The organism is Streptomyces sp. NPDC015661 (assembly GCF_043077765.1).
Lineage (GTDB): Bacteria > Actinomycetota > Actinomycetes > Streptomycetales > Streptomycetaceae > Streptomyces.
Genome location: NZ_JBIBST010000013.1, coordinates 1 through 115,343 on the forward strand (window position 1 = coordinate 1; position 115,343 = coordinate 115,343).

A 115,343-nucleotide genomic window follows, 5' to 3' on the forward strand; every position below is an offset into this window, starting at 1 on the left:
ACGGGTAGTGGCGTCTGGTCGCCTCCCGCCTGGGGGGTTACCCTTTCACGGTGTTATAGCAACGGGCCGGGTGGGGGCTGGTGGCCTTCCGCCCCGCCGCGGCCGCCGGTCCCGTCCCTGTGCACCACGACACCCCGAACCGCACGCCCGGGGACAGCCACCACCCCCCGGACCCGATCACCGCGCACCGCGCGGACGGAGGAATCCACCCGATGAAGTTCACCGACGGCTACTGGCTGATGCGTCCGGGTGCCACCGCGCGCTACGCCGCCGAGGTCGCGGACGTCCGTTCCGACGAACACCGGATCACGCTCTACGCGCCCGTGCGGCACGTACGCGGGCGCGGTGACACGATCAACAGCCCGTTGCTCACCGTCGATTGCTGGTCACCGGCCGAGGGCGTGATCGGCGTGCGCGTCACCCACCACGCGGGTTCGGTGCGGCGGGGACCGGAGTTCGCGCTGCCCGGTGCGGAGGAGGGCGCCGGAAAGGCGCACCGGGACGGCGAGGTGGTCGAGCTCAGCTCCGGTGACCTGACCCTGCGGGTGGACACCTCCGGGCCGTGGCGCCTGGAGTTCAGCGCCGGCGGGCAGGTGCTGACCTCCGTGGGGGAACGCGGCACCGGCTTCGTCACCGATGCCGACGGCAGGCACTTCATGCTCGGACAACTCTCGCTGGGCGTCGGCGAGTTGGTCTACGGCCTCGGAGAGCGGTTCACGCCGTTCGTCAGGAACGGCCAGACGGTGGACATCTGGCAGGCCGACGGCGGCACCAGCAGCGAACAGGCCTACAAGAACGTCCCCTTCCATCTGACCAACCGGGGCTACGGCGTCTTCGTCAACCACCCCGGCAAGGTCAGCTACGAGGTCGGCTCCGAAGCGGTGGGCCAGGTGCAGTTCAGCGTCGAGGACCAGTCGCTGGAGTACTTCGTCGTCCACGGCCCGACACCCAAGCAGATCCTGGAGCGCTACACCGCGCTCACCGGCCGCCCCGCCCTGCCCCCGGCCTGGGCACTCGGGCTCTGGCTGACCACCTCCTTCACCACCGACTACGACGAGGCCACCGTCAACCGCTTCGTCGGCGGCATGGCCGAGCACGGCATCCCCCTGAGCGTCTTCCACCTCGACTGCTTCTGGATGCGCGCGTACCAGTGGTGCGACTTCGCGTGGGACGCCGACACCTTCCCGGACCCGGCCGGCATGCTGACCCGGCTCAAGGAGCGGGGCCTGCGGATCTCCGCCTGGCTCAACCCGTACATCGCCCAGAAATCGGCCATGTTCGAGGAGGGCATGCGCCAGGGGTACCTGGTGCGCCGCCCGGAGGGGAGCGTCTGGCAGTGGGACCTGTGGCAGCCCGGGATGGCGCTGGTGGACTTCACCAACCCCGCCGCCCGCGACTGGTTCCTCGGAAAACTGCGCACCCTCCTGGACCAGGGGGTGGACTGCTTCAAGACCGACTTCGGCGAGCGCATCCCCACCGACGTGGTCTGGCACGACGGCTCCGACCCGGAGCGGATGCACAACTACTACACCCACCTCTACAACCGGGCCGTCTTCGAGCTGCTCCGTGAGGTACGCGGGGAGGGCGAGGCACTGCTCTTCGCCCGCTCCGCCACCGCCGGCGGCCAGCAGTACCCGGTGCACTGGGGCGGCGACTGCGAGTCGCACTTCACCGCCATGGCGGAGTCGCTGCGCGGCGGTCTCTCCCTCGGCCTCTCCGGCTTCGGATTCTGGAGCCACGACATCGGCGGCTTCGAGGGCACCCCGACGCCCACCGTCTTCAAGCGCTGGGTGCAGTTCGGTCTCCTCTCCTCGCACAGCCGCCTGCACGGCAGCAAGTCGTACCGCGTCCCCTGGGACTACGGGGAGGAGGCCGTCGAGATCACCCGCGAGTTCACCCTCCTCAAGCACCGCCTCGCCCCCTACCTCCAGCGCGCCGCCCAACAGGCGCACGGCACCGGAGTCCCGGTCATGCGGGCCATGGTCCTGGAGTTCCCCGACGATCCCGCCGTCGGTGCGCTCGACCGTCAGTACATGCTGGGCGACGACCTGCTCGTCGCCCCGGTCTTCACGGACGACGGCACGGTCGAGTACTACGTGCCCGAGGGGCCGTGGACGAACGTCCTGACCGGGGCCCGGATCGAAGGACCCCGCTGGGTCAGGGAGCAGCACGACTTCCACAGCCTGCCGCTGCTGGCCCGTCCCGACTCCGTCATCCCGCTCGGTGCCGACGACCAGCACCCCGTCTCCGCCTGGGCGGACGGGGTCGAGCTGCGGGTGCACGCCTTCGCGGACGGCGCCGAGCGCACCGTCGTCGTCCCGCGCACCGACGGCCCCGGCGAGTCGGCCCGCTTCCACCTGCGCCGTCGGGGCGACCGCCTCCTGGTGACCACCGACAGCCGGGCGCCGTGGTGCCTGCGGGCCGGCGGCCCGGACGGCACCCTCCACGCCCTGCCCGCCGACACCCTGGAGGCGGATCTCCCGTACCCGTCCTGAACCGGGTACGGGAGATCCGCCTCGGCGCTACCGCGCGGCGAAGACCCGCACGTCCCAGGCTCCGAGGCTCACCGGCCCGTCGGCCGGGATCGTGCTGCCGTCCAGGGCGTCGGCCAGATCCGCGGGTGCCTGGACCTCGACGGGCTGTCCGCTCCAGTTGTGCACCACATGGACCCGGCGCCCGTCCGGGGAGGTTCCGGTCGTCGCCGTGACGGACGCGGGGAGGTCTTCCCAGCCGCTGCGGGGCTCCGGCGCCAGCCAGGCGCTCAGCTCCCGGGCCAGGTCGCGTCCCGGGACGGTGCCGACGCAGGTCACCCGGCCGGCGCCGTGCCGGTGGGTGGTGAGGGCGGGCCAGCGGCCGAAGTGCGGGTGGTCGTACGCGGCGAGCACCGTGGCGTCGCCCACGGTGAGGCCGTCCACCCAGCGGGTCGCGGTCGCGCCGGCCGGGAGTGCCAGCGGACTGCCGGGCACGGTGAGCAGCGGGAGATCCGCCGTCAGGTTGCTGAACTCGTCGTACGACACCCCCGCCGCGGCCACCAGACGCCCCGGGCCCGGCTCGTGGCGGGCCAGGGCCTCGTGGTCGGCGTAGCCCGTACGAGGACCGAGGACGAGGTGCCCGCCGGCGTGGGCGTAGGCCGCGAACCAGTCGAGCAGGGAGTCCTCGGCGAGGTAGAGCCCGGGGACGACGAGCACGGGGTGGCGTCGCGCGGCGACGTCCGGTGCCGGGCCCTCCCGTTCGCCCCGGGCGTCGTGCAGCTGCCGGGCGTGCAGCACGCGCACCTGGCGGCCGGCCTCGAAGGCGCCGCGGTAGAAGGGGTCGAAGAGGCCGTGGTACGCGGAGGAGTCCGCGCCGCCGTCCGCCCTGGCCAGCGGCGGGTACTTCTGCATCAGCCACTTGCTGGGCAGCGAGTAGACCATGGTGATGTCGGCGTCCGGCTCGATCCCGGCGACCAGTTCCCCGGCCTTCTCGAACTCCGCTCCCAGCCCGGCGAGTTCGGCGTGGATCCGGCCCGGCCGGCCGCTGTGCGGCAGGATCCCGCCCCAGTAGGTCTCGGTGCCGAAGGGCAGGGTGTGCCAGTGCCAGTACTCGATCATCCGCGCGCCACGGGAGACGAGCGCCCAGGCGGCCTGCCGCCACTGGCCGTCGTAGGCCGGTCGGTTGTCCTCGGTGCCGCCGATGGCCTGGGCGTTGGTCTCGGTGATCAGGAACGGCTCCTGCCGGGAGGAGAAGATCCGGTCGGCCTGCTGGTAGAGGGCCCAGACACCCGTGGTCTTCCAGCCCTGCGTGTGGTCGTCGGGCGTGGGGTCGGGCAGGGCGAGGGCGTCCTGCATGTCGTAGTACGGGTTGCCCGCGGTGACGTCGAGGCTGTCGGTGAGCTCGTCGTCCTCGAGGGCGGGGTGGCCGTAGTGCAGGCAGCTGGTGACGAACTGGTCGGGGCCGGCGTACTCGCGCACGATGTCGGCCTGCCAGGCGATGAACTCGCTGGTCTGCCGGGCCAGGAACGCCCGCCAGGCGACGTCGTACTGCGGCTGGGCGTTGCCGTCCGGGGTCCACAGGTCGGCCCAGGTGGAGAGCCGGTGCGACCAGTAGACCAGGCCCCATGCGCGGTTGAGGGTCTCCACGTCTCCGTACTTCCGGCGCAGGTCGTCGACGAACCGCTCGAAGACGCCCCGGTTGTGCGGGAGCCGGCAGCCGGGCTCGTTGTCCACCTGGTAGCCGATCACGGCCGGGTGGTCGGCGTAGCGGCCGAGGATGCGCCGGATCACACGTTCGGCGTGGAAACGGAACGCGGGATGGGTGAAGTCGACCTCCTGGCGGCCGCCCCAACGGGCGCTCTGCCCGGTGGCGTGGTCGGCGGCGATCTCCGGGTACTGGCGGGCCAGCCACGGCGGCACGGCGTACGTGGGGGTGCCGAGGACGACCGAGATGCCCCGGTCGTGGGCGGCGTCCAGGACCGGCCGCAGCCAGTCGAGGTCGAACCGGCCGTTCTCCGGCTCCCACGTGGACCAGACGGACTCGCCGACCCGGATGACGGTGAACTGCGCCTCCGCCATCAGATCGAGGTCTTCCTCGAGCCTCTCGTGGGGCTGGTACTCGTGGTAGTACGCGGCGCCGAAGAGGACGCGCGGGGGGAGCGCTGGCATGCGGGATCCTCAGGGGAAGGACCCGGCCGCCGGGGGAGCGGCGGCCGGGTCGGGACGAGGGACGGTCAGCCGACGGTGCCGGTGACCGTGGTGCCGGACTTCGTGACGCGGTACGTGACGGTGGCGCCGCTGTAGAAGTGGAAGACCAGCGTCGCGGTCTCACCGTCGCGGAGCGCGTTCAGGTACTCGGGGGTCAGGACGATCGCGCCGTTCGGGTAGTCCGGCGAGAAGTGCCGGTTGAACTCCTGGTACGGGTTCCAGGTCAGCGGGCCGGCGGTGGTGCCGTCGGCGTAGGTGGAGTGCATGGCCGCCAGGTCGTCACCCCGGTACTGGGTGGGGATGGCGAACGACTCGTTGGTGCCGGTGGCGTTCGCCGCCACCGGGGTGTCCTGGGTGACGATGTCGATGTTCCAGGGAAGGCCGCGGGAGAACCGGGCCTGGACCGTCGTGTTGACGCCGTAGGCGCGGTTGCCGACCAGCCGGGTGAGCCCCGTGGTGGTGAAGGTGAGCTGGGCGCCCGCGAGGGTGTAGTCCCGGCCGTAGACCAGTGCGGTGTTGCCCTGCCACAGGCCCTGGAAGCTGGTGCCGTTCCGGTTCAGGGTCAGCGAATGTGCGGTGATCGGGCTGGACTTCGGCACGTAGACCTTGTCGAAGGAGGCGGTGCCCGAGCGGGTGGTCCAGCTCGACCTGATCCAGTCCATCAGGGCCGGGTCGCGCCACTGCAGGGTGTCGCGGTTCAGGTAGGCGAACGGATCCCACAGGGCGGTGGTGACGCCGGCCGTGCGCGCCGCGTAGTTGACGTGCTCGTAGTACTTCAGCGCCTCGCCCCGCTCGATCCGGGACGGGTGGAAGTGGTCCGGGTAGCTCAGCAGACCGTACTCGCCGACGTAGACCGGGATGCCCCTGGCGGCGAACGTGCTGCGCATGTTGGCGAAGGTGTCGTCCGTGTTCTTCTGCGCGGTGGCGTCGTAGTGGGTGCCGCCCGCCGCGTTGACGCTGAACGGGTACCAGCCGTAGAAGTGGACCTGCGCGATGAGCTGACTGTCGTTCAGCCCGGTGATCGTGGTGTACAGATCGTTCATGTAGGCCTGGTCGGGGCTGCCGGCCGGCGTGGTCAGGCTCAGCAGACGGCTCGCGTTCGTGCCGCCCGAGGCGCGGACCACGGAGCGGAACGAGGTCTGCAGCTCCCGCAGGTACTGGGACTTCTGCGCGTCCGTGGCGCCCGCGAAGCTCGGCTCGTTGATGCCCTCGAATACCAGGGTGCGCGGCGCGTCCCGGAAGGCCGTGGAGATCTGGGTCCAGGTGGAGTTGAAGCGGGCCATCACGTTGTCGTGGTCGGTCGTGATCTTCTCGACCCACATCCACGAGTCGTGGTGCACGTTGAGCACCACGTACAGGCCGTCGGCCAGGGCCCAGTCGACGATCTGCTTGACCCGGGCCATGTACGTGGCGTCGATGGTGTACGGCGCGGTGGCGGACTGGTGGTCGGTCCAGGTCACCGGGACGCGGACGCTGCGGAAGCCGGAGGCGGCGATGGTGTCGAAGGTCGCCTTGGTGGTCTGCCCGTTGCCCCAGGAGCCCTCGTTCGGGATGGCGTCCAGGGTGTTGCCGAGGTTCCAGCTGGGCTGCATGGCGGCCACGGCGTCCATGGCGGAGGCCGGGACCGACACCGGCCGCGCCGGCTTCCTGGCGTCGTCGGCCGCGGCGAACGTGGTTCCGCCGGACAGCCCCAGCATGACGAGCAGCGCCAGCAGGAGGGCGGCCAGGCGCCCTGGGCCCCGGCTGCGGTGAGGTGAGGGTTGCCGTATGTCCTTCATGGATCGTTCCTCTCGTGGGGGTCGGGCCTCTTGGCCGTTCGGGTGTTGATCCACGTCGTGGTCGGGCGGCGACAAGGCGCCTTCGCTCTTCTTCCGGAAGCGTCGAAGCGCTTCACTGGCAGGCGAAAGTAACGGACAAGTTTCATGCGAAACAAGGGTTCTGACAGCGCGAAAGTTTCTTCATCGAGGTGATGAACGGCCTTGAGGGCCGATGACCAGTGTCGATGCGCTTCGACGACATCGGATCCCGGCGTCGACGCAGGCCGGGCGAGGTGGCCGGCGCCGGCCTCGCTCAGGAGGTCGTTCCGGTGACCGTGCCACCCGACTTGGTCACGTAGTGCGTCACGGTGCTTGCGCTCCAGAAGTGGAACTTCAGCTGCACGCGCGCGCCGTCCTCTGGCGGTCCTGGGCGCGAGCGAACTGTCCTTGACGGGGCCGGACTTCGGCACGAAGACGTTGCCGGTGGAGGCCGTGGTCGAGTGGGTCGTCCCACTCGACTTGATCCGGCGGAACAGACCGGGGTCCTTCCACTGGCCCTTGCCGCGGTCGAAGAAGGAGCCCGAGCCTGCGCCTGCGGTGCCGCGGGGCCTGCTGCTTGTTCCTTGCTCATCCGTTCTGGAAGTGCGAGCTGCTTGCCTCCTCTGGTTGCCGCGAACGGGAGAAAGGTTGCCGTTGTGGCAAGGAAAGTTTCGACGGGTCAGCAGTCGGCGATGGGGATCCGGGGGCGTCTCCAGGGGGTCCTACCGCTCTTGAAGCGGGGCTGCTGCTCCAACTGGGCCTCGGTGGCGCTGACTTGGCAAGGTGGGGCAGTGGATTTGTTCTGAACGAAACAATAGGATCTACGGAAAGAAACTTTCTCCGGACTCTCAGCCGCGCCGCCCCGGAGTCCTCGCGGCCACCGCCCTGGCTTCCCGTCAACTCTTCGTCCGCAGGAGACCTCATGCCGCTCACCGACTTCGAGTCGGCCGAACTCACCGGGTACCGCCCGGAGTTGCCCGAACCGAAGGACTTCGACACGTTCTGGGGGGACACCCTCGCCGAGGCCCGGTCCTACGACGGGACCGTCACATCCGAACGCGTCACCTCCGCGCACCTGCTGCACACCGTGGAGGTCGACGACGTCCGCTTCCCGGGCTGGAACGGCGAACCGGTGGCCGCCTGGCTGCTGCGCCCGCGCGGCGCGGACGGACCGCTGCCCGTCGTCGTCACGTACATCGGCTACAGCGGCGGCCGCGGTCTGCCCACCGACCACCTGTTCTGGTCGGCCGCCGGCTACGCCCAGCTCGTCGTCGACAGCAGGGGTCAGGGCCACGACACCCCGGACCGGACGGCGGGCGGCGGCACGCAGTGGGCCGGCGGATTCATGACCCGCGGCATCGACTCGCCCGAGAACTACTACTACCGGCGGCTGATCGCCGACTGTGTGCGCGCCGTGGACGCGGTAGCGGAACTGCCCGGCCTCGACCCCCGCGGGATCGTGGTGGCCGGAGGCAGCCAGGGCGGCGGTCTGGCCCTCGCCGTCGCCGGTCTCGTGGGGGACGGCGTGGCGGCGGCGCTGCCGGACGTTCCGTTCCTGTGCCACTTCCGCCGGGCCGTGCAGATCACCGGGGAGGGTCCGTACCCGGAGATCGTCGAGTACCTGCGGTGGCACAGCCGCGACCGCGTGGAGTCGACCTTCGCCACCCTCGACCACTTCGACGGCGTCCACTTCGCCCGACGGGCGACCGCACCGGCGCTGTTCAGCGTCGGTCTGATGGACCCCGTCTGCCCGCCCTCGACGGTCTACGCCGCCTTCAACCACTACCGGGGGCGGGACCGCACCATGACCGTCTGGCCCTTCGGGGACCACGGCGGCGGCTGCGGCTCCAACCCGCCGGTCCAACTGGCCTGGCTGCGTGAGCGCGGCCTCGCTCCGGAGCTCTGACCGGCGGCGAAGCGAGGGTCCTCGCGGAACTCAGCGGTTGAGGGGCAGCCGCGGTGCCGCATCGCGGGCCGGCGTGTGCGCCTGGTCGGGCCACCAGGCGCCGGCGGGCGGGTCGACGATGCCGTACTCGGGGTCGATCGTGTCGGCGGTGTCGGCGGTGTCGGCGGTGGGGCGCGGGCCGAGGCCGCGGCCGGGCGCGTTGCACCCGCCGGCAGCGCACCCCGAAGGCCAGTGCCCGCTGGTACGCCAGGGCCATCGCCGCGAACGCGGTACCCGGCGGCGAGTGGGGCTTCGGGGTGCGCGGCGTGTCAGGTGCGGGTCCAGCGCTGGTTGCTGCCGCCCCAGCAGGAGTAGAGCTGGATCAGGGTGCCGTTGGCGGTGCCGTTGGCCGCGGCGTCGAGGCAGAGGCCGGACTGGACGCCGACGATGGAGCCGTCGGAGTTGAGGCGCCACTTCTGGTTGTCGCCACCCCAGCAGCTGTAGATCTGGACCTTGGCGCCGTTGCCGGTGCCGGCGGCGTCCAGGCACTTGTCCCCGTAGACCCTGAGCTCGCCTTCGGCGGTGGAGGTCCACTGCTGGTTGGTGCGGTTGTTGCAGTCCCACAGGTTGAGCTGGGTGCCGTCGGTGGTGGCGGCGCCGGGCACGTCCAGGCAGCGCCCCGAAGCGACGCCCTTGATCTGCCCGGAGCCGGGCGTGGGGGTCGGGGTGGGGGAGACGGCGTTGAGCGCGTTGAGGACGGAGGTGTAGGCGGGCTTCTTGCTGCCGTCGCCGTTGAACAGCAGCGGCGTCTGGTCCGCTCGCCAGGAGTCGGTGTCGCGCACGCCCCAGACGGTGATGCCGAGGCAGCGCGGGACGGCCAGGCAGTCGTTGGTCACGTTGGCGTAGGTCGTGGCCGAGGCGCCCTGGATGTCGAGTTCGGTGACGGCCACATCGACGCCGAGGGCGGCGAAACTCTGCAGGGTGGTACGGAAGTTGCTGTTGTAGGCGCTGTCGCTGTTGAAGTGCGACTGGAAGCCGACGCAGTCGATCGGCACGCCGCGCTGCTTGAAGTCCCGGACCATGGCGTACACGGCCTGCGTCTTGGCCCAGGTCCAGTTCTCCACGTTGTAGTCGTTGTAGCAGAGCTTGGCGGCCGGGTCGGCGGCGCGCGCGGTGCGGAAGGCGACCTCGATCCAGTCGTTCCCGGAGCGCTGCAGGTTCGAGTCGCGCCGGGCTCCCGAGGTGCCGTCGGCGAAGGCCTCGTTCACGACGTCCCACTGGGCGATCTTGCCCTTGTAGTGGGCCATCACGCCGTTGATGTGGTTGATCATCGCCTGGCGCAGCGTGCTGCCGCTGAGGCTCTGCATCCAGCCGGGCTGCTGGGAGTGCCAGGCCAGGGTGTGGCCGCGCACCTGCTTGCCGTTCTGCACCGCCCAGTTGTAGACGCGGTCTCCGGCGGTGAAGTCGAACCGGCCCTGCTGGGGTTCGGTGGCGTCGATCTTCATCTCGTTCTCGGGCGTCACCGAGTTGAACTCGCGGCCCGCGATCGTCGTGTACGCCGAGTCGTTGAGCCGGCCCGAGGCGATGGCGGTTCCGAAGTAGCGGCCGCTCTGTGCCGCCGCGCCGCCGAGCGTGCTCTCGGCGGCGTGAGAGGTGTGCGGTGCCACCAGCACGGCGGCCGGGCCGAGGATGCCGACGACCAGGGCCGTGCACAGGCCTCGTATCTTCCGGCGGACGGTGGTCGGGGGAAGGGCCGTTAAGCGCATGACTGAGCCTCCAGGAGCAAATCACGGAAGAATGGGCGCGCGGCAGAATGCATCCGCGTCAGCGGCGCGTTCGCGGTGCTTTTGCGTCCATCGACAAAGGACGCCGGCCGTCAGGGCCTCGGAACTCAGTGTGGAAATGCGACAGAAACATGTCAACGGTTTCGAAGGTGTTTCGATAATCCGTCCTCCGAAAGAATTTCGGGGATCGGATGAAAGGGGGTCGCTTTCGGTCGGGCGGAGAAGGATTCGGGAGAGCGGGAATTCAACTCCCTGTCGGTGTGGTCATGGAACCGCCACGATCTCCACCGGCACGGACAGCACCCGGTCGGCCGACGGGTGACGCACGGGGCCGTCCAGGGTGAAGGTGCCCCGCAGGGGAAGATCGCCGCTGGACCGTCCGACGGCCACGCCGATCACCCCGGGCTCCACTCTTCTGCGCAGGTCGAGACCGGTGAACGAGGTCCGGTCGGCGTGGACGGAGAAGGTGATCCGGGCGGCCGCGCCCGGCTGCAGCTCGACCCTGCCGAATCCGGCGAGCCACCGCTGGGGCCGGACGACGGACGCCTCGGGGTCCGAGAGGTACAGCTGGACCACCTCGGTGCCGGTCACCTCGCCGACGTTGCGTACGGTGACCGCCACGGAGACGGCCCCGTCCGTCGGGGCGAGGGGATCCACCGACAGCTCCGAGTAGGTGAAACTGGTCCAGCTCAGCCCGTGTCCGAAGGGGAACAGCGGGGTCGGGTCCACCGAGCTCCAGTCGGTGTGCCCGCCGAGCCTGGAGCGCAGATAGGTGCCGGGCTGGCCGCCGACCCGGCGGGGGATGGAGACCGGCAGCCGCCCGGACGGTTCCGCGGCCCCGCTGATGATCCGGGCGAGCGCCGTACCGCCCTCCTCGCCGGGGAAGAAGGCCTGCACCACGGCCGCCGCACGATCGGCCAGCGAGCCGAGCGCGTACGGCCGTCCGGAGACGAGGACCAGGACGGTCGGCACTCCGGAGTCCAGGACGGCGGAGGCGAGTGCGGCCTGGTCGCCGGGCAGGTCGAGGGTCTCGGCGTCGCAGCCCTCTCCGGAGGTGCCCCGGCCGAACATGCCGGCCCGGTCTCCGAGCACCAGGACGTTCACCTCCGGATCGTCCGCCGTGACCGTGAACCCGGCAGCGGTGAGCGCCTCGCCCAGCGTCGGGATCTCGAGCCCGGGGTCGCCGGGCAGCGCGATGTGGTTGGGGAAGGAGTAGCAGCCGAGGAAGGACTGCGGGTCGTCGGCGTACGGGCCGCTGATCGCGACCCGGCACGGCCGCAGCGGCAGGATGCCGTCGTTGGCGAGCAGCACGGTGGAGCGTTCGGCCAGGAGCCTGGCCAGGGCCCGGTTCTCCGGCGGGTCGAGGTCGACCGGCTCGGGCTTGACGGGTTCCCAGCCGGGGTCGAGCAGGCCGAGTTCGGCCTTCTGCAGCAGGACCCGCTCCGCGGCCCGGTCGATGAGCTCCTCGCGTACGGTTCCGGCCCGCACGAGTTCCGTCAGCGGCTCGCCGTAGCAGCGGGCCGTGGGCAGCTCGACGTCGATGCCGGCGGTCAGCGCCAGCGCGCCGGCCCCGCCCCGCGAGCCGGCGACGCCGTGCCGGGTCTCCAGGAAGGAGACGGCGTAGTAGTCGGCGACGACCACACCGCTGAAACCGAGCTCGCCTCTGAGCAGTTCGGTCAGCAGCCGTTCGTCGGCGGCCACCGGGACGCCGTCCACGTCGGTGTAGCTGTTCATCACCGACCGGGCGCCCCCCTCGCGCAGCGCCCGTACGAAGGGCTCGACCAGCACGTCGGCGAACTCGCGCGGCCCCGAGGCGACGGGGGCCATGTTCCGCCCGCCGCGCGAGGCCGAGTACCCGGCGAAGTGCTTGAGCGTCGCCACGATCCCGGCGCCTTCGAGTCCCTGCACGTAGGCGGTGCCGATCGCTCCGACCAGACAGGGATCCTCGCCGATGCACTCCTCGGTCCTGCCCCACCGGTAGTCGCGGACCACGTCGAGGACCGGGGCCAGCCCCTGATGGACGCCGACCCGCCGCATCCCCGCACCGATGGCGGCGGCCATCCGGCGCACGAGCCCGGGATCGAAGGACGCTCCCCAGGCGAGCGGCCCGGGGAAGACCGTCGCGCCGAACGTCATGAACCCGGTCAGGCACTCCTCGTGAGCGACCGCAGGGATCCCGAACCGGCCGGCTTCGGTCACCTGCCGCTGGAGCGAGGCGAGCCGCTCCATCCCGGCTTCCGCGGTGATCGGCGCGGTGCCGTACACCCGGGTGAGCTGGCCGAGACCGTGGACGACGATGTCGTCGAGGCCGGGCGCGGACTCGCCGGAATCGTCCTCCATCGGCGCGACAGGTGCTCCCGGATCCGAGGGCAGGGCCCAGAAACCGGCGAGTTGCCCCGCCTTCTCCTCCAGCGTCATCCGTCTCAGCAGATCGGCGACCCGCTCGGACGCGGGCAGGAGGGGGTCACGCCAGGGCTCGGTCAAGGGGTTCTCCTAGAGGCGAGGAGGGGCGGTGGAGAGCCGGACCTTGAGTTCGGTCGAGAGCTCCATCCGGGGGCTGACCAGGGGCTGGTCTTCCAGAAGCTGGAACAGTGTGCGGGCGGCGAGCCGGCCCATCTCCTCCAGCGGCTGACGTACCGTCGTCAGTGGAGGGGACAGCCACTCGCCCATCGGCAGGTCGTCGAAGCCGACCACGCTGAGGTCCTGCGGGATGCTCAGTCCGCTCTGCCGGGCGGCTTCGTAGACGCCCATCGCCTGCTGGTCGCTGCCGGCGAAGATGGCCGTCGGCGGCTCGGGGAGCGCGAGCAGTTCGCGCGCGCACCGGAACCCGCCCTCGTGCTGGAAGTCGCCGAACCGGATCAGGTCGCGGTCGACCTCGATCCCGGCCCGCTCCAGGGCGGCCCGGTACCCGTCGATGCGGGCCTGGCTGCAGAGCATCTCCTTGCGTCCGCCGATCGTGGCGATCCGGCGGTGTCCCAGCTCCAGCAGGTGCTCGGTGGCGGCGAGGCCGCCCGCCCAGTTGGTCGCTCCGATGCTCGGCACGCCATTGCCCGGCAGGTCGATCGGATCGATGACGACCAGCGCCACCCCGGCCCGTTCGACCTGGGCGCGCTGGGCCTGGGTGACCGAGGCGGTGACGAGGATGACGCCGTCGCTGTGGTGCAGGACCGGCAGTGCGTCCCAGCTCGACGGCGTGGCCTCGCCCGGCGGGACGAGCGACACGACGGTGCCGACGCTCCGCTGGGCGCACTCGGCCTCGACGCCACGCAGGATCTCCACCGCCCAGGCGCTGTCCAGGCCGCCGATGATCAGGTCGACCAGGCCCGACCTGCGGGCTCTGGCCTGCCGGCCCGGCTGGAGGTAGTTGTGGGATCGCAGCAGGGTCTCGATCCGTTCGCGCGTCGCGGGTGCGACATCGGAGCGGCCGTTGATCACCTTGGACACGGTGGCCTGGGAGACCCCTGCCGCCGCGGCGATGACGGCCAGGGTCGGACGCTGCTCGCTCAACTTCTCTCCTCTGCGCGGACGCCTTCGACCGCCAAGTGCCGCAAACTTTTCGAAGAGTTTCCGGCCGGGTGACCGGCTTGTCAACCCCCGGAAGAAGCCGCCGCGTTGGGAATTTCTGTGACAGGTATTGACCGAGAAGCCATGCGTTCCTAGTTTGTGGCAGCGCCGAATTCGAGAATGTTACGAAACATTTTCGAGCTCGCATCGGCAACCCTCACCCCGGAGGTCCCATGGCCAGCATCCCCCCGAGCCGACGAAGCTTCCTGGCCTTCTCGGCCCTGACCGCACTGTCCGTCCCGCTGGCCGCGGCCTGCGGCGGTGGCGAATCGGGCGGCAGGCCGGCGGCCGACGGCAAAGTGACGTTCGAGTGGTGGAACATCGCCACGACGGAACCGGGCAAGTCCCTCTTCCCGCAGATAGCCTCGGCGTTCACGGCCGCTCACCCGAACATCGGGATCCGGACCACCTCGTTGGAGAACGAGGCGTTCAAGTCCAAGCTGACCGCCACCATCTCGTCCGGCAGACTCCCCGACGTCTTCCAGACCTGGGGCGGCGGTGTGCTGCAGCAGCAGGTCGACGCGGGCCTCGTCGAGGACCTCACCGACGCGCTCGGCTGGTCGTCCGAGCTCACCCCGGTGTCGCTGCAGGCCTATCAGATCGGGGGCCGGACCTACGGCGTGCCCTACGACATCGGCATGGTCGGCTTCTGGTACAACAAGAAGCTCTTCGCCAAGGCCGGGATCACCGCGCCCCCTGCCACCTGGACCGCGTTCCTCGAAGCGGTCGGGAAGCTCAAGACGGCGGGCATCACTCCGATCGCCCTCGCGGGCAAGGAGAAATGGCCGGGCCACTACTACTGGGCCTACCTCGCGATGCGCGTCGCGGGCCTCCCCGCACTGCAGAAGGCCGCCACCACCAAGGACTTCAACGGCGACGGCTTCGTCCGGGCCGGTGCCCACCTCAAGGAGCTCGTCGACCTCCAGCCGTTCCAGGCGGGCTTCCTCGGCGCCGGCTACGCCACCCCCGGCGGCCAGGCCGCGACCATGGGCAACGGCAAGGCCGCCATGGAACTGATGGGGCAGTGGGGACCGTCGGTGCAGAAGGACGCGGGCGCCGACCTCGGAGCGGACCTGGGCTTCTTCCCCTTCCCGACGGTCGACGGCGGAGCCGGCCAGGCCACGGAGGTGTTCGGCGGCGGCGGTGGCTTCGCACTGCGCAAGGGCGCCCCGAAGGAGGCGCTGGACTTCCTGAAGTTCTTCGTTCTGGAGAACGAGTCCAAGCTGCTGGCCTCCAACGGCTATCTGCCCGTGGTCAAGGGCGCCGAGAGCCAACTCACCGACACCAACAAGAAGGTGGTGGCCGACAGTCTGGTCAGGGCGACGGGCTTCCAGCTCTTCCTCGACCAGGCCTATCCGCCGGCGGTCGGCCAGGAGGTCAACGACAGCGTCGCCGACCTCATCGCGGGCAAGAAGACGCCCGAGCAGGTCACGCAGTCGATCACCGAGGCTGCGAAGGGTGCCTAGCTCCGTGGCCACCCCGACCAAGGGCCCGGTCAAGGACCCGGCCCAGGAGCGGACGGACGACGCCGTACCGGCGCGGCCGCCCGCCACGGCCCGGTCGTTCCCGCGCGAGCTGGGAAGCTGGGCGTCGATCGCCTGGTTCCTCGTCCCCGCTCTGGTCCTCTTCCTCGTCTTCGTCCTCGCCCCGATCGTCGTCGCCGTCCGCACCAGCTTCTTCAAGTGGGGCGGGATCGGCCCCATGGACGACTTCGTCGGCTTCGAGAACTACACGAAACTCCTCGCCGATCAGGTCTTCCTCGGGGACATGGGGCGCGGACTGTACATGATCGTCCTGTCGATCACGGTGCAGCTGCCCTTCGCGCTGTTCACCGCGGTCCTGCTCAACCAGAAGCTGCGCGGCCGGGCCGTCTACCGGATGCTGTTCTTCGCGCCGTACATCCTGTCCGAAGTGGTCACGGCGGTCCTCTTCACCATGATCTTCCTTCCCGGCGACGGCATGGCCGACCATCTCGTCGGCGCCCTGGGCCTGGAGGGGCTGCAGGGCAAATGGCTCGCCGAACCCTCGACGGTCATGCCGACCCTGTTCGTGGTCATGACCTGGAAGTACTTCGGCTTCCACATGATGCTCTTCCTCGCCGGCCTGCAGGGCATCCCGCGCGAGATCCTCGACGCCGCCTCCATCGACGGCGCCGGCGCCTGGCAGCGCTTCCGGTACGTGACGCTCCCGCTGCTCGGCCCGACGATCCGGATCAGCGTCTTCCTCTCGGTCATCGGGGCCATCCAGCTCTTCGACCTCGTCTGGGTCATGACCGCGGGCGGTCCCAACCACTCCTCCGAGACGATGGCGATCTCGATGTTCCAGTTCGGGTTCAAGCGCTACCAGGTCGGCTACGCCAGCGCGATCAGCGTGGTGCTGTTCCTGATCAGCCTGGTGTTCTCCCTCTTCTACCAGCGTTACGTGCTCCGCCGTGACCTGAGCGGGGCCGTCACCACGGGAGGTGACCGATGAACGCCCGCAGGGCGGTGCGCGGCCTGTCGATGCACGCCGTGGTCTGGCTGATCGCCGCCTTCGTCGCCGTGCCGCTGATCTACGCCGTGATCTCCGGGTTCAAGAGCACCGGAGAGCTGACGACCAATCCGTTCGGGCTTCCTGAGCACTGGAAGACCGCCAATTACACGGGCATTCTCGGCGACGGAATGTTCTGGCGGCAGATCGCCAACAGCGCGGGCATCGCGATCGGCACGACCCTCTGCACGGTGGCGGCCTCCGCCATGGCGGCGTACGTGCTGGCCCGCTACGCCTTCCGGGGCAGGGAGCTGTTCTACACGCTGTTCACGATCGGGCTGATGTTCCCGTTCGCCGTGGCAGTCCTGCCGCTCTTCCTGCTGCTGCGCACCTTCGACCTGCTCGACAACCCGCTCGGTGTGATCCTCCCGCAGGCCGCCTTCGGGCTCCCCATGACGATCGTCATCCTGCGCGGCTTCTTCCGGACCATCCCGGCGGAGATCGAGGAGGCGGCCGTCATGGACGGCTGCGGCAAGTTCCGCTTCTTCTGGAAGATCCTGCTGCCGATGGCGCGGCCGGCGCTCGGCACGGTCTCGGTGCTTGCGATCGTCGCGAGCTGGAACAACTTCTTCCTTCCGCTGCTGGTGTTCAACGACCCGAAATGGCAGACGATCCCCGTCGGCGTCCAGCAGTTCCAGGGCCAGTACTCGACCGACTACGCGCTCGTCCTCGCCTACATCGTGCTCGCCATGGTCCCCGCCCTCGCCTTCTACGCCGTCGCCGAGCGACAGCTGATCGGCGGCCTCACCGCGGGCGCCACCAAGGGCTGACCCGTCCCGCGAGACCTCCACTCCCGAGGAGACCTTGTGAAACGCCTGACCGCACTGACGGCCGTTCTGACGCTGGCGCTCACCTCGCAGGCCGCGGCCGACCCCGCACGACCCGCTGCCGACTTGGCGCGACCCGCCGCCGACCCCGCACGACCCGCCGCCGACCCCGCACGACCCGCCATCGACTTCCGTGCCGGACTCCAGCCCATCGACGGATTCGGCTTCTCGATGGCCTTCCAGCGGGCCGACCTGCTGCACGGCGCGCGCGGTCTCGGCCCGGCCAAGCAGCGCGAGGTGCTCGACCTGCTGTTCAGCAAGGAGAAGGGCGCGGGCCTCTCGATCCTGCGCCTGGGCATCGGGTCGTCGACCGACCGGGTCTACGACCACATGCCGACGATCCTGCCGACCGACCCCGGCGGGCCGGACGCCTCGCCGACGTACGTCTGGGACGGCTGGGACGGCGGCCAGGTCCGGCTCGCCAAGGAGGCCAAGGCCTACGGCGTCGAGCGGTTCTACGCCGACGCCTGGAGCGCCCCGGCCTTCATGAAGACCAACGGAAGCGAGAACAACGGCGGCGAGCTCCGGCCCGAATGGCGTCAGGCGTACGCGAACTACCTCGTCCAGTACGCGAAGTTCTACCGCCAGGAAGGCATCGGCATCACCGACCTGGGGTTCACCAACGAACCCGACTGGACGGCGACGTACGCCTCGATGCGGTTCACCCCGCAGCAGGCCGTCGACTTCCTCAAGGTGCTCGGGCCGACCGTGCGCGCGTCCGGACTGCGGACCGGGGTGGTCTGCTGCGACGCCGCGGGCTGGGACCGGCAGGTCGCCTACACCGAGGCCGTCGAGGCGGATCCCGCGGCCGACAAGGTCGTACGGACCGTCACCGGTCACCGCTACAGCGGCCCGACCGACGTCCCGCAACCGACCGACAAGCGCGTGTGGATGTCGGAGTGGTCACCGGACGGCTCCACCTGGAACGAGAACTGGGACGACGGCAGCGGCTACGACGGTCTCACCGTCGCGGCCGACATCCAGAACACCCTGACCGCCGGCCATGCCAACGCCTATGTCTACTGGACCGGTGCTTCCCTCGGCGCGACCCGTGGGCTCATCCAGCTCGCCAACCCGGGCGACGGCTACCGGGTGTCCAAGCGGTACTGGGCGCTGGCCGCCTTCAGCCGGTTCATCCGCCCCGGAGCCGTACGCGTGCCCGTCACGAACGCCGACCCGGCACTGCGGATCACGGCCTTCCGCAACACCGACGGCAGGCGCGTGATCGAGATCCTCAACACCGCGACCACCGAGCGCTCCACCGCCTTCTCCCTTCGCGGCGGGCACGACCAGCACCCCGACGGCTACGTCACCGACGAGACCCGCTCGATCACCCCGGCCGCCGACATCGTCTCCACGCACGGCACGACCCTCACGGCGACGCTCGCCCCGCGCGCGCTCACCACGATCATCCTCGACTGAACCGCCCAGCACCCGAGGAGTCCGTCATGCTCATGCCCCGTCATCTCATCGCCCTGTCCGCCGCCGTCTGCCTCGCGGCCGGCCTCGCCGCGCCCGCGGCCGCCGAGCCCCGTCCCAGGACGCTCGCCGAACTGGCCGAGAAGCACCACAAGTACTTCGGCTCCGCCACCGACAACCCCGAGTTCACCGACGCCGCCTATCTGAAGCTCCTCGGCAGCGAGTTCGGGCAGACCACCCCCGGCAACGCCATGAAGTGGTACGCCACCGAACCCGAGCGCGGCGTCTTCGACTTCACGGCCGCCGACGAGGTCATGGCCTTCGCCAAGGCCCACCACCAGAAGGTCCGCGGCCACACCCTCGTCTGGCACAACCAGCTCCCCGCCTGGCTCACCGAGGGCACCTGGACCCCCGACGAGCTGCGCGCCGTCCTCAAGAACCACATCCAGACGGAGGTCCGGCACTTCAAGGGCCGGGTGATCCACTGGGACGTCGTCAACGAGGCCTTCAACGAGGACGGCACCTACCGCGAGTCGCTCTTCTACAAGACGCTCGGACCCGGCTACATCGCCGACGCCCTGCGCTGGGCCCACGAGGCCGACCCCCACGCCAAGCTGTACCTCAACGACTACAACGTCGACGGGATCGGCCCCAAGAGCGACGCCTACTACACCCTGATCAAGCAGTTGAAGGCCGACGGCGTCCCGGTGGAGGGCTTCGGCATCCAGGGCCATCTGGCGCTCCAGTACGGCTTCCCCGCCGACGTCCAGCAGAACATGCGGCGCTTCGGCGACCTCGGCGTCGACGTCGCGGTCACCGAGCTCGACATCCGGATGAACCTCCCCGCGACCCCGGCGAAGCTCGCCACCCAGGCCACCTGGTACGCCGACTACGTCAAGGCCTGCCTGGCGGTCGAGAAATGCGTCGGCGTCACCATCTGGGACTACACGGACAAGTACTCGTGGATCCCCTCCGTCTTCCCCGGCGAGGGCGCCGCGCTGCCCTACGACGAGAACCTGCGGCCCAAGCCCGCCTACCACGCGATGAGGGAGGTGCTGGGCCGGTGATCCGAACGGCGATCGTCGGTACGGGAGGGATCGCCGGCATCTGCCACGTTCCCGCCCTCCGGGCCCAGGCGCACCGGGCCGAGATCGTGGCGGCCGTCGACGTGGACGCCGCGCGCGCCGAGGCGTTCGCGGCCGAACACGGCATCCCCGCCGTCCACACCGACCTGCGCACGATGCTCCAGGAGCAGAAGCCGGACCTCGTCCACCTGTGCACACCCCCGTTCCTCCACGCCGACCAGGCCGTGGCCTGCCTGGAGTCGGGGGCGTGGGTGTGGTGCGAGAAGCCGGTGGCGCTGTCGCTGGCCGAGCTCGACCGGATCCAGGCGGCCGAAGGGCCGGCTCTCGCGGGCGCGGTGTTCCAGCACCGGTACGGCTCGGGGGCCCGGTACCTGCGCGACCGGATCGCGGCCGGCACGCTGGGCCGGCCGCTGGTGGCGCAGTGCGTCACCGCGTGGTATCGCGACGACGCGTACTACGACGTGCCCTGGCGCGGCACATGGGAGAGCGAGGGCGGTGGCCCGACGCTGGGCCACGGCATCCACCAGATGGACCTGATGCTCGCGGTGCTCGGCCCGTGGGCCGAGGTACGCGCGATGGCCGGCCGCCTGGAGCGCGACGTCCAGACCGAGGACGTGTCCGCGGCCCTCGTCCGGTTCGAGAACGGAGCCATCGCGACGGTCGTCAACAGCGTCCTCTCCCCGCGCGAGGAGAGCTACCTGCGGTTCGACCTCACCGAGGCCACGGTCGAGCTGCGGCATCTGTACGGCTACTCCAACGCGGACTGGACGTTCACCACCACGTCGTCCGGCGTGCCGTGGCAGCCGCCGGACGACCTGCCCAGCTCGCACACCGCCCAGCTCGCGGCCTTCCTGGACGGCTACGAAGCGGGGATCCGCCCCGACCTCGGCAGACCCACCATGGAGCTGGTGACCGCCCTGTACAAGGCCGCGATCACCGGCCTGCCTGTCCGGCGCGGCGAGATCGACGCGGCCGACCCGTTCTACGGATCGCTCCACGGCGGGCGCCCGGAGGTGTTCCGATGACGTTCGAACTCGCAGAGAACGAGGACTCGCTGGTCGTCCGAACCCGCGGCGTCGACCTCTTCCGGTATGTGCACCGGCCGGTCATGGACCCCTTCGAGGCACCGAAGCCCTATCTGCATCCGGTGCGCACGCTCGCCGGCGATGTGGTCACCGGGTACCGGCCGCACGACCACCGCTGGCACAAGGGCGTCCAGTTCACGGCGTCGTGGGTGTCGGGACAGAACTTCTGGGGCGGCGGCACCTACCTGCGCGGCCGGGGCTACGTGGACCTGCCGAACCTCGGCACGATGCGCAGCCTCGCCGTCTCCGCCGGGACGGGGCGCGGTCGCGCCGTGATCACCCAAGACCTGGCCTGGCACACGAGGGCGGGGGAGCACTGGATCGACGAGCGCCGCACCCTGACCGCCCGCGACGTCGAGGCCGACTCCTGGACCCTGGAGGTCACCACCGCCCTGACCAACGTCCACGACGGCGACCTGATGTTCGGCAGCCCCGGCACCCAGGGCAGGGAGCTCGCCGGATACACCGGTCTGTTCTGGCGCGGCCCGCGCGCGTTCACCGGCGGCGAGGTGATCGGCCCCGCGATGGGCGAGCAGGGCGACTGGCTGGCCTTCATCGGCGCGCACGACGAGGTCGACCGTTCCTCCACGCTGCTGTTCCTGGACGATCCGGACGCCCCCTGCCACTGGTTCGTGCGCAGCGAGCCCATCCCCGCCGTCAACCCGTCCCTGGCGTTCGACAAGGAACTGCCGCTGGCCCCGGGCGACACCCTGTCGCGCCGCTACCGGATCGTCGTGGCCGACGGCGCATGGACCTCCGAGCGCCTGACCCGCCATGTCGCGGAACACCCGTGGTGACCCGGTTCCCCGGCAGCGTGGGGATCTCCGGGCTGACCGTGTACGACGGGAAGGCCGCCGACGGGCTGTGCGGCGGCACACCCCACATGCACCTCGTCTGCTCCGAGGCCTACGTCGTCGTCGACGGCACGGGCAGCGTCCAGACGCTCACCGGCTCCGGCTTCGCCGACACCCCGCTGCACCCCGGCGACGTCGTCTGGTTCACCCCCGGCACCATCCACCGCCTGGTCAACGACGGCGGCCTGCGCCTCCTGGTGCTCATGCAGAACAGCGGACTCCCCGAAGCCGGCGACGCCGTCTTCACCTTCCCCCCTCCTGTGCTGGCCGATCCCCACGCCTACCGGACGGCGGCCGCCCTGACCGGCGACCGGGCCGCGGCGGCGCGGCGCCGCCGCGACCTGGCACTCGAGGGTTTCACGGCCTTGCGCGAAGGCGGGCTGCGGGAGTTCCACCTCGCGGCCCACCGCCTGAAGAGCGAGCTCCTGGACGACTGGCGGGCCCGCTGGCGCGACGGCCCCCTGGCCGCGGCCGAAGAGACCGGCCGTCAGCTGGAACGGCTGCAGGCCGGAGACCTCTCCCACCTCGGCCACGGCGCGGTGTCACGGCTGGAGCGCCCCGACCAGCAGCTCTTCGGCATGTGCGGCCTCCTGCACCCCTATCCCGTGCCCCACCCCCCGGCGCGCCCGCCGCGCGATCCGTCGGGGTCACCTCACCTCCGTCCCCCGAAGGAGCTGTCCTGATGCGGTTTCGCCCTCCGCCCCTGATCCTGAGTCTCGTACTCTCCGTCCTGTCGTCCTTACTGCTCGGCGCCACCCTCCTCGGCGCCCCGCCCGCCGCCGCGGCGACCATCGACCCCAACGCCTCGTACGTGCTGGTCAACCGCAACAGCGGCAAGGCCCTCGACGTCTACAACCTGGCGACCGACAACGGCGCGCGCATCACCCAGTGGACCAGGAACGACCAGAACCAGCAGCTGTGGCAGTTCGTCGACGCCGGCGGCGGCTACTACCGCATCAAGTCCCGCCACTCGGGCAAGGTGCTGGACGTCCAGGGCGGCTCCACCGCCAACGGCGCCCCGATCGTCCAGTGGACCGACCTGAACGCCACCAACCAGCAGTGGCGCCCGGCCGACAGCCCGGGTGGCTACGTGAGGCTGATCGCGCGCCACAGCAACAAGGCCCTCGAAGTGCAGGGCGGCTCCACCGCCGACGGCGCGAACATCGTCCAGTACGACGACTGGGGCGGCAGCAACCAGCAGTGGCAGCTCGTCCAGGTCGGCGCCGGCAACCCCGGCACGTGCGATCTCCCGTCGGCCTACCGCTGGAGCTCGACGGGCGCGCTGGCGCAGCCCAAGCCGGGGTGGGTCTCGCTCAAGGACTTCACCGTCGTCCCCCACAACGGCAAGCAGCTCGTCTACGCGACGACGCACGACACGGGGACGAGCTGGGGGTCGATGAACTTCAGCCTGTTCACCACCTGGCCGGAGATGGCCACGGCGGGCCAGAACACGATGTCGGGCTCCGCCGTCGCGCCCACGCTCTTCTACTTCGCGCCGAAGAACATCTGGGTGCTCGCCCACCAGTGGGGCGCGACGGCCTTCTCGTACCGGACGTCGACCGATCCCACGAACGCGAACGGCTGGTCGGCGCCGAAGGAGCTCTTCAACGGAACGATCACCGGCTCCTCGACCGGCCCCATCGACCAGACGCTCATCGCCGACGGCACGAACATGTACCTGTTCTTCGCCGGTGACAACGGCAAGATCTACCGGGCGAGCATGCCGATCGGGAACTTCCCGGGCAGCTTCGGCGCGACCTCGACGGTGGTCATGAGTGACACGACGAACAACCTGTTCGAGGCCCCGCAGGTCTACAAGCTCCAGGGCCAGGACCGCTACCTCATGATCGTCGAGGCCATCGGCTCGCAGGGCCGGTACTTCCGCTCGTTCACGGCCACCAGCCTGAACGGCTCGTGGACCCCCCAGGCCGCGACCGAGAGCAACCCCTTCGCCGGCAAGGCCAACAGCGGCGCCACCTGGACCAACGACATCAGCCACGGCGAACTGATCCGCACCGGCGCCGATCAGACCATGACCGTCGATCCCTGCCGTCTGCAACTGCTCTACCAGGGGCGCAGCCCCGGCTCCGACGGCCTCGACTACGGCCTCCTGCCCTACCGGCCGGGCCTGCTCACGCTGCAGCACTGACGACGTCACACCGGCGTGGCGGGCTCGCGAACGACCGAGCCCGTCACGGCCGGGGTCTCGAACGTGTGCCGAAATATCGAACCTTCCCCTTTGAGGAGTGACAACGACATGACCATCAACAGGCGTTCGGTGATGGCGGCGGGCGCCGCCGGAGTGGCGGCAGCGGCTGTGGGGACGGCCCCGGCGTTCGCCTCGGGAGGCGCGGAACGGGCGGCTGGAAGGCCGACGAAGGAGCTCTTCGGGACCCTGCCCGACGGCACGCGCGTCCACCGTTGGACGGTGGCCTCGGGCGGCACCCGGCTGCGGGTGCTGTCGTACGGCGGCATCGTCCAGGCCCTCGAAACACCCGACCGCCGCGGGCGGTACGCGAACGTGTCGCTGGGCTTCGACAAACTCGAGGACTACGTGGCCGGCAGCCCGTACTTCGGCGCGATCATCGGCCGCTACGGCAACCGCATCGCCCGTGGCGCCTTCACCCTCGACGGCAGAACGTACCGACTCCCCGTCAACGACGACCCGAACAGCCTGCACGGCGGGGACAAGGGCTTCGACAAGCGGGTGTGGGACGTCGAGCCGTACGCGCGAGGGCGGGACACCGGCCTCACCCTGCGCTACGTCAGCGCCGACGGCGAGATGGGCTACCCCGGCACGCTGCGCGTCCGGGTCGACTACGTCCTCACGCCCCGCGGCGACTTCCGCATCGACTACGAGGCCGTCACGGACAGGGCCACCGTCGTGAACCTCACCAACCACACGTACTTCAACCTCGCGGGCGAAGGCAGCGGCAGCATCCTCGACCACACCCTGAGGATCGCCGCGTCCCGCTACACCCCCGTCGACTCCACCCTCATCCCGACCGGCGAACTCGCCCGCGTCGCGCACACCCCGTTCGACTTCCGCGACGGCAAGCCGATCGGCCGGGACATCCGCGAGGCGCACCCGCAGGTCGTCTTCGGCCGCGGCTACGACCACAACTTCGTGCTCGACAAGGGACTCACCGACGCCCCGCAGCACGTCGTCACCGTCACGGAGCCCGTCCACGGCCGCGTGATGGAGATCGCGACCACCGAGCCGGGCGTCCAGCTGTACAGCGGGAACTTCCTCGACGCCACGCTGGCGGGTTCCTCCGGAAGGGTCTACCGCCAGGGCGACGGCTTCTGCCTGGAGACCCAGCACTTCCCCGACTCACCCAACCAGCCGTCCTTCCCGTCGACGGTGCTCCGCCCGGGCCGGACCTACCGCTCCACGACGGTCCACTCCTTCACCACCCACTGACCACTGCCGGGCAGCCACACCGCTACGAGGGCCCTGCCGTGACAGGTCCCTCGCCCACGTCGGGGTCGTCGTCGCACGATCGGGGTGACGACGACCCCGACGGCTCTTGGAGGAGCGCTGCGCAGGCTTGTTTGCTCGTCGTGGTCGGCCGGTTCGCGTGACGAAACAGCCCTGTCCTGAAAAAGCGCAGGCAGGGAGCCTATGTCCACGAGCACCTCGATGATTCGTACGATGGGGCTGTGGCCACGCTGATCGGCCGGAACTTCCACTCCCGCAGACCACACGACGCCCTAGACTGCGAGCGCTCCAAGACCTGGAGATCATCGGAAGGGCGTGCAAGATGAAACGAGCACTGATCAGCGCATGCGCGGCCGTGGCGTTAGTCGTGTCCGGGGGGAGCGTCGCCACCGCTTCCGACAGCGCTCCGCCACGCACCACGCACGGCCCTTGCCAGTACACGCAGACCCCGGACGAGCCGCCGGCGCGCCCTGTTCCGCTGCCGCCCGACCCGCGGCGCACCCCCAGTCATGGCACGGTGGACATGGCAGTTCCGACCAGCCAGGGCTCGCTCCCGCTGCACTTGGACCGGGCCAAGGCGCCGTGCACGGTCCAGAGTTTCCTGCACCTGGCACGGCACGGGTTCTACGACCGTACGGTGTGCCACCGTCTGACGGCGTATCCGACGCTGAAGGTCCTGCAGTGCGGCGACCCGACCGGTACCGGTGAGGGCGGCCCCGGGTACAAGTACAAGGACGAGCTGCCGGTGGACCTGCCGCCCGCACCCACCGATCCCACCGGCACGCGCCGCCTCTACGGGCGCGGCCTGCTGGCGATGGCCAACGCCGGTCCGAACACGAACGGCTCACAGTTCTTCGTCGTCTACGACGACTCCGCACTGCGACCGAACTACACGGTGTTCGGCACGGTCGGCCCCGACGGCCTGACGACACTCGACAAAATCGCCGCCGCAGGCATCGAGCCGACCGCGGAGAACCCGGCACCGGTCGACGGCACACCCGTCCTGCGGACCGAGCTGCTCCGCGTCCGGCCGTCCTGCCGGCATTGACGCACCGCGACGTGGCCACGTCCTCGATGGGCATGCCTGGCACCTCCGTGTGCCCGGCCGGCGTCCGGGAGGCCCCGATTCGTCCGCCGCGACGCGCCTCCCGTCAAAGAGACACGCGCCGGCCAGGAGACCCCGGCCGGCTGCTCCCGCGGGGCAGTCGGCCGGGGTCAGATCGTGACCGGGCCGTGGGCGGTGGCGAACTCCACTGAGACCAGGCCCGGTTCCTCATCTTCGACCCAGGTGACGTCGATCTGGTCGAGGGGGTGGTCGGCCGGTTCGCCGAGGAATTCGGCGATGGATGCGGCGTCGCCGGCGATGGAGACTCCGTGGATGGTGGTGGAGGTGCGCGGGTCGGCGCTCGGGCGCTCCTCGCTGGGGACCAACCACTGGAGGAAATAGGGCAGTTGCGGGTCCTCCATGAGTTCCAGCAGGCCGATCTGCTTCCACCTCAGGTCGAACCCGTCGGGGCGGACACGGTGGCCCTCGGTCGAGGTGCGGCCGAGGCGGGCCTCGACGGGGGCGATGTCGTCGACGGAGACCACCCAACCGAGCCAGCCGCCGCCCTCGGCGGCGCGGCGCGCGACCGCCTGGCCGAAGGGCGCGCGGTCGGCGGCGGGGTGGTCGAGGGTGGTGACGACCTCGACGTAGGTGCCGCCGCTCAGCGGGAGAATGAAATTGCGGGTGCCGAATCGCGGGTGCACGCCCCCGTCGACGAACCCGGCGCCGAGGGCCGATCCGATCCGCTGGACGGTCGAGACGAAGCTGTCGCGGGCCACCGCATAGGACACATGATCAAGTCGCACTGCGGCATCATCACCCGGCAACCCGTCCAAATCCCGCCGCCACGCCCGGCGCCCCGGCCGCGTCCGCCGTGGATTCAGCCGTGGAGCGGATCGATCACCGTCATCCCGGCTGGGGAGACCCGGTTGAAGCCGGGCAGCAGCACCGCAGCCTCGTCGAGGCCCACGACCCGCTCGATCAGCCGCTACCACACGACGAGGAGAAGCACGGCACGACGAAGGACGGGTATCTGCCGCGTGGCCCGGACGGCTACTTCACCGAGGGGGCGGCGCTGGAGTCTTCGCGCAGCCGATCAGCAACCGGACCGCGGGTCCTGTCGCAGCTCCACCAGCATCAGCGCGACCGCGACGCTTGTCGGATCGTGGTCGAGCGGCCTCGGCAGCATCGTACGGGCCTTGGTGAGACGCCGGTCGATGGTGTTGCGGTGGGCGAACAACCGGTCGGCGGTGTTCGAAACGCTGTACCCCTCCGCGACGTAGGTGCGAACCGTGCGCTGCAGGACCGGGTCGGCCGTCGCCAGATCGCCGAGAGTGCCGGCGACGAAGTGCTCAGCCTGGCTCAGATCGGCCGTGAGCAGGTCGACGAGATGCACGTCCTCGTAGCGGACGACCTGCCGCGGCGATCCGATCCGGGCCAGAAGGCGCTGTGCGGCGGCGGCATCCAGATGGCTCTGCCGGAAACCCGGGAGATCCGCTCCGGGCCGGCCGAGCGTCACGCGCACGTTGGGTGTCTTGTCCAAGACGTGCAGAACCGCGGCCGTCGGCGGAGCCTCGTGCACGGGGACCCAGAGCCAGAGCGCCGATGTGCTCGGCGGCAGGGTCAGCCGGCGGTTCGCACGGCACGCCCGCATGACGTACTCGGCGGCTCGCTCGAGCTCGTGCACATCGGCGGGGGAATCGACCCACAGGATCGCCGCGACGTGATGCCCGGCCAGCGGATAACCGAGCTGCTCCTCCGCGCGGCCGCGACTGATACGCGCGCCCTGGAGCAACAGCTGCACCGTCGTGTGCCGTTGCGCCTGGGCACCGAGGCCCATCTCCTCGCGGACTTCGTCGACGTAGGTTCCGACTGCGGCGATCGAGTCGTCGATGTAGGTCGTCAGCGAGTTGGCGGACACCTCGAGCAGCTCGCGCAGCTCGTCGCGGTCCGTGGTGGCGGCGAAGCACCGCTCGACCCACAACCCCCACCCCACGCGCTGGGCGGCACGCCAGGACCCGAGCTCGTTCACGTCCATCCCGCGCAGCACAAGGTCCCGGGCGAAGATCAGCATCTCGCTGCCCCTGGCCGGAGTCACCCGGCGCCCCGGCTCCTGCAGGTTGGACGCCAGCCAGTGCGCCATGTTGGCCTTGTTGAGGCGCCGGTCCGCTTCCGACAGCACGGGATCGTCGACGTACTCGCGCTGCCGCGTCTCGCGTTGCGAGGCCCGCCACAACTGGTCGGCGACCTCGTCCGACACCGGCAGCTGGCTTTCGGCGATGTGTCGGATCAGCCCACACACCCGGTCGGACGGGTTCGGCCACAACATCTGCATGCACCGCAGAGTGCCTCGTCCACTGCGGTGCCGCGCAAGGTGCAGAGTGCACCGAGTCCGCCTCGATCCTGCACCGACGTGCCCTGGGAAGAAGCCGGTCCCAGCGGCCACTGTCGACGCGGCAGGGAACGAGTTCGGTCCTGTCGGCCGATGTGCGACCGAGGAGCGCGAGGACGAGCATCGCCGCATCGGTCATGGCCGGCTCGCTGTCCGGCACCAGCCCGTCGCGCCCGCACTCGCCTCCATCCGCCTCGTCGTGACCCAAGTTCCGGCAACGCCGACCGCACGCCCCGCGCTCTGCCGAGAACCACCTGAGGTGGATGCCCGCATCGGCCGCCGGTGACGAGCGACGCGGCACATCATCGAAAGGAATGAATTCATGAGCAGTACGAAGAGGTACGACGCAGTGGTCATCGGCTGTGGGCTGATGGGAGCCGCACTCGCGAGAACCCTCGCCAGGCAGGGCTATTCGGTGGCCGCGTGGAACCGCTCGCCGGAACGAGCTCTCGCGCTCGCCGACTCGGGGCTCTCCCCTGTGGCTTCCCTCGACGAAGCGGTGCGGGAGTCGCGGATCGCCATCGCCTGCACCGACAGTTACGAGAGCACGAGAGCTGCTCTCCAGCCGGTCACCGACTGGGGCACCACCACGTTGGTCAGTCTGGTCAGCGGATCGCCCGACGAAGCCGAGGACATGGCGCGATGGGCCGGCGAGCGAGGCGCTGCCTACCTCGACGGGTTCATCGCCTGCTACCCCAACGACATCGGCTCCCCCCGCGGCATGGTCGTACTGTCCGGCCCAACTGCCCTCTGGGAAGAGCACAAGGACGTCTTCGTGAGCCTCGGCGGCGCGTCACAGCATGTCTCCGACGAGGTGCGCGGCGCCGGGGTGCTGGGGGCGGGCATGCTCGGCGCGTTCTTCATCGCCGCGCTGAGCGCCTACGTCGAGGCGGCGACCTATGCGATCGAACAGGGGCTGACCCCAAAGGCGTTGGCATCGACGGCGGCGCAGGCCATCGCCCTGCTCGGGGCAGTGACGCCGGAGACGGCGACCGCGATCGCGCACGACGCCCACGAGACAGATCAAGCGACGGTGAAGACCTTCGGCGAGGCCGCCCGGGCCACGCTGACCGCCCTGCGCGCCGCGGGACACTCTGGCCGCATGATCGGGGCGGCTGTCGAGAATCTCGACCTCGCCGAGCGGGCGGGGCTCGCCGAACTCGCGTTCTCCGCACAGAGCCTGGTCCTCACCAGGCGGGACGCGCAGTGACGGGTCGGCAGGCGCGCGTCCGGCCGGAGCCCTGACCGACGCGCCCACGCACAGCGGCGCGGCGATGTGGTGCACGGTGCACCGCGGACACCCGCATGTCGGTCGGCACTGTCGTAGCCGCGGCGAGGCCCCGTCGCGAACCTTGAGACCCACGTCACACGTCGGCGCGACCGGGCTCAGCCGGTGGCGACGGCACCCCCTTCCGAACGGGAGTGAATCCGCATGGCGGGAACGAACGACACAGCGCTCAGCGCAGGAACAGGCGTCGCAGCCCAAGCAACGCGCAAGCGAGGACCGCTGATCAGCGTCTCCGCGCTGCTGTGCACGGTGACCATCGCGGTCAACTTCATGCTGGGGCCCCTGCTGCCCCTGATGCAGAGTCATTTCGCCGTCGGCGTCTCGGCGGCGACCTGGGTCCTCACCGCGATGCTCCTGGGCAGCGGCGCCGGCTTCGTGCTCATTCCGCGCCTGCAGGACATCGTCGACGACCGCACGATGCTGCTGTGGTCCGGCGTCATCCTCACGGCGGGCGCGCTGATACCCGCCATCGGCGACACGTACCCGGCGCTGATCGTCGGGTCGGCCCTGCTCGGCTTCGGCAGCGCGGCACAGATGCTCCCGGTCGGCTTCCTGCGCCGTCACCTCTCCGGCGCCTCGGTGGCCACCGCGGTCAGCGTCCTGATCATCTCCACCGGAACCGGGGTCGTGGCCGGCATGGTGGGCGGCGGCCTGGCGGTGAAGTACCTGTCGCTGTCGACGTTCTTCTACGTACTGGCAGCGGCGTTCGCGGTGACCACGGCGGCACTTCTGGCGGTCGTTCCGCGCTCGCGCCCCGCCTCCTCGGCACGGATCGGCGTGTGGGGAACGGTGTGGATGATCGCCTGGGTGACGCTGGTGCTGCTCGCGATGGCGCAGATCAGCGTCTGGGGCAACGTGTGCTACCTGCTCCTTGCCGTAGGGGTCGTCGCCGGTGTCGCCTGGGTTCCGGCACAGCGCCGGTCGACCGCGCCGGTCTTCGACCTGGCGATGCTGAAGCGGCCGTACGCCACGACAGCCTGCGTGGCCTCCTGTCTGTTCGGCGCGGTCGACGCGGCCTTCGTGCTGCTGGTCACCTACTACACCCAGACCCCGGTCGAGGTCGGATACGGCCTCGGCACCGACGCGCTCGGGACGAGCCTCCTCATGCTGCCGTTCGCGCTGACCATGTTCATCAGCGGTAAGGCGGCGGAACGGATGGTGCAGCAGGGACGCCCCGGCGTCATCCTGGCCGCGGGCGCGGCACTGTGCGGCCTCGGACTCGTGTGGCTCGCGTTCGCCCACGACCACTCGTGGCAGTACCTCGTCGGCTCGGCCGTCGTCGGTCTCGGAAGCCGCGCCGGCTACAGCGGCTCGTTCGCCATTCCGCAGCTGGTGGTGGACGAGGACCAGGCCGGGATGGCCGCCGGCATCCCGGCAACGGTGATGATGATCGGCGCCGCTTTCGGCGCCGCCATCACGACGATCGTCCTGTCCCTCGCCTTCATCCCCGAGATCCCCGGAGTGCCGGAGCCCCACCTCTACACATGGGGATACCTCGTCGCCGCCGTCTTCCCGGTCGGCATTCTCGCCGCGACCTCCGTGTCCTCCGCCCGCCACCCGGGCGCGTTCAAAGCCCTGATGGCGCAGGCGTGAGCCACCCCGACGGCGCCATGGACCCCACCCCGGCCGGCGTGTCCGCCGGCCCCGTGCGATCCGCACACCGACGCAGGTGATCTCGATGCAGGCGTCGTCCGCCTGTGCGCCGGGGCGGCGTACGTCGCGCACCCCGCCCCGGCCGACTTCCGACGGAGGCCACCCCGATGCACACAGCCACACAGCTGAAGCCTTCGAGCTTCCAGTACCTCATCGGTGGTGAGAACGCGGACCTGACAGGGCTCTTCCCCCGCTGGACACCGGACGACCGGTTCGGCATCCTCATCGACCGTCCGCCGGGCGCACTCGGTGCCAGCCTGCTGATCCAGGCCGCCATCGCGGCGTTCTACGACGTGCGACCGGAAAGGCGGGGCGAGGCACCCGCGTACCCCGAGATCTACGCACTCCACGTCGGGGGGCCCTTCGGCGACCACAGCGCCTTCGACTTCTGGCCGCCCCGCAAGGAGGTGGTCATTCCTCCACGAAATCCGGTCGACATCCTGACCGCGGTGAACACGCACGCCATCACCCGACTGGCCGTGCCCGACGTCTCGGTCGGGGACGTCGCCGGGCTCGAGGAAGGTCCCAGCAGAGGGTCGAGCTTGCCCGCGAGCGTGCCCGGGCGGCGGGTGCCGACAGCGCCGTACGCACGGAGAGCTTCCGGCGGCTGTCGGTGGACGAGGCACTGGCGTGTGTCGCGGGACTGGCCTGACCCGGCTCGCGGCGTCCTTCCTCCTCGACGTGGCGCGTACGCACCCGGGGTGCCCGACCGGACGGCGCCCCGACCGGCTGCTCGAGGAGCCGGCCCAGGCGTGCCCTGGGCACCCGTCTCGTCCAGCCGTACCTGGCGGCCGACCTGGCCGATTCCTTCCTCCTGCGCAGGTGTCGACAGACTGTGCCGACGTCCCGCGGTGCGGTCGGGTGCCGCGTATCTCCGTCCCCCAGCGTGCCTCGGCGTCCGGGCGTAGCCTGAATTTCGGACATCCGAGTACTGGGCAGAGGTGCAGGGTGGCGATCCAGGCATCACACGAGGCAGGTCGTCGGAACCCCTTCGACACGACCACCGCAGCCGTGGTCGTGGTGGACGCGCACGGGCGGTTGACCGGCTGGAATCCCGCAGCCCGCAGTCTGTACGGTGCGGACGCCCCGGACGTGCTCGGCCGCCCGGTGAACGAGGTACTCCGGGACGTCCGGTCCCAGGGGGAGGCGCTGCAGCCCTTCACGGCCGCGGCAGCACCAGGGGCGGCCGCGGGAGGCTGGATCGAGAACCGTACCGTTCGGCGCCCCGACGGATCGTCGGTGGAGACGGTCCTGCGTGTCTTCCCGGTGGAGCGGGACCGGGAAGGGCCCGCCTGGGTCGTGATGGCGGTGGCCGGCGACCGTTATCGGGAGTGGATGACGGACCAGTCGATGCTGTCGGGGCTCTTCACACAGTTCCCGGTGGCGCTGACTGTCTACGGGACGGATGCCCGCCTGAGGTGGGTCAACGATGTGGTGCGGGAAGGAATGGGCTGGCACGCCGGCGAGTGGGTGGGACAGCCCATCAGCGCGCTGTTCCCGCACGGAGCGGTCCTGTCCCCTCCGGGATACCACGAGATGGAGGACGTGCTGGAGGAGGTGTTGCGCAGCGGAGAGCCGGTACTGGACATCCATTGGCGGGGACAAGTCCCCGAGGGCTCGGCGCAGTATCGGGTCTTCTCGTGCTCGTACTTCCGCCTGCAGGACGACGCGGGTCACCCTCTGGGTGTCTGCGAGACGGCCGTCGAGATCACCGAACGCTACGAGGCACAGGCCCGCCTGGCACTGCTCGGCCGGGCCAGCGGAATCGGCACGACGCTCGACGTCCGGCAGACGGCGGAGGAGCTCGCGGAGCTCGTGGTCCCGGACCTGGCCGACTCTGTACGAGTCGAGGTCGCGGAGTCGGTCCTGGCCGGCGAGGAGGCCCCGCTCGCGGCTTCGGGGGCACCGGGGGGCCTGCGCCTCATGGCGGACCGCACCATGAGCGATCCGCCCCTCGCACAAGGTCATCAGGTACTGGGTGTCATCGGCAGTCGATCGACGAGCGCGGACCACCTGCTGGCTACGCCTCTGCTCCTCGGCGACACCCTGCTCGGCAAGGTCACGCTCCTTCGGCAGCCGCCCCGCGCGCCCTTCGACGAGGCGGACCGCGCCCTTGCCGAAGAACTGGCGTCGCGCACCGCGGTGTGTGTGGACAACGCGCGCCGCTACATCCGCGAGCGCGCCACCGCGCTGAAACTGCAGCACGAACTCCTCCCGCAAGCGCTTCCGCAGCCGAGCGGAATGGCGTTCGCGCACCGCTACGTCCCCGCCACCGGCCCTCTGGGCGTCGGGGGCGACTGGTACGACGTGATTCCGCTGTCCGGCGCCCGGGTCGGACTGGTGGTCGGCGACGTGGTGGGGCGCGGAGTGGACGCCGCTGCCACCATGGGGCGGTTGCGTACGAGCGTGAGGGCGCTGGCAGCCCTGGACCTGCCGCCGGACGAACTCCTCACCCGGCTGGACGACCTGGTGGGACAGGCGCGGATCGGAATCCACCGGACGCCCGGCGACGAGCGGGATGACCGAGCGCTGGGGGCGACCTGCCTGTACGCCGTGTACGACCCCACGTCCCGCACGTGCGTCATGGCCAGTGCGGGCCATCTCCCCCCGGTTGCCACCGGGCGGGGGCCAGGGGCCCGGCGGGCTGAACCGCTCGAGGTGCCCACGGGCCCCCCGCTGGGCATCGGTGGCCTGCCTTTTGAGAGCGTCGAGTTCGAGTTCGCCGAGGGAACGCTGCTCGCCCTGTTCACCGACGGAATGGTCGAAGCGCGCGGTCGGGACGCGGACGAGGGAACGGCGGACCTGTGCCGGGTCCTGGAGGCTTCGACAGGCTCCTTGCAGGGAATGTGCGACGAGGTCGTCTCCCTGCGTTCCCAGGGATCCGCAGAGGACGATGCCGCACTGCTGTTGGTGCGCCTGCACGCCCTCCCCGAAACCAGCATGGCGTCCTGGCATGTCACCTCGGACCCGGCCGAAGTGGCCGCAGCCCGCGCACACGTCCGGGAGAAGCTGGAGGAGTGGGGGCTGGACGATGCCGCGTTCGTCGCGGAACTGGTCGTCAGCGAACTCGTCACCAACGCGATCCGCTACGGCAGCCCCCCTGTCCGTCTGCGCCTGCTCCGTGACGTCGACCGAACGCTGATCTGCGAAGTCTCGGACGGGGGTCACACCTCTCCGCATCTGCGCCGCGCCGGCAACGAGGACGAAGGAGGCCGGGGGCTGTTCCTCGTGGCTCAGCTGACCCGCATGTGGGGCACGCGGTACGGCCGCCGGGGCAAGACGATCTGGGCCGAGACCGGACCGGGTCAGGAAGTGCCACTGGAGTTGTTTTCGATGGAGTGAGGGGGTGCTGCCCTCACTACCCGTGGACGCGTACGCCGCGGTGCCGGTTCGTCCGCACGCTGCTCGGCCTGGGCCCGCGTCCGCCCCCGTGGCCGGGGCGAAGCTCCTCACCGGCCCGGCTGATCGCAGGTTCACCTTCGATGAGGGGAGCCCTATACTGCCGACACGTGAAAGCAAGCGCTTAGTCAGTCGGGAGGAGCGTCCATGCCTGAGGTCGTCGCCATCACGATGGGCCAGACCGCGCAGGGGGCACGGCGGTGACGGCGCGCGTGGACGCGGTGGTCTTCGACTACGGCGGTGTCCTCACCAATCCCGTACGCGACTCGATCGCGGCATGGATAGAAGCCGACGGCATCGATCCGGATTCGTTCTCACGCACGCTCAAGGCCTGGCTGTCCCGGCGCGCGCAGGACGGCACCCCCATCCACCGGCTGGAAACTGGCGATCTGACCGTCGCGGAGTTCGACACCCTGATCGCCGCCGAGCTGGACACGGTGGACGGCCGCGCGGTCGACCCGGTAGGCCTGCTGGCCCGGCTGTTCGCCGGGATGCACCCCGACCAAGCGATGTTCGAGCTGGCCGGGGAGCTGCGCGGCCTCGGCATCCGCGTGGCCCTGCTGTCCAACAGCTGGGGCGACATCTACCCGCGTGAACTGATCGACCCCGTCTGCGATCCCGTGGTGATCTCCGGCGAGGTCGGCCTGCGCAAGCCGCTGGCCCCCATCTACCGGCTCACTCTGGACCGGCTCGGCATGCCGGCCGACCGAGTGCTCTTCGTCGACGACGCGGAGCCGAACGTGCTCGGCGCACGCGCCGTCGGCATGCAGGCCCTTCTGCACACCGACGCGGAGACCACCCGCGCCACGCTCGCCGGTCTGATCCCGGGCCTGTCCCGCCGGCCGGCCTGAGCCGCACGCCGGCGCCGCCCTCGGGCTCAGCCACTGACGATCGTCCTTATCGGCGCGGCGGTGGCGGCGAGGTCACCCGCGATGCCCACCCGGACATCGCGGTCCCGCTCACGCACCGTACGCGAGTGCGCGGAGCCCGGCGGCGGCGAGGGGGCCGGGCGCCTCGCCGACGGCGTCGAAGCCGTCGCCGCGGGTCAGACCCTGGAGGTGGCGGGCGTGAATGCCCTCCGCGATGACCGCGATCTTGAAGTATCCCAGTGCCAGGTAGAAGTCCAGGCGGTCCAGGTCGCGCCCGCTCGCCTCCGCGTAGCGGCCCGCGAGTTCGGCCTTGGTGGGCAGACGCTCGCTCGTCGAGGCCGCGGCACCGGCCAGCACGGGGGCGAAGGCCGGATCGGTGTACACCAGGTGCAGACCGAGGTCGGCGAGAGGATCCCCGAGTGTCGCCATCTCCCAGTCCACCAGGGCCCGCACCTCCGACGGGTCGTGCGGGGCGAGGATGGCGTTGTCGATGCGGAAGTCGCCGTGCACGATCGACGCCCCGGCCTCGGGTGGGCAGGCAGCGGCGAGCCGTGCGTGCAAGGTGTCGATGTCGGGCAGGTCGCGGGTGCGGACCCGGGTCCACTGGTCGTACCAGCGCTGGATCTGCCGGGACAGGTAGCCCTCGGGACGGCCGAACCCCGTGAGCCCGACGGCGCGGGGGTCGACGGCGTGCAGGCCGGCGAGGACGTCGACCAGGGCGTGGGCGCAGGCGGTGATCTGCCGGTCCGTCAGTGCGTGAAGCTGCTCGGGGGTGCGGATGACCGTGCCCCCCACGTACTCGACCAGGGAGAACGGCACCCCCATGAGGGCCGCGTCGCCGCAGGCGACCGCACGGGGAACCGGAACGCCGCTGCCGGCGAGCGCGGAGATCACCCGGAACTCGCGCCCCATGTCGTGCGCGGAGGGGGTGAGGCCGCCCAGGGGCGGGCGGCGCAGGACCCAGATGGCGTGGCCGTCCGTGAGCCGGTAGGTGAGGTTGGAGCGACCTCCCAGGATCAAGGAGGCCGTGAGGTTGCCGCGAAAGCCGGGGACATGGTCATGGAAGAAGCAGTTGAGCGCCGCCATGTCGAGGCCGTCCACGGTGCTCCGCGCTGCGGCGCTCATGCCGCATCGCCCCTCCCGCCCTGACTGCCGGCCCCGGTCTCGTAGCGACGTACGACCCGGCGGGCGATGGCCCAGCGGTGTGTCTCGGAGGGACCGTCGTAGATACGGAACGGCCGCACTTCCCGCAGGAAGCGTCCGAGCAGCGCGTCCTCGGACACCCCGAGGGAACCGCAGATCTGCAGCGATCGGTCGACCACACGCCATATGGCCTCGGCACTGAACGTCTTGGCGATGGAGGTCGACTGCGCGGCCGAGCCGCCCTGGTCGAGTTCCCAGCACGCCCGCAGGATCAGACCGCGTGTGGCGGCGATGTCGATCTCGTTGTCGGCGATCATCTGCTGGACCATGCCGAGATCGGCCAGCCGCGAACCGAAGAGTTCCCGCTCCGCGGCACGGGCCACCGCGATGTCCTGCGCGTGGCGGGCGATCCCCAGCCAGCGCATGCAGTGCGTCATCCGGGCCGGGCCCAGCCGGACCTGGGCATACCGGAAGCCCTCGTCCACCGCTCCCAGGACGGCGTCCTTGGACACGAAGCAGTCGTCGAAGAGCAGCTCGATGTGACCGCCGAAGAGGCTCTCGTCGAGGGTCTCGATGTGCCGGACGGTCTTCATCCCCGGGTTGTCGGAGTCGACGAGGAACATCGTCGCGCCGCCGCGGTCGCCCGGTGCGCCGGAGGTCCGCGCCATGACGATCGCGAAACCTGCGCCGTCGGCACCGGTGATGAACCACTTGCGGCCGTCGATGCGCCAGCCGCCGGGGACGCGTTCGGCGCGCGTCGTCAGCGCGTTCGGGTCGGATCCGGCGCCGGGGGCCGGCTCGGTCATCGCGAAGCACGACCGGATTTCCCCGGCGGCGAGCGGCCGCAGATACCGCTGGCGCTGCTCGGCGGTCGCGACGGCCTCCAGCAGGTGCATATTGCCCTCGTCGGGGGCGGCGATGTTCAGCGCCAGCGGGCCGAGCAGCGAGTAGCCCGCTTCTTCGAACACCGCCGCTCTGCCACGCATGTCCAGTCCGTGACCGCCGAGTTCGGCGGCGACGTGGGGCGCGAAGACCCCGGCCTCCTTCGCCGCGCGCTGGAGTTCCAGCCGTATCGGCTCGGTGTGGACGACGCCCTTGTGTTGTTTCTCCAGGGGCAGCACGGTCTCGCGAATGAAGCGTGCCGTGCGCTGAGCGAGGTCTGCGACGCCGGGGTCGGGCGAAAAATCGACAGTCATGAATACCTCAGTGGCTTACGAGTGTTGTGTCGTGCAAGGGGTGCCGGGAGACGGTCCTGGGGCGGCACGGCCCGACGTTCGCCGTGCCGCCCCGGGCGGCCGATAGCCTTCGGCCTCACCGGATCAGCACATCCTGATGGCCGATCAGAGGCCGTTCGGGAACTCGCGGTACCAGTCGGCCGGCGTGAGCGCGTAGAACGCGGACGTCCCGGCCTCACCCTCGTAGATGACCTCGGCCCCCCTCGGAATGGTCACCACGTCGCCGGGGCGCGCTTCGACCACCTCGTCGCCGAAGGTGAGCCTGAGGGTCCCGGTGACAACACAGAGGATCTCCTCGTACGGCAGCTTCCAGGGCGCAGTCGCCCCACCCTTGTCGAAGCGGGCGAACCCGCCGCCGAGCTGGGACAGACCCTTGCGCTCCGTACGCATCTCGACGGTCATCGGACCGTTCTCGACGACGTACTTCTCGACGCGCGGCGCGAGCTGGGGCTTCAGTTCTTCACTCATCTCATTCTCCTTGCTGTGCGATCCGGTTGCTCACCGCTGTGTGATTCGGTTGCTCACTGCGCGATCCAGCCGCCGTCGACGACCATCGACTGGCCGGTCATGAAGTCGGAGGCCCGGGACGCGAGGAACACGGCCGCACCCACGAAGTCGGTGGTCTGTCCCCAGCGCCCCATCGGCGTCCGCTGGACGATCCAGCGGCTGGACGCCTCGTCGTTGTAGGCGCCGGCGGTCATGTCCGTGACCACGAACCCGGGGCACAGGGCGTTCACCTGGACACCCTTGCGCCCCCACTCCAGGGCGAGGGCCTTCGTCAGGCCGACGAGGGCGTGCTTGGACATGATGTACGCCGTGTTGTCGCGGATGCCGACGCTGCCGAGGATCGAGGCGATGTTGATCACCTTTCCGTGGCCGCCGGAGTTCTGGAGGTGCGGCCCCGCGGCCTGGCAGAGCAGGAACACCGACCGGCTGTTGAGGTCGGTGATCCGCTGCCAGGTCTCGCGGGACGTGTCCTCGATCGGGGAGTCGTGGTCGTCGGCGGCGTTGTTGACGAGGACGTCGATCCCGCCGAGGTCCTCCGCGACCGAACCGACGGTCGCGGTGATGGACGTGGGGTCGGACAGATCCGTGGGATAGACGAAGGCGTTGCCGCCGGCGGCTTCGACGAGAGCCTTCGTCTTCTTCAGTCCGTCCTCGCTCCGCGCGACGCACGCGACCGTGGCGCCGAACGAGGCGAATCCGACGGCCAGTTGTTGTCCGAGGCCCTTGGACGCTCCGGTCACAAGGATCCGCCGACCCGTGAGGTCGAACATTCCGGTGCCGATCTCGTCGGGCTGCAGGGCGTTGCTGACTGGCATGGGTCTCGCTCCTTCTCGTGGGGGATTGGTGGTCAGGTGCGTGCGAAGGACTGCGCGCCGGATTCGGCATCGGCGCCCAGCTCCGCTTCGATCGCGGCCCCGATCTCCAGATCGATCGTGGCCTCGAAGCTCGCCTGGAGGCCGCGGTTGACCAGGTTCTTGGCGGCGCCGACCGCCCAGGCGGACTGTTCGCCGAGCACCTGGATGGCACCGTTCACAGCGATCTCCAGGCCGGCTTCGGGAACCGCCTCCGTCACCAGTCCCCACGACGCGGCCTCTGCTCCGCTGAGGGGCCGTCCCATCAGCAGGAGGGACTTGGCACGTACCGGACCGACCGTCCTGGGCAGCAGGTTGGTGAAACCGTTGGTGACGACTCGCCCGACCGATGCCTCGGTGAACTGGAAGACACACTCCTCGGCGACGATCACGATGTCCCCGCTGAGCGCGATCTCCGCCCCTCCGCCGATCGCGTAGCCGTGCACCTGCGTGATGATCGGCACCCTGCACTCACGCATCGCGTGTGCCACGCGCTGCATCCGCTGGGCCACGGCTCGGGCGCTGACGGTGTTGAGGGGTCCCTGAGCGGCGGCGTGCTTGAGGTCGTGTCCGCTGCAGAAGGCACGTCCGGCACCGCGGATGATGACGGCGACGGTGTCCTGCTCGACCGTCCGAAGCTGCTCGACGAGCCCGTCGAGCATGTCGTCGCTGAGCGCGTTGAGCCGCTCCGGCCGGTTCAGCGTGAGGGTCAGCACTCCCTCGGCGCTCTCCGCTATCAGGTCACGTGCGGTCATGTGGTGGCTCCTGTCTTGAGGTGATCGACGAGGCGGGTGCCCCAGATCGAGTCGATGAGGCGGGCGGCGTTCGTGCGCGTGTACTTGTCGTACGACTCTTCGCCCAGCTGGAGGTGGTCGAGTTCGGCGATCAGGCGCTCGTGCCGGATCATGGGCCAGTCGCTGGCCAGGAGGACCTGGTCGGCGATCATGGTGTTCATCCAGTGGGCGACCGGCTCCCAGCCGCCCTTCGGTCCGACCATCCGCTTCGGGGCCACGGCCCCGAAGTCGGCGTAGACGTTGCGGTGTTTCCACAGCACGGCCAGCGTCTCCGTGACCCACGGCCAGCCCCCGTGGTTCGCGACGATCACCAGTCCCGGGTAGGCGCACGCGATCTCGCACAGCGCCGCCGGATGCCCGAACGAGATCGGTCCGGTCTCACTGAAGTTGATGCCGCTGTGCACCGTGACGGGATGCCCGTTCTCCTGGCAGTACTTCAACAGTGGTGCCGCGGCGGGATCGTTCGCGGCCACCTTGAGGAAGCCGGGCTGGAAGTTCCAGCCGCGGAGACCCAGATCGTCATGGGCGTGCTTCAGGATCGCGAGCGCGTCGGGAAGCCGGGGGTCGGTGGTGGCGATGCCGGCCACCAGACGATCGGGGTGCGTGGTGACGGCGCGGTGGACCTGTTCGTTGACGGCGACGGGGTCGCCTTCTTCCCACTCCGCCTGCATGACGCCGATGACGTCGTGCTTCTCCATTTCGTGGATCAGGTGGGGCAGGGACCGACCGCCCGTGAACTCGTTTCCGTAGACACGGGTGTAGCCCTCGCTGTCCGTGCCCTCGAGGTCGACGCTCGTCGCGTCGTCCGCGGGGCGGATTCGGAAGTCGACATAGCGTGCGGTCATTGCTGATCGGCTCCTTGCCTGGTTTCGGCACCGATCTGCTTGCGCAGTTCGAACTTCTGGATCTTTCCGGTGGGCGTGAGGGGGAACTCGGTGACAAAGCGCACGTGGTCGGGCACCAGGAACTTCGGCGCGCGCTCGGCCACGTGCGCTCTGATCTCGTCCGCCGTGACCCGGTGTCCGGGAGCGGTCTGGACGAATGCCACGACCTCCTGCTCGGAGAAATCGGAGGCGACACCGACCACGGCACACTCCAAAACCGCGGGGTGGGAACGAATTTCGCGCTCCACCTCGAAGGACGAGATGTTCTCGCCGCGCTTGCGCAGCGCGTCCTTGGTCCTGTCGACGAAATGGAGGTTTCCCCGGGCGTCCTGCCTGAGGACGTCGCCGGTGTGCAGCCAGCCGTCCCGCAGAGCGGCCCGGGTGGCTTCCTCGTTGTCGTGGTAGCGACGCAGGACCAGGCCGTCCTCGTCGGTGGCGAGGAGCATTTCTCCGGGCGCGCCCGGCCGGACGTCGTGCCCCTGGTCGTCGACGAGCCGGATCCGGTATCCGGGGCGCAGCCTCCCGAGGCCGGTCCGCAGACTCGCGTCCCAGGACGAAGCGATGGGGACGTTCGCCTCGGTCGACCCGAAGCAGGTGGTGACGCGGACGTCGAAGCGCGAGCGGAACTCGTCGACACCTTCGATCAGCGGCACCATCAGAACACGGTCGAGCGGGTTCTCCGCGTCGCCGGGCCGCACCGGCTGGTTGAGCACGAACTGGGCCATGGCACCGAGCAGGAACGTCGCGGTGACACCGTGCGCCCGGACGTCGCTCCAGAAGGAGCTGATGCTGAAGCGCCTGACCAGGACGGTGCACGCGCCCCGTTGCAGGGCGCTGTAGACGACCCCCCACCGGCCGGCGATGTGGAAGAGCGGCAGGGGAGCGTAATAGACGTCCCCGGGAGCGAGATCGAGCAGGTCGGCCACCGCGGAGGCGTACTCGTAGGCGTGACGTTCGGCGATGACCGCGCCCTTGGACAGCCCCGTGGTCCCGGACGTGTACATCACCGCCGTATCGGCCAGTTCGTCCCGGCGGACCGCTTCAAGGCGGCCGGCGGTGGCCGGCAGCGGGCGTCCCGTGGCGCCCGTCTCGACGTCATGCGCATCGACCACCAGGATCGCTGCCAGCACCTCGCTGCCGGCCGCGGCGAGCCGGTCCGTGTACTGCGACTCGGTGATGACCGTACGGGCGCCGGAGTCGCGCACGATGTGTGCGAGCGTCTCGCCGATGTAGGCCGTGTTCACGGGGACTTCCACGAAGCCGCCCAGTGCGAGCGCGAGCCAGGTGATGACCGACTGCTCGGAGTTGCCGAGCATCACCAGGACCGGTTCGCCTGCGGGGAGTCCCTGCTCCTGCAGCACACCCAGGCGGCCGAGCGCGGCGTTCCCGAGTTCCGAGAAGGTGAGGGTCGAGCCTTCGAAGACGAGTGCCGGCGCGTCCGGCCAGGCCGCCACGGCGTGGTCGAGGACTGCGTGGATCGTCCTGTGTATTGCGCTTTCCAAAAGGGGGCCTCACTTACCTGTACCGGCGATGACCGGATGGATCGCGCTCTGCCTCGCGTGAACGGCGGGGGCTAGAGCTCGACTGCGAGATCGAATGCCGCATGCACAGCTCCCTCGATGCGATGCGGGTGGAGAACGTCGCCGACCGCACGGACGTCGAGCGACGCGGGCAGGTCCTCGAAGAGTTCGACGCGTGGTTCGGTCCAGGTGTGCACGACGTGGTCCGCGGCGATCGTGAGGTCCTGGCGAGCCCGCTCGACCGGCCGGCCCTGCGCGTCCACGTCGCGGTACGTCATCGTGGCGAGTCCTCCGACTCCACAGTGGAGAACACCCTCCGCGACGTCGTACGCGCGGACCTGCGTCGAGCAACGGATCACGACGCCGGCGGCTGTCAGCCTCGTCAGGAAGTCGTGGCGGACCTCTGGTTCGACCAGCTCCCCGGGCCCGGGGCGTGTGGTCAGCAACTGGACGTCGCACCCACGGGCCGCGGCCGCGAGCGCAGCCGACATCCCCGAGGTGCGATCGGACTCGTCGACGACCACGACCCTGCCGGAGAGCTTCGGCCGGCCCGCGACCACGTCCGCCGCGGCGAGGAGTCGCCGGTCGTCCCGTGGTGCCCACTGCGGCAACGTCTCGGACGCACCCGTGGCCAGGACCACGACGTCCGGTTCCAGGGCGACGACGTCCGAGGCCTCGGCGGTCCTGCGCAACCGCACGTCGACGCCGAGCCGGCGCACCTCGTTGCCCAGCCAGTCCACCGCGTCGACCAGTCCGTCACGTCCGTCCGTCTTGGCGGCGACACGTACGACCCCGCCCAGCTCCGGACGCTCGTCGAACAGGGTCACCCGATGCCCCCGCAAGGCGCTGACGCGTGCGGTCTCGAGACCGGCCGGGCCACCGCCGACGACGACCACGTGGCGGCTCGTCGGCGCCGGAGTGGTCTCCAGGTCGCGCACCAGGCGCTCCCGCCCCGTCACCGGGTTGTAGACGCACTTCACGTTGCGGTGTCGCTCCAGCTCTCCCAGACACATCTGGATGCATCCGATGCACGGACGGATCTCGTCGGTCCGTCCTGCCCTCACCTTGTTGACCAGGTGGGGATCGGCGATGTGCGCACGCGTCATCCCGACGAAGTCCGCGTCGCCGTCCTCGATGGCCTGAGCCGCCATCGACGGATCGGTGATCCGGCCGACCGCGCACACCGGCACGTCCACCCGCTCCCGCACCTTCCGCGCGTAGTGCAGGTAGCAGCCGCGCGGGGCGGCCATGGTGGGAACGACGGAGCCGTCGAAGTTCGCCGAGACGTTGATCGCGTCGACCAGTCCCGTCTCGGCGATGCGCTGGTCGATCTCCAGCCAGGCTTCCTGGCCGAGCGAACCGGGCACCTCGTCGGCCCCGTTGACCCGGACCACGAGGATCGCGTCCCCGATCGCCTCGCGCACCGTTTCGAGGACCTGCCGGCAGAACCGGAACCTCCGCTCGTCGTCACCGCCGTACTCGTCCTCCCGCTGATTCGTCAACGGGGAGAGGAACTGGTTGATCAGCAGGCCGTGGCCGGCCGAGATCTCGACGCCGTCCATGCCGCCGCGAACGGACCTCTCTGCGGCCTCGGCGAAGGCGTCGACGATCGTCCGCACGTCCGAGCGGCTCATGGAGTACGGCACGCTTCCCCACGAGTGGTGGGAGACCTGCGAGGGTGCCCACGCCGGCCCGGTCTCACCGTCCGTGCGGGCTCCCATGTGCCCGAGTTGAGTCAGGATGAGCCCGCCGTAGTCGTGGACGGCGGTGCTCAGCTGCTCGTAGCGCGGCACGATCCGGTCGTCGAAGTTGCGGTAGATCCCGTAGGGCGTGGGCGAGCTCGGGTGCACCGCGGCCAGCCCCATCGTGACCATGGCGGCCCCACCCCGAGCACGCTCTGCGAGGTAGGCGACGTCGTCGGCGTTGGGCAGGCCCTCGGAGTCGATGTTGTGCGTCGCGTGCGCGGTGACGACGACCCGGTTGCGCAGCGTTCGATCGCCGAGCGCCAGGGGCTCCAGGAGCGCGGCGAGGCTGCCCCCGACAGTGGTTTTACGGATGCTCACTTGATCTCCATGGTTGAGGGGACCTGTCACCGGGCCGGGCGACGGTGCGGGTCGGTGCGTTCTCACACGTCGCCGCACCTCGCCGGCCACGGAACCCTCGGAAGCGCTGAAGTCCGGCGCGTCAGTAGGTGATGACGGTCCGGCCGCCGTCGCCCTTGCCCATCGCGGCGAAGGACTCGTTGATGTCGTGGATCGACACGGTGCGGCCGACCAGCCGGTCCAGGTCGAGCTTGCCCTGCATGTACAGGTCCACCAGGCGCGGGAAGTCCACTGCGGGGTGGCAGCTTCCGTAGTTGCTGCCGATCAGCGACTTCTCGCGGTCCGACATGACCATGGGGTCGATCTCGATCGTCACGCCCTCGGCCGCCTGCCCCACCACCACGGCGGTGCCGCCCGGCCGGATGAGCTCGTAGGCGGTCTCGATGGTCGGCTTCAGGCCGATCGCCTCGAAGGCCCAGTCGACGCCGGCCTCACCGACGAGTTCGCGGACAGCCTCGGCGAGGTCGGTCTGCCGGGGGTTGATCACTGCCGTGGCGCCCAGCGACCGGGCGCGCTCCAGCGAACCCTCGTTGACGTCCACGGCGATGATCTGACCGGCCGAGACCAGGGTGGCGCCCATGATGACCGAGAGGCCGACGCCGCCGCAGCCGATGACGAGCACCGTGTCGCCCGGCTGGACACCCGCGGTGTTGATGACGGCGCCGACACCGGTGGCCACGGCGCAGCCGACCAGCGCCGCCTTGTCCAGCGGCGCGTCCTTGCGAACGGGGATGGCACTGGACTCCCGGACGACCACGTGGTCGGCGAACGCGCCTGTGGCGAGATAGCTGGGCACAGCCTGGCCGTCCCGGGACAGACGCGAGGTGCCGTCGAACATGACGTTCTGGTACGCGGTCTCCACGACCTTCGGACACAGCGCCGGCCGACCGGAGTTGCAGTACGTGCAGACACCGCAGTACGGCACCCACGACAGCACGACGTGGTCACCGACGGCCACATTGGTCACACCCGGACCCACCTTCTCGACGACCCCGGCGCCTTCGTGGCCGAGCACCACCGGGCCCTCGGACGACCACTCGCCCTTGACCACGTGGTAGTCGCTGTGACAGAGGCCGCTGGCGGCCAGCTTGACGAGGACCTCGCCCTCCTTCGGGTCCTCGAGGTCGAGTTCCTCGACCGTCATCGGCTTCCCGACGGATTCGAACACTGCGGCGGTGACCTTCATGGCACGTCCTTTCGTGAGAAACAGGGTGAGAGGTGGCCGGGCGGTGAGCGGCCGGGACCGGGTCAGTCGCGGGCAGCGCCCATGGCCAACATCACGTGCTTGGTGCGGGTGTAGTCGTCGAGCGCGTAGGTGCCGTTGTCCCGGCCGTAGCCGGAGTGGCCGAAGCCCACCCAGGGCATCTCGGTGGCCACCGCGAGGTGGGAATTCGCCCAGACGGTGCCGAAGTCGAGCTGCTCGACGACGCGCAGCATGCGCCCCGGGTCGGCGGTCCACACGGAAGCGGCGAGCCCGTACACGACGTCGTTGGCCTTGGCGATCGCCTCCGACTCGGTGGTGAACCTCTCCACGGAGACGACCGGGCCGAACACCTCTTCCCGGGCCATCTCGGAGCCCGCGGCGACATCGGTGATGACGGTCGGCGAGTAGTAGTACCCGGCGCGGTCCGGGACCTGGCCACCGGTGAGGACCTTGGCACCGTCGCGCCGGGCCCGGTCGACCATGGCGGCGATGCGGTCGCGCTGCGCGGCGCTGATCACCGGCCCGAGCTCGATGGACTCCCCTTCGGCGGGGTCACCGATCGTCAGGGCCTCCGCCGCGCGGACCAGCTTCGCGACGAACTCGTCGTGGACGTCCTCGTGACAGATGACCCGGGTGGCCGCGCCGCACTCCTGGCCGGCGTTGACGTAGCCCGCCACCGCCAGGGTCTCCACCGCGGAGTCGAGGTCGGCGTCGTCGAATATGACGACCGGGGCCTTGCCGCCCAGCTCCAGGTGGACGCGCTTGACCGTGGCGGCCGCGGCTTCCGCGACGCTCTGGCCGGAGCGAACGCTTCCGGTGAGCGCCATCATGTCGATGCCGGGGTGGTGGCTCATGGCATCGCCGACGATCGACCCGGTGCCCAGGACGACGTTGAGCACGCCGGCAGGGAGGATGTCGGCGGCCAGCTCCATCAGGACGAGGGTGGTCAGAGGCGTCAGCTGGGAAGGCTTCAGCACCATCGTGTTGCCTGCCGCCAGGACGGGGGCGATCTTCCAGGCGGCCATCATCAGCGGGTAGTTCCACGGGGTGATGGCGCCGACGACGCCGACCGGTTCACGCCGGACGTACGAGAGGTGTCCCTCGGCGTACTGCCCGGCCGCCGGGGCCTGCGCCGTGCGGGCCGCGCCGGCCATGAAGCGCAGTGAGTCCGAGACGACCGGGATCTCGTCGCTCGCGGCGGCCAGTGGCTTGCCGCCGTTGATCGCTTCGATCGCGGCGAGCAGATCGACGTTGGCGTCGACCACGTCGGCCAGCGCGTGGAGCACCTCCGCGCGGTCCGCGGGCGTACGGCCGGCCCAGCCGGGCAGGGCCCGTCGCGCCGCGGCCACCGCCGCGTCGACGTGCGCGGGAGTGCCGCTGGGGATGGTGCCCAGTGACGCCTCATTGGCCGGGTTGATCAGTGCGATGGTGCCGGCATCGCCGCCGGCCGCGGTGAACGCGCCGTCGATGAAGTGTGCCCTCGGCACCCGCGCGATGCGGCCCGCGGCTTCGGTCAGAGTGTCCTTGGTGATCATGGTGTCCGACTCCTAGCTGTCGACAGATGCGGTTTCGGTAGGGGCGGTCGGTACGGAGCTCCGAGCGGCATCGCCGCCTGCGGCGACTTCGAGTGCGTCGCCGGAGGGGGCGGTCGAGCCTCGCCAGGGGCGCGCCACGGCCATGTAGAGCGCACCGCTGACCAGGACCACGCCGAGGCCGATCAGAACGCTCCAGCGGTCGACGAAGGCCAGCGAGGCGTCACCGGGCCGAATCAGGACGAGCATCGCGGAGACACCGAAGAGCAGCGCGGCGATGTTGACGGCCAGACCGGCACGTCCGAGGCTCCACGGGCCGCCGGGCCGCCAGCCCTTGAGCCGCATCCGCAGGGCGGCGAGGACGACCATCTGGAAGCACAGGTAGATGCCGCACACCGCGAAGGCGGTGACCCGGGGGAGGCTGTCGGGTTGCGCGAGCACCCAGACGCAGAGGACGGTCGGGGCCGCGCACGACACCACCATGGCGGCGCGTGGGGAGCCTTGCTCGGTCAGCGTCGACAGCTTCCTGCTGCCGGGCAGCATGCCGTCCCGGGCGAAGGCGAAGACCAGCCGGCTCAGTGCGGCCTCCAGCGACAGCGCGCACGAGATGAATGCGGTCAGCGCCACCACCAGGAAGATCTTGGTGCCCACCGGTCCGACGGTGTCCTGCAGGACCGCCGAGACGGGATCCGCGACCTCGCCGTTGACGATGGCCGGCAGGTTCGGGGCCGCCAGGATGAAGCCGATGAACGCCAGACCCGCCGAGAACAGCCCGGTCACGACGGTCAGGATCATCGCCTTCGGAATGGCACGACCCGGGTTCTTCACCTCTTCCGCGACGTCCCCGCAGGCTTCGAACCCGTAGAAGAGGAACAGCCCGGTGAGCGCGGCCAGGAGGAACGTCTCGTAGTACGGTGCGTCGCCGCCGGCGCCCATCGCGTCGAAGAAGACGCCGAACGAATTGCGGCGTTCGAAGATCAGCAGGTAGAGGCCGCAGAAGACCACACCCACGATCTCCGCGTAGAAGCCGATGCGGACGACGGTACCGAGTGTCCGGGTGCCGCTGAGGTTGAACACCATCGCAAGGAGCAGCAGACCGACGGCTATCAGGAAGGTCTGGACGGGGGTGGGCGCGAAGCCGAAGAGGCTGCCGACGAACGGGACGGCGTAGTGGACCAACGCTGTGATCGTGACGATCAGCGCGCACAGGTAGATCCACGCGGCGAACCAGGCGTAGCGCGGTCCCCACAGGCGACGGGCCCAGGGATAGATGCCTCCGGTGATCGGATACTGGGAGACGATCTCTCCGAACACGAGGGCCACGAGCAGCTGGCCGGCGGCGACGATGGGCAGCCACCAGATCGACGGCGGTCCGGCCGTGGTCAACCCCAGCGGCATCAGGGCGGCCACAGCGCCCAGCGGCGACAGGTAGGTGAAGCCCAGGGACAGTGTCTCCACGACGCCCATGGAGCGGGTGAACTGCCCTGATTCAACGGCACGTTCAGACGTACCGGGCGATGACGTGGAAGGGGTCACCAGAGGGTCTCCTCAGCATGTTCGGTGGCCGGTTCGGCCGTACGGCGGTCGGTGCGGTAGGTCGCCATCGGCACCGGGATTCGGCTTGTGTATCGGTCGGGCATGGCCGTGAAGGCCGGGGTGCCGGTCGCGGTCAGCCTGACTTCGCGTTCCACTCGTGGTCTGCCGACAGGCTCGACGGAAGCCCGAGCAGCGCCTGCGCCGCCTGTCGTCCGATGGCCGGCGCCAGCTGGATCCCGGAGGCTCCCGCGCCGACCGCGTTGATGACGTTCTCGCGCGCCGGATGGCGACCGACCACGGGCAGTCCGTCGCGGGTCATCGCGCAGACGCCGGACCAGGTTCTGCCGACGGTCGCTTCGTCGGCGCCCTTCACACGCTGCGAGAGGAGTTCGACGACCAGCATCATGTCGTCCTCGTCGAGCGGCTTGGGGCGCAGACTGGGCGTCGCTTCCCTGAGGTTGCCGTCCTCGCTGTGCAGACCGGCGATGAGTTGGGCGGCGCCCTCCTGGCGGAAGTACACCCCCGGCACGCCCGATCCCGGGATGTAGTCCATGACGAAGGGCAGCGAACGGATGGGCCATTCCTTCAAGTTCGCCACGACGACGCCGTACAGCTGGTTCGACACCGCTACCGGGGCGTCGAGGAGAGCGGCGATGTCCGGTGCCCACGGCCCCGCCGCGTTCACGACCCAGTTCGCGACCAGTCGATGGGTGGTCGTCACCAGGATCCATTCGCCCGAGGCGGCCCGGTCGGCTGCGACAAGAGGCGACGTGGAGAGGACGCGCACGCCTGCGGCTCGTAGCCGCTCGGTCATCCTCGCGCAGAACTCGTATGCGTCGATGTATCCGTCGGAGCGGCCGATGAGGCCACCGACAAGGTCATCGCCCGTCATCAGGTCCGGCCACGAGGAGGCGATCCGGTCCCGGTCCAGGATCTCGGCGTCGACGATCCCGAACTCCTGCTGGAGCGCGCGCGACGCATGGAAGCCGGCCATGTCACGTTCGGTCCGCGCGAGGCGGAGATATCCCGAGCGGGTGAAGGTAAGACCTGTCTCCTCGCTGAAGGCATCGAAGAACCGGCGGCCGTACGCCCTGACCTCGATTGCGTCGGCGGTCGAGAACTGCGTCTCCACCATTCCGACGGAGAGACCCGACGTACCCTCGCCCGGGTGGGCCATGTCCAGCACCGTGATCTCGAGCGGCGAGGGAGCGAGTTCCACGAGGTGCCATGCGGTGCTCAGGCCCAGGACCCCTGCACCGACGATGACGACTTTCTGGGAGACCGGCATTACGCGCCCTCGCGAACTGCCGTAAGTGCATGACGGTAAATCAACGTACGTTCCTTGCCGTTCGCCCTCCGAGGGCTCTCGCTGATACAGAATTCACGTAGGCGGCCCACGCTCGAACCGACGCCCGTCGCGTCGGGACGCAGTGCTCAGAGACGGCCCGGCGCCGGGGCCAGTCCCTTCGGGGACACCGCCTGGGCGATGGCCGCCGCGACTCGCTCGGTGGCCGCACGGCTGGTCCGGCTGAGGGCCGTGAGCTGGATGAAGCCGTGCACGAGCCCGCCTTCGCGGAAGATGCGGGTCGGTACGCCGTTCTCGAGGAGCCCGGCAGCGTAATCGAGCGCCTCGTCCCGCAGCGGATCGAATCCGGCGACCGACACCACTGCGGGCGGCAGGCCGTCCAGGTTCCCGAGCAGCGGGGAGACCCGCGGATCCCTCACATCGGTACCGGCCGGCAGGTAGTTGCTGCTGAACCACTTGATCTGCTTGGCCGACAGAGCCGGGGAACCGGCGAACTCGTGGTGCGAGGGCCGCTCGGTAGACAGGTCCACGACCGGGTACATCAGGACCTGCAGACAGGGCTGGACATCACGGCCGCGCAGCTGCTGGCACAGCACTGCGGCAAGGTTGGCACCGGCGCTGTCCCCGGCGACGACGATGCGGTGCGGATCGAGACCCCACTGCTCCGCGCGATCGACGGCGTAGTCCCATGCGGTCAACGCGTCATCGTGCGCGGCCGGGAACGGATGCTCCGGAGCGAGCCGGTACTCGACGGAGAGCACGTCGACGCCGGCCTTGAGAGCCAGCAGCTTCGCCGGAGCGTCGTAGTCGGCTCGACTGTGTACGACGAACCCGCCGCCGTGGAAGAACAGGAGGAGACCCCGCGACGCGGATCCCGCCCGGTATCGGGTGGCCTGCAGTCCGCCGGGCAGCCCGAGTTCTTCCTGGATCGCGAAGGACGGCATCCGGTCGGCGAACATCCGGCACTCCGCTGCGATCACTTCACGAGCGCGCACCGGGTCGAGATCGCTGTAGTCGTCCGCCTTTTCGGCCATCTGCATCAGGAGGGCGATCTCGGGCGCCATCTCCTCGCCGTCGGCATTGACGGGCACGTCCGCCAACCTGCGGAGGACCGGCTGGGGAAGGCGACAGGTGAGGATGCCCATCATCCGCTGGATCCGCTCCGCCAGGGTGAGCTTGGCAGGGGTCGAGGTCATCGTGTCCCTCCCTGCTGCTGAGAGGCGGTGGTCTGCAGGTTCCCGTACTCGGATCGCACCGGCGCCGAGGTCCTGGCGCTGAATTGCAGATGCCTGTCGAACAGGGCGCCCTTGAGGAGCTTGGCATCCTGGCTGTACGAGGTCAGCATCCGCCAGGGCAGCCCGGTGCCCTGGCGCGGGAGCGTGTCCATGGACCTCGCGACATAGCCGGCGGTGAGATCGAGCAGCGGCCGCGTGGGCATGCCCGCGTCGGGCACCGGGACGGCGATCTCGTGTCCGTGGGCGTCCATGTACTTGATCAGGTCGCAGATGTAGCGGCTCGTGAGGCCCACCTTCAGAGTCCACGACGACGACTTGGTGTATCCGAGTGCCACGACCCAGTTGGGCACACCGGAGAGCAGCATCCCCCGGTACGTCACGGTGTCGGAGAGTACGATCGGCTTTCCGTCCACGCTCTGCTGGACTCCGCCAAAGAACCGCATGTTCAGACCGGTCGCCGTCACGATGACATCGGCCTTCAGCTCGCGTCCCGAGGCCAGCAGGATGCCGTCCTTCGTGAAGCGCACGATCCGGTCCGTGACAACGGATGCCTTCCCGTCGCTGATCGCCTGGAAGAAATCGCCGTCCGGGGTGGCGCACAGTCGCTGGTCCCACGGGTCGTACGGCGGATTGAAGTGGGTGTCGACGTCGAAGTCGGCCGGGAGGGCCTTCTTGGTGTAGTAGCGGATCATGGCCCGACCGAATCGCGGAAACGTCTGCACCAGCTTCACGAAGCCCTGGTCGCGCCAGACGTTCTTGCGCCTCGTCAGCGCGTATCCGCGCTCGGGGCCGAACAGTTTCGTCAGCTGCAGCGACAGTGTGTCGACCCGCGGCAACGCCATGATGTAACTCGGCGTGCGCTGGAGCATCGTGACGTGGCGTGCCGCTCCGGGGCCCGCCGTCATGGCCGGCAGGAGGGTGATCGCCGTGGCACCACTACCGATGACGACCACCTTCTTGCCGGAGTAGTCGTAGTTCTCCGGCCAGTGCTGGGGATGAAGGATGTCGCCGGCGAACGCGTCGCGACCCTCGAACTTGGGCGTGAAGCCCTCGTCGTAGCGGTAGTAGCCGGTGGCGCCGTACACCCAACGGGCCTTCATCGTCAGCTCGTTGACCGCCTCGTCGCCGCTGACCCGCACCGTCAAGGTCCACAGGGCCTCATCGCTCGACCAGTCCGCCGACACGACCTCGTTCCGGAGCCGGATGAGCCTCTCCAGGCCGTACTCCTCGACGGTTTCCCGCAGGTAGTCACGAATCAGGTGCCCGTCGGCAATGGCGGATTCGTGGCGCCACGGCTTGAACTCGTATCCGTAGGTGTGCAGATCGGAATCGGACCGGATGCCGGGATACCGGAAGAGGTCCCACGTGCCTCCGATGTTGTCGCGTCCCTCGAGCACCGCGATCTTCTTGCTCGGGAACTCCTTCGTCAGGTAGCAGGCGGCTCCGATTCCCGAAATACCCGCCCCGATGACGACGACGTCAAAACACTCTGCCGAAACGGTAGAGGTATCCATGCCACCACTCCCTTGCATCTGTGGTTCAGCGGCTGGACCTCATGGTGCCTAGGTTTGGTGTGGCGCTATACACACAGAACGCGCGAGTTCCGGTGGAGCGTGGTGCACGTTGCACACTGCCGGTGTCTGAGCGTCGAACGGGGGACGAATTCTGAGCGATGCCGATCACGCATCGGCCCCGCCGGCAGGTGCGGGCGGGGCCTCCGAGGATGGGGCAGAACCCCCGGGTCAGTCGCTCGGCTGCTGGTTCTGCTGGAGCTCCAAGAGCATCAGGGCTGCGTCGACCCCGGTCGGGTCCTGATCGAGAGGTCGCGGCAGCATGGCCTTTGCTCGGGCCAGCCGACGGTCGACCGTGTTCCGGTGCGCGAACATCCGGTCCGCGGTGCTCGAGATGTTGAACCGCTCACTCACGTACATGCGGACGGTGCGCTGGATGACCGGGTCGGCTGTCGCGAGCTCCCCCAGCGTGTTCGCGACGAACTGCTCCGCCTTGGCGAGATCGGCAGTCAGCAGATCGACGAGGTAGGCGTCCTCGTAGCGCACGACGACATGCGGGGACCGCAGTCGCGCGAGGAGCCGCTGCGCCGCGACGGCGTCCAGATGACTGGAGCGGAACCCCTCGACGTCCGTCGCCGGCCGTCCGAACGCCACCCTGACGCCTGGGGTCTTGGCGAGGACCTTCTGGATCCCCGCTACCGGCGGAACGACCCTGACCGGCATCCACAACCACTGGGAGGAGGTACTGACCACCAGCGTCAGACGACGCGTGGCACCGCACGCCCGCATGACGTGCTCAGCCGCTTCCTCCAGGTGGGGGGCAAGCTCTTCGGAATCGGCCCACACGATGGCCGCGACGTGAGGTCCGGTCAAGGCGTAACCGAGCTGCTCCTCCGCTCGTACGCGGCTGATGGGGGCGCCTTCCAGCAGGAGCTGCGCTGTGGCGAACCGCTGGGTGTGGGCGCCGCGCCCCAGCTCCGATCGAACGTCGTCGGTGTATGTCGCCACGGCGGCGATCGAGTCGTCGACGAACGTCGTCATCGAGTTGCCGGACACCTCCACCAGTTCGCGCAACTCGTCATGGTCCGTGGTGGCGGCGAAGCAGGCCTCGATCCACCACTGCCATCCGACCCGCTGCGCCGCCCTCCATGATTCGAGGTCGTCGATGTCCATGCCGCGCAGCACGAGGTCGCGGGCGTAGATGTACATCTCCGGGTCCCTGGACGGCTCCACTCGACGGCCCGGCTCGTGCAGGTTCGACACGAGCCAGTGCGTCATGTTCGCCTTGTTGAGGCGCCGGTCCGCTTCCGCCAGCACGGGATCTTCGACGAATCCTCGCTGGCGTGTACCCCGCTGCGAAGCAGCCCACAACCTGTCCAGCACGTCCTCCGACAGGGGCAGCATCTGCTCGGCGATCGCTCGGATCAGCTCGGATACCCGTGGGGATGGGGCTGGCCACAACTCTTCCATAGCATACACAGAGTACTCCCGGCGACCACGTGGGGTGAAGCGCCGAGCTGGGGCGGCCGGCCGCAGACCACGTCGGGGCGGCCAGGGCTGCCCGAGGGGCGCACGCCGGCATCCTTCCGGATATTTTTCGGTATAGGAACCGGCATCGATGCGTTCCTTGGCCGGCTGTCTCCCCGTTTCAGGCCCCGGATGAAGGAGCAGGTCGGCCTGCTGCTCCAGAAGAGCGACGAGGGATACCGGCGAGTAGGATCCTGCGTACCCGTCGCCCACCCCCATCCCCACCCCCGGGCTTGAGCGGGCGGACCCCCTTCGAGACCACCCAGTTCGACCTGCCGGTGGGCAGTCTCCTGGCGCCAGGGTCGAGCTGGTCCTCATGCCGGCGAGAGCCCCGGACGTGCCCCGTGGCCTCACCTGTGAATCAACCGTGAACGGGATGTCGCGGAGCCTCACCGTCGTTTGACAGGCCGTAGGGGGATCCGTGATCCTCCTGACCACTGCATGGCGTGCGCCGGCAACCGCGCTTGAGATGCACGCTGCCGCAAGGCCCTGTTGGGGCTCGTGGTCCGTTCCCGACCCTTTCACCCGCATTCGCTCGCCCGGCACCCGGCGCATCACACCACGCCTCGGGTGGCGGCGGATGCGAGCGGCCGCCCTCGCACCAAGTGAGGACGCCGCTCACGACGATCCGCGGCGACGTTGCCGTGAGTACAGCACTCTGCCCCCTGCCGTACCTCGGCGGCGCGCGCGGCCTTGACGCGCCGTCTCTCGTCGTCAGCCCGGTCATCCGTCGCCCCTCCGGAACGTCTGCGCGGCGACAGGTCACGCGCTTCCACGCCCCAGCCACCCACCTCACCGTCCGGAGGTTTCCGTGCGCTCCTACACTCCTGCTCCGTCCGGCCGACCACCGACGCCCCACCTCTCCGCCGATACCCCGCAACAAGAACGCCTCTCCAAACTCCGCGAGGCCGCTCACAGCGGCGACCGCACATTCCTTGTCCTGAACGCGGTTCCTCTCGCGGTCGGCACCGTGCTGTCGTCGTTCACGGACGTGCCGTCGGTGCCTGTGTACGGGAAGCTCACGCTGGGCGTGGTGTGGGGCTTCCTGCAAGGCACCCTCCTCGTCGTCACCGCCTGGCTGCACGAGGACCGGTCCGCGCGTCTGCGCGATCCCCTCGAGCAGTCCCTGACCTCATGCCTTCCTCGGGTCGAGAGGCCCGTCACTCCTCCGGTCAACGAGCCCTGGCGGTGAAGCGGTGAACCTGCACATCCTCAGCTCCGGCCCGGCCGAACCGATCGGTTCGGACAGCCAGGGCCCTGTGATCATCGCCTTCCTGGTCTTCATCGGTGTTTCCCTCCTGTGGGTTCTCACGCTCGCCACACAGGAGGACAACCCGGAAAGGCTCTACACAGCGGACCGGTCGCTCTCATCGGTCTTCAACGGGATCGCCATGGCAGGCGAGCAGATGACTGTCATCAACCTGTTGGCAGTGCCTGGAGGCATCGCCCTTTTCGGCTACGACGCATTCACCGTCGCCATCGACTACGTCGTGGCGCTGGGCGTACTGCTCCTCCTTGCCCAGAAGATCCGCAACAGCGGTCTGTACACGCTTGGCGATCTCTTCTCCGTGCGCGTCTCAGGTCCGGGGCTGCGCATCGCCGGGGCCGTGGTGACACTGGTCATCGCCATTCCCCTTCTCATGGTGCAACTGAGGGCGGCCGGCATCGTCACGGCCCTCCTGATCGGCATTTCGAGCGACGAGGCTCAGGTCCTCTGCACGGTGGTGATGGGCTGCCTCGTCGCCGCCTTCGCCACGGTGGCAGATCTGAGAGGCACCAGCTTCATGCAGGTCGTCAAAGTACCGCTCACCCTGGTGACGCTGGCCGTGGTCACGGTGCTGGCGGTGAACAGATTCGGGTGGGACCCTGGGAGTCTGCTCGACGCCGCGGTGGCCAACAGCCGGGAGCCGGACGCGTACCTGAGCCCGGGGCTCTGGACTCAGCCAGGGAGCCTCGGCCCTCTCAGCACGATCAGCGACCACCTCGTGATGATCCTCGGTACGGCCGTGGCGCCTCACCTCATGCTGCGTATCAGTACCGCCCTGACCGGGCGAGGCGCACGCCGATCCATGAGTATCGCCGCGGGGCTGAACGGCGCGTTCTTCCTGCTCCTGACCACGACGGGTTTCGCGGCGGCGGCCGTGGTGGGAAGCAAGAGCATCGGGGCCGTCGACGCCAATGGACAGTCGTCCCCGATGCTGCTCGCTGCGGGCCTGCTGTCCGACGGCTCGGCGGCGAAGGTCACGCTCATCACCGTCATGGCCTGCGTCGCCTTCCTCGCCGCCCTCACGACCGTGACCAGCGTGACCTTCGCCGCCGCCGTGTCCATCGCGCACGACGTGTTCGCTCGAGGCAAGCGCCGGCACACCGACATCGGGGAAGTGCGGGCCCTGCGTCTGGCTGTGGCCCTTCTGTGCATGGGAGGCCTGTCGCTCGCCGCTGCGACCCATCGATACCCGATCGAATTCCTGGTCGTCTTCTCGCTGGGCGTCGCCGCATCATGCGTCTTCCCCGCACTGATCTACTCCTTCTTCTGGTCCGGATTCCGTCGCCGAGGGCTCCTGTGGTCCGTATACGGGGGACTTCTGCTCTGCGCAGTCCTCACCTTCTTCTCCCCCGTCGTCTCCGGAACCGAATACGCACTGTTGCCGGGAGTGGATTTCCATTGGTTTCCTCTGAATAATCCGGCCGTGATTTCCGTACCGGTCTCATTCCTCCTCGGGTGGTACGGCAGCATCAGATCGCCAGAGAATACTGACAGCGACTTCGGGCGCTTCGAATACAGGATCCTGACGGGAAGAAGTCCGGATTGAGCGGAGCCGGCTGCGGCGTCCTCCGAGCCCCCAGGTCGCGTCGCCGCCCGTCGAGCCAGGGGACGGCAGGGTGCCTCGCTTCGGCTCTACGACGGCTTTTCAGTCATGCGAGGGGCGAAGAGATGCTCCGCGACTCCTCCCATGTGCACTGTGCACCACGATCCGCGCGAACTGGAGGTGAACTGATGTGGTACGGCGCGATCCGCAGGGAGCAAGCTAGAGATCCAGGTCACAGGCGCCGGACGTATAGGCGCTCGGTTTCAGCCACCGAGGACCGCCCTCAACTGGAATCGCGCTTACAAGAGAGCCCCATCGGCTCTTGCTGAACACAATCGTCCCGCGCCCCGACAACGAAAAAGGTATGGCATGACCATCTCAGAGGTTTCCCTGCGCCGGATCCCGGCCTCCGCACCGGTCGATGAGGTCTTGGCCGTCTTCCACGAGGACGGTGGCGTCATCATCGAAGGACTCCTCACCCCGGAGCAGGTCGAGCGGTTCAATCGCGAGATCGAGCAGCCTCTCCAGAAACTGGCCGCCGGCTCCAAGCACGAGGACGAGTTCGTCGCCGAGTTCCACGGCAAGAACACCAAGCGGCTCACGAACCTGGTCACGCTCAGCGAGACGTTCCGACGTGAGGTCATCGACCACGACCTGGTGCACGCCCTCGCCGACGCCGTCTACCTGGAGGAGTCGGGCACCTACTGGATGACCACTGCGCAGGTCATCGAGATCGGGCCCGGCAACACGGCGCAGTTTCTCCACCGGGACCTGGAGAACTACTTCCCGTTCGTCGGCATGGGGCCCGCAGGCCCGGAAGTCACCGTCAACTTCCTGATCGCCCTGACCGACTTCTCCGAGGAGAACGGGGCCACCCGGGTCATCCCGGGAAGCAACCACTGGGAGGACTTCGAGGATCGCGGGACTCCCGAGCAGACGATCCCGGCTCTGATGCGTGCGGGCGACGCGCTCTTCTTCAGCGGGAAGACGGTGCACGGCGGTGGCGCCAACGTCACGTCCGACGAGTACCGGCGGGCGGTGGGCTTCGCTCTCAATCCCGGTTATCTGGTCGGCGAGGAGGCTCACCCCTTCCTGATCGACCTCGACCTGGCCAAGACTCTCTCGCCGCGGGTGCAGCGCCTGACCGGATTCCGCTCGCAGTACCCGAAGGGCTCCCCGGGGCTGTGGCAGGTCGACTACAGCGAGCTCGCCGATCACCTCGGGCTGTGATGCCCCCTCTACCGAGACGCTGAATCGACGACGTCGGCACGCAGGTGAGCCCGCCTGACGACGGACATCTGTGACATCAGAGGTCCTGCGGAGTGCGACCTGCCGTGTCACGTCGGACCAACCCGGCTGTCCCCGCCTTCCGGCGCGGGCGGGGCCGGCCGACCTGCGCGAGGTCATGGTGCGTTGTGCACCGCCACCGACGTATCCGCAGGGCTTCTTGTGCCAGTTCGGTGCTGTCTGAAAAGGAACCGCAGGCACCTCACGGGCCGCAGCCTCAAGTTCCCGTGGGGCACCGAGAACCCGGACCGGAGGCCAGGCCGCACGCCGCGCAGCCCGCTCGGCCAGGCCTCCCGGTACATCGCGACCATCGCGTGAATAGGAGCAACTCGTGCAGTCCAGAGCATCAAACAGCAAGTGGCGCATGCTTGCGGTCTCGTTCCTGGTCATCGTCGGCATGTCTCTGCCGTACTACGGCTGGACGCCCAGCCTGACCTCGATAGCGGCGGATCTGTCCCTCGACTACGCGCAAGCGGCTTCGCTCATGTCCGTGACCGCCGCCATGGGCGGCATCGCGGTGGTCCTGGGTGGAGCGCTTGTCGTCAGAGTGGGGCCCAAGAGCGTCATCCTCGCTGCGCTGGCCCTCTCCATCGCGGGCCAGATCCTCTTCGCCTACGTGGACGGCTACACCGGTGCGCTGGTGGCACGCGCCGTCAGCGGCGTGGCTGTCGGTCTCATGATCGTGGCTCCCTACACGCTGGCCATCAGTTGGTTCCTCGAGTCGGGGCAGGCCGGCCGGGCGGCCGGCGTGATGCTGGCGGGTGACGGCATCGGCGTGCTCTTCGCACTCGTGGTGTTCGCCATGGTGCTCGGATCCGTGGACTGGCGTGACGGGCTGCTGGTGCAGGCCGGCTATCTCGCGGTTCTCTTCCTTGCTGCCCTCTTCTTCCTGAAGAACGCCCCCGCACCGGAAGCGGCAGAAGCGCGAGGACAGGACGCCGAAGGCACGCGGACGAAGGCGTTCGGCGCGATTCTGCGCGCGGCCCGCACGCGGCCCGTGCTCTCCGCGATGGCGTTCTACACGGGAACCTGGGGGCTCTTCTCGCTCGTCGTGAGCTGGATGCCCACCATTCTGATGAACGCCGGCTGGCCGGAGTCCGTCGCGGGGCTGTTCTCGTCCTCGTCCAGCCTTGCCGGCATCATCACCGCTGTCGCCTTCGGCCTGCTGTCACACAGGGTCACCGGCCGCCGCAAGATCGTCATCGTCCTCGCCGGGATCACGACGGCGGCGTTCGTCGGTCTGCTCTGCTACGCGGTCTCCGTGGGGGACTACACCCTCGCGGCGGTTTCCCTCCCGTTGATCGGCCTGGCCGGCTACGCGGGAGCCTCCCTGTCGCTCACCGCCGCCAACGAGTCGGTTGACGGTGAGCACGTCGGCGCCGTCAACGGTCTCGTCCTCGGCTGCGCCCTCCTTGTCGGCGGCGTCCTCTACCCCTATGTGGTGGGCGCCATCCGAGACATGACGGGGAGCTTCGCCGTCGGATTCCTCGTGGTCGCGATCTCCACGTTCGTTCTCTGTTTCGTCGCCCCGCTGTTCGGGTTCGACGAAGGGAAGTCCCAGGTCCCGTCGCCGGAGGCGGCAGTCCGATCGGAAGTACGGGCCGCGGAAGCCTGACGGGCCCTGCTCCGCCGCGTGCGGCGTGCCGACGCCGACGCACGCGGCGGGGCACACCCGTCGGCCTTACGACGCCCCGACTCCCTTACGACGGCGCCAGACACACCCTCTGTCGGCTCCGCCGCACCCGCGCCCGCACCCGCACCCGCTAGAAGGAATCATGCTCAATCTAGCCTCGCTCCTCGAAGACAGCGCCCGCTGTCACCCCACCCGTGACGCACTGGTCCTGGGCGACACCCGGCTCACCTACGCCCAGGTGGACAGCGCCGCCAACCAGGTCGCGAACCTCCTCGTCGAGCGGGGGATCAGGCCCGGAGACAAGGTGGCCCTCAGCTGCCCGAACCTGCCGTACTTCCCGATCGTCTACTACGGCGTCCTCAAGGCCGGCGCGGTCGTGGTACCGCTCAACGTGCTCCTCAAGAGCCGTGAGATCGCCTACCACCTCGCCGACTCCGACGCGAAGGCGTACTTCTGCTTCCAGGGCACTCCGGAACTGCCGATCGGTGCCGAGGGCTTCGCCGGCTTCGAGCAGGCCAGCGGCTGCGAGCACTTCTTCCTGATCACCGCCGACCCGGCCGCGGCCGGCCCGATCGAGGGCGCGGAAACCCTGGGCGCGGCTCTGATCGGCAAGGCACCCACCTTCGACAGCGCCGTCACCTCGAGCGACGACACCGCGGTCATCCTGTACACGAGTGGCACGACAGGCCAGGCCAAGGGCGCCGAGCTCAGCCACGCCAACCTCGTGCTCAACGCGCTCAGCTGCAACGGTCTGTTCGGCAACCGGCCCGCGACTGACACGCACCTGCTCACTCTGCCGCTGTTCCACACCTTCGGCGCCACCGTGCAGATGAACGCGGGCTTCTCGATGGCCGCCACGCTCGTACTGCTGCCGCGCTTCGAGGCAGCACAGGCGGTCGCGCTCATGGAGAGGGAGGACATCACCTTCTTCGCCGGCGTGCCCACCATGTGGTGGGGCCTGCTCGGCGCCCTCACCGACGACGTCGACGTGGACCGGATCGCCCGCAACCTCCGGGTCGGAGTGTCCGGCGGCGCAGCCCTGCCGATGGAGATCATCAGCCAGGTCAAGAAGCGGTTCGGAATCCAGATCCTGGAGGGCTACGGCCTGTCGGAGACCTCGCCTGTCACGACGTTCTCCGACCCGCAGCGCGAGCCGCGGCCGGGCTCGATCGGCATCCCGATCTGGGGGGTGCAGTGCAAGCTGGTCGACCGTGGCTGGAACGAGGTCACCGGGGTCGGCGCGGTCGGCGAGATCGCGATCAAGGGCCACAACATCATGAAGGGCTACTACAACCGCCCCGAGGTCACCGCGGAGGCCATGCGGGACGGCTGGTTCCGAACCGGCGACCTGGCCAGGAAGGACGAGGACGGCTTCTACTACATCGTCGACCGCACCAAGGACATGATCATCCGCGGCGGCTTCAACGTGTACCCGCGTGAAGTCGAGGAGGTCCTGATGACCCACCCCGACATCTCGCTCGCGGCGGTGATCGGCGTACCCCACGACAGCCATGGCGAGGAGATCAAGGCTGTCGTGATCCGCAACGCCGACGCCGACCTCAGCGAGGCCGAGCTGGTCGACTGGGCGCGGCAGCAGATGGCGGCCTACAAGTACCCCCGCATCGTCGAGTTCGTCGAATCGCTCCCGATGACGGCCACCGGAAAGATCCTCAAGCGCGAACTCGGCTGACCCGTGGCGGGTCCGGTGCCCACGTGACCGCCACCACCAGCGCTACAGCCACGCGCCCATCTACGGCAAGGCATCACCGGCCATGTCTTGTGAGCGGTGGCGTGGCGCATCGAGCGCGAGTCGCGCGGCACCGGCACCGCCGAGGGCCGCCTAGCGGTCCACCGTCATCCCGGCGCAGCCTCGGCGGGCGCCGCGCTGCTCTGCCGCTCACCCCACTCCTTGCCGAAGTAGCACTGTGTCGCCGGGGATTGACAGGCTGCAACCCGCACCACAATCCTGAGCAAACGACTGGATCAAATGATTTAGTCGCTTAAATCCAGCCACCGGAACAGAACCAAGGGAGCAGAAGATGAAGGACGGGACGTTCGACTACGACACGATCGTCATCGGCGGAGGGTTCGCCGGGGTGAGCGCGTGCCGGGATCTGTCGGATCAGGGCTACTCCGTGCTGTTGCTGGAGGCGCGCGACCGGCTGGGTGGTCGCACCTGGTCCGAGCAGCGGAGTGTGGGGGACTACGAGGGAATCGTCGAGCTGGGCGGGCAGTGGGTGTGGCCCGATCGCCAGGTCAACATGATGTCCGAGATCGAGCGGTACGGGCTGACCATGACGCACAGCTCGATGCCGGAGTGCTACCCGACACTGCTGGCCGGGCAGTACAACCCGGGCCCGCTGCCGGTGCCGCTGGAGGACGTCTACGACTTCGAGAAGGCCGCCTTCAAGATGCTCACGGACGCGCACCGGATCCAGCGGGGAGTGCCGCTGGACCGCCAGAACGTCGAGGACCTGGACATCCCCTACAACGAGTACCTCGACAGCCTCGGGGTCAGTGACTCCGTCCGCGGCTTCTTCACCTTCTTCGGGACCATCCTCACCGGCCGCTATCCGGAGGAGATCTCCGCGCTTCCCCCGCTGGGGTTCATCGCACAGATGGACCACAGCCTGATCCGTACCTGGGGCGTGCTGGACGCCTACATCGTCGAGGGCACCGGTGCGCTCATCCAGGCGATGGCCGACGACTCCGCCCGGGCCGACATCCGGCTGGAGACCCCGGTGGCGAGCGTCGAGCAGAACGAGGACGGCGTGAGGGTGACGACCGAGGCCGGCGACACCTTCACGGCGGCTACGGTCGTCGTGGCGACCCCGCTGGCCTGCTGGTCCACCATCCGTTTCGAACCGCCGCTGAGCGAGGCCAAGTTCACCACCTCGAGCGAGCGCAGCGTCGCCTACCCCGTCAAGGTGTACGCGCAGGTCAAGAACGCGCCGCGATTCCCCTACATGCTGGCGGAGGCTCCCCAGGCCAATGGTGCGGCTGTCATCTTCGGCGAGCACGATCTGGGGGAGGACGGCCAGCTCGTCGTCGGCTTCTTCATCGACCACCCGGACCGGGACGACCGCTTCGGTACCAGCTTCGCCGGTATCGAGCGGTTCGTGAAGACGATGTGCCCGGACGCCGAGCTCGTCGCCTACGAGTGTCATGACTGGGTGGGCGACCAGTGGTCCGGCCGCGGTGGCATGGCGGCGTACCCGCCGCAGCGCCTCAGCCGGTGGCACTCCGAGCTCGCCCGCCCGGAGGGCCGGGTCCACTTCGCGACCTCGGACATCGCCAGCACCTTCATGGCGTGGATGGAGGGCGCCGTCGAGATGGGCAAGAAGGCGGCGGTCGACGTGCAGCGCCGGCTTACCCGGGAGGCCATCGAGGTCAAGGTGCGCGCCCGCGCCAAGGGATCGAGCGGCACCGCGGCGACGCGGCACGAGGCCTGAGCCGGATAGGCGGACGACGCAGATGTTCCCCCGCGAAGAGCTGAAGGCCGACTACACCCGCCGCGCGCTGGAAGCGCTGGACCGGGCCTGGTCGTCGGGACCGAGTGGTCCGGGGCCGAGTGGTCCGGCCGGGACCGGACCGGCCCAAGTGCTGGCCGCGGTCCTCGACCAGCAGGCGACCATCGTCGGGCCGGTGCTGGCGGACCTGGGCGTGGACCCGGTCGATCTTCGGGCTTCGCTACGCGTGGACCCGGAGGACTTCCGAGGCCCTCTGGGCGACTTCGCGGGGGAGCGGCCGACGGCCGACGCCGAAACGGCCCGGCCCCAGCCCGGGCTCCTCTCGCTACTGCGGGCTGCCGAGCACGAGGCACGTCAGCTGGGCGACGCGTTCGTGTCGGTCGAGCACCTCGTCGTCGCCCTGGCCGACCGGCGCGACCCGGTCGGTGAGTTGATGCGCACCATGGGCGCCGACCGGACCGCGGTACTGGACGCCGTACGACGCGTGCGCGGACCGTGGCAGGTCCTCGACGCCGAACCCGAGCGTACCTGCCTGGACGTCCGATGGCGGCCAGCCCGGGTGTCCAGCCAGGTGCTCCGGTTCGGTCGCGACCTGACCGAGCTCGCCTTCCGCGGCACACTCGATGCCGTGGTCGGCCGCGACACCGAGATCGCCCGGGTCGTCCAGGTGCTGTCCCGGCGGCGCAAGAACAACCCCGTGCTGATCGGCGACCCGGGGGTGGGCAAGACCGCCATCGCCGAGGGGCTCGCCCAGCGCATCGTTTCGGGCGAGGTTCCGGGAGCGCTGCAAAACCGTCGGGTGATCGCGCTGGACGTTGGTGCCCTGATCGCCGGGGCGTCGTACCGGGGGGAGTTCGAGGACCGGGTCAAGGCCGTGCTCAAGGACGTCGACGCGGCGGACGGCGGCATCATCCTGTTCATCGACGAACTGCACACGATCATCGGAGCCGGCGCCGCGGAGGGCGCGGTCGACGCCGGCAACCTCCTCAAACCGATGCTGGCCCGCGGCTCGCTGCGCACGCTCGGCGCCACCACGCGCGACGAGTACCGGAAGTACGTCGAGTCGGACGGCGCGCTGGAGCGCCGCTTCCAGCCGGTGCACGTCGAGGAACCCACGACCGACAACGCCGTCGAGATGCTCCGGGGCCTGCGGCCCAGCTACGAGGGCTACCACGACGTGCTGATCACCGATGCCGCACTCGCCGCTGCGGTGTCGCTCAGCAAGCGCTACATCGCGGACCGGTACCTCCCCGACAAGGCGATCGATCTCATCGACGAGGCCGCCTCGCAGCGCCGGATCGAACTCGACTCCGGCTCACGGTGGCCCGATGCAGGCGAGTCCGCGATCGTCGACGAGGAGGATGTCGCACGCGTGGTCGCGCAGTGGACCGGCATCCCGGTCTCCCGGGTGCGCGAGGAGGAACTGGAGAAACTCCTCCGCATGGAGGCGCGCCTCGGCGCCCGCGTCGTGGGCCAGCGGGATGCGATCGCCGGTGTCTCGGCCGCGCTGCGCAACGCCCGCGCCGGCCTCGGGGATCCGAACCGGCCGATTGCCGCGCTCCTGTTCTGCGGGCCGGTCGGCGTGGGGAAGACCCATCTCGCCCATGCGCTGGCCGAGTTCATGTTCGACAGCGACGACGCGCTGATCCAGCTCGACATGTCGGAGTACGCCGAAAAGCAGTCCGTCACCCGCCTCATCGGTGCGCCACCGGGCTATGTCGGCTACGAGGAGGGCGGCCAGCTGACCGAGGCCGTTCGGCGCCGCCCGTACGCGGTCGTCCTCCTGGACGACATCGAGCAGGCGCACCCGGACATCCACGGACTGCTGCGCCAGGTGGTCGACCACGGATCGCTCACCGACGGCCAGGGCCGGCTGGTCAGCTTCCGCAACGTGGTACTGGTGATGACGTCGGGCCTCGCCGATCCGGACGCCGTACGGCAGCAGTTCCGGGCCGACTTCGTGACCCGGCTCGACGACGTCGTCGAGTTCGCGACGCTGGGCCGCCGTGAGCTGGAGCAACTTGTCGACCTGCATGTCGGCGTGGTCGCAGCCCACCTGTCGGGCCAGGGCATCTCGCTCGAACTCACCCGCCAAGCACGTGAGTTGGTCAGCGAGCTGGGCGACGGCAACGACGGTGCGCGTCCACTGCTGCGGGCGATCCGGAAGCAGCTCGTCTCTGCCGTGTCGTACGAGATCCTGCGGGGCGGGGCGGGATCGGGCGACACGATCCGGTTCGACCGCGACGGGTCGTCACTTCGGCTCGCTGTGGTGCGGGGTGCTGCGGAGGACGAGGCCCGGGCGGCGGGGCCCGGCAGCTGGCCGTCAAGTTCTACGGTCCCGACTGGATCAACCGACTGAATCGAGAGGAGTGGACGCGTGGCTCACATTCCAGCCGATACTCGTCGCGAGCAGTTCATCGATGCGGCCGTGCGGGTCATCGCCCGAGACGGGGCGGCCGGCGCAACCACGCGGCGGATCGCCGAAGAGGCCAACGCTCCGCAGGCGTCGATGCACTACTGCTTCCAGACCAAGGAGAATCTGCTCCTCGCGGTCTTCGAGCACCTGTCAGAAAGTCTGCGGACCGATTCCGAGGGTGCGGCCGCCGAGGAGGCAGGCCTCGCGCGGACCGCCGAGCGTTTGCTGACCCGCACCATGCGGTACGCCGTCGACCATCTCGACCAGACCCGGGCTACGTTCGCGATCGCCATGTGGGCGCAGAGCACCAACCCGGAGCTCGCGGTCCGCATGTACGGCATGTTCCTCACGGGCTGGCAGGACGTGCTGGGCTCGGACAGGGAGACGGCATCGAACGAGGAGATCGCGTCCGTGACCCGCATGGTCGTCACCCTGGCCGACGGCCTGTCGATGCAGCTGCTCACGGATGGCGACCGGGATCGTACGATGCGCGACACGGCGAACGCGTGCGTGATGCTGAGCACCTTCGTGGAAACCTTGCTTCGCCGGTCGGCATGACCGGCGAAGCGGGCCGGAGCTCCTCGGCGAGCGCGAGTTCGGCCCCGCGATGCAGGTCGCACGTGCAGAGCGGTCTCCCGCATTTGCGACGGCTCATCAGGCACGTCGGCATCCGGTCGGCATGAGTCGCCGGGCGTTCCCGAGGGATTGCCTGTACCGGAGCCGGTGGCGGCGCGAAAGCGCAGGTAGGAAGCCGTCTCGCCCGACCGGAGCGATGTTCCTCACAGACATCGGACGGGGGCGTCGGTGTAAGGTCGAGGACGCCCTTGACCTGCAGAAAGCAGGCAGGGAGCCGTCTTGGAGGAGTCCATAGTGCTGCGCACCATGTTCAAGTCGAAGATCCACCGCGCCACCGTGACCCAGGCCGACCTGCATTACGTCGGTTCCGTCACCATCGACGCGGAGCTGATGGAGGCCGCCGACCTGTTGCCCGGCGAGCTGGTCCACATCGTCGACATCGACAACGGAGCCCGCCTCGAGACCTATGTCATCGAGGGCGAGCGCGGCTCCGGCGTCATCGGGATCAACGGCGCCGCCGCCCACCTCGTGCACCCCGGCGACCTGGTGATCCTCATCAGCTACACGCAGCTCGAGGACGCGGAGGCGCGCAGCTTCGTGCCGCGCGTCGTGCACGTCGACGGCGACAACCGCATCGTCGAGCTCGGGAGCGACGCGTCCGCGCCCGTCCCCGGCAGCGACACGGTCCGCGGCCCGCACGCCGTGCCCGCCCAGGTCTGAGCCGCCCGGCCGCCCGGCTCCTCCCCGAGGGGCCGGGTGATCCGGCGGGCGGGGCCGGTACGGCGGGGCCACCCTGGAAGGGGAGCCCCCGTGCACCCCGTGAGGCCCCGCGCGGCGGATCCCGCGCGCCAGGGGGCTCCGTCGACCGGGAGGTCCGTCATGACCCACCCTTCCCCCGATCCGCTGCCGCCGTCGCCGATCCCGCCGCCGGTTCCCGCGCCGCCGCCCGTGCCCCCGCCCAACCCGGTGCCGGTCCCGCCGGATCCCTCGCCCACGCCCGTGCCCCAGCCGGGCGGGCCCGTACCGGAACCCGAACCTCAGCCCGAACCCGGCCCCGCCGGCGGGTGACCGGATTCAACCCCGAGGTGACACAAGGCGCTTGAGGTTTCGCGCGGGCCCTTGTCACGGAGCGTGCACCACCCCTAACTTGGACGGCTGCTGCTGTGTTCAAGGGGGGCCCATGGCCGTACGCGGACGTCACCGCCGCCACCAGCCGAGCCGGATCAACCGTGCCTCGCTCACCGTCACGGCGGGAGGCGCCGGCATGGCGCTGCCGCTGATCGGCGCGGGCGCCGCACAGGCCGCCTCGCTCGACGTCTGGGAGAAGGTCGCGTCCTGCGAGTCCTCCTCCAGCTGGCACATCAACACGGGCAACGGCTACTTCGGCGGCCTCCAGTTCACCCAGTCCACCTGGGAGCGGTACGGCGGCACGCACTACGCCCCGCGCGCCGACCTCGCCTCCAAGGACCAGCAGATCGCGATCGCCGAGCGCGTCCTCAAGGGCCAGGGTCCCGGCGCCTGGCCGTCCTGCGGCCCCCGCGCGGGGCTCGCCCGGGGCGGCGAGACGTCCGACGCCACGCCGCGGCGCGCCGCGGCGGCCGAGCCGGGCGGCGCTGGGAACGCCGTCCGCACGGCCTCCCTGCCCGGGCAGCGCCTCCTGCCCGAACAGGCGGCGCGGAGCGCGAGCCCGACGACCGTGCCCACCGTGCGCGAGATGTACACGGTGACGCCCGGCGACTCCCTCTCGAAGATCGCCCGGGACGAGCACGTCGACGGCGGCTGGCAGCGCCTGTACGAGACCAACCGGCAGGTCGTCGGCGACGACCCCGATCTCATCCTCCCCGGCCAGCGCCTGACCCTGCGCATGACGGCGCCGAAGAAGACCGCCGAGAAGGCCGTGGAGACGGAGAAGGCCACGCCGAAGGCCGCGCAGAAGGCCGTCCCGCGACCGGCCGGGGCCACGCCCCCCAGGACCGCACCTCCCGAGGCCGCCGAGCCCCGGACCGGGGTGACCGCCAAGCCCTCCCACAAGCCCGCGCCGAGGCCCGCGGCCAAGACCCCGAAGCCCGCCGCCAAGCCGGCCCCCAAGCCCGCCGCCAAGCCGGCCCCCAAGCCCGCCGCCAAGCCGGCCCACAAGACCGCGCCCAAGCCCGCCACCAGGTCGTCCGCCGACAGCTACTCCGCGCCCGTCTCCGCCGACATCGGCACCCGGTACGGCACCCGGGGTTCCTCCTGGTCCAGCGGCTACCACACCGGAGTCGACTTCCCCGTGCCCACCGGCACCTCCGTCAAGGCCGTGGCGGGCGGCCGGGTCGTCTCCGCCGGGTGGGGCGGCGCGTACGGCTACCAGATCGTCCTGCGCCACGACGACGGCCGCTACAGCCAGTACGCGCACCTCTCCGCCCTCACCGTCCGCGAGGGCCAGCGCGTGCACGCCGGTCAGCGCATCGCCCGCTCAGGATCGACCGGCAACAGCTCGGGACCGCACCTCCACTTCGAGGTCCGGACGGGTCCCGGGTACGGCTCCGACATCGACCCCCTGGCGTACCTCAGGGCGCGCGGAGTCTCCGTCTGAGGCGGGCGCGTCCGGCGCCGATGACACCGACAGCGACTCCGGCGGGACCGCCATGCGGTCGAGCGTGAGCTGGACGAGGCCGCCCGCGGCGACCACGCCGCAGATCAGCGCGGCGACGGTGCCCGCCGCGCCGTAGCGGAAGCTCTCGCCGAAGAGCGTGACGCCGACCGCCGCCGCGACCACCGGGTTCACCACCGTGACGGTGGCCAGCGGGGCGGCGAGGCCCGCGCCCCGGTACGAGGCCTGGGAGAGCAGCAGGCCGGTCACCGCGAACGCGGAGAGCACGAGCAGCCCGGTCCACTCGGCGAGCGGGGCCGAGGGCGTCCACTCCTCGGCCACCGACTTCGTGAGGACCGAGGCCATGCCGAAGGAGACGCCCGCGGCCGCGGCGAGCACGACGCTGCGCAGGACGGACCGGCCCACCAGGTGCGCGACGGTGAACAGGACGGCCACCGCGCCGAAGGTGGTGCCCGCCAGCAGCCACCGTTCCCCGTCGGAGAGGGAACGGGCCTCGGCGCCGGTGGTGAGGCTCAGCAGCCCGGCGAGGCCCACCGTGGCCATCAGGGCGCCGCGCCAGGCCCGCCGCCCGGCCCTGCGGCCGACGAACAGGGCGGCCATGGGCAGCGCGAAGACGATGGTGAGCGCACCCAGCGGCTGGACCAGGCTCAGCGGCCCGTACGCGAGGGCGGCGACGTGCAGGGTCGCACCGACGCCGTTCAGTACGACGGACACCCACCAGGCAGGGCTGCGCAGCGGCGCGTAGCGCGGACCGGCGGCGGATGCCGCGACGCGCTCCTGCACGATCGCCGCGGCCGCGTAGGCGACCGCGGAGGCCAGGGCCAGGGCGACGGACAGCATGAGTGGACTCATACCTTCCACGATCTCTCCGATCGGCCGTTCGCGTCGTCGTACCAGGGGACGGATTCGCGGGTACCACCGACGCAGTACACGGCCCCCGCGTACGCCTCCGGATGTACGCCCGCGCAGGTCGGAAGGGGTGCAAAGGGTCCTTTCCGCCCGGATCGCAGCGGCTCGGGAGGGCCCTCGGAAGACTTTCGAGAAGTTACGGTGGGGCCGACGACAGTACTTCTGGGCGGGGGCGTACGCATGGGACTCGGCGCGAGCGGCGACACCGGATCGCCCGGCGGCTTCTTCGTCCTGCGGACCACCGCCCCGGCGACCGGCGGCGCGCACCGTCCGCTCGCCCGCCTGTACGCGGGGGAGTACGGCCCCCTCACCGCGCGCGTGGACCACGTCACCGCCCGGCTCGGCGCCCCCGAGCGGCGTGTCGGGGCCTCCGTCGCCCACCTTGGGCTCGCCGCCCGGCTCTGGTCCACCGCCCTCGGCCCCGCCGCGCTCCACGGCCGCTTCCCCGCCCTCGACCCCACCGGACTTCACTGGGACGGGTCGCTGACCGCACCCGACGACCTGTGGTGGGCCGGCACCGAGACCCGCCCCGGGACCGTGGACGAGCTGCGAGCGGCCGTCCTCGACGCCCATCTCGTCCCGCTGCACGCGGCACTGCGCCGCGACGGGAACATCTCCCCGCGGCTCCTGTGGGGCAATGCCGGCTCCGCCCTCGCCGGCGCGCTGCGCGAGCTGATCCGCTGGGCGCGCGCCCACGGGCGTCCGGAGGCGGCCGAGCGGGCCGCCGCCCTGGTCTCCGGACTCCTGGACCACCCGGACCTCGCGGGGACGGTCCGCGGCCCCCGGCTGCGGCGCACCACCTGCTGCCTCTACTACCGCGCCCCGGGCGCGGGGCTGTGCGGCGACTGTGTCTTCGACCACGCCCCCCGAACGGGTTTGGAGGCGCGGCCCCCCGCTCCGTAAAGTTGGGTCTTTGAATGCCCGCGAGCGGCGACACATGCCCGCGAGCGGCGACGACACGAGCGAACGAGGAACCCGAAGGCCATGACGGTGACCGAAGAAACCCAGGAGTACGGGCCGGGCATCGACCCCGAGCGCCTGGCCGTCTGCCTGAGCGTCCTCGACGAGCTCGACAAGATCGACGTCGACCACCCGGACGCGATCACCGTCCGGCGCGCCACCGCCGGGATCTACCGGACCGTGAAGCAGCGCCGCCGCCAGGAGCGCCGGGCCGCGAAGACCGCGAACGACAAGGCGGTCACCGAGGCCACGGCCACCGGCTCCGCGCAGCGCATCGACGACGAGACCGAGGGCCTGCTGCCCTCCTCGGTCACCGAGGAGGGGCGGATCGCGGGGATACTCCAGCGCCCGCGCTCCTGCTACGTCTGCAAGACGCGGTTCGTCGAGGTCGACTACTTCTACCACCAGCTCTGCCAGCCGTGCGCGGCGCTGAACCGGGCCAAGCGCGACGCCAGCGCCGACCTCACCGGCAAGCGCGCGCTGCTCACCGGCGGCCGGGCGAAGATCGGCATGTACATCGCGCTGCGGCTGCTGCGCGACGGTGCGCACACCACCATCACGACCCGCTTCCCCAAGGACGCCATCCGCCGCTTCAAGGCGATGGAGGACTCCGCGGACTGGATGCACCGCCTGGAGGTCGTCGGCATCGACCTGCGCGACCCCGCGCAGGCCGTCGCGCTCGCCGACCAGATGACCGAGGCCGGCCCGCTCGACATCCTCATCAACAACGCGACGCAGACCGTGCGCCGCCTGCCCTCCGCGTACGCCGCGCTCGTCGAGGGCGAGACGGCACCACTGCCCGCCGGCGAGCTGCCCGCCCACCACGTGATCGGCGCGTTCAACTCGGGCGCGGTCGGCGAGCTCGTCGGATCGTCCGAGCTGCCCGTCGGCGTGCGCGACCTGGAGGCGCAGCAGGTCGCCGACCTCGCCCTGGTCGCCGGCAACGCCAGCCTGGCGCGGCACCTCGACGGCACCGCCATCGACGCGGGCGGCCTCGTGCCCGACGTCGTCGACACCAACACCTGGGTGCAGAGCATCGAGCAGATCTCCCCGGTGGAGCTCCTCGAGACGCAGCTGTGCAACTACACGGCGCCGTTCATCCTGATCAGCAAGTTGCGGCCGGTGATGGCCGAGGCGGCGAAGAAGGCGGCCAGCGGCCGGGCCTACGTCGTGAACGTGTCGGCGATGGAGGGCGTCTTCAGCCGCGGCTACAAGGGCGCCGGCCACCCGAACACCAACGCCGCGAAGGCCGCGATGAACATGGTGACGCGGACCAGCGGCCAGGAGATGTTCGAGACCGACGGCATCCTCATGACCTCGGTGGACACCGGCTGGATCACCGACGAGCGCCCGCACTACGACAAGCTGCGCCTCGCCGAGGCCGGTTTCCACGCCCCGCTGGACCTCGTCGACGGCGCGGCCCGGGTGTACGACCCGGTCGTGCGCGGCGAGGCGGGCGAGGACCTGTACGGCTGCTTCCTGAAGGACTACGCCCCCGCCAACTGGTAGTCGACGCCCAGGGGGTGTCCGGACACCCCCTACCGCGTGTCCCGCGGTCCTGACAAGAGCGCCCCACCGGCCCGGTGGGGCGTTTTTTCGGCTCCGTTCACTCGATCGCATCACACTTTGGAGCCCGGTAGAGCGCAGGCGTGCTCATTTGGTTAATGTGAGGCACACGGTCGGCCACCGAGGAGACACACATTCCTCACGGCCTTCCCGGGACTGGCCTGCCACCAAGGCCGCGGTCCCGCCACCAACGGCGCCACCGCGACCGCCCGGCACCTTCCCACATTGACGCGACACAAAGGAGTGCGCGGTGACACCCGAACTGACGAAGCAGGAACCGCGGCCGGCCGAACGCAACGAGCGGCCCCGCCGCAACGGCGAGCTCGGCAGCCTCGACGTGTGGGCCCACGCGGCCCCGATCCGGCTCGCGGGTTACGAGGAGGACCTCGCCGAGCCCCACATCCTGCCCGGCATCGACTGATCCCAGTGCTTCACCCCGGGTGCCCCCGGCCGTTCGCGGTCCGGGGGCACCGGTGCGTTCAGCGGGAGGTGCCGCTCGGTTCCCGCAGGCGGATCGGCGGCAGGTACTCCCGTACCAGCGTCCGGTGCCACCAGGCCCCGGTCTCCCGGAGCTCGCGCCAGGTCGTGTACCGGTAGCGGTAGAGCCGGGCGCGGACGAGGGCCGGCGGCGCGTCCGGGAACGGATTGCGGGCGAGCAGGCGCAGGGTGTCCCGGTCGTTCTCGAGCAGCCGCTCGACGAAGGGCCCGAACCACTCGCGCGCGTACCCGGGGGAGAGCGCGGCGAACCACATCAGCCAGTCGAGCCGCAGGTGGTACGGGGCGAACTGGCGGGGCATCCGGCGCGGATCGCCCGGCTTCCCCTTGAAACCGTACTCCCGCCACACCGTGCCCGGACGCGGCACCGGCTCGTCGGTGCCCTCGACGACGATCTCGTCCCGGATCCGGCCGACGGTGCCGAAGGCGCCATAGCTGTTGACCAGGTGGTACGGGTCGTACGAGCGGTTCATCGCCTGGTGCTTGGAGAGCAGGTTGCGCGCCGGGCGGTAGCTCCGCACCAGGAGGAAGGCGGTCATCGCGACGACCACGACCACGTACCAGAGCGGCGGATCCGGCTGGGGGTGCTCGCCGACGACCGGGGAGGCGTCCACGACGGAGAGCGCGAGCACGATCGTGAGCCAGTTCAGCCAGGCGAAGTTGCCGGAGAGGACGAGCCACAGCTGGGTCGCCACCATCAGTCCGGCCGCGACCGTGGCCACCGGCTGCGGGGTGAAGATCAGGAACGGGACGAACAGCTGGACGACATGGTTGGCGGCCACCTCGACCCGGTGCAGCGGGCGGGGCAGGTGGTGGAAGAACCAGCTCAGCGGGCCGGGCATCGGCTGGGTCTCGTGGTGGTGGTAGAGGCAGGTCAGGTTCCGCCAGCAGGGATCGCCGCGGATCTTGATGAGCCCGGCGCCGAACTCGACCCGGAAGAGCAGCCAGCGCAACAGGAACAGGACGAGGACGGGCGGGCCGGTGTCGTCGTTGCCGAGGAGGACGGCGAGCATCCCGGTCTCCAGGAGCAGCGACTCCCAGCCGAAGGAGTACCAGGTCTGGCCCACGTTCACGATCGACAGGTACAGCCCCCACAGGACCAGCCAGAGCAGCATCGAGACCGGCAGCGGCACGGCGTCCCCGGCGCCCGCGACGAGCGCGAGCGCGAGGGCGGCGCCGGACCGGCTGACGGTGGCGAAGAGGCGGTCGGAGTAGCGCCAGTGGAAGAGCGAGGGGGTGTGGCGCGGGCTGGTCCGGCGCACGTACTCCGGTACGGGGAGCATGCCGCGCTCGCCGATCAGCGCCCGGAACTGGAGGGCTGCCGACAGGAACGCCACGCAGTACAGCCCGGCGAGGCCCCGCTGGAAGACGATCCGGCTCAGCCACAGGTCGGGTGCGGTGAACCACTCCATCGCTACCAGTATCGGCCCGGGATCAGGTCCTGACGAGACGCGCGAGGGTCCGGCCGAGGCGGCGGGCGTACGCGTGCTGGAGCCGTGGGACCACGGGCCCGGCGAGCCGGGTGTACCAGGTGGCGGGCCGGCTGAAGGCGGTGACCGTGAAGCGGACCGCGCCGTCGGGCTCCAGCGTGACGACGAAGGACTCCTCGCCGCACTCCGCGTGCCCGGTCAGGGTGCCGTAGGCGAAGCCGGTGCGGTCCTCCTCGTACGCCGTCCAGATCACCGAGCAGGGGACGCCGAACCGGAGCGGGCCGGCGCCGAGCGACACCTCGAGGCGGACGCCGGGCTCGGCCCGGTCGGCGTCGGCGTGGACGCCCGCCCCGGACGCGCGGTGCATCCGCCAGGTGGTGACGGCCGCCCCGGCGGCCTCGAAGGCGGCCCTGCCGTGGCCGACGACCGCGCTGTGCCGCAGGTGGTGGTAGCCCTCCGGGAGGGCTTCGGGGGTGCGGGTGACGCCGACCTCGGGGTAGGTGAGGCCCGGTCGGCGGCGGGCGGGCCGGGAGAGGCTGTTCAGCAGACTGGTCATGCCGGGAGCTCCGTTCGCGGGCGGGGGGTCGGGAGGGTCGGTATCGTGCGGTCGGTCCGCAGGCGGCGCCGGGCGAGGAGCGCGCAGACGGCGAAGCCGAGGGCGTTGCCCAGGCCGTGCGTGGCGGCCGTCCAGGTCAGGGAGAGGTGCGGGAGGCCGGTCGCCTCGCCGAGCGCCCAGCTGAGCGCGAGCAGCATGGTGACGGCGAGGACCAGGGCCGAGACGGCGAGGAGGCCCCGGGTGAACCGGTCGGCGGCGAGCTCGCGGCGCTCGCGCAGGGTCAGCACGGAGACCGCGGCCATGCCGGCCGTCAGGACGACGGCCCCCGCGAGTTCGGCCCAGTCGTCGACGAAGTAGCCGAGCAGGACGAGCAGGGTGCCGGCGGGGACGCTGAGCGCGGCCACGCGGGCGGCGGGACCGTCGGAGGTACGGCTGACGAGCCCGGCGACCAGGGCCGCGGCGAAGCCGGCGAAGTGGAAGTGCGGGACGGTCAGCGCGAGGAGGTCCAGGTCGAAGCCGAACAGCGGGTACGAGGCCCGCTCGGCGACGAGCGCCAGGCCGGCGACGGAGGGCGCCACGAGGGCCGAGAGGACGGCGATCTCGCTCGGCCGGAGCGAGCGGGTCAGCATCAGCCGGGCGGGGGCCTGGAGCGCGAGCGCCAAGGTGGCGAGGGCGTAGACGGCGGCGAGGGCGGTGGAGAGTCCGGACCGTGGCAGCCAGAGTGCCACGGCTCCCGGGACGGCGAGCAGGGGCCAGGCGCGCCGGAGCGGGTCCCAGGCGGGTGGCCGGGGGCCGTCGAGGAGCGCGAGCCCCGTCGGTACGACCCAGAACATGCCGATCATCACGACCGAACTCACCAGGACCGACAGCGCGGTCATACGCCAGCACCCCCCACTTGAACACGTTCAACCGGCGAGTCGAGCGTAGAGCCTTTCTTGAACGTGTTCAAGTCTCCGGTCGACGGACCCGGTCGGCTGCGCTCCGCTTGCGGGCCGGTACGCACTGCGACAGACATGAGGGACTGGCCGCAAACCGGGCGCCGGTCCCGGGGAGAGAAAGTCGGGAGAACCAGGTGCGCTCATCCCCCCGCCGGACGCGGCGAACCGGTCTCGCCGCCGCGCCGCTCGTCTCCGCCCTGCTGCTCACGGGCTGCTCCTCCGTGTGGGAGGGCGCCGCCGGCGAACCCGCCGCGGCCCCCGTCCAGGAGGACGTCTTCCTCCAGCCCCTCGGCGCCCACGGCCCCGACCCCTTCACCGAATCCACCGTCCGGAACACCGCACCGCCCGCCGCCCCGAACCGGCAGCCGGAAGAGGGCGCCCAGCAGGTCCGGGAGGTCACCGGCTCCACACCCGGCCTCTACGGCGGCACGCGCGCGGTCGGCAGCTGCGACGTCGAACGGCAGGTTGCCCTCCTGGCCGCGGACCGGACCAAGACGCACGCCTTCGCCGAAGCCGCCGGCATCCCCGAGTCCCATGTCACCGACTGGCTCCGCGGGCTCACCCCGGTCGCCCTGCGCGCCGACACCCGTGTCACGAACCACGGCTACCGCGAGGGCAAACCGCGCGCCTTCCAGGCCGTCCTGCAGACCGGTACGTCGGTCCTCGTCGACCAGTACGGCGCCCCGCGCGTCCGCTGCGCCTGCGGCAACCCCCTCCGCACACCCGCCGCCGACCGGAGCGGCATCCACCAGGGCGAGGCCTGGGACGGCTTCGACCCCGACCGCGTGATCACCGTCCGCCCCACCAGCTCCGTCGTCACCAGCCTGGTCATCGTGAACACCACCGACCACACCTGGATCGAGCGGCAGACCGGCAGCGACGGGGCCGAGGACCGGAAGCCCGACGTGGAGCCGGCCTGCGACCCCGACACCTGCGCCCTCGCCGGCACCGGCACGCCCGACCCGAACACCCCCGGCCGCCCCACCTCCCCGGACCCCGACTCCCCGGCGCCCGTGCCGCCCCCGCCCGGCTCCACGGACCCCCTCCGGCCCGCCCCCACCGTTCCGCACCAGGACGTCCCCGACCCGTCGGGGACCGGCGGCACGAGCACCGATCCGACGGCCCCGACCGCCCCCGATCCGTCCACGGACCCGTACCCCGACCCGTACACCGAGCCCGTACCCGACCCGTTCGGGGAACTCCCCACCGTCCCCGACGGCGAACTGCCGCCCGACGAGCTCTTCCCGGCCGGCGCGGTGCCCGACCAGCCGGAGACCTTCCAAGGGTGAAACGGATCTTCCTGGTGCGGCGGGGCGGGGCTGCGCCTAGCGTGGCCCCATGAATGCGGGCAGCGGGGGCGGGGAGGCGATCGCGCGGCTCGGCCGTGCGCCGGAGGAGCAGGGGACCGGCACGCGGATCCTGGCCGACTACGGCGCCGCCTTCCGGATGGGCGGCTTCGACTGGGACCTGCTCAACGGCACCATGACCATGGACGCCGCCGCCCTCGACGTCTTCGACATGGACCCCGACGAGTACGACGGCCGACCCGAGAGCCTCGGCCCGCGCGTGCTGCCGGACGAGGGCCGCCGGCTCGACACCCTGGTGGCCCAGGCGCTCAAGGACGGCAGCGAGCAGTACGGCGCGTACTTCCGCATCCGGCGCCGCGACGGCAGCCACCAGTGGACGCACACCCAGGGTCTCGTCCACCGCGACGACACCGGCCGGCCCGTCCGCATCATCGGCATCCTGCGCGACGCCACCCACGAACTCACCGAGTCCGCCGCCCGGCTCGGCCTCGACGAAGGGCGCAGACAGCGCGCCGGGGTCGTCGAGGGCACCACCGCCGCCCTCGCCTACGCCCGGACCGTGCAGGACGTCATCGACCTGCTCAACGACTCGCACGCGCTCGAACACTTCGGCGCCGCCAGTCTCGTCATGGGGCTCCTCGAAGCCGGGCGCATCCATCTCGTCGCCGAGGGGCCCGACGGCGCCTTCGTACCGGGCACGCGGTTCACCCGGGTGGACGAGCCGTACCCGATGAGCGAGGTCATCCGGACCCTGCGCCCCCGGTTCATCGACTCGGCCCGGGACTTCGCCGACTCCTTCCCGGTGCTCTGGCCGCACATCAGCGGGCTCGGCATCACCGCCGCCGCCTATCTGCCGCTCATCGCCCAGGCCCGGCCCATCGGCGCGCTCGGCCTGCTCTACAGCGACAGGACCGGCTTCAGCGAGGACGAGCGGACCCTGCTCGTCGCCCTCGGCAGCAGCATCGCCCAGAGCCTCCAGCGGGCCATGCTCTACGAGCAGGAGCACGACCTCGCCGAAGGGCTCCAGCAGGCGATGCTGCCGCGCCGGATCCCCGAGGTGCCCGGCGCCCAGACGGCCGTCCGCTACCGCTCGGCCCGCCTCGGCCGGGACATCGGCGGCGACTGGTACGACGTCATCGCCCTGCCCGGCGGCCGGGTCGGCTGCGTCATCGGCGACGTGCAGGGCCACGACACCCACGCGGCGGCCGTCATGGGCCAGCTGCGGATCGTGCTCCGCGCCTACGCCGCCGAGGGCCACCCCCCGGCGACGGTCATGGCCCGGGCCTCCGTCTTCCTCCATGAACTCGACACCGAACGCTTCGCCACCTGCACCTACGCGGAGGTCGACCTCGGCACCGGGGTCGTCCAGGTGGTGCGCGCCGGCCATGTCGACCCGCTGATCCGGGAAGTCGACGGCCGCTGCCGCAGACTCCCGGTGGAAGGCGGCCTCCCGCTCGGGCTCTCCGCGGAGTTCGGCCGCCTCGACTACCCGGTGACCACCCTGGAGCTGGACCCCGGCCAGACGCTGATGCTCTACACCGACGGACTCGTGGAGAAACCCGGCGCCGACCTCGACGAGGGCCTCCAGTGGCTCTCCTCGCTCGTCCGGCGCGGCCCCGCCGACCTCCAGCACCTCGCCGACCACCTGTGCGACGTCGTCGCCGAGCGGGGCGGCGAGGACGACGTCGCGATCCTGCTGCTGCGCCGCCACGGCACGTACCACCCGCAGGGCACCGGGCGCTTCCAGCAGCACGTCGCCCAGAACGACCCGGAGGCGCTGAGCTCCGCCCGGCACATGATCCGGGCCGCCGTCCGGGCCTGGGGGGCGGGGGAGCGCGCCGACGAGATCGAACTGGTCGCCGACGAGCTGATGACCAACGCCCTGATGCACACGGACGGCGGCGCGATCGTGACCCTGCGGATCCTCACCGGGCCCCCGAGGCGGCTTCGGGTGGAGGTGGAGGACCGGTCCAGCGCCCTGCCCCGGCGCCGCGAGGCCGGGGACGCCGGAGTGTCGGGACGCGGGCTGCTCCTGGTCGACCGGCTCTCCGACGCGTGGGGCGTGGAGTCACGGGGCGGCGGCAAGTGCGTGTGGTGCGAGTTCACCGTGGAGCGCTGAACTTGTTAACTGAGCGTGAACTGATCGTACTTGACCGTAACTGACGGTACGCGATTGACTTCGGCCATCGGTCTCACCGCGCAGGACAACCCACCGGTCTCACCGCGCAGGACAAGAGGACAACGTGAGCAGCGAGCTACTGGCACCCCTGGACCTGGCCTTCTGGCACCTCGAATCCACCGAACACCCCCTGCACCTCGGAGCCCTCGCCCACTTCGGCCCACCGCCCACCACCGCCGGGAACGAACCGGCCGACATCCTCGGACTCCTCGCCCGCCGCGCCGCGGCCGTGCCCCGCCTCCGGATGCGCGTCCGCGACGTCCTGTTCCCCGTCGGCGGCGCCGCCTGGAGCGCCGACCCCGACTTCGACGTACGCCGGCACGTCCACGAGATCACCGTCCCCGGCACCGACTTCCCTGCCGAGACCGCCCGGCTCGCCGCCGAACTCATGGAACGCCCCGTCGCCCGAGGCCTCCCGCCCTGGGAGATGTACCTGCTCAGCGGCGCCCCCGACGGCTCCTTCGCCGTCCTCGTCAAACTCCACCACGCCCTCGCCGACGGCATGCGGGCCGTCGCCATCGGGGCCGGGATCTTCGACGAGATCGCCGCGGGACGACGCCCGTCGGGCCGCGCCCGGCCCGTCCCCCCGCGCTCCTGGCTCCCCGGCCCCGGCCGCCTCCTCGGCATCGCCCGCGACCGCCTCGGCGACCTCGGCCGGGCCGTCGAGGTCGGCGCCTCGGTCGTCGGCTCCTCCGTCGCCCGCGCGGGCCACCTCGACCCGCGCCCCACCACCCCGCTCGCCGCCGACTCCAGCGGCACCCGCCGGATCGCCACCGCCACCCTGCCCCTCGACCGCGTCCACCGGATCCGGCGCACCACCGGCGGCACCGCCAACGACGTCCTCCTCGCACTCGTCGCCGGCGCCCTGCGCCGCTGGTTCGACGGCCGCGACCTGCCCGTACCCGGCGCCGACCCCCGGGCCCTCGTCCCCGTCTCCCGCCGCCGCCCCGGCGGCCCGGCCGGACCCGGCAACAGCCTCTCCGGCTACCTCCTCGACCTGCCGGTCACCGAACCCGACCCGGCCGCCCGGCTCGCCGCCGTACGGGCCGCCATGGACCGCAACAAGGCCGCCGGACCCTTCCGGGGAGCGGGCGCCGTCGCCCTCCTCGCCGACCAACTGCACCCGCTCGCCCACCGCTTCGGCGCCCCCCTCGCCGCCGGAGCGGCCCGGCTCCTCTTCGACCTCCTGGTCACCCAGGTGCCGCTGCCACGCTCCGCGCTCTCCCTCGGCGGCGCACCGCTGCGCGCGCTCTTCCCCATGGCCCCGCTCGCCCGGGGCCAGGCCCTCGCCATCGCCATGTCCCCCTACGGCGGCCGGGTCCACATCGGCCTCGTCGCCGACGGGGCGGCCGTCCCCGACCTCGCCGCGCTCGCGGCCGCGCTCACCGCCGAACTCGACCTGCTCGACCCGCCGGACGCTACGGCGCGCACGTAGCGCCGGGGCGGACCTTCGTCAGCGAGACCAGGTACGCCTCGACCTTCTCGTCGACGCAGGTGTCACGGCCGTACCCGGTGTGGCCGGGTGCCCGGAAGGTCAGCAGCATGCCGCCGGGGAACTGGCGCGCCAGGCTCACCGCCTCCTCGTACGGTGTCGCCGGATCGCCCTCCGTGCCCACGACGAGGACCGGCGGAACGCCCGCCGCCCGCACCCGGTGCGGGCGCTGGGTGCCGGCCGGCCAGTCCTTGCAGACCAACTCGCCCGTCACACCCGACGTGCCGTACACCCCCGCGGCCTTGTCGGCGGGGGCCAGTGCGTCCCAGTAGGCCTGGGCGTCGCGCGGGTGGGGGACGTCGAGGCAGTTGACCGCGACGAGGGCCGCCTCGCTGTTGTCCTCGGGAACGTCGTTCGCGGGGGCTTCGGGGGCTTCTGTGGCTTCGGGGGAGCCTTCCTCGGAGTCGGAGTCGGAGTCGGAGTCGGAGTCGGAGTCGGAGTCGGAGTCGGCATCGGCATCGGCATCGGAGTCGGCGTCGGAGCCGGACTCCGTGGTCCCCTCGGCATCGGCGTCCGGTTGCTCCTCCTCGCCCGCCGCCAGGGCCGCCAGCTTCGTTCCGTCCCCGTCCCGCGCCGCGCGCAGCGCCTCTGACAGGCCCTCCCACTGCGCCTCCGGCGTGTACATGGAGAGGCTGAGCGCCTCGACCAGGCCCGCCGTGTCGAGCCCCTCCTCGGAGCCGTCGACCGTCAGCGGTTCACGCCGCGTCCATGCGAAGAGCCGGTCGATCAGGGCACGTATCTCCTCGGGCGACGCGCCGGGGCAGCCGTCGCCCACCACCTCGGCGCAGGAGTCGGCGTACTCCTCGACCGCGTCCCGGAACCCCGTCGACTGGCCCAGCGCGCGCTGCCGCCAGTCCAGGGACGGGTCGACCGCGCCGTCCAGGACCATCGCGCGGACGCGGCGCGGGAACTGCTCGGCGTACGAGGTGCCCAGGCTCGTGCCGTACGACCAGCCGACGTACGTCAGCCTGCGCTCGCCGAGGGCGGCCCTCAGCACGTCCAGGTCCCGCGCCGCGTCCTCCGTCCCCACGTGCGGCAGCAGCGGGCCGCTGGCCTTCCGGCAGGCGGCGGCCTGCGCCCGGGCACTCGCGAGGGCCTCGGCGCGCTCGGCGTCCGTACGGGGGTGGAGCGCCGTCCCGCCCTCGGCCTCGCCCTCGGTGTCGGTCCCGTCCGCGGTGCGGCAGGTCAGGGCCGGCTTGCTCCCGCCGACACCGCGGGGGTCGAAGGAGACGACGTCGAACCGCTCGCGCACGCCCCGGCCGATCTCGTCGGCGACGCCGTCCCGGACGAGCTTCGCGCCGGGCTCGCCCGGGCCGCCGGGGTTGAGGACGAGCGAGCCGACCCGCTTCCCGGGGAGCGCGGTGGCCGCCTTCGCCACCGGCAGCACGAAGGTCTTGCCGTCAGCGGGACGGGAGTAGTCCCTGGGCACCGTGAGCGTCGCGCACCGGACGTCGCCGCAGGGCCGCCAGGTGAGCTTCTGGCCGTAGAAGCGCGCCAGGTCGGGACGGGCCGCCGGGTCGGCGACGGCCGGGGGCCGCGCCCGGTTCCCGTCCTGGCCGGGTCCGGCCGTGCAGGCGGCCAGGGAGGTGGTGCCGAGGACGGCGAGGGCGAGGACGAGGGCCCGGCGGCGGGCGGTGGAGCGGAACACGGAAACTCCCCTGAGTGGTCGGTCCGGGGAAGGATCACGCAACGATGCTGAGGATTTGCTGAGGACGGTCCGTCGCGGACGGGGCCCCGGTCAGTCCGAGGTCGGCAGCCGCAGCACGAACCGCGCCCCGCCGGCCGCCGACCGCCCCGCCGTGAGGGTGCCGCCGTGCGCGTGGGCCACCCAGGCGGCGATGGACAGACCGAGGCCGGTGGAGCCCGCTCCGCTGCGGAACCGCTCGAACAGGGCGCCCGCCACCTCCGGAGGCAGGCCGGGTCCCGCGTCCTCGACCGTCAGCGTGCCGTCCCCGCCCACCGTGAGCAGCACGTCCGCCGGAACACCCGGCGCGTGGCCGTGCGCCAGCGCGTTGTCCAGCAGATTGCCGACGGCCCGGCGTACGAGATCGGGGTCGGCGACCACGACCGCCTCCTCGGCCTCGACCCGGACGCGGTGGCCCTCACCGGCGGACTCGTGCACCACGGCCTCCACCAGCTGGTCCAGACGCAGCGGCTGACGCGTCACCGCGGCCGTACCGGACATCAGTCGGGCCCGGGTGAGCAGCCCGTCGACGAGCCGGCCCATCCCCTCCGCGAGCCGCAGTGTGCGCCGGTGCACGTCCGCGCTGTCCGTCTCGCCGCGCAGCGCCGTCTCGGCGAGCGTCCGGAGCGAGGCGGCCGGGGTCCGCAGATCGTGCGCGGCATCCGCGAGGAAGGCCTCCTGCCGGTCGAGCGCCGCGAGCGCGGGCCGGACCGCGCGTCCCGACAGGACGTGGCCGACCGCGGCCGACAGCAGGACGAGCACCGCGCAGCCGCCCGCCGCCAGCCACACGAGCCGCCGGTGCTCGTCCCGCGGGGCGGTCGCGTCGGCCACCGTCACGAGCGCGCCCTGGGGCGCGGCGCCCTCGGCGGCCTCCGGCGCGTAGAAGGGCTGCGCGAACACACGGACCGGGCCGCCGCCCGTCGTACGCCCGTCGAAGGCCCGTACGCCGTCGGCCCGCACCGCCGCACGGCCCGCGTCCAGGACCACGTCCCGGCTCACGCTCAGGCACGGCCTCGCCGGCGCGTGCTCGACCGTCAGCGCGTCCGGGTCGTCCGCGTCCACGAGGAGCACGGTCAGCGGCGGGCAGGCGGTGTCCACCGAGTCCGCCAGGACGTCCAGGACGAGCCGGCCGTCCTCGTCGGTCTCCAGGAGCCCGAGGGCCCAGCTGGTGTCCGCGTCCATCGTGTGGTCGAGCTGCTCCCGCCAGCGGCCGCTGTCGCTGCGCACGGCGAGCGAGGCCATCGCGATCAGCCCCACGGCGCTGGTCAGCGCGAACAGCAGACTGATCCGCCGGCGCAGCCGCAGCACCCGGGCCGTCGGAGTGAGCGGCCGCGACCGGCCGGGCGGCCGGATCCGCGACAGCCCGGGGCGCGCGGGCCTCACCGCGTGCCGTGCGACGGCGGCGGCGCGAGCCGGTAGCCGATCCCGCGCACGGTGTGGATCGGGGAGGGCTCACCGAGCTTGCGGCGGAGCTGGGAGACGAGGACCTCCAGGACGTTCGACTGCGGTTCGGCCATCTCGTCCCAGCAGCTCTCGATCAGCTCGCCGCGGGAGACCGCCTGGTCGGAGCGGGCCGCGAGGACCTCGAGGACCGCGAACTCCCGGCTCGTGAGCGTGAGCAGCACCCCGGCGCGGCGCACGTGCCGGCGGGCGGTGTCGATCTCCAGATCGCCGACGCGGTGCACCGGCGGCCGTACGACCGCCGACCGGCGGCACAGGCTGCGCACCCGGGCGACCAGCTCGGGCACGGCGAACGGCTTGACGAGGTAGTCGTCCCCGCCGCTCGCGAAGCCCTCCACCCGGTCCGCCACCGTGTCCCGCGCGGTCAGGAAGAGCACCGGCACGTGCCGCCCGGAGCGCCGCAACCCGTCGACATAGGCGGCGGCGTCCCCGGACGGCAGCATCCGGTCGAATACCGCGCAGTCGTACGCCGTGACGAACAGGGCCTCGTCGGCCCGCGGCAGATCGGCGGCCTCGTCGACGGCGAGCCCGGCGGCGCGCAGAGCGGCGGCCACCCCGAACCGGAGATCTTCGTCGTCCTCGACGAGCAGTACACGCACGTCGCAACCCTAAACTCCGTCCGCCGCGCGCCCCGATCCCCGGTGCGGCAGGGTGGAGCCATGCCCGAACTCCCCGAGGTGGAAGCGCTCCGCGCGTTCCTCGACACGCACCTGGTGGGCAAGGAGATCGCCCGCGTCCTGCCCGTCGCGATCAGCGTCCTCAAGACGTACGACCCGCCCCTGAGCGCCGTCGAGGGCGCCGAGTTCACCGCCGTCGGCCGGCACGGGAAGTTCCTCGACCTCACCACCAGCGGCGCCGCGGGCGAACTCCACCTCCTGATCCACCTGGCCCGCGCGGGCTGGCTCCGCTGGCAGGACCCGCTGCCCTCGGGACCGCCGAAACCCGGCAGGGGCCCGCTGGCGCTGCGCACCGCCCTCACCGGCGGCGACGGCTTCGACCTCACCGAGGCCGGCACCACCAAACGCCTCGCCGTCCACCTGGTCCACGACCCCCAGGACGTGCCGGGCGTCGCCCGCCTCGGCCCCGACCCGCTCGCCGAGGACTTCGGCCCCGAGGAGTTCGCCGCCCTGCTCGCCGGGGAACGGCGCCAGATCAAGGGAGCCCTGCGCGACCAGAGCCTCATCGCCGGCATCGGCAACGCCTACAGCGACGAGATCCTGCACGCCGCGAAGACGTCCCCGTTCAAACCCACCCAGAACCTCACCCCGGAGGAGACCACCGCCCTCTGGACCGCGATGCGCACCACCCTCCGCGAGGCCGTCGAACGCTCCCACGGCCTCGCCGCCGGCAAGCTCAAGGCCGAGAAGAAGAGCGGCCTGCGCGTCCACGGCCGCGCCGGCGAACCCTGCCCGGTCTGCGGCGACACCATCCGCGAGGTCTCCTTCAGCGACTCCTCCCTCCAGTACTGCCCCACCTGCCAGACCGGAGGGAAGGTCCTCGCCGACCGCCGCCTGTCGAAACTCCTCAAATAGACTCCCGCACGCCTCACATAGACTCCCGCGCATGCTGCGCGTACTGGCCGTCGACGACGAGGAGCCCGCCCTCGGGGAACTGCTCTACCTGCTGCGCGCCGACGCCCGTGTGCGCACCGCCGAAGGCGCGGGCGACGCGACCGCGGCCCTGCGCAGAATCGGGCGCGCCCTGGAGTCGGGCCCCGACGGCGACGACGGCATCGACGTCGTCTTCCTCGACATCCACATGCCCGGACTGACCGGCCTCGACGTCGCCCGGCTGCTCGCCGGCTTCGCCCGGCCCCCGCACGTCGTGTTCGTCACCGCCCACGAGGGCTTCGCGCTCCAGGCCTTCGACCTGAAGGCGGTCGACTACGTCCTCAAACCGGTCCGCCGCGAGCGGCTCGCCGAGGCCGTGCGCCGCGTCCACGAGCTCGTCCACGCCGGCGCCGCGCCCACCGCCCCGGCGGCCCCCGAGCAGATCCCCGTCGAACTCGGCGGCGTGACCCGCTTCGTCCCCGTCGACGAGATCGCGTACGTCGAGGCCCACGGCGACTACGCCCGCCTCCACACCGACCAGGGCAGCCACCTCGTCCGCATCCCGATCTCCACCCTGGAGGAGCGGTGGGCCGCCCGGGGCTTCGTCCGCATCCACCGCAGCCATCTCGTCGCCCTCGGCCGCATCGACGAACTCCGGCTCGACGCCGGCGCCACCTCGGTGCGGATCGGCGACACCGACCTGGCCGTCAGCCGCCGCCACGCCCGCCACCTGCGGGACCTCCTGATGCGCCGGGCCGGCGGCTGAGCGCCGTACCCCTACCGGCGCCGCACCCCCTCCGCATACACTCCGCCCCAGCAGCCCGTCAGAGAGCGGACACCGATGCCGGAGCACCACCCCCCGCGCAGGCCCCGGCGCGAGACCGTCACCTACGCCTCCGCCCACGGCCCGGGAGCCGTGCCCGCCCCCGCCGGGCGGCGCCCCGCCCATCCGCCGGCCCGCTCCGAGATCGACGAGCAGACCACCCTCGGGCACACCTACGTCCGCTCCCTGATGCGCAGTCAGCTCCGGGCCGCGCTCACCGCCCTCGGCGCCCTGGCGCTTCTCGTCGGCTCGCTGCCGCTGCTGCTCGCACTGCCCGCGCCCGAGGCGCTCGTCTGGGCCGCCCTCGGATTCGGCGTGTACCCGGTCGTCTGGGCCATCGCCCACTGGTACGTCCGCCGGGCCGAGCGGAACGAGCGCGACTTCACCGGCCTCGTCGAACGGTGAAGTGCCGCGCGTGAACCAGACCTACGCCGTCGCGGCCGTCACCGCCGTCGTCCTCGCCACCGTCCTCATCGGCGCCCTCGGCCTGCGGATCTCCCGCACCACCTCCGACTTCTACGTCGCCTCGCGGACCGTCGGACCGGGCCTCAACGCCGCCGCCATCAGCGGCGAGTACCTCTCCGCCGCCTCCTTCCTCGGCATCGCCGGACTCGTCCTCGTCCAGGGCCCCGCGATGCTCTGGTACCCGGTCGGCTACACCGCCGGATACCTCGTCCTGCTCGTCCTCGTCGCCGCCCCGCTGCGCCGCTCGGGCGCGTACACCCTCTCCGACTTCGCCGAGGCCCGCCTCGAATCCCCGCAGGCCCGCCGGCTCGCCAGCCTCTTCGTCGTCGGCATCGGCTGGCTGTACCTGCTGCCGCAGCTCCAGGGCGCCGGGCTCACCCTGGAGATCCTCACCGGCGCCCCCGACTGGGTCGGCGGGCTGCTCGTCGCCCTCGTCGTCACCGGCACGGTCGCCGCGGGCGGCATGCGCAGCATCACCTTCGTCCAGGCCTTCCAGTACTGGCTGAAACTCACGGCCCTGCTCGTCCCCGCCCTCTTCCTGCTCGCCGCCTGGTACGGGGACGGGGCGCCCCGGGCCCGTTTCGACGCCCCCGCCGTGCTGCGCGGCCACACCGTCGTCAAGGTCGCCGACACGGTACGGATCGGGCTCGACGCCCCGCTCACGGTCACCGTCTCCGGCAGCGTCGACTCCGTCGCGTACACCGAACGGGCCGTCACCCTCGCCCCCGGCACGCATCACGTCCTGGCCGGCACCACGCTGTCCTTCGCCCCCGGCTCGGCGCTTCCCGAGCGGGCCGCCCGAGGCTCCGACCCCCTCGGCTGGTCCCAGCCGCTCGCCGGGGGACGCGACGGGCACCAGCTGTACGCCACGTACGGACTGATCCTCGCGACCTTCCTCGGCACCATGGGCCTGCCGCACGTCGCCGTCCGCTTCTACACCAGCCCGCACGGCCGCGCCGCCCGCCGCACGACCCTCGTCGTCCTCGGACTCGTCGGCGCCTTCTACCTGCTGCCGCCCCTGTACGGAGCCCTCGGCCGGATCTACGCCCCCGAACTCGCCCTCACCGGTTCCGCCGACGCCGCCGTCCTCGTCCTGCCCGACCGGATCCTCGGCGGTCTCCCCGGCGACCTCCTCGGGGCGCTCCTCGCGGCCGGCGCCTTCGCCGCCTTCCTCTCCACGGCCTCCGGGCTGACCATGTCGGTCGCCGGAGTCCTCACCCAGGACGTCCTGCCCTCCCGCGGCGTACGGCACTTCCGTCTCGCGACGCTGCTGGCCACCGCCGTCCCGCTCGCCGTCGGCGTGGTCGCCTCCAAGGTCCCGGTCGCCGACGCCGTCGGCCTCGCCTTCGCCGTCTCCGCCTCCTCCTTCTGCCCGCTCCTCGTCCTCGGGATCTGGTGGCGGCGGCTCACCCCGCCGGGCGCCATGGCCGGGCTCCTGCTCGGCGGCGGCTCCGCCCTCGCGGCCGTCATGGCGACCCGGGCCGGACTCGCCCCCGAGGGCTGGCCGCACACCCTGATGGCCTGGCCGGCCGTCTGGTCGGTCCCCCTGGGCTTCCTGACGATGGTGCTCGTCTCGCTCGCCACCCCCCGCCGGATCCCACCCGGCACCCCCGCCATCCTCGCCCGGCTCCACCTCCCGGAGGAGATCACCGGCACCGTCCCGACCCAGGAGACCCGACGATGACCGTCCGCGAGGCCCGACGATGAGCGGCATCGCCCTCGCCGCCGCGGCTGCCGCCGGAGCCGTGCTGCTCGCCGCGGGCTTCGTCCTCGGCCGGTTCGCCGCCCGGCGCGGCGGACCCACCGCCGACCCCGACCTCGGGACACCCGTCGAACGGGCCACCTTCCACACCCTGCACACCGCCTCGCTCGCCGCGCCCCCGCTGCGCGCCGGACTCACCGAGGAGACCGCGCGCAGGGCGGCCCGCACGCTCCGCTCGCTGCTCGGCACCGAGGCGCTCTGCCTCACCGACCGGGGCGCGGTCCTCACCTGGGACGGACCCGGCGAGGACCACCACCGGGCGCACGTCCCCGAACAGGCCGCCGAGACCCTGGCGACCGGCCGCAGCCGCTCCGCTCCCAGCGGCTGCGACGACCCGGCGTGCCCGCTGCGCTGGGCGGTGATCGCCCCGCTCACCGGGGAGGACGGGGTCCTCGGCGCGCTCGTCGCCTACGGCTCGCGGGAGTCGGCCGTCCTCGTGCGGGCCGCGACCGAGGTGGCCCGCTGGGTCTCGGTCCAGCTGGAGCTGGCCGAACTGGACCGTTCGCGCACCCGGATCGTGGAGGCCGAGATACGCGCCCTGCGCGCCCAGATCTCCCCGCACTTCATCTTCAACTCCCTCGCCGCCATCGCCTCGTTCGTCCGCACGGACCCCGAGCGGGCCAGGGATCTGCTCCTGGAGTTCGCCGACTTCACCCGCTACTCCTTCCGCAAGCACGGCGAGTTCGCCCAGCTCGCCGACGAACTGCGCTCCATCGAGCAGTACTTGGCGCTGGCCGGGGCGCGCTTCGGCGACCGGCTGAAGGTGACCCTGCAGATCGCTCCCGAGGTGCTGCCGGTGACCCTGCCGTTCCTCTGCCTCCAGCCGCTCGTGGAGAACGCCGTCAAGCACGGCCTCCAGGACCGCGAGCGGGGCTGCCGGGTCACGATCGCCGCCCGGGACGCGGGCGCCGAGGCGGTGGTGACCGTCGAGGACGACGGCATCGGCATGGACCCGGAGCGGCTGCGCGCGGTCCTGCGCGGGGAGCACCCGGCGGGCTCCGGCATCGGCCTGTCCAATGTGGACGAGCGGCTGCGCCAGGTGTACGGGGCGGAGCACGGCCTCGTCATCGAGACGGGGGTCGGCGCGGGGATGAAGGTGACCGTACGCGTGCCCAAGTACCGTCCGGGAGTGCACCCTTCGGCACCGTAGACGTCCTCAGCGCAGGTGCAGGGAGAGGTGCGCGAGCGGGAGGCCCAGCTTCCACGCGGGGAGCCAGATCTGCTCGGCCTCGTCGACCGGGCTCTGGGCGTCGGTGCGGCCGTCGAGGTCGGCGGCGCGGATCCAGGTGTCCCTGAGCCGGCTCCACGCGGTCCGCGCGAGCGCCAGGTCGGGTCCCGCGTCGCCGCTCGCCCGCCGCGCGGCGAGCCGTTCCTCGACCCAGGGCGGCCAGGGCCGGTCGTACGCGGTGTGCCGCAGCCACTCGTCGACCCGGCAGGCGGCCCACGCGCCGGCCGGTCCGCCCGGTTCCTCGGCGAGGTGGACGGTGAGGGCCAGGGCCTGGAGGCCGGCCCGGTACTCCAGCGAGCCGGGGGCCACGAGCGCGGCGGCCCGCAGCACCTCGTCGGCCAGGTACTCGGCGCACAGCCAGGCCATCGGGACGGCGAGGCCGCCGCCGCTGGTGCCGCCGGCGCCGTTCGTGCTCTCGGGCAGCAACGCTCCCACCTTCTCCCGGACGTGGAGGGCCCCGGACGTCAGGGGCCCGGGGGAGAGCCTCCTCCGTGAAGGGCCCCCGCGGGTCCCGCTTTGCTCAACTCGCCCGTGTGGTTTCGGATACGTTTCCCGGCCGGATCGGTACGGGTGAGGTTCCTGGTGCCAGGCGGGTCGAGGGGGACGCGAGGGGTGCCGGGGGAGAGGCCGGGAGGGGTGGGGGAGAGACCGGGAAGGGTGGGGCGAGGCCGGACGGCCAGGGCCTGTCCGGCCCCGACCCGCCGGACACCGCCTAGCCCAGGAGCGCGTAGACGGCGGTCGCGTGGGCCGCCGTCTCCTCCGAGCCCTCGGCCGTCATCGTGATGTCGGCGAAGGCCATCCGCTTCCCCGCCTTGGTGAGCCGGGCCCGCACGAGGACGTCGGCGCCGATCACCGCGCGCTGGAAGCTGATGGACTGCTGGACGGTGGTCATCGGCACGAAGCCGCCCCGGGCCGCGGCGACCGCGATCACCGTCGCGGTGTCGGCGGCGGCCATCAGGGCCTGCCCGGAGAGGCCGCCGCCCTCCCGGGCGAGCCGGTCGGACCAGGGGAGTCGGAGCACGGCCTCGTGCCCGTCGACCGAGTCGACGGATTCGACGGTCAGTCCCAGATCGAGCACCCAGGGGGCGAAGTTGTCGGCGAGGACCTGTTCGGCGGTGGTGAGTGTCAGCGTCACGGCGTCATTGTGGGGCCCCGGCGCGGACCCGGGCAACGGCCGCGCGGCGGGGCCGGTAGCCGGGCAGGGAGCGGCCCAGCTGCCGGAGCGCGTAGTGCGAGCGGGACTTGACGGTCCCGGCGGGGATGCCGAGCTCGACGGCGGCCTCGTTGACGGTGAGGCCGTGGAAGTAGAGCCGGACGAGCACCGCGCGGTGCTCGGGGCTGAGTTCCCGCACGGCCGCCCGTACGTCGAGCGCGGCCTCGGCCGAGGCGGTGGCGTCGTCAGGGTCGGGCGTCACCGCGAGGACGCCGTCGCCGATCTCGGTGGGCCGGGCGAGGCGTGAGCGGCGTGCGTCGATCGCGAGACGACGGGCCACGGTGAAGAGCCAGGGGCGCATCGAGGTGTAGGGGCCGTCGAAGGCCTCGGGGTGGAGCCAGGCCCGCACCAGGGTCTCCTGGGCGAGGTCCTCGGCCCGCTGCCGGTCCCCGTAGGTCAGGGAGAGCAGGAAGGCGAGCAGGGCGGGACCGTGGTCCCGCTGCAGTTCCTCCAGGGTCCGTTCGTCGGTCGTCGCCGTCGTCGCCGTCGTCATGCTGCCCGCCTCTCCCGCGGCTCGTCGTCCGGGGCGTATACGAGCGCATTCGGACGGTGAGCGACAGGGAACGGACATCGGTCTGCGACGAACGGTCGCACCGAGCGGCGAATGGCACGGCGAACGGTCACGCGGAGTCGATGCGTCCGTTTCAGCGGGGTTCGTCGTCCTGTGCGGCCTTGACCCTTGACTGCGGCTTTCCCAGGAGCTCAATTCATCAGAACAGATGTTCATCACATGAATCGGGCGGAGTGCCGTACATGACCTCACGCACCAGACCCGCGGGGGTGGCGGCGCTCGCCGCGCTCCTGCTCGCGGCGGCGACCGGCTGCACCGCCGGGACCGGCCCGGGCGCCGGCACCCCCACCCCGGGGGCCACGACGGGGGGCACGACCAGGGGCACGACGGGGGCCGGGCGCCCCACCGCCCCGTCCGCCGCCCCCGGCGGCGCCTCGGCGCCCGCCGGCTTCACCCTCGTCGCCTCCGGTGACGTCCTCCCGCACGACTCGATCATCCGGCGGGCCGCCGAGGACGCGGACGAGGCCGGCTACGACTTCGTCCCCATGTTCGCCGGGGCCAAGCCCCTCGTCTCCCGCGCCGACCTGGCCATCTGCCACATGGAGACCGTGTACGGAGAGAAGGGCGGGCCCTACACCGGCTACCCCGCCTTCAAGTCGCCGCCCGAGATCGCCGCCGCGCTCAAGGCCACCGGCTACGACTCCTGCTCCACCGCCTCCAACCACACCCTCGACGACGGCGCGGCGGGCCTCGGCCGCACCCTCGACGCCCTCGACAAGGCCGGCGTACGGCACGCCGGCTCCGCCCGTACGGCCGAGGAGGCGGCGCGGCCCACCCTGCTCAAGGCCGGCGGCGCCACGGTCGCCCAGCTCGCCTACACCTACGACACCAACGGCTATCCGCTGCCCGAGGGACGGCCCTGGGCCGTCAACCTGCTCGACGAGAAGAAGGTCGTCGCCGACGCGCGCGCCGCCCGCGCGGCCGGCGCCGACGTCGTCGTGGTCAGCGTCCACTGGGGCAGCGAGTGGCAGACCGAGCCCGACGAGCGGCAGCTCTCCCTCGGCCGCGCGCTGACCGCCTCGCAGAGCGGCGGCCGCCCGGACATCGACCTGGTGATCGGCACGCACGCGCACGTCCCACAGGCGTACGAGAAGGTCAACGGGACCTGGATCGTCTACGGGATGGGCGACCAGATCGCCGGCGACATGATCAACCACGAGGGCGCCTACGACGCGCGCGGCAACATGAGCAGCATCGGCCGCTTCACCTTCGCCCCGCCCAAGAGCCCCGGCGGGCGCTGGGAGGTCACCAAGGCGGAGTTCGTCCCCCAGTGGTTCGACACCGCGCACGGCCGGGTGGTGAGCCTCGGCGCGACCGAGGGCGGGGACGCGCGCGAGACCGGGATCCGCGACACGATCCGGCAGGTCGTCCTCGGCCGCGGCGCCGACCGGGACGGCCTGGTGATGGGGAACTAGCGGGTGTCTTGCCGATCGGGCCGGTCACGGTACGACGGTGACCGGCCAGCGGCCCGCCTTCACCAGGCGGACGGCGACCGAGCCGACGAAGCGGTGGCCCGCCGACTCCGAGGCGCCCACCACCACGGCGTCCGCCGTCAGCTCCTCCGCCGCCTGTACCAGGCCCGCATAGGCGTCGCCCCGGAAGGTGTGGAACTCCCACCGCATCCGCCACAGGTCCTTGACCCTCTCCGCGGACGCCCGGATCTCCGCGACGAGGTCCTCGGCGATCTCCTCGGTCGTGTCCGTCACCGGCGCGCCCAGCGCCGCGCCCGCCGGGATCACCGGCTGCACGTACACCAGCGCGAGCAGGGCGTTCTGGCGCCGGGCGAGCCCGGCCGCGTACGCCGCGGCGCGCAGGGAGGAGGCCGAGCCGTCCACCCCCGCCATGATCACTTTCGGGCCGTCGGTGCCGCGTTCGAACCGGCCGGGCTGCTCTTCGCTCACCCTTCGAGGCTATCGGCTCATCGGGTGTTTTCGGACAGGGGGGCGGTGTCGCTGAGCCATGCGGGCCCTCGCCCGTAGGGACCATTGGTCATGAAAAAGGATCAGATGCCCAGCACGCGCCGGGCGGTGCTGCGCCTTGCCGCCGCCCTCGGGGCCACCGCCACGGTCGGAGTATTCGCGGCGGACCGGTTCGCCGAGCCCGATACGGCCACCGGCGCCGCCACCCCCCGGGGCACGTCCGGCGCCGGGCGCCCGGGCCCGGCCGCGGGCCCGCAGGCGCACGCCGAACGGCTGAGCCCGTCCGCGTACCGGCTGCAGCCCATGACCTCGTACGCGCCCCCGGCCTTCCGGCGCGCGGTGCCGCCGGTGCGGCGGCGGCCCTTCCTCAGCATGTCCGGCGTCGGCCGCTCGATGGTGCTCACCTTCGACGACGGCCCCGACCCCCGGTACACCCCCGGCATCCTGGAGACCCTGCGCCAGTACGACTGCCGGGCGATGTTCTTCGTCTGCGGCGAGATGGCCGTGGAGAACCAGGACCTCCTGCGGGAGATGGACGCGGACGGCCACATCGTCGGCAACCACACCTGGTCCCACCCCCTCGTCCCGAAGCTGAAGCCCTCCCGGATCCGCGACGAGCTCGGCTCCACCAGCGAGATCGTCGAGCGGGTCCTCGGTGCGCCCCCGCTCTGGTACCGGGCGCCCTACGGCGCCTGGAACCGGCTCTCCTTCGAGATCGGCGCCGAACTGGGCATGGAGCCGCTCGCCTGGACCGTCGACACCCTCGACTGGAAGGAACCCGGCACCGACTCCATCGTCCGCCGCGTCCTCGACGGCGCCGCGCCCGGCGTCGTCGTCCTCTCCCACGACGCCGGCGGCAACCGCTCCCAGAGCGTGGCCGCGCTCCGCCGCTATCTGCCCGAGCTCCTCGACGCCGGGTACCACATCACCGTCCCCCGGCGCTGACCTCCCGGGTACGGCGGAAGGGCCCCGGCACCTCAAGTGCCGGGGCCCCGGGGCGTGCGGCCGGCTAGCGCGAGCCGACCATGCGCGCGTAGACCACGACGTTCCCGTCGTACCCCCCCGCGCGCGTGTACCCGCCGCCGCAGGTGATCACCCGCAGCTCCGGCTCGCCGTTGTCGGCGTACACCTGCACGCCGGGGAAGTTGTTCTTCGCGTACACCTCGACGCCGTAGATCTCGAAGACCGCGACCCGGCCGTCGTACCGCTCGACCTCGATGTGCTGGCCCTTCTGGAGCGAGCCCAGGCCGTAGAAGACCGCCGGGCCCTTCGTGTTGTCGACGTGGCCGACGAGGACGGAGGTGCCGCGCTGGCCGGGCGCGATGCCGTTCTGGTACCAGCCGGCGAGGTTGGGGTCCTCCGGGGGCGGGGCCGCGACCCAGCCGTCCGCGTCCAGGCCGACGTCCATGACGGGGGCCGCCACCTGGATCGCCGGGATCTTGACCCGGGACGCCGGGGCGTAGGGCAGCGGTTCGAGACCCGTGCTCGCGGCGGGCGGCGGGGTGACCGGGCGTGCCACCGGCCGGGCCGCCGCGGCGGGCTGCGGCGGCCCGTGGGCGATGTCCACGCCGTTGCGCATCATCGCGAGTCCGGACAGCATGGCGAGGGCCAGGACGCCCCAGGGTTGGCGTCTCCTGCGCTCGAAGACGCGGAAGTCCTTCGGGGGCATGGTTCTCCCTTCTCGGCGTCGTCAGAACGGTAAGAGCCGTCGCGCGGGCCGTCGCGCCGGACGGTGCGAACGGGTGGGGGCCGCCGCCGGACGGGTGTCCGGGCCCCGGCACGGGGGCGTGCGGCGGCACACCTCGGCGGACCTCGCGGCAAGTGGCCCGCGCGGGCAGGCGGGTGACGGACCGGCTGACCCATCCGAGTAATCGTCAGATAAGCACCCCGGAAGGCTGTGACCTGCGGTTCCGTCGCCTCAGAGGGACTCGCCGTCGGCGTGTCGCCTCACCGGGGTGGCCCAGTGCCGACATGCACGGCTCGCACCGGCTTGTGATGGTTCGTCATGGAAGGCGTACTCGTCGAAACTCCCGGGGCACCGCTTTGGGGCGTCTTCCACTGGAGGTTCAACCATGCGTGCTGCACGCACTCTGGCGGTGACGGCGACCGCGCTCGCGGCGCTCGGACTCGCGGCCCCCCTCGCCACCGCCACCAACGGGCCCAGCAGCGTGACCGTCAGCCCTTTCCAGGCCGAGCGGGGCGGAGACAACTCCAACGGCGTCACGGTGTCCCCCTTCGCGGTCCACCAGGGCGCGCTCCTCACGATCACCGTCCGGGGCTGCGCGGGTGGCACGGTCACGTCCAACGCCTTCGCGACGGCCACGCTCCCCGCCGCCGTGAACGGGGTGTCCACCGTCACCGTCCGGATCTTCGACAACGCCACGCCCGGCCAGTACAACCTGGCCGTCCAGTGCAACGGCCGGACGCTCACCCAGTCGTTCCGGGTCCTGGCCGGCCAGGGCGCGCAGGGTGGCCTCGGCGGCTCGATGGCCCCCAGCTCCACCGAGATGGCGGTCGGCGGTTCGCTCGTCGCCGCGGCCGCGCTCGGTGGTGGTCTCTTCATCGTCCGCCGCCGCCGTGTGACCGGCGCGGGAGTCTGACCGGCCGAACCTCCCGGTCGGCCCGCTGTGCCCGTCGCCCCCGGGTCCCTGCAGGGACCCGGGGGCGACGGGCGTCCGGGGACGCCGTCGCGCACCGCTCGGGGCCATGACGCCCGCTCAGTGACGACGGCCACTGCCGGAGCGGCGGCGGACCACGTAGACGGCGCCCGAGGCGGCGGCGAGCGCCAGCGCCCCGCCGGCGGCGACCTCGGCGGTGGTGGGATCCATCGAGCCGCCGAGACCGCCCCGCACCCCGCGCGGGGGAGTGAGGATCGTGGCGCTGATGGTCGGGGTGGCGGTGGGGGAGCCGCTGATCGTGAGGGCGACGGTGTCCTGGACCCCGCCCGTGCAGTTGAAGAGCACCGTGTACACGGCGCCGCGCTTGGCGTCCGCGTCCACGGTGGCGGAGGCCGTCGCACCCGGTGCGATGGTGACGGTGTCGAAGATGCCGGCCGAGGCCGTCGCCGTACTGGCGCAGCCGGGGGCGCTCAGCGTCAGCCGGCCGCCCGGGGCGACGACCGAGGGCGACACGACGAAATCGCCCGGTGCCTTGGCCCTGGGTGCCCGCGGGGGGTTCGCGGGAGCACCGTCCGCCGCGAGGGCGGCGGGGGCGGCCAGGGCGATGGCGGCCGCCCCCAACAGGGCAGTGGATGCGGCACGTATCGCGCGCATGGGAATCCTCCGGGTCCCGAGGGGCAGCCGCGGAAGGGGGTTCCCGCGAAGGACCACGCACCTCGTTGCCCGACACGCTAGGAGCGCATTACCACAGCCGCGATCCCAGGCGTGCGAATGGGGCACCGATGTCCCCCGGGCGGCCCACTCGCACGGGCCGGCTCACCGTGTGATCTGCGGGAACAGATCGGTGAACGGCGCGGCGGTCGCCGAGATGCCCCGGCCGAACGGCGCGTCGAAGTCCCAGATGAGGAACAGCAGGAAGGCGATCAGCACGCTGAACAGCCCGGCGAGCAGCAGCTCACGGCCGGTCCTGCGGATCTGCAGCGTGAAGATGAGGCCGACCGTCACCAGGGCCCCGATGATCAGGCCGAACCAGACCACCCCCGGCATCGTCTCCCCCGCGCTCTGCCCGCGGGCGCCGCGGGCGTCGTCGGCCAGGGCCACCTGGTCCACCAGGGGCTGGTACGCCTGGCCCTCGAAGTCGTTGGCCGGCCGGTAGTCGGTGACGCTGCGCCGCACCTTCTCCAGGAGCGCGGTCCCCTCGTCGCTGAGCTCGCCCTTCTCGGCCATGTACGTCCACTCGTCGTGCACCACGTACGAGACGTACGCGTCGACGTCGGCGCGGATCCGGGCGCGGACGTCCTGCGGGTACACCTCGGCGCGGGCCGAGATCTCGTGCATCGCCTGGGCCTCCTGCCGCACGGTCTCCTGGGCGGCCCCGCGGGCCTCCCAGACGCCGGCGATGGCCAGACCGAGGACGATCGCGTAGATCACGCCGATCATCATCGTCATGTACTCGATGACGTCCGGCGTCTCGCTGGGATCGTCGTCCTCGGTGATCCGGCGGTTGTTGATGACGACGATGGTGAGCACGACGGCGCAGGCGGCGGCCATCGCAAGGGAGAGAACAAGCCATTCGGACATGGATTCCTCCGGCGGGATTCAGAGGGTCGGTGGATGAGGGGGACGGCGCGTCACTTGGAGCGCGGGCGCAGGATCGCCGTCGCGAGCACGGCGGGGGCGGTGATCATCAGCGTCGCCGTCACGACGGAGGTGCCTCCCTGCTTCTTGGTGTGCGTCGCCGGGCGGTAGCTGGGCAGCGCCACCGGGGTCGACGGCCGGGGCCGCACGGTGGGAGTCGGGGACGGCGGAGGCGGCGCGGCCGCCGGCTCCGGTGGCCGCGTGGTCGGAGGCGCGGGGGACGGCGGCTCCGGGCGTGGCGCGGGCCGGGTGGCCGGCGGCTTCGGCGCGGGCCGGGGCGGAGCCGGCTCGTGCCTGGGCGGCGGGGGCGGCGTCGGCTTCGGCGTCGGCTTGGGGGACGGGGAGGGCTTGGGGGGCTCGGGCGTCGGCGTCGGGGAGGGCGTCGGGGTGGGCGACGGGCACGGCGGGGGCGGCTCGGGGTCGCAGGGGTTCGGGTGGTGGTGGTGCTCGTGACCCTTGCCCTTGCCGTTGCCGTGGTGCTCGTGGCCCTTGCCCTTGCCGTGGCCCTTCCCGCCGCCGTTCCCTTGCTCGTCGCCGTTGCCGTCGTGGCCGCCGTCGTGGCCGCCGTCGTGGTGGCCGTCGCCGGCGACCGCGACCGCGATCTGTGAACCGCCCGAGTCGGTCGAGGCGTAGGCGCAGGCGTCGGCGGTGGCGGGCGCGGGTGCGGAGAGCAGCCACACGAGCCCGAGGGCCGCCAGCGGCCGCGCGAGGAGTGATCCGTACAGAGACACGCCGTCGAGCTTGATCACAGCGGTGGCGCGCCGGGGCGGAATCGGGTGGGATTCGCCAGATGGAGGGGATCTCCGGATGTGTGGGCTTGACGTTTCGCCGGGTGTCGGTGACGGATTCGGCGCAATGCCCGGTATTGCCGGGCGTGATGAATCCGGACGGGTGGCCGACAGGGGCCCGTTCAGGCCTCCCGGCCAAGAAGTGTCCGGTTGTCGCCCTGTCGGACGGAACGGCCAACAGGGCATCCTTCACCGGCGACCGGACCCCGGGCGCGGCAACAGCCGAGCTACGGACGGGGTCTGGCGGTCCACCGGGCGAGACCGGCACCGTCCCGGGAACCGACGCACGATCATATGCACGTGAATTTGCACAGCCTGAAGGCGTGAACTCTGCGTTCCAAGAGCACGTGCCAATGGCGTGTGACCAAGAACGGACCGCGAATTTCCGTTTCTACTCGCTCTCCCGGCGGGCGATCAGTAGCCTCACCTCGAACACCGGCCGCGAACACCTGGCCGCATCCCCCATGGCGACTTGTTGGAGACATTGATGGAGCGTCCCGCCTGGGCCCCGCCCGGTATCGACATTTCGGTACCGAGCGTGTCCCGTATGTACGACTTCTATCTGGGCGGCTCGCACAATTTCGAAGTGGACCGGGAAGCGGCGCGCAAGGCCATGGAGTTCATGCCTGGCCTGCCCAAGGTCATGCAGGCGAACCGTGCCTTCATGCGGCGCGCCGTCCGCCACGCCGTTGACAACGACGTCACCCAGTTCCTCGACATCGGCTCCGGCATACCCACGTTCGGCAATGTGCACGAGGTCGCCCGCGCCGCCGATCCCGCCGCCCGGGTCGTCTACGTCGACCACGACCCCGTCGCCGTGGCCCACAGCCGCGCCGTCCTGGAGGGCGACGACAGCGCGGCCGTCGTCTCCGCCGACCTGCGCAAGCCGGCCGACATCCTGTACAGCCCCGAGGTGAGCCGACTCCTCGACCTGGAGCGGCCGGTGGCCCTGCTCCTCGTCGCCGTGCTGCACTTCCTGGAGGACCAGGACCGCCCGTACGAGGCCGTCGCCGAGCTGATCGACGCCCTCGCCCCCGGCAGCCTCGTCGTCCTCACCCACGCCTCGTACGAGGGCATCCCGCTCTCCGAGGAACAGGCCGGCGGCACCGTCGGGGTCTACCGCAACATCCGCAACCCCCTGGTGATGCGGACGAGCGGCGAGATCACCCGCTTCTTCGAGGGCACCGAACTGGTCGAGCCCGGACTCGTCCCGATGCCGCTGTGGCGGCCGGACAGTCCGGCCGAGGAGGAGGATCCGTACGCCTTCTCCGGGTTCGCAGGGGTGGGGCGCAAGGCGTGAAGGTCCCGTCGCAGCCGTCCGGTTCCGTCGCCGAAGCCGACGGCCCGGAGGACAGACTCAGGCGGTTCGTCACCATCTGGAGCCGCGCGATCTTCCCGGTGACCGCCACCTCGCTGACCCGCGCCGAGTTCGAGGGGCATCTGCTGCCGCTGGCCCGCACCCTGTGCGACGCCCTGCACGCCCGCCCCTTCGACACGGCACCGGCCCAGCGCACCGGCGCGGCCCTCGTCGCCGCCCACTGCACCGACCCGGACGCGCTCGGCCGCAGCCTCGGCGTCGTCGACTCGTACCTGGTTCTCTACTGCGGTACGGAGTCGGACCTCCCCGCCGAGGAACTGCGCGCCCGCTGCGCCCGGCTGCAGCACGCCATGGCCGCCGGTTACGCGGGGGCGCTGCGCGAGCGGACCCTCACCGAGCAGGAGGCCATCGCCCGCTCCGCGCTCGCCGCCAGGAGCGCCGCCGAGATCGCCCTGCACGCCACCGAGAGCCGCTTCCGCGCCGTCTTCGACGGGGCGGCGATCGGCATCGGCATCGCCGACCTCGACGGCAACGTCCTGGAGGTCAACGAGACCCTCACCCGCATGTTCGGCGGGATGGAGGGGCCGTTGCGCAGCCGGAACGTCAGCGAGTGGGTCCACCCGGAGGACGGGCCGCACGTCTGGAAGCTGTACGAGGAGCTGGTCCGCGGCGAGCGCGAGCACTACCGCGTCGAGAAGCCGTACTACCGCGGTGACGGAACGGTTCTCTGGACCAACCTCACCGTCTCGCTCCTCCGGGATGCCGAAGGCCGCCCGCAGTACCAGCTGGCCCTCATGGAGGACACCACCGAACGGCGCCTGCTCCATCTGCGCCTGCGGTACGAGGCCACCCACGACGCGCTCACCGGACTCCCCAACCGGACCCTGTTCTTCGAACGCCTGGAGAAGGCCCTCGCCCCCGGCGAGAACGCCCGCTTCGGCCTCTGCTACCTCGACCTCGACGGCTTCAAGGTCATCAACGACAGCCTCGGCCACTCCACCGGCGACCGGCTGCTCGTCGAGGTCGCCGACCGGCTGCAGAGCTGCGTCACCGGGGCCGGCGAGATGGTGGCCCGCCTCGGCGGCGACGAGTTCGTCGCCCTCACCACCGGCGCCGGCGGCCAGCGGGACGTCACCGAACTCGCCGACCGCATCCTCGCCGCCCTCGCCACCCCCCTCCGCATCGACGGCCGTGAACTCACCGTGCGCGGCAGCCTCGGCGTGGTCGAGGGCCCGGCGGGGGAGCGGACCCCGGCCGAGGTGCTCCGCAGTGCCGACATCACCATGTACCGGGCCAAGTCCGCGGGCGGCAACCGCTTCGAACTCGCCGATCCCGAGGCGGACGCCCGCGCCATCACCCGGCACGGGCTCACCACGGCCCTGCCGACCGCCCTGGAGCGCGGCGAGTTCTTCATCGAGTACCAGCCGCTCGTCCACCTCGACGACGGCAGCGTGCACGGCGCGGAGGCGCTCGTCCGGTGGTGCCACCCGCAGCACGGGGTGCTCGGCCCGGACCGCTTCATCCCGCTCGCCGAGGACACCGGACTCATCGTGCCGCTCGGCCGCTGGGTGCTCCAGGAGGCCGTGCGCCAGGCCCGGTTCTGGCAGACCCGGCACTCCGACGGCGGCCCCCTGCGGATCAACGTCAACCTCTCGCCGACACAGCTCCACCACCCGCGCCTGGTCGCCGACACGGTCGACGTCCTGGAGCGCTCCGGCCTCGAACCGGGCGCCCTCTGCCTGGAGGTGACCGAGTCGGCCCTGATCGGCGCCGACGAGGACCTCCTGAAGCCGCTGCGGCAGCTCGCCGAGATGGGTGTGGACATCGCGCTCGACGACTTCGGCACCGGCTACTCGAACCTGGCGAACCTGCGGCGGCTGCCGGTGAGCGTCCTGAAGCTCGACCGGTCCTTCACCCGGGGGATGCAGCAGCACCCGGTGGACCCGGTCGACCTGAAGATCGTCGAGGGGATCGTCTCGCTGGCGCACAGCCTCGAACTGGCGGTCACGGTCGAGGGGGTGGAGACCGGCGCCCAGGCCCGCCAGCTCCGGGACCTGGGCTGCGACACGGCCCAGGGCTGGTACTACGCCCGCCCGGGCGCCCCGGACCGCATCCACTCCCTGCTCCTGGCGGACGCGGTGTGAGCTCCGCCCGGAGGGGGCTCAGTCCTCCTCGGAGAGCTGCGGGGTCCACTCGTACCGCGTGGTGCCGGGGACGTGGTCGCAGACCAGGAGGTACCCCTCGGGGCTGAACGCGACCGCGAGCGCCTCGTCCGGCGTGCAGGGGGCGAAGGCGCCTGGTCCCGCGGGGTCCGGCGGCCCCGACTCGGCATGGGGCGGAACGGTTCGGACGGGGGCCGGGGAGGAGGGGTCCGGCGCTCCCGCGGACCCGGCGTCCGACCCGAGTGCGGAGAGCGCGGTCATGGCGGCGGCGGTGAGCACGACGGCGCCGAGGACGGCAGCCCCGAGGAGCAGCCGGCCCCGGCGGCGGGGCGCCGACGGGGGAGCGGCCGTGGTCCCGGGGTGCTCGGGATGCTCCGGGGGCGTGCCCGCCGGCCCGTCCGGCGCGAACTGGTCCGGTACGAGGAAGGGGTCGCCCTCCCACAGGACCGGCCATCGCTCGGGTCCCAGGGCCGCCCGGCGGCGGGCCAGTTCGTCCCGGGCCTCATGAGCCGTGGGCCGGTCTCCGGGAGCCTCGGCGGTCATGGCGGCCACGAGCGCGGCCGGCGCCCCGAGGTCCCGCAGGACGAGCCCCGCCGCGTAGACGTCCTGCGCCGGACCGCCGCCCGCGCCGGACCGCGCCTCGGGGGCCAGGTAGTCCGGGGTGCCGGCGACGAACGCCGGTGAGGTGAGCCGCAGATGGGGCAGCACCCGGGCCACGCCGAAGTCGCTCAGGTACAGATGCGGGCGGCCCGTCCCGCTCGCCGCGAGCAGCAGGTTGGACGGCTTCACGTCGCGGTGCACGAGTTCCGCGGCGTGGACGGCGGCCAACGCGTCCATGAGCTGATGGGCAATCAGCAGGCCGACCTGCGGCGGCAGTTCGCCGTAGTCGGCGAGGAGTCCGGCGAGGGTGCCGCCGCGGACGAGCGGCAGCACCAGCCAGGCTTCGCCTTCCCGGACGAACCAGTCGACGGGGGCCAGGACGTGTGGATGGCCGAGGCGCACCGACTGCTCGCAGACGAGCCGCAGCAAGGACTCCAGGTCCGCGCTCCCGGACACCTTCACGGCCACGTCGTCGCCGCTGTGCGTGTCGACGGCCCGCCAGACCGTGCCCTGCGCCCCGCGCGCCACCGGCGCCACGAGCCGGTACCGTCCGGCGAGCATCCCCCCTGCTTCCATGCGCCGCAGGGTACTCCGGCGGCGCGGCGGGTCAGAGCGTGGCCAGCGTGAGCACCACGGTGTCACTGCTGGTGGCGACCGAGACGGACGTCTTGTCCGAGGTGGCGGTGAAGATGCCGGCGATGTCCACCACCGTGTACTGCGCGCCTTCGAGGGCCTTGCGGTACTCGCCGACGACGGCCTGCGGGTCCTGGGTGGTGAAGGTCAGGACGTAGGCGCCCTGGCTGCCGGTGACGGAGGTCAGCTCCCCGGAGGGCAGCGGCAGGCCGGCGGGCAGGTCGTCGGGCTTCTTCACGCCACCGGTGGCGGGCGCGTCGGAGGTGGGGGAGGCGGCGCCGTCGGCCGGAGCCTGAGTGGTGGCGGTGGCGGTGGCGGTGGCGCCGCCCTTGGCGTCGGTGCCGTCGGCCCCGCAGGCGGTCAGCCCCAGGACGGCGACGGCGGTGACGGCGGCGAGCGAAGTGGTGCGCTTCCAGGGCATGGTGACGTCCCATCAGTGAGGGTGGGTGAGGTCGTGCCTTCCGACCGGGAGATTGACATATGAAAACTCCCTTTGACAAGTGTCAATTCGGAGGCCTAGCGTCCTTCCCATGGACGCGACCGCCATCGCCCGCAATCAGGAACTCCAGCGCCAGTGGTACGGGGCTCCGCTCGGCGAGCTGTGCCGGGACCTCTGCGAGCGCTTCGGAACGACCCAGTCCGGGCTCGCCGAGATCCTGGGGATCTCGCCCGCCATGCTCAGCCTCGTCATGCGGGGCCAGCGCGCCCGGATCGCCAACCCCGACGCGGCGGCCCGCCTCTCCGCCGTCCTCCACCTCGCCCAGGAAGTCCGCGCCGGCGCCGTACCGGCCGGGGAGGCCCCCGGGGTCCTCGCGGAGATCCGCGCCAGCAGGACACCCGGCCAGGACTCGATGGGCGCCGTCGTCCTCCCCCACCACGAGACCGAGGCCCCCTCGGCCGACCCCGACCTGCGCTTCGCCCTGCGCCTGCGCGACCTGCTCGGCAGCCGCGCGAGCGCCGTCGACATCCTCGCCGCGGCCGCGCTCCTCGACGAGGACCACCCCGGCCTCGCCGAGGTCCTCCGCGTCTGCGGCGCGGGCCGCACGGACGAGGCCGTCGCCCTGGTCCGCGCGATAGGCCGCTGACCCCCGGGAGCGCCGCAGCACCCTGCTCCCGCGCCTCGGCCGGTGACGCCGGGGGCGTCACGCGCCCCGACGGGAGGCCATGAGCAGCCTCTGCAGCTCCCGCGCCGCTCTCGGTGGTGCCACGTCGCTGCGGTGCGCCAGCGCGATGGTCCGCCGCAGCCCCGGCCTGGCCAGTGCCGTCACCCTCAGGTCCCGGCCCGCGCGCGCCGCGACCATCGCCGGGACGACCGCGAGCCCGAGCCCCGCCCGTACGAAACCGAGCACCGCGTCCAGCTCCCCGCCCTCGACCGTGAACGTCGGCTCGAAGCCCTCCGCCCGGCAGGCCGCCACGGTCAGTTCCCGCAGGTCGTAGCCGTGCCGGAACATGACCAGGGGCTGATCCCGCAGGTCCTTGATCCGCACCGGCCGGCGCGGCGCCGGCTCCGAGGCCGCGGAGACCACCACCAGGTCCTCCCGGAGCAGCTCGACGGTCGTGAGGGCGGGCGAGGGGGAGGGGAGGGGGAGGACGACCAGGGCCAGATCGAGCGCCCCGCGGGCCAGCTCCCGTACGAGATCGTGCGAGCCGCCCTCCTCGATGAGGAGCTCGATCCCCGGGTGCAGGCCGTGGAAGGCCCGCAGGACGTCGGGCAGGAGCCCCGTGCACAGGCTCGGCGTCGCGCCGAGCCGCACCCGGCCCCGCTTCAGCTGGGCGAGCTCCTGCACCTCCAGGCGGGCCGTCTCCGTGTCGGCGAGGATCCGCCGCGCGAGCGGCAGCAGGGCCTCGCCCGCGTCGGTGAGGGTGATGTTCCCCCGGGCGCGGCTGAACAGCTCCGCGCCCAACTCCTGCTCCAAAGCCTTGATCTGCTGTGACAGCGAGGGCTGCGAGACGTGCACGCGCTCGGCGGCCCGGGTGAAGTGCCGGGTCTCGGCCACGGCGACGAAGTAGAGGAGCTGCTGGAACTGCATGCTCCCAGCGTAGGGGATATGGATAGGTGCAGCCTATTGAGATCAGCCGGACCATGTCTTGGACCTCTCGGGCCCTTCGGCCCTAGCGTCGAGCACATGGCTCTGGCACCCACGAGGGAGCGGACGGCCGCCCGCCCGCCGTCCCCCACACCCTCCCGCGGATTCTGGTCGTCGACCCTCGGCAAGAAGACGGTCATGGCCGTCAGCGGGCTCATCATGCTCGGCTATCTCGTCGCCCACGTCGCCGGCAACCTCAAGGTCTTCTTCGGCCCCGAGGAGTTCAACGCCTACGGCCACTGGCTGCGCGTCATGGGCGCCCCCGTCCTGCACCGCGAGTGGGCCCTCTGGCTCGTCCGGATCGTGCTCCTCGCCGCCGTCGCAGCCCACGCCGTCTCCGCGTACCAGCTCAGCCGGCGCGACCTGAAGGCCCGCCCCACCGCGTACGTCCACCGCCGCAAGCGCTCCTCGTACGCCACCCGCACCATGCGCTGGGGCGGGATCATCCTCGCCCTCTTCATCGTCTGGCACCTCCTCGACCTGACCACCGGCACCGTCCACCCCGGCGGTTTCGAGGAGGGCAAGCCCTACCAGAACGTCGTCGACACCTTCTCCACCTGGTACGGCAACGTCGTCTACATCGTCGCCATGCTCGCCCTCGGCCTCCACGTCCGGCACGGCTTCTGGAGCGCCGCCCAGACCCTGGGCGTCGGCAGCGCCCGCCGCGAGCGCCTCCTCAAGGCCCTCGCCAACACCCTCGCGCTCGTCCTGACCGCGGGCTTCGTCTCCGTCCCCGTCGCCGTCATGACCGGAGTGGTGAGCTGACCATGAGCTACCTCGAATACACCACCGGCGAGCCGATCGCCGACACCAAGGCGCCCGCCGGGCCCATCGCCGAACGCTGGGACACCCGTCGCTTCCAGGCCAAGCTGGTCAACCCCGCCAACCGGCGCAAGCACCGGATCATCGTCGTCGGCACCGGCCTCGCCGGCGGCTCCGCCGGCGCGACCCTCGCCGAACAGGGCTACCACGTCGTCCAGTTCTGCTTCCAGGACTCCCCGCGCCGCGCCCACTCCATCGCCGCCCAGGGCGGCATCAACGCCGCCAAGAACTACCGGAACGACGGCGACTCGATCCACCGCCTCTTCTACGACACCGTCAAGGGCGGCGACTTCCGGGCCCGTGAGTCCAACGTCCACCGCCTCGCCCAGATCTCCGTCGAGATCATCGACCAGTGCGTCGCCCAGGGCGTCCCCTTCGCCCGCGAGTACGGCGGCCTGCTCGACACCCGTTCCTTCGGCGGTGTCCAGGTCTCCCGCACCTTCTACGCCCGCGGCCAGACCGGCCAGCAGCTCCTCCTCGGCGCCTACCAGGCGCTGTCCCGGCAGATCGCCGCCGGCAACGTCGAGATGCACGCCCGTACGGAGATGCTCGACCTGATCGTCGTCGACGGGCGGGCCCGCGGCATCGTCGCCCGCGACCTGATCACGGGCGAGATCTCCACCCACTACGCGGACGCGGTCGTCCTCGCCAGCGGCGGCTACGGCAACGTCTTCTACCTGTCGACGAACGCCATGAACTCCAATGCCACGGCCGTCTGGCGGGCCCACCGGCGCGGCGCGTACTTCGCCAACCCCTGCTTCACCCAGATCCACCCCACCTGCATCCCGCGCACCGGCGACCACCAGTCCAAGCTGACCCTGATGAGCGAGTCGCTGCGCAACGACGGCCGCATCTGGGTCCCGAAGGCGAAGGGCGACACCCGGCCCGCCGCCGAGATCCCCGAGGACGAGCGCGACTACTACCTGGAGCGGATCTACCCCTCCTTCGGCAACCTCGTCCCCCGCGACATCGCCTCCCGCGCCGCGAAGAACGTCTGCGACGAGGGCAGGGGAGTGGGCCCCGGCGGCCAGGGCGTCTACCTGGACTTCGCCGACGCCATCCGGCGCATGGGCCGCAAGGCCGTCGAGGCGAAGTACGGCAACCTCTTCGACATGTACGCGCGGATCACCGCGGAGGACCCGTACGAGGTCCCCATGCGGATCTACCCCGCCGTGCACTACACGATGGGCGGACTGTGGGTCGACTACGACCTCCAGACCACCGTCCCCGGCCTCTTCGCCATCGGCGAGGCCAACTTCTCCGACCACGGGGCCAACCGGCTCGGCGCCTCCGCCCTCATGCAGGGCCTCGCCGACGGCTACTTCGTCCTGCCCGCCACCATCAACGACTACCTGGCCCGCCATCCGCACGACGAACCCGTCACCGACGAGCACCCGGTGGTCCGCGAGGTCCTCGCCGAGACCGAGGACCGCCTCCACCTCCTGCTCTCCGTCGACGGCGACCGCACCCCCGACTCCTTCCACCGCGAACTCGGCGAACTCATGTGGGAGTACTGCGGCATGGCCCGCACCGAGGAGGGCCTGACCAAGGCCCTGCGCCGCATCCCCGAGATCCGCGAGGAGTTCTGGAGCCGCATCAAGGTCCCCGGCACCGGGGAGGAGTTCAACCAGTCCCTGGAGAAGGCCAACCGGATCGTCGACTACCTGGAGCTCGCCGAGCTCATGTGCCTCGACGCGCTGCACCGCGCCGAGTCCTGCGGCGGCCACTTCCGCGAGGAGTCCCAGACCCCGGACGGCGAGGCCGCCCGCCGCGACGAGGAGTTCGCGTACGCCGCCGCCTGGGAATTCCGGGGGTCCGGGGGTCGTCCCCCGGGAGAGCACAGCACCCCCGAGGGCGCCGCCCCGGTCCTCCACAAGGAGGACCTCACCTTCGAGTACGTCCACCCCACCCAGCGGAGCTACGCATGAGGCTCAACCTGCGCGTCTGGCGCCAGAAGAACGCCGGCACCGAGGGCGCCATGGCCACCTACGAGGTGGACGGGGTCTCTCCCGACATGTCCTTCCTGGAGATGCTCGACACCCTCAACGAGGACCTCATCGTGCGCGGCGAGGACCCCGTGGCCTTCGACCACGACTGCCGCGAGGGCATCTGCGGCGCGTGCAGCCTCGTCATCAACGGCGACGCGCACGGGCCGGAGCGCACCACCACCTGCCAACTGCACATGCGCTCCTTCCGCGACGGCGACACCATCGACGTCGAACCCTGGCGCGCGGCCGCCTTCCCCGTCGTCAAGGACCTGGTCGTCGACCGCTCCGCCTTCGACCGCGTCATCCAGGCCGGCGGCTACATCACCGCGCCCACGGGCTCCGCGCCCGAGGCCCACGCCACCCCCGTGCCCAAGGCCGACGCGGACTCGGCCTTCGAGCACGCCGAGTGCATCGGCTGCGGCGCCTGCGTGGCGGCCTGCCCCAACGGCTCGGCGATGCTCTTCACCTCCGCCAAGATCAACCACCTGAACGTCCTGCCCCAGGGCTCCCCGGAACGCGAGACCCGGGTCCTCGACATGGTCGCGCAGATGGACGCCGAAGGCTTCGGTGGCTGCACCCTGACGGGCGAATGCGCCACGGCCTGCCCCAAGGGCATCCCGCTCCCGTCGATCGCCGCGATGAACAGGGAGTGGCTGAGGGCGCAGCGCAAGGCCCCCCGGGGCTGATCGGATCCGGACAGTCTGACGGCGTGGGCTCCGCCACACCGCCCACCCCGGAGCCGAAGATCATTCACGGAACGATCACTTTCTCCGTAGGATCTTCGGTCCGGGGTGCTCCTGTCCGTCGCGACAGCAAGATCAACTCCGTTCAAAGCTGTACTTACCGTGGCAAGTTGTCCACTTCGCGGCCAACCGGCCACCGGTGATTTCTGCCCCGCCGACACCTCCGAGTACTGATGAGTACAGCCGGGGGGCACCTGACCGAACCCCCCGGTCGTACCGACCATTTGGGGGATTCATGTCCAGCATCACCCGCCGCCGGGCCCTCGGTGTCGCGGCCGGCGCGGCAGGCGCCGCCGCGGGCCTCGCCCTGGCCGGCCCGGCCGCCGCCGCTCCCGGGGCCGCCGCTCCCGGGACCGCCGCTCCCGGGACCGCCGCTCCCGGGACCGCCGCTCCCGGGACCGCCCCTTCCGCGGCCGCCCCGGACTCGTTCGACGAGGTCTACCAGGGCCGCCGCATCAAGGGGGGACCCTCCGGTGCCGGCGGCCACCACGGGGGACACCACGGAGGCGGCTACTCCGTGACGATCGACGGCGAAGAACTGCACGTCATGCGGAACGCCGACGGCACCTGGATCAGCGTGATCAACCACTACGAGCCCGTCGCCACACCCAGGGCGGTGGCCCGCGCGGCCGTCCGGGAACTCCGGGGCGCCCCGCTCGTACCCCTCACCCTCACCTGATCCGATCCAGGAGCGGCACCACCATGACCGTACGCAAGAACCAGGCCACCCTCACCGCCGACGAGAAGCGGCGCTTCGTCGACGCCCTCCTGGAGCTCAAGCGCTCCGGGCGGTACGACACCTTCGTCACCACGCACAACGCCTTCATCATGAGCGACACCGACAGCGGTGACCGGGTCGGCCACCGCTCGCCCTCGTTCCTGCCCTGGCACCGGCGCTTCCTCATACAGTTCGAGGAGGCGCTGCGGTCCGTCGACCCCACCGTCACCCTCCCTTACTGGGACTGGACGGCCGACCGCACCGCCCGCTCCTCGCTCTGGGCCCCCGACTTCCTCGGCGGCACCGGCCGGGCCCGCGACGGCCAGGTGACGGACGGCCCCTTCGCGCGGACCGGCAACCGCTGGACGATCAACGTCCGCGTCGACGGGCGGGACTACCTCAGGCGTGACCTCGGCGCCGGCGGCCGCCAGCTGCCCACCCGGGCCGAGGTGGACTCCGTCCTCGCCATGGAGACCTACGACACCGCCCCCTGGAACAGCGCCTCGGACGGCTTCCGCAACCACCTGGAGGGCTGGCGCGGGGTGAACCTCCACAACCGCGTCCACGTCTGGGTCGGCGGCCAGATGGCCACCGGAGTCTCCCCGAACGACCCCGTGTTCTGGCTGCACCACGCCTTCGTGGACAAGCTGTGGGCCAACTGGCAGGCCCGCCACCCCCGCTCGACGTACCTGCCGGCCGCCGGAACCCCGAACGTCGTCGACCTCCGCGACACCATGCGTCCGTGGAACGACGTGACCCCGGCGGACATGCTGGACCACACCCGTCACTACACGTTCGACACGGCCGCCTGACCCCACCGGGCGGGGTTCAGCGCCGCTCGCCGAACCCCAGTGCCCGGGCCAGATACGGCGCGGTGCGGCTGTCCGCCGCCCGCGCCACCCGGTCCGGAGGCCCCGCCGCCACCACCCGGCCGCCCTGGTCTCCACCACCGGGGCCCAGGTCGACGACCCAGTCGGCGGTGGCGACGACGTCCATGTCGTGCTCGACGACGACCACCGAGTGCCCGGCGTCCACGAGACCGTGGAGCTGACGCATCAGAACCTCCACATCGGCCGGGTGCAGCCCGGTCGTCGGCTCGTCCAGGACGTAGAGGGTGTGGGCCCCGCGCGGCCGCTGGAGCTCCGAGGCGAGCTTGATGCGCTGCGCCTCACCGCCGGAGAGCTCGGTGGCCGGCTGCCCGAGCCGCAGATAGCCGAGGCCCACGTCGAGGAGGGCGCCCAGGCTCCGGGCCGCCGCGGGGGTGTCGTCGAAGAAGGCGGCGGCGGACTCGACGGTCAGATCGAGGACCTCGGCGATGGTGAGCCCGCGCAGCCGCACCTGGAGCGTCTCGGGGTTGTAGCGGGCGCCGTGGCAGTCGGGACAGGGCGCGTACGTACTGGGCAGGAAGAGGAGCTCCACCGAGACGAAGCCCTCTCCCTGGCAGGTCTCGCAGCGGCCTCCGGGCACGTTGAAGGAGAAGCGGCCCGCCTTGTACCCGCGGGCCCTGGCCTCCTCGGTCTCCGTGAACAGCTTGCGCACCACGTCGAACAGTCCGGTGTACGTGGCGAGGTTGGAGCGCGGAGTACGGCCGATCGGACGCTGATCCACCGTCACCAGACGCCCGACCCCGGGGACTTCCCCGGTCAGCGCGCCGACGAGCGTCGACTTGCCGGAGCCCGACACACCCGTCACGGCCGTGAGGACGCCGACCGGGAAGGCCGCGTCCACCGCCCGCAGATTGTGCAGGGTGACCGGCCCCGGCCGCAGCCAGTCGGCCGGTTCCCGCACCGTCCGCGCGGGCGCGGGGGCCCGGTCGAAGAGGAACCGCCGGGTCGCGGACGCCTCGACGCCCGCCAGTTCCTCCGGCGGCCCGCTGTGCAGCACCCGCCCGCCGTGCACACCGGCGCGCGGGCCGACGTCCACGAGCCAGTCGGCGTGCCGGACGACATCGAGATGGTGCTCGACGACGAACACCGAGTTGCCGGCCGCCTTGAGCCGGTCGAGGACCACCAGCAGGGCCTCGGTGTCGGCCGGGTGCAGTCCGGCGGAGGGCTCGTCGAGCACGTACACCACACCGAAGAGACCGGAACGCAGCTGGGTCGCCAGCCGCAGCCGCTGGAGCTCGCCGTTGGAGAGGGTGGGGGTGGCGCGGTCCAGACTCAGATAACCGAGGCCGAGTTCGGTGACCGTGCCGATGCGGGCGACGAGGTCCTCGGTGAGGACCCGGGCCGTCTCCGAGGCGTCCGGCGCCGTCGCCGCGGCCGTCGAGAGGAGACCCGAAAGGGCGGTGAGCGGCAGGGCGGCCAGCTCGGCGACGTTCCGGCCGGCGAAGGTGACCGCGAGCGCCTCCGGCCGCAGCCGGCCGCCGCCGCAGGCCGGGCAGGGCGAGCTGGTGAGGAAGCGCTCCGCCTTCGCGCGCAGCGTCGGGCTCTTCGAGTCGGAGAAGGTCCGCAGCACATAGCGGCGCGCACTCATGTACGTGCCCTGGTACGGGCGTTGGATGCGGTCGGCCTCCCGCACCGGGTGCACGGTGACGACCGGCTGCTCGTCCGTGAAGAGAATCCACTCCCGGTCCTTCGGGTCGAGCTCTCGCCACGGCCGGTCGACGTCGTACCCGAGGGTGTCGAGGACGTCCCGCAGATTCTTCCCCTGCCAGGCACCGGGCCAGGCGGCGATCGCTCCCTGGCGGATCGACAGATCGGGCTCGGGGACGAGGAGTTCCTCGCTGGTGTCGTGGATCAGCCCGAGACCGTGGCACGAAGGGCACGCACCCGCCGCCGTGTTGGGGGAGAAGGCGTCGGAGTCGAGCCGCTCCGCGCCGTCCGGGTAGTCCCCGGCCCGCGAGAACAGCATCCGCAGGGAGTTGGACAGCGTGGTCACCGTACCGACGGAGGAGCGGGCGTTCGGCGAGGACCGGCGCTGCTCCAGGGAGACCGCCGGCGGGAGCCCGGTGATCTCGCCGACCGCGGGCGCCCCCACCTGGTGGATCAGCCGCCGCGCGTACGGCGCCACCGACTCGAAGTACCGGCGCTGGGCCTCGGCGTAGATCGTCCCGAAGGCCAGCGACGACTTGCCGGAGCCGGAGACCCCGGTGAACACGACGAGCGCGTCGCGCGGGATGTCGACGTCGACCCCGGAGAGGTTGTGCTCCCGGGCGCCTCGGACGCGGACGTACGGATCGTGGGGGGTGTCATGCATGGGGCGACTTTATCGAATGGTCAGCTTTTGCCCCGGTCGGTCCCCGGCTGTCGCGAGGCAGGCGCCGCGAGTCGGCGTTCGCCCCGGTCGGTCCCCGGCTGTCGCGAGGCAGGCGCCGCGAGTCGGCGTTCGCCCCGGTCGGTCCCCGGCCGTCACGAGGCAGGCGGCGTGAGGCCGGCGGCGCGGGCAAGCCGGCGGTACGACTCGCTCAGCGCCGCCCGGTCGTACGTGCTCGTGGTGACGAGCACCTCCTGCGCCCCGGTCTCCTTCACCGCCCGCTCCAGCGCCTCCGCCACCTGCTCCTCCGTGCCGTGCACATGCCCGTCGAGCCCCGCCTCGTAGAGGCCGCGCTGCTTCTCCGTCATCGGCAGCCCCTCGATCCGCTCGGCGGCGGCCAGCGGCGGAAAGTCGCCGCGGGTGCGCGAGTACGCGAGCGACCAGGCCTCCGGGATCAGCAGCCGTCGGGCCTCCGCCTCGGTGGCGGCCACCGCGACCGTCCCGGCGACGACCACGTACGGCTCGGCCGCCCACGGGGACGGACGGAACCCCGCCCGGTACGTGTCGACGGCCTTCAGCAGCCGGTCCCGGCCGCGCAGGTCACCGATGACCAGCGGCAGCCCGGCCGCCGCGGCGATCCCGGCGCCCTCCCCGGTCGCGAGGACGAAGGGCGGCACCCGCAGACCCTCGGCGGGCCGGGCGTGCACCCGCGGGTGCGCCGTCTGCCCGCCGGTGAACCAGCCGAGGAGCTCGTCGAGCTGCTCCCCGAACCGGTCGGCCTCGTCCTTGTCCCGGCCGAGGGCCCGGCGGATGCCGTCCGTGAAGCCCACCGAGCGGCCGATCCCCAAGTCGATCCGGCCGGGGAAGAGGGACTCGAGCACACCGAACTGCTCGGCCACGACCAGCGGCCGGTGGTTCGGGAGCATCACCCCTCCCGTACCGACGCGGACCGTGGAGGTCGCGGCGGCGACGGCGGCGGCGAGCACCGTGGGCGCCGAACCGGCGACACCGGGCACGCCGTGGTGCTCCGACACCCAGAAACGGTGATAGCCGAGGGCCTCCACCTCCCGGGCCAGGCGCACGGTCTCGCGCAGCGCCTGAGGAGCGTCCTCGCCCTCCCGGGTGCGGGAGCGGTCGAGGACGGAGAAACGGATGCCGTCGAGGAAGGTGCTCACGGAAGGTTCAACGCGCTGGGCCGGCGGGGATTCCCCGCGAGGGCCTTGCCGCCTGTGGTAACAACCCCGAGTACGCACCCCGTGACGGAAGGAATGCGGAATGGACCACGACGCCACGAACGGGCGGCCGGTGTCGGCGGCGGAGCTCTTCGACGGCCTGGGGATCGACTACGAACGCGCCTTCGTCCGGCTGCCGGCCCAGCGGGCGGCGATCGAGTGGCTCACCGCCCGGCTGGGTGCGGGGGCCAGGGTCCTCGACGTCGGCAGCGGGACCGGCCGCCCGGTGGCCGACCTCCTGGTGCGCGCCGGCTGCGAGGTGACCGGCATCGACGTGTCGGGCGAGATGGTCGCCCTCGCGAGGGCGCAGGTGCCGGGGGCCGGCTTCGAGCAGTGCGACGTGCGCGCGTTCGAGGCGCCGGAGGGCCACTACGACGCGGTGTGCGCTTTCTTCCCCCTGATGATGATGAGCCGGGCGGAGGCGGCGGCCGCCCTTAAGCGCATGGCGGGCTGGCTCGCGCCGGGCGGCTTCCTGGTGACGGCGACCGTGCCGGCGGACGTGGAGGACGTCGAGATCGTCTGGATGGAGCGCAAGGTCAGGGTCTCCAGCTTCTCGGCGGAGGAGTACGTGCGCCTCCAGCGGGAGGACTGCGGCCTCGACGTGCTCCACCACGAGCTGTCCGTCTTCGCGCCGGACGACGACCGCGCGGCCCCCGAGGAACACCTCTTCACCTACGCCCGCCGCCCGGCCTCCGCGGAAGCGCCAGAGAGCTGACGCATCGTCAATTGACGGTGCATCAGTTATTGACGGTTCATCAGTCCGGTCACAGAATGCGGGCACCCGACGGAGGGATCGCCCGTGCCTCGACCGTTGCGCGTCATCGCCGCCGCCTTCGCCCTGCTCCTCGTCACCGCATGCAACTCCGCCTCCAACGGCGGAAGCACCCCCTCGTCCGCACGCGGAGTCACCGCCGACACGATCAAGGTCGGTGGCATCGTCTCCATGACCACCGCCAGCGGCTACTCCAAGAAGGACACCGACCTCGGCGCGAGGGCCCGCTACGAACGGGCCAACGCCGAGGGCGG

Annotated in this window: 94 protein-coding genes (1 of these 94 running past the window's edge); 51 read left to right on the top strand and 43 right to left on the bottom strand. The window is 71.2% G+C overall.

Annotation, left to right across the window (positions count from 1 at the left end; all coding sequences use genetic code 11):
• The first annotated feature begins 212 nt into the window (after positions 1 to 212).
• On the top strand, positions 213 to 2,495 hold the full coding sequence (yicI, locus tag ACF07V_RS30680) for an alpha-xylosidase (RefSeq protein WP_392158942.1): 2,283 nt from the start codon (positions 213 to 215) through the stop codon (positions 2,493 to 2,495).
• Positions 2,496 to 2,522: 27 nt separating this feature from the next.
• Here yicI and ACF07V_RS30685 read toward each other — a convergent pair whose 3' ends face one another.
• The 3 genes from ACF07V_RS30685 to ACF07V_RS30695 all read right to left on the bottom strand — a co-directional run bounded on the left by ACF07V_RS30685 (position 2,523) and on the right by ACF07V_RS30695 (position 7,067).
• Positions 2,523 to 4,640, bottom strand: a complete 2,118-nt coding sequence (locus ACF07V_RS30685; RefSeq protein WP_392158943.1) for a beta-galactosidase — start codon at positions 4,638 to 4,640, stop codon at positions 2,523 to 2,525.
• Positions 4,641 to 4,705: 65 nt separating this feature from the next.
• Positions 4,706 to 6,457: a cellulase family glycosylhydrolase gene (locus ACF07V_RS30690; RefSeq protein WP_392158944.1), complete on the bottom strand. Its 1,752-nt coding sequence runs from the start codon at positions 6,455 to 6,457 to the stop codon at positions 4,706 to 4,708.
• 292 nt (positions 6,458 to 6,749) lie between these two features.
• A complete protein-coding gene (locus tag ACF07V_RS30695; protein ID WP_392158945.1) occupies positions 6,750 to 7,067 on the bottom strand; it encodes a hypothetical protein in 318 nt (105 codons plus the stop codon).
• Positions 7,068 to 7,397: 330 nt separating this feature from the next.
• On the opposite strand from ACF07V_RS30695, the gene ACF07V_RS30700 reads away from it, so the two are divergent.
• Positions 7,398 to 8,381: an acetylxylan esterase gene (locus ACF07V_RS30700; RefSeq protein ID WP_392158946.1), complete on the top strand. Its 984-nt coding sequence runs from the start codon at positions 7,398 to 7,400 to the stop codon at positions 8,379 to 8,381.
• A gap of 308 nt (positions 8,382 to 8,689) precedes the next feature.
• On the opposite strand, the gene ACF07V_RS30705 is transcribed toward ACF07V_RS30700, so the two are convergent.
• The 3 genes from ACF07V_RS30705 to ACF07V_RS30715 form a co-directional block, all read right to left on the bottom strand.
• Positions 8,690 to 10,126, bottom strand: coding sequence for an endo-1,4-beta-xylanase (locus ACF07V_RS30705; protein ID WP_392158947.1), 1,437 nt, complete (start codon positions 10,124 to 10,126; stop codon positions 8,690 to 8,692).
• A 282-nt stretch (positions 10,127 to 10,408) separates the two neighbouring features.
• The gene (locus tag ACF07V_RS30710; protein ID WP_392158948.1) at positions 10,409 to 12,628 is read right to left on the bottom strand and encodes a glycoside hydrolase family 3 N-terminal domain-containing protein; all 2,220 of its coding nucleotides are present in this window, start codon (positions 12,626 to 12,628) and stop codon (positions 10,409 to 10,411) included.
• 9 nt (positions 12,629 to 12,637) lie between these two features.
• Positions 12,638 to 13,651, bottom strand: a complete 1,014-nt coding sequence (locus ACF07V_RS30715; protein WP_392158949.1) for a LacI family DNA-binding transcriptional regulator — start codon at positions 13,649 to 13,651, stop codon at positions 12,638 to 12,640.
• A gap of 230 nt (positions 13,652 to 13,881) precedes the next feature.
• Between ACF07V_RS30715 and ACF07V_RS30720 the strand changes: the two genes are divergently transcribed.
• The 11 genes from ACF07V_RS30720 (at position 13,882) to ACF07V_RS30770 (ending at position 25,997) form a co-directional block, all read left to right on the top strand.
• Positions 13,882 to 15,174 (top strand): extracellular solute-binding protein, encoded by a 1,293-nt coding sequence (locus ACF07V_RS30720; protein WP_392158950.1) that lies wholly within the window; start codon positions 13,882 to 13,884, stop codon positions 15,172 to 15,174.
• A gap of 4 nt (positions 15,175 to 15,178) precedes the next feature.
• Complete coding sequence (locus tag ACF07V_RS30725) at positions 15,179 to 16,180, top strand: carbohydrate ABC transporter permease (protein ID WP_392158951.1); 1,002 nt, start codon at positions 15,179 to 15,181, stop codon at positions 16,178 to 16,180.
• A complete protein-coding gene (locus ACF07V_RS30730; RefSeq protein ID WP_392158952.1) occupies positions 16,177 to 17,007 on the top strand; it encodes a carbohydrate ABC transporter permease in 831 nt (276 codons plus the stop codon). The genes ACF07V_RS30725 and ACF07V_RS30730 overlap by 4 nt, the downstream gene beginning before the upstream one ends.
• Positions 17,008 to 17,043: 36 nt before the next feature.
• Complete coding sequence (locus ACF07V_RS30735; RefSeq protein WP_392158953.1) at positions 17,044 to 18,486, top strand: glycoside hydrolase; 1,443 nt, start codon at positions 17,044 to 17,046, stop codon at positions 18,484 to 18,486.
• 32 nt (positions 18,487 to 18,518) lie between these two features.
• Positions 18,519 to 19,550, top strand: a complete 1,032-nt coding sequence (locus tag ACF07V_RS30740; protein ID WP_392159122.1) for an endo-1,4-beta-xylanase — start codon at positions 18,519 to 18,521, stop codon at positions 19,548 to 19,550.
• Complete coding sequence (locus ACF07V_RS30745; protein WP_392158954.1) at positions 19,547 to 20,593, top strand: Gfo/Idh/MocA family protein; 1,047 nt, start codon at positions 19,547 to 19,549, stop codon at positions 20,591 to 20,593. Before ACF07V_RS30740 ends, ACF07V_RS30745 begins: the two co-directional genes overlap by 4 nt.
• Positions 20,590 to 21,450, top strand: coding sequence for a PmoA family protein (locus ACF07V_RS30750; protein ID WP_392158955.1), 861 nt, complete (start codon positions 20,590 to 20,592; stop codon positions 21,448 to 21,450). The genes ACF07V_RS30745 and ACF07V_RS30750 overlap by 4 nt, the downstream gene beginning before the upstream one ends.
• Positions 21,402 to 22,190 (top strand): cupin domain-containing protein, encoded by a 789-nt coding sequence (locus ACF07V_RS30755; RefSeq protein ID WP_392158956.1) that lies wholly within the window; start codon positions 21,402 to 21,404, stop codon positions 22,188 to 22,190. The genes ACF07V_RS30750 and ACF07V_RS30755 overlap by 49 nt, the downstream gene beginning before the upstream one ends.
• On the top strand, positions 22,190 to 23,656 hold the full coding sequence (locus ACF07V_RS30760; protein ID WP_392158957.1) for a non-reducing end alpha-L-arabinofuranosidase family hydrolase: 1,467 nt from the start codon (positions 22,190 to 22,192) through the stop codon (positions 23,654 to 23,656). Before ACF07V_RS30755 ends, ACF07V_RS30760 begins: the two co-directional genes overlap by 1 nt.
• 108 nt (positions 23,657 to 23,764) lie before the next feature.
• Entirely contained in the window at positions 23,765 to 24,931 is a 1,167-nt protein-coding gene (locus tag ACF07V_RS30765) for an aldose epimerase family protein (protein ID WP_392158958.1), read from the top strand.
• Positions 24,932 to 25,472: 541 nt separating this feature from the next.
• Positions 25,473 to 25,997 (top strand): peptidylprolyl isomerase, encoded by a 525-nt coding sequence (locus ACF07V_RS30770; RefSeq protein ID WP_392158959.1) that lies wholly within the window; start codon positions 25,473 to 25,475, stop codon positions 25,995 to 25,997.
• Between the two features lie 167 nt (positions 25,998 to 26,164).
• Here the strand turns inward: ACF07V_RS30770 and ACF07V_RS30775 are convergent, their stop codons facing one another.
• Both ACF07V_RS30775 and ACF07V_RS30780 read right to left on the bottom strand, forming a co-directional pair.
• Complete coding sequence (locus ACF07V_RS30775) at positions 26,165 to 26,800, bottom strand: VOC family protein (protein ID WP_392158960.1); 636 nt, start codon at positions 26,798 to 26,800, stop codon at positions 26,165 to 26,167.
• A gap of 290 nt (positions 26,801 to 27,090) precedes the next feature.
• Positions 27,091 to 28,329 carry a PucR family transcriptional regulator gene (locus ACF07V_RS30780; protein ID WP_392158961.1) on the bottom strand — a complete coding sequence of 413 codons (1,239 nt, stop codon included), beginning with the start codon at positions 28,327 to 28,329 and terminating at the stop codon, positions 27,091 to 27,093.
• 379 nt (positions 28,330 to 28,708) lie between these two features.
• Here ACF07V_RS30780 and ACF07V_RS30785 point away from each other — a divergent pair, with 379 nt between their 5' ends.
• From ACF07V_RS30785 to ACF07V_RS30800, 4 genes are all read left to right on the top strand, one after another.
• Positions 28,709 to 29,596, top strand: a complete 888-nt coding sequence (locus tag ACF07V_RS30785; RefSeq protein ID WP_392158962.1) for an NAD(P)-binding domain-containing protein — start codon at positions 28,709 to 28,711, stop codon at positions 29,594 to 29,596.
• Between the two features lie 222 nt (positions 29,597 to 29,818).
• On the top strand, positions 29,819 to 31,267 hold the full coding sequence (locus tag ACF07V_RS30790; RefSeq protein WP_392158963.1) for an MFS transporter: 1,449 nt from the start codon (positions 29,819 to 29,821) through the stop codon (positions 31,265 to 31,267).
• Between the two features lie 1,008 nt (positions 31,268 to 32,275).
• Positions 32,276 to 34,669 (top strand): SpoIIE family protein phosphatase, encoded by a 2,394-nt coding sequence (locus ACF07V_RS30795; RefSeq protein ID WP_392158964.1) that lies wholly within the window; start codon positions 32,276 to 32,278, stop codon positions 34,667 to 34,669.
• Between the two features lie 257 nt (positions 34,670 to 34,926).
• Positions 34,927 to 35,577, top strand: a complete 651-nt coding sequence (locus ACF07V_RS30800) for an HAD family hydrolase (protein ID WP_392158965.1) — start codon at positions 34,927 to 34,929, stop codon at positions 35,575 to 35,577.
• A gap of 108 nt (positions 35,578 to 35,685) precedes the next feature.
• Here ACF07V_RS30800 and ACF07V_RS30805 read toward each other — a convergent pair whose 3' ends face one another.
• From ACF07V_RS30805 to ACF07V_RS30875, 15 genes are all read right to left on the bottom strand, one after another.
• The gene (locus ACF07V_RS30805) at positions 35,686 to 36,720 is read right to left on the bottom strand and encodes a phosphotransferase family protein (RefSeq protein WP_392158966.1); all 1,035 of its coding nucleotides are present in this window, start codon (positions 36,718 to 36,720) and stop codon (positions 35,686 to 35,688) included.
• The gene (locus ACF07V_RS30810; RefSeq protein ID WP_392158967.1) at positions 36,717 to 37,934 is read right to left on the bottom strand and encodes an acyl-CoA dehydrogenase family protein; all 1,218 of its coding nucleotides are present in this window, start codon (positions 37,932 to 37,934) and stop codon (positions 36,717 to 36,719) included. The genes ACF07V_RS30805 and ACF07V_RS30810 overlap by 4 nt, the downstream gene beginning before the upstream one ends.
• A 144-nt stretch (positions 37,935 to 38,078) precedes the next feature.
• Complete coding sequence (locus ACF07V_RS30815) at positions 38,079 to 38,441, bottom strand: cupin domain-containing protein (protein WP_392158968.1); 363 nt, start codon at positions 38,439 to 38,441, stop codon at positions 38,079 to 38,081.
• Positions 38,442 to 38,494: 53 nt separating this feature from the next.
• A complete protein-coding gene (locus tag ACF07V_RS30820) occupies positions 38,495 to 39,295 on the bottom strand; it encodes an SDR family NAD(P)-dependent oxidoreductase (RefSeq protein ID WP_392158969.1) in 801 nt (266 codons plus the stop codon).
• A 32-nt stretch (positions 39,296 to 39,327) separates the two neighbouring features.
• Positions 39,328 to 40,086 carry an enoyl-CoA hydratase/isomerase family protein gene (locus tag ACF07V_RS30825; RefSeq protein WP_392158970.1) on the bottom strand — a complete coding sequence of 253 codons (759 nt, stop codon included), beginning with the start codon at positions 40,084 to 40,086 and terminating at the stop codon, positions 39,328 to 39,330.
• Positions 40,083 to 40,970, bottom strand: a complete 888-nt coding sequence (locus tag ACF07V_RS30830; RefSeq protein ID WP_392158971.1) for an amidohydrolase family protein — start codon at positions 40,968 to 40,970, stop codon at positions 40,083 to 40,085. Before ACF07V_RS30830 ends, ACF07V_RS30825 begins: the two co-directional genes overlap by 4 nt.
• Positions 40,967 to 42,511 (bottom strand): class I adenylate-forming enzyme family protein, encoded by a 1,545-nt coding sequence (locus ACF07V_RS30835; RefSeq protein WP_392158972.1) that lies wholly within the window; start codon positions 42,509 to 42,511, stop codon positions 40,967 to 40,969. The genes ACF07V_RS30830 and ACF07V_RS30835 overlap by 4 nt, the downstream gene beginning before the upstream one ends.
• A 71-nt stretch (positions 42,512 to 42,582) precedes the next feature.
• A complete protein-coding gene (locus tag ACF07V_RS30840; RefSeq protein WP_392158973.1) occupies positions 42,583 to 44,592 on the bottom strand; it encodes an FAD-dependent oxidoreductase in 2,010 nt (669 codons plus the stop codon).
• A gap of 121 nt (positions 44,593 to 44,713) precedes the next feature.
• Positions 44,714 to 45,817 carry a Zn-dependent alcohol dehydrogenase gene (locus ACF07V_RS30845; RefSeq protein ID WP_392158974.1) on the bottom strand — a complete coding sequence of 368 codons (1,104 nt, stop codon included), beginning with the start codon at positions 45,815 to 45,817 and terminating at the stop codon, positions 44,714 to 44,716.
• Between the two features lie 62 nt (positions 45,818 to 45,879).
• A complete protein-coding gene (locus ACF07V_RS30850; RefSeq protein ID WP_392158975.1) occupies positions 45,880 to 47,370 on the bottom strand; it encodes an aminobutyraldehyde dehydrogenase in 1,491 nt (496 codons plus the stop codon).
• Between the two features lie 12 nt (positions 47,371 to 47,382).
• A complete protein-coding gene (locus ACF07V_RS30855; protein WP_392158976.1) occupies positions 47,383 to 48,825 on the bottom strand; it encodes an APC family permease in 1,443 nt (480 codons plus the stop codon).
• A gap of 211 nt (positions 48,826 to 49,036) precedes the next feature.
• On the bottom strand, positions 49,037 to 50,191 hold the full coding sequence (locus ACF07V_RS30860) for an NAD(P)/FAD-dependent oxidoreductase (protein WP_392158977.1): 1,155 nt from the start codon (positions 50,189 to 50,191) through the stop codon (positions 49,037 to 49,039).
• A 146-nt stretch (positions 50,192 to 50,337) separates the two neighbouring features.
• Complete coding sequence (locus ACF07V_RS30865) at positions 50,338 to 51,405, bottom strand: alpha/beta hydrolase (RefSeq protein ID WP_392158978.1); 1,068 nt, start codon at positions 51,403 to 51,405, stop codon at positions 50,338 to 50,340.
• Entirely contained in the window at positions 51,402 to 52,976 is a 1,575-nt protein-coding gene (locus ACF07V_RS30870) for a flavin-containing monooxygenase (protein WP_392158979.1), read from the bottom strand. Before ACF07V_RS30870 ends, ACF07V_RS30865 begins: the two co-directional genes overlap by 4 nt.
• Positions 52,977 to 53,186: 210 nt before the next feature.
• On the bottom strand, positions 53,187 to 54,425 hold the full coding sequence (locus tag ACF07V_RS30875) for a PucR family transcriptional regulator (RefSeq protein WP_392158980.1): 1,239 nt from the start codon (positions 54,423 to 54,425) through the stop codon (positions 53,187 to 53,189).
• Positions 54,426 to 55,482: 1,057 nt separating this feature from the next.
• On the opposite strand from ACF07V_RS30875, the gene ACF07V_RS30880 reads away from it, so the two are divergent.
• The 10 genes from ACF07V_RS30880 to ACF07V_RS30925 all read left to right on the top strand — a co-directional run bounded on the left by ACF07V_RS30880 (position 55,483) and on the right by ACF07V_RS30925 (position 69,249).
• Complete coding sequence (locus ACF07V_RS30880; protein ID WP_392158981.1) at positions 55,483 to 55,674, top strand: hypothetical protein; 192 nt, start codon at positions 55,483 to 55,485, stop codon at positions 55,672 to 55,674.
• Positions 55,675 to 55,678: 4 nt separating this feature from the next.
• Positions 55,679 to 57,295 carry a cation acetate symporter gene (locus ACF07V_RS30885; RefSeq protein WP_392158982.1) on the top strand — a complete coding sequence of 539 codons (1,617 nt, stop codon included), beginning with the start codon at positions 55,679 to 55,681 and terminating at the stop codon, positions 57,293 to 57,295.
• 366 nt (positions 57,296 to 57,661) lie between these two features.
• Complete coding sequence (locus ACF07V_RS30890) at positions 57,662 to 58,522, top strand: phytanoyl-CoA dioxygenase family protein (protein ID WP_392158983.1); 861 nt, start codon at positions 57,662 to 57,664, stop codon at positions 58,520 to 58,522.
• A gap of 388 nt (positions 58,523 to 58,910) precedes the next feature.
• Complete coding sequence (locus tag ACF07V_RS30895) at positions 58,911 to 60,194, top strand: CynX/NimT family MFS transporter (protein WP_392158984.1); 1,284 nt, start codon at positions 58,911 to 58,913, stop codon at positions 60,192 to 60,194.
• 160 nt (positions 60,195 to 60,354) lie between these two features.
• On the top strand, positions 60,355 to 61,902 hold the full coding sequence (locus ACF07V_RS30900) for a long-chain fatty acid--CoA ligase (protein ID WP_392158985.1): 1,548 nt from the start codon (positions 60,355 to 60,357) through the stop codon (positions 61,900 to 61,902).
• 349 nt (positions 61,903 to 62,251) lie between these two features.
• A complete protein-coding gene (locus ACF07V_RS30905; RefSeq protein ID WP_392158986.1) occupies positions 62,252 to 63,664 on the top strand; it encodes a flavin monoamine oxidase family protein in 1,413 nt (470 codons plus the stop codon).
• A gap of 22 nt (positions 63,665 to 63,686) precedes the next feature.
• Positions 63,687 to 66,041 (top strand): ATP-dependent Clp protease ATP-binding subunit, encoded by a 2,355-nt coding sequence (locus ACF07V_RS30910; RefSeq protein ID WP_392158987.1) that lies wholly within the window; start codon positions 63,687 to 63,689, stop codon positions 66,039 to 66,041.
• 18 nt (positions 66,042 to 66,059) lie between these two features.
• On the top strand, positions 66,060 to 66,656 hold the full coding sequence (locus tag ACF07V_RS30915) for a TetR/AcrR family transcriptional regulator (protein ID WP_392158988.1): 597 nt from the start codon (positions 66,060 to 66,062) through the stop codon (positions 66,654 to 66,656).
• Positions 66,657 to 66,968: 312 nt separating this feature from the next.
• Positions 66,969 to 67,394 (top strand): aspartate 1-decarboxylase, encoded by a 426-nt coding sequence (panD, locus tag ACF07V_RS30920; protein WP_392159123.1) that lies wholly within the window; start codon positions 66,969 to 66,971, stop codon positions 67,392 to 67,394.
• A gap of 460 nt (positions 67,395 to 67,854) precedes the next feature.
• Entirely contained in the window at positions 67,855 to 69,249 is a 1,395-nt protein-coding gene (locus ACF07V_RS30925) for a transglycosylase family protein (RefSeq protein ID WP_392158989.1), read from the top strand.
• Here ACF07V_RS30925 and ACF07V_RS30930 read toward each other — a convergent pair.
• A complete protein-coding gene (locus ACF07V_RS30930; RefSeq protein ID WP_392158990.1) occupies positions 69,130 to 70,119 on the bottom strand; it encodes a DMT family transporter in 990 nt (329 codons plus the stop codon). The genes ACF07V_RS30925 and ACF07V_RS30930 overlap by 120 nt on opposite strands.
• 237 nt (positions 70,120 to 70,356) lie before the next feature.
• Between ACF07V_RS30930 and ACF07V_RS30935 the strand changes: the two genes are divergently transcribed.
• The 3 genes from ACF07V_RS30935 to ACF07V_RS30945 all read left to right on the top strand — a co-directional run bounded on the left by ACF07V_RS30935 (position 70,357) and on the right by ACF07V_RS30945 (position 73,123).
• Positions 70,357 to 71,079, top strand: a complete 723-nt coding sequence (locus tag ACF07V_RS30935; protein ID WP_392158991.1) for a (2Fe-2S)-binding protein — start codon at positions 70,357 to 70,359, stop codon at positions 71,077 to 71,079.
• Positions 71,080 to 71,160: 81 nt separating this feature from the next.
• Positions 71,161 to 72,645 (top strand): SDR family NAD(P)-dependent oxidoreductase, encoded by a 1,485-nt coding sequence (locus tag ACF07V_RS30940; protein WP_392158992.1) that lies wholly within the window; start codon positions 71,161 to 71,163, stop codon positions 72,643 to 72,645.
• Between the two features lie 307 nt (positions 72,646 to 72,952).
• Positions 72,953 to 73,123, top strand: a complete 171-nt coding sequence (locus tag ACF07V_RS30945; RefSeq protein WP_392158993.1) for a hypothetical protein — start codon at positions 72,953 to 72,955, stop codon at positions 73,121 to 73,123.
• Positions 73,124 to 73,181: 58 nt separating this feature from the next.
• Here ACF07V_RS30945 and ACF07V_RS30950 read toward each other — a convergent pair whose 3' ends face one another.
• From ACF07V_RS30950 to ACF07V_RS30960, 3 genes are read right to left on the bottom strand one after another with little or no spacing between them, the layout of a single operon-like run.
• Positions 73,182 to 74,609 carry a lipase maturation factor family protein gene (locus ACF07V_RS30950; protein ID WP_392158994.1) on the bottom strand — a complete coding sequence of 476 codons (1,428 nt, stop codon included), beginning with the start codon at positions 74,607 to 74,609 and terminating at the stop codon, positions 73,182 to 73,184.
• Between the two features lie 22 nt (positions 74,610 to 74,631).
• A complete protein-coding gene (locus ACF07V_RS30955; protein WP_392158995.1) occupies positions 74,632 to 75,183 on the bottom strand; it encodes a DUF1990 family protein in 552 nt (183 codons plus the stop codon).
• On the bottom strand, positions 75,180 to 76,052 hold the full coding sequence (locus ACF07V_RS30960) for a YndJ family protein (protein ID WP_392159124.1): 873 nt from the start codon (positions 76,050 to 76,052) through the stop codon (positions 75,180 to 75,182). Before ACF07V_RS30960 ends, ACF07V_RS30955 begins: the two co-directional genes overlap by 4 nt.
• A 203-nt stretch (positions 76,053 to 76,255) precedes the next feature.
• On the opposite strand from ACF07V_RS30960, the gene ACF07V_RS30965 reads away from it, so the two are divergent.
• From ACF07V_RS30965 to ACF07V_RS30975, 3 genes are all read left to right on the top strand, one after another.
• Entirely contained in the window at positions 76,256 to 77,410 is a 1,155-nt protein-coding gene (locus tag ACF07V_RS30965) for a DUF6777 domain-containing protein (protein ID WP_392158996.1), read from the top strand.
• Positions 77,411 to 77,567: 157 nt separating this feature from the next.
• A complete protein-coding gene (locus tag ACF07V_RS30970) occupies positions 77,568 to 79,547 on the top strand; it encodes a SpoIIE family protein phosphatase (protein WP_392159125.1) in 1,980 nt (659 codons plus the stop codon).
• A 124-nt stretch (positions 79,548 to 79,671) separates the two neighbouring features.
• Positions 79,672 to 81,042, top strand: a complete 1,371-nt coding sequence (locus ACF07V_RS30975) for a wax ester/triacylglycerol synthase family O-acyltransferase (RefSeq protein WP_392158997.1) — start codon at positions 79,672 to 79,674, stop codon at positions 81,040 to 81,042.
• On the opposite strand, the gene ACF07V_RS30980 is transcribed toward ACF07V_RS30975, so the two are convergent.
• The 3 genes from ACF07V_RS30980 to ACF07V_RS30990 form a co-directional block, all read right to left on the bottom strand.
• On the bottom strand, positions 81,026 to 82,747 hold the full coding sequence (locus tag ACF07V_RS30980) for an alpha/beta fold hydrolase (RefSeq protein WP_392158998.1): 1,722 nt from the start codon (positions 82,745 to 82,747) through the stop codon (positions 81,026 to 81,028). The genes ACF07V_RS30975 and ACF07V_RS30980 overlap by 17 nt on opposite strands.
• A 90-nt stretch (positions 82,748 to 82,837) precedes the next feature.
• Positions 82,838 to 84,091, bottom strand: a complete 1,254-nt coding sequence (locus tag ACF07V_RS30985; protein WP_392158999.1) for an ATP-binding protein — start codon at positions 84,089 to 84,091, stop codon at positions 82,838 to 82,840.
• A 71-nt stretch (positions 84,092 to 84,162) separates the two neighbouring features.
• Complete coding sequence (locus tag ACF07V_RS30990; RefSeq protein ID WP_392159000.1) at positions 84,163 to 84,843, bottom strand: response regulator transcription factor; 681 nt, start codon at positions 84,841 to 84,843, stop codon at positions 84,163 to 84,165.
• A 60-nt stretch (positions 84,844 to 84,903) separates the two neighbouring features.
• On the opposite strand from ACF07V_RS30990, the gene ACF07V_RS30995 reads away from it, so the two are divergent.
• From ACF07V_RS30995 to ACF07V_RS31015, 5 genes are all read left to right on the top strand, one after another.
• Complete coding sequence (locus ACF07V_RS30995; protein ID WP_392159001.1) at positions 84,904 to 85,776, top strand: Fpg/Nei family DNA glycosylase; 873 nt, start codon at positions 84,904 to 84,906, stop codon at positions 85,774 to 85,776.
• A 31-nt stretch (positions 85,777 to 85,807) separates the two neighbouring features.
• Complete coding sequence (locus tag ACF07V_RS31000; RefSeq protein ID WP_392159002.1) at positions 85,808 to 86,560, top strand: LytR/AlgR family response regulator transcription factor; 753 nt, start codon at positions 85,808 to 85,810, stop codon at positions 86,558 to 86,560.
• 75 nt (positions 86,561 to 86,635) lie between these two features.
• Entirely contained in the window at positions 86,636 to 87,022 is a 387-nt protein-coding gene (locus ACF07V_RS31005; RefSeq protein ID WP_382868453.1) for a hypothetical protein, read from the top strand.
• 10 nt (positions 87,023 to 87,032) lie between these two features.
• Positions 87,033 to 88,766, top strand: coding sequence for a cation acetate symporter (locus ACF07V_RS31010; protein ID WP_392159003.1), 1,734 nt, complete (start codon positions 87,033 to 87,035; stop codon positions 88,764 to 88,766).
• Positions 88,767 to 88,785: 19 nt separating this feature from the next.
• A complete protein-coding gene (locus tag ACF07V_RS31015; RefSeq protein WP_392159004.1) occupies positions 88,786 to 89,994 on the top strand; it encodes a histidine kinase in 1,209 nt (402 codons plus the stop codon).
• A 6-nt stretch (positions 89,995 to 90,000) separates the two neighbouring features.
• Here ACF07V_RS31015 and ACF07V_RS31020 read toward each other — a convergent pair whose 3' ends face one another.
• From ACF07V_RS31020 to ACF07V_RS31030, 3 genes are all read right to left on the bottom strand, one after another.
• The gene (locus ACF07V_RS31020) at positions 90,001 to 90,498 is read right to left on the bottom strand and encodes a hypothetical protein (protein WP_392159005.1); all 498 of its coding nucleotides are present in this window, start codon (positions 90,496 to 90,498) and stop codon (positions 90,001 to 90,003) included.
• 286 nt (positions 90,499 to 90,784) lie between these two features.
• On the bottom strand, positions 90,785 to 91,207 hold the full coding sequence (locus ACF07V_RS31025) for a PaaI family thioesterase (RefSeq protein WP_392159006.1): 423 nt from the start codon (positions 91,205 to 91,207) through the stop codon (positions 90,785 to 90,787).
• A 4-nt stretch (positions 91,208 to 91,211) separates the two neighbouring features.
• Complete coding sequence (locus ACF07V_RS31030) at positions 91,212 to 91,778, bottom strand: sigma-70 family RNA polymerase sigma factor (protein WP_392159007.1); 567 nt, start codon at positions 91,776 to 91,778, stop codon at positions 91,212 to 91,214.
• A 260-nt stretch (positions 91,779 to 92,038) separates the two neighbouring features.
• Between ACF07V_RS31030 and ACF07V_RS31035 the strand changes: the two genes are divergently transcribed.
• A complete protein-coding gene (locus tag ACF07V_RS31035; protein ID WP_392159008.1) occupies positions 92,039 to 93,271 on the top strand; it encodes a CapA family protein in 1,233 nt (410 codons plus the stop codon).
• 24 nt (positions 93,272 to 93,295) lie between these two features.
• Here ACF07V_RS31035 and ACF07V_RS31040 read toward each other — a convergent pair whose 3' ends face one another.
• Positions 93,296 to 93,700, bottom strand: coding sequence for a universal stress protein (locus ACF07V_RS31040; RefSeq protein WP_392159126.1), 405 nt, complete (start codon positions 93,698 to 93,700; stop codon positions 93,296 to 93,298).
• A 162-nt stretch (positions 93,701 to 93,862) separates the two neighbouring features.
• Here ACF07V_RS31040 and ACF07V_RS31045 point away from each other — a divergent pair, with 162 nt between their 5' ends.
• Entirely contained in the window at positions 93,863 to 94,720 is an 858-nt protein-coding gene (locus ACF07V_RS31045) for a polysaccharide deacetylase family protein (RefSeq protein WP_392159009.1), read from the top strand.
• Between the two features lie 64 nt (positions 94,721 to 94,784).
• On the opposite strand, the gene ACF07V_RS31050 is transcribed toward ACF07V_RS31045, so the two are convergent.
• Positions 94,785 to 95,444 (bottom strand): class F sortase, encoded by a 660-nt coding sequence (locus ACF07V_RS31050; protein WP_392159010.1) that lies wholly within the window; start codon positions 95,442 to 95,444, stop codon positions 94,785 to 94,787.
• A 403-nt stretch (positions 95,445 to 95,847) separates the two neighbouring features.
• On the opposite strand from ACF07V_RS31050, the gene ACF07V_RS31055 reads away from it, so the two are divergent.
• The gene (locus ACF07V_RS31055; protein WP_392159011.1) at positions 95,848 to 96,375 is read left to right on the top strand and encodes a hypothetical protein; all 528 of its coding nucleotides are present in this window, start codon (positions 95,848 to 95,850) and stop codon (positions 96,373 to 96,375) included.
• Between the two features lie 117 nt (positions 96,376 to 96,492).
• Here the strand turns inward: ACF07V_RS31055 and ACF07V_RS31060 are convergent, their stop codons facing one another.
• From ACF07V_RS31060 to ACF07V_RS31070, 3 genes are all read right to left on the bottom strand, one after another.
• On the bottom strand, positions 96,493 to 97,047 hold the full coding sequence (locus tag ACF07V_RS31060; RefSeq protein WP_392159012.1) for a hypothetical protein: 555 nt from the start codon (positions 97,045 to 97,047) through the stop codon (positions 96,493 to 96,495).
• Between the two features lie 162 nt (positions 97,048 to 97,209).
• On the bottom strand, positions 97,210 to 97,974 hold the full coding sequence (locus ACF07V_RS31065) for a hypothetical protein (RefSeq protein WP_392159013.1): 765 nt from the start codon (positions 97,972 to 97,974) through the stop codon (positions 97,210 to 97,212).
• Between the two features lie 50 nt (positions 97,975 to 98,024).
• Positions 98,025 to 98,762, bottom strand: a complete 738-nt coding sequence (locus ACF07V_RS31070; protein WP_392159014.1) for a hypothetical protein — start codon at positions 98,760 to 98,762, stop codon at positions 98,025 to 98,027.
• A 544-nt stretch (positions 98,763 to 99,306) separates the two neighbouring features.
• Between ACF07V_RS31070 and ACF07V_RS31075 the strand changes: the two genes are divergently transcribed.
• Both ACF07V_RS31075 and ACF07V_RS31080 read left to right on the top strand, forming a co-directional pair.
• Positions 99,307 to 100,119 carry an SAM-dependent methyltransferase gene (locus ACF07V_RS31075; RefSeq protein WP_392159015.1) on the top strand — a complete coding sequence of 271 codons (813 nt, stop codon included), beginning with the start codon at positions 99,307 to 99,309 and terminating at the stop codon, positions 100,117 to 100,119.
• On the top strand, positions 100,116 to 102,281 hold the full coding sequence (locus tag ACF07V_RS31080; RefSeq protein ID WP_392159016.1) for a putative bifunctional diguanylate cyclase/phosphodiesterase: 2,166 nt from the start codon (positions 100,116 to 100,118) through the stop codon (positions 102,279 to 102,281). Before ACF07V_RS31075 ends, ACF07V_RS31080 begins: the two co-directional genes overlap by 4 nt.
• Positions 102,282 to 102,299: 18 nt before the next feature.
• On the opposite strand, the gene ACF07V_RS31085 is transcribed toward ACF07V_RS31080, so the two are convergent.
• Positions 102,300 to 103,475: a protein kinase gene (locus ACF07V_RS31085; RefSeq protein ID WP_392159017.1), complete on the bottom strand. Its 1,176-nt coding sequence runs from the start codon at positions 103,473 to 103,475 to the stop codon at positions 102,300 to 102,302.
• 31 nt (positions 103,476 to 103,506) lie between these two features.
• A complete protein-coding gene (locus tag ACF07V_RS31090) occupies positions 103,507 to 103,953 on the bottom strand; it encodes a hypothetical protein (RefSeq protein ID WP_392159018.1) in 447 nt (148 codons plus the stop codon).
• A gap of 109 nt (positions 103,954 to 104,062) precedes the next feature.
• Here ACF07V_RS31090 and ACF07V_RS31095 point away from each other — a divergent pair, with 109 nt between their 5' ends.
• Positions 104,063 to 104,617, top strand: a complete 555-nt coding sequence (locus ACF07V_RS31095; RefSeq protein WP_392159019.1) for a DNA-binding protein — start codon at positions 104,063 to 104,065, stop codon at positions 104,615 to 104,617.
• Between the two features lie 57 nt (positions 104,618 to 104,674).
• On the opposite strand, the gene ACF07V_RS31100 is transcribed toward ACF07V_RS31095, so the two are convergent.
• Positions 104,675 to 105,562 (bottom strand): LysR family transcriptional regulator, encoded by an 888-nt coding sequence (locus ACF07V_RS31100; RefSeq protein WP_392159020.1) that lies wholly within the window; start codon positions 105,560 to 105,562, stop codon positions 104,675 to 104,677.
• A 96-nt stretch (positions 105,563 to 105,658) separates the two neighbouring features.
• Between ACF07V_RS31100 and ACF07V_RS31105 the strand changes: the two genes are divergently transcribed.
• The 5 genes from ACF07V_RS31105 (at position 105,659) to ACF07V_RS31125 (ending at position 110,702) form a co-directional block, all read left to right on the top strand.
• Entirely contained in the window at positions 105,659 to 106,384 is a 726-nt protein-coding gene (locus ACF07V_RS31105; protein WP_392159021.1) for a succinate dehydrogenase, read from the top strand.
• A 2-nt stretch (positions 106,385 to 106,386) separates the two neighbouring features.
• Entirely contained in the window at positions 106,387 to 108,369 is a 1,983-nt protein-coding gene (locus tag ACF07V_RS31110) for a fumarate reductase/succinate dehydrogenase flavoprotein subunit (RefSeq protein ID WP_392159022.1), read from the top strand.
• Positions 108,366 to 109,115 (top strand): succinate dehydrogenase/fumarate reductase iron-sulfur subunit, encoded by a 750-nt coding sequence (locus ACF07V_RS31115; protein WP_392159023.1) that lies wholly within the window; start codon positions 108,366 to 108,368, stop codon positions 109,113 to 109,115. Before ACF07V_RS31110 ends, ACF07V_RS31115 begins: the two co-directional genes overlap by 4 nt.
• 292 nt (positions 109,116 to 109,407) lie before the next feature.
• A complete protein-coding gene (locus tag ACF07V_RS31120; RefSeq protein ID WP_392159024.1) occupies positions 109,408 to 109,851 on the top strand; it encodes a tyrosinase cofactor in 444 nt (147 codons plus the stop codon).
• 23 nt (positions 109,852 to 109,874) lie between these two features.
• On the top strand, positions 109,875 to 110,702 hold the full coding sequence (locus ACF07V_RS31125; RefSeq protein WP_392159025.1) for a tyrosinase family protein: 828 nt from the start codon (positions 109,875 to 109,877) through the stop codon (positions 110,700 to 110,702).
• A 16-nt stretch (positions 110,703 to 110,718) separates the two neighbouring features.
• Here ACF07V_RS31125 and ACF07V_RS31130 read toward each other — a convergent pair whose 3' ends face one another.
• On the bottom strand, positions 110,719 to 113,088 hold the full coding sequence (locus ACF07V_RS31130; protein ID WP_392159026.1) for an ATP-binding cassette domain-containing protein: 2,370 nt from the start codon (positions 113,086 to 113,088) through the stop codon (positions 110,719 to 110,721).
• A gap of 152 nt (positions 113,089 to 113,240) precedes the next feature.
• The gene (locus ACF07V_RS31135) at positions 113,241 to 114,260 is read right to left on the bottom strand and encodes an MsnO8 family LLM class oxidoreductase (protein WP_392159027.1); all 1,020 of its coding nucleotides are present in this window, start codon (positions 114,258 to 114,260) and stop codon (positions 113,241 to 113,243) included.
• A gap of 100 nt (positions 114,261 to 114,360) precedes the next feature.
• Here ACF07V_RS31135 and ACF07V_RS31140 point away from each other — a divergent pair, with 100 nt between their 5' ends.
• Both ACF07V_RS31140 and ACF07V_RS31145 read left to right on the top strand, forming a co-directional pair.
• The gene (locus ACF07V_RS31140; protein WP_392159028.1) at positions 114,361 to 115,032 is read left to right on the top strand and encodes a class I SAM-dependent methyltransferase; all 672 of its coding nucleotides are present in this window, start codon (positions 114,361 to 114,363) and stop codon (positions 115,030 to 115,032) included.
• A gap of 84 nt (positions 115,033 to 115,116) precedes the next feature.
• On the top strand, positions 115,117 to 115,343 hold the 5' portion of the coding sequence (locus ACF07V_RS31145; RefSeq protein ID WP_392159029.1) for an ABC transporter substrate-binding protein. Its footprint extends 1,021 nt past the window's final position; only the first 227 of its 1,248 coding nucleotides appear in the window; its start codon is at positions 115,117 to 115,119; the stop codon falls past the right edge of the window.

Bases quoted from the DNA above. Each gene is read 5' to 3' on its own strand.
- ACF07V_RS31035 (WP_392159008.1), top strand. From the start codon at position 92,039: ATGACCTCACGCACCAGACCCGCGGGGGTGGCGGCGCTCGCCGCGCTC.
- ACF07V_RS30720 (WP_392158950.1), top strand. From the start codon at position 13,882: ATGGCCAGCATCCCCCCGAGCCGACGAAGCTTCCTGGCCTTCTCGGCC.
- ACF07V_RS30730 (WP_392158952.1), top strand. From the start codon at position 16,177: ATGAACGCCCGCAGGGCGGTGCGCGGCCTGTCGATGCACGCCGTGGTC.
- ACF07V_RS30935 (WP_392158991.1), top strand. From the start codon at position 70,357: ATGGGACTCGGCGCGAGCGGCGACACCGGATCGCCCGGCGGCTTCTTC.
- ACF07V_RS30860 (WP_392158977.1), bottom strand. From the start codon at position 50,191: ATGCCGGTCTCCCAGAAAGTCGTCATCGTCGGTGCAGGGGTCCTGGGC.
- ACF07V_RS30865 (WP_392158978.1), bottom strand. From the start codon at position 51,405: ATGACCTCGACCCCTGCCAAGCTCACCCTGGCGGAGCGGATCCAGCGG.
- ACF07V_RS31005 (WP_382868453.1), top strand. From the start codon at position 86,636: ATGCCGGAGCACCACCCCCCGCGCAGGCCCCGGCGCGAGACCGTCACC.
- ACF07V_RS31055 (WP_392159011.1), top strand. From the start codon at position 95,848: ATGCGTGCTGCACGCACTCTGGCGGTGACGGCGACCGCGCTCGCGGCG.
- ACF07V_RS31040 (WP_392159126.1), bottom strand. From the start codon at position 93,700: ATGGCGGGGGTGGACGGCTCGGCCTCCTCCCTGCGCGCCGCGGCGTAC.
- ACF07V_RS30805 (WP_392158966.1), bottom strand. From the start codon at position 36,720: ATGAGCGCCGCAGCGCGGAGCACCGTGGACGGCCTCGACATGGCGGCG.
- ACF07V_RS30910 (WP_392158987.1), top strand. From the start codon at position 63,687: ATGTTCCCCCGCGAAGAGCTGAAGGCCGACTACACCCGCCGCGCGCTG.
- ACF07V_RS31030 (WP_392159007.1), bottom strand. From the start codon at position 91,778: ATGACGACGGCGACGACGGCGACGACCGACGAACGGACCCTGGAGGAA.
- ACF07V_RS30770 (WP_392158959.1), top strand. From the start codon at position 25,473: ATGGCAGTTCCGACCAGCCAGGGCTCGCTCCCGCTGCACTTGGACCGG.
- ACF07V_RS30845 (WP_392158974.1), bottom strand. From the start codon at position 45,817: ATGAAGGTCACCGCCGCAGTGTTCGAATCCGTCGGGAAGCCGATGACG.
- ACF07V_RS30740 (WP_392159122.1), top strand. From the start codon at position 18,519: ATGCCCCGTCATCTCATCGCCCTGTCCGCCGCCGTCTGCCTCGCGGCC.
- ACF07V_RS30995 (WP_392159001.1), top strand. From the start codon at position 84,904: ATGCCCGAACTCCCCGAGGTGGAAGCGCTCCGCGCGTTCCTCGACACG.
- ACF07V_RS30950 (WP_392158994.1), bottom strand. From the start codon at position 74,609: ATGGAGTGGTTCACCGCACCCGACCTGTGGCTGAGCCGGATCGTCTTC.
- ACF07V_RS31015 (WP_392159004.1), top strand. From the start codon at position 88,786: ATGAGCGGCATCGCCCTCGCCGCCGCGGCTGCCGCCGGAGCCGTGCTG.
- ACF07V_RS30940 (WP_392158992.1), top strand. From the start codon at position 71,161: ATGACGGTGACCGAAGAAACCCAGGAGTACGGGCCGGGCATCGACCCC.
- ACF07V_RS30690 (WP_392158944.1), bottom strand. From the start codon at position 6,457: ATGAAGGACATACGGCAACCCTCACCTCACCGCAGCCGGGGCCCAGGG.
- ACF07V_RS30790 (WP_392158963.1), top strand. From the start codon at position 29,819: ATGGCGGGAACGAACGACACAGCGCTCAGCGCAGGAACAGGCGTCGCA.
- ACF07V_RS30705 (WP_392158947.1), bottom strand. From the start codon at position 10,126: ATGCGCTTAACGGCCCTTCCCCCGACCACCGTCCGCCGGAAGATACGA.
- ACF07V_RS31130 (WP_392159026.1), bottom strand. From the start codon at position 113,088: ATGCATGACACCCCCCACGATCCGTACGTCCGCGTCCGAGGCGCCCGG.
- ACF07V_RS31075 (WP_392159015.1), top strand. From the start codon at position 99,307: ATGGAGCGTCCCGCCTGGGCCCCGCCCGGTATCGACATTTCGGTACCG.
- ACF07V_RS31115 (WP_392159023.1), top strand. From the start codon at position 108,366: ATGAGGCTCAACCTGCGCGTCTGGCGCCAGAAGAACGCCGGCACCGAG.
- ACF07V_RS31110 (WP_392159022.1), top strand. From the start codon at position 106,387: ATGAGCTACCTCGAATACACCACCGGCGAGCCGATCGCCGACACCAAG.
- ACF07V_RS31095 (WP_392159019.1), top strand. From the start codon at position 104,063: ATGGACGCGACCGCCATCGCCCGCAATCAGGAACTCCAGCGCCAGTGG.
- ACF07V_RS30750 (WP_392158955.1), top strand. From the start codon at position 20,590: ATGACGTTCGAACTCGCAGAGAACGAGGACTCGCTGGTCGTCCGAACC.
- ACF07V_RS30930 (WP_392158990.1), bottom strand. From the start codon at position 70,119: ATGAGTCCACTCATGCTGTCCGTCGCCCTGGCCCTGGCCTCCGCGGTC.
- ACF07V_RS31105 (WP_392159021.1), top strand. From the start codon at position 105,659: ATGGCTCTGGCACCCACGAGGGAGCGGACGGCCGCCCGCCCGCCGTCC.
- ACF07V_RS30695 (WP_392158945.1), bottom strand. From the start codon at position 7,067: ATGAGCAAGGAACAAGCAGCAGGCCCCGCGGCACCGCAGGCGCAGGCT.
- ACF07V_RS30905 (WP_392158986.1), top strand. From the start codon at position 62,252: ATGAAGGACGGGACGTTCGACTACGACACGATCGTCATCGGCGGAGGG.
- ACF07V_RS30890 (WP_392158983.1), top strand. From the start codon at position 57,662: ATGACCATCTCAGAGGTTTCCCTGCGCCGGATCCCGGCCTCCGCACCG.
- ACF07V_RS30780 (WP_392158961.1), bottom strand. From the start codon at position 28,329: ATGCAGATGTTGTGGCCGAACCCGTCCGACCGGGTGTGTGGGCTGATC.
- ACF07V_RS30755 (WP_392158956.1), top strand. From the start codon at position 21,402: ATGGACCTCCGAGCGCCTGACCCGCCATGTCGCGGAACACCCGTGGTG.
- ACF07V_RS31045 (WP_392159009.1), top strand. From the start codon at position 93,863: ATGCCCAGCACGCGCCGGGCGGTGCTGCGCCTTGCCGCCGCCCTCGGG.
- ACF07V_RS31000 (WP_392159002.1), top strand. From the start codon at position 85,808: ATGCTGCGCGTACTGGCCGTCGACGACGAGGAGCCCGCCCTCGGGGAA.
- ACF07V_RS30810 (WP_392158967.1), bottom strand. From the start codon at position 37,934: ATGACTGTCGATTTTTCGCCCGACCCCGGCGTCGCAGACCTCGCTCAG.
- ACF07V_RS30760 (WP_392158957.1), top strand. From the start codon at position 22,190: ATGCGGTTTCGCCCTCCGCCCCTGATCCTGAGTCTCGTACTCTCCGTC.
- ACF07V_RS30925 (WP_392158989.1), top strand. From the start codon at position 67,855: ATGGCCGTACGCGGACGTCACCGCCGCCACCAGCCGAGCCGGATCAAC.
- ACF07V_RS30765 (WP_392158958.1), top strand. From the start codon at position 23,765: ATGACCATCAACAGGCGTTCGGTGATGGCGGCGGGCGCCGCCGGAGTG.
- ACF07V_RS30815 (WP_392158968.1), bottom strand. From the start codon at position 38,441: ATGAGTGAAGAACTGAAGCCCCAGCTCGCGCCGCGCGTCGAGAAGTAC.
- ACF07V_RS30870 (WP_392158979.1), bottom strand. From the start codon at position 52,976: ATGCAAGGGAGTGGTGGCATGGATACCTCTACCGTTTCGGCAGAGTGT.
- ACF07V_RS31140 (WP_392159028.1), top strand. From the start codon at position 114,361: ATGGACCACGACGCCACGAACGGGCGGCCGGTGTCGGCGGCGGAGCTC.
- ACF07V_RS31100 (WP_392159020.1), bottom strand. From the start codon at position 105,562: ATGCAGTTCCAGCAGCTCCTCTACTTCGTCGCCGTGGCCGAGACCCGG.
- ACF07V_RS30700 (WP_392158946.1), top strand. From the start codon at position 7,398: ATGCCGCTCACCGACTTCGAGTCGGCCGAACTCACCGGGTACCGCCCG.
- ACF07V_RS30785 (WP_392158962.1), top strand. From the start codon at position 28,709: ATGAGCAGTACGAAGAGGTACGACGCAGTGGTCATCGGCTGTGGGCTG.
- ACF07V_RS30900 (WP_392158985.1), top strand. From the start codon at position 60,355: ATGCTCAATCTAGCCTCGCTCCTCGAAGACAGCGCCCGCTGTCACCCC.
- ACF07V_RS31120 (WP_392159024.1), top strand. From the start codon at position 109,408: ATGTCCAGCATCACCCGCCGCCGGGCCCTCGGTGTCGCGGCCGGCGCG.
- ACF07V_RS31085 (WP_392159017.1), bottom strand. From the start codon at position 103,475: ATGGAAGCAGGGGGGATGCTCGCCGGACGGTACCGGCTCGTGGCGCCG.
- ACF07V_RS31090 (WP_392159018.1), bottom strand. From the start codon at position 103,953: ATGCCCTGGAAGCGCACCACTTCGCTCGCCGCCGTCACCGCCGTCGCC.
- yicI (WP_392158942.1), top strand. From the start codon at position 213: ATGAAGTTCACCGACGGCTACTGGCTGATGCGTCCGGGTGCCACCGCG.
- ACF07V_RS31125 (WP_392159025.1), top strand. From the start codon at position 109,875: ATGACCGTACGCAAGAACCAGGCCACCCTCACCGCCGACGAGAAGCGG.
- ACF07V_RS31065 (WP_392159013.1), bottom strand. From the start codon at position 97,974: ATGTCCGAATGGCTTGTTCTCTCCCTTGCGATGGCCGCCGCCTGCGCC.
- ACF07V_RS30825 (WP_392158970.1), bottom strand. From the start codon at position 40,086: ATGACCGCACGTGACCTGATAGCGGAGAGCGCCGAGGGAGTGCTGACC.
- ACF07V_RS30820 (WP_392158969.1), bottom strand. From the start codon at position 39,295: ATGCCAGTCAGCAACGCCCTGCAGCCCGACGAGATCGGCACCGGAATG.
- ACF07V_RS31050 (WP_392159010.1), bottom strand. From the start codon at position 95,444: ATGCCCCCGAAGGACTTCCGCGTCTTCGAGCGCAGGAGACGCCAACCC.
- ACF07V_RS30685 (WP_392158943.1), bottom strand. From the start codon at position 4,640: ATGCCAGCGCTCCCCCCGCGCGTCCTCTTCGGCGCCGCGTACTACCAC.
- ACF07V_RS30830 (WP_392158971.1), bottom strand. From the start codon at position 40,970: ATGACCGCACGCTATGTCGACTTCCGAATCCGCCCCGCGGACGACGCG.
- ACF07V_RS30850 (WP_392158975.1), bottom strand. From the start codon at position 47,370: ATGATCACCAAGGACACTCTGACCGAAGCCGCGGGCCGCATCGCGCGG.
- ACF07V_RS31060 (WP_392159012.1), bottom strand. From the start codon at position 97,047: ATGCGCGCGATACGTGCCGCATCCACTGCCCTGTTGGGGGCGGCCGCC.
- ACF07V_RS30970 (WP_392159125.1), top strand. From the start codon at position 77,568: ATGGGCGGCTTCGACTGGGACCTGCTCAACGGCACCATGACCATGGAC.
- ACF07V_RS30955 (WP_392158995.1), bottom strand. From the start codon at position 75,183: ATGACCAGTCTGCTGAACAGCCTCTCCCGGCCCGCCCGCCGCCGACCG.
- ACF07V_RS30875 (WP_392158980.1), bottom strand. From the start codon at position 54,425: ATGGAAGAGTTGTGGCCAGCCCCATCCCCACGGGTATCCGAGCTGATC.